The following is an 84,237-nucleotide window of genomic DNA, read 5'->3' as shown; positions in this document are numbered from 1 at the left end:
CCGCCTCGCGCGCAACATCTTGGAGTCACACCCGTCCGACCTGCCCATCCGCAAGAAGATGAAGCACGCCGCGTGGAGCAAAGACTATCTCTTCAATCTCTTTACTCATGTGCGATAGCCCTGCCCAAAGGGGAGAGGGGGTGCCAAGCGACGCCGAACGCATGGACCCCGAAAAGGTCTCAGGCGGCGCGGGCCGCGAGGGCGGCATGCTCGGCCTGGACCAGCACGTCGATGGGCCGCCAGGGCTTCTGCATGAAGACCGCCCGCTCCGGCAGGCGCCCGTTGCGGCCGGTATCGTAGCCGGAGGTGACGACCACGCGGGTTTGCGGCCAGCGCCGTCCCACCGTCTCGGCGAGGGCGACCCCGTCCATGGGGCCGGACAGACGCACGTCCGAAAACAGCAGGGCCACCGTCAGGCCCGAGCGTTCGAGCACGGAGATCGCGGCTTCCGCGCTTTCGCAGGCGATGACGTCGAAATCGGTCTCCTCGAGCACGGCGGCGGCGAGGTTGCGGACGGCGTCGTCGTCCTCGACGACGAGGGCGACGGGGCTGTCGGACACGGTATCTCCCATGGTGCCTCCTTGGACCTTCTGTCTTGGGGGGAAACGCGGGGCGGAACGTGCTGGGCGCGTCTCGGGTGGCGGGACTGCGCCGGGCGAAGCAGCCGGCATCGTGCGCCGCATCGGGACGACGGGCAACCCGCCGCGGAATCCGCGATTCGCTCGTCATGCGGGCGGGCGGTGCCGTACGGCGCATCACGGAGCGCCGCTTTAACGAACTGTTCAGCATATCGGAGGGAATGTTAGGGTTCGTCGCGGCCGGCGGGCCGGTGGACCGCCGCTTGCTAGACCGTTGAGCGAACCGGACCGTTCCCAATCGGAGGTGTCGTCGGGCCATGTGCCGTTTCCTCGCCTATAGCGGTGAGCCGGTCTTCCTCTCGGACCTCGTCTGCGCGCCGAAGCACTCCCTCGTGCACCAGTCGCTCCATGCGGACGAGGGCAAGACCGAGACGAACGGGGACGGCTTCGGCATCGGCTGGTACGGCGAGCGGCCCGAGCCCGGCGTCTACCGGGACGTGTCGCCGGCCTGGTCCGACGAGAACCTGGTGAGCCTCTGCCGGCAGGTCCGCGCGCGCACCTTCTTCGCCCATGTGCGCGCCTCGACGGGCACGGCGACGGCCCGCTCCAACTGCCATCCCTTCGTCCACGGCCGGCACATGTTCATGCATAACGGCCAGATCGGCGGCTATCACCGCATCAAGCGGCGGCTGGAGGCCCTGATCCCGGATTCGCTCTACGATTCCCGCCGTGGGACCACCGATTCCGAGGCGATCTTCCTGCTCGCCATGGCCAACGGGCTGCTCTCCGATCCGGTGCGCGCCATGGCCGGCACGCTCGGCACCGTGCGCGACCTCATGAAGGGCGCCGGGATCACCGAGCCGCTGCGCTTCACGGCCCTGCTGACGGACGGCGACGAGCTCACCGCCTTCCGCTGGGCCTGCGACGGCCGCCCGCCGAGCCTGTACTACCGCGAGGACGAGGCGGGGCTCGTCGTCGTCTCCGAGCCCATCGACGGCTGCAAGGACGGCTGGACGGTGGTGCCCAAGGGCGGCACCCTGCGGGCGAGGCGCGGCGAGCGCGCCGTTCTCTCAGGCCCGCGCGAAACCGGGCGCGCCCGCATCGCCGCCTGATCCAGGCGCAGGGCCGACAGGAGCACTGCGCGGCCCGGACGGGCTTGCTCTTCGGCGCCCGCCTGCCACATCCCACCTTGCGCCGGCGAAGCGGCCGGCAGGACAGGGAGCGCGAGCGCGCCGATGTACCCGAACGTGGACCTTCACATCGCCGGCGCCTGGACGGCCGGCTCCGAGGGCGAGACCCTTCCCGTCCTGAACCCCGCCACCGGCGAGACCATCGGGCGCCATGCCGTCGCGAGCCGGGCCGATCTCGACCGCGCCCTGGAGGCGGCGGCGCGGGGCTTTTCCGCATGGCGCAAGGTGCCGGCCTTCGAGCGCGCCAAGGTGCTCCGCCGCGCCGCCGACCTGCTGCGCGAGCGTGCCGACGACATCGCCCACCTCATGACCCTGGAGCAGGGCAAGCCGCTGGCCGAATCGCGCCTGGAGACGCTGGTCGCCGCCGACGTGACCGATTGGTTCGCGGAAGAGGGCAAGCGCGCCTATGGCCGTGTCATCCCGGCCCGGTCCGACGGCGTGACGCAGCTCGTGCTGCGCGAGCCGGTGGGGCCGGTGGCCTGCTTCACGCCGTGGAACTTCCCGATCAACCAGGCGGTGCGCAAGATCGCCGCCGCGCTCTGCACCGGCTGCTCCGTGATCCTGAAGGGGCCCGAGGACACTCCGGCTTCCTGCGCCGCGCTGGTGCGGGCCTATCTCGACGCGGGCGTGCCCGGCGACGTGCTCTCGCTCGTCTATGGCGACCCGGCGACGATCTCTTCGTATCTGATCCCGCACCCCGTCATCCGAAAGATCTCGTTCACGGGCTCGACTGCGGTGGGCAAGCAGCTCGCGGCCTTGGCCGGCAGCCACATGAAGCGGGCGACCATGGAGCTCGGCGGCCACGCGCCGGCCATCGTCTACGGCGACGCCGATGTCGAGAAGGCGGTGCAGGTGCTCGGCGCCAACAAGTTCCGCAATGCCGGTCAGGTCTGCGTCGCGCCGACCCGGATGCTCGTTCATGACAGCGTCTTCGATCGCTTCGTCGACGGCTTCACCACCCTGGCCAAGGGGCTGAAGGTCGGCGACGGGCTCGATCCCGACACCAGGATGGGTCCGCTCATCCATGACCGCCGGCTCGATGCCATGGAGGCGTTCACCGCCGATGCTCTCGCCTCCGGCGCGACCCTGCGCACGGGCGGCAAGCGAATCGGCAACCGGGGCAACTTCTTCGAGCCCACGGTCTTCACCGAGGTGCCGCTCAGCGCGCGCATGATGAACGAGGAGCCCTTCGGCCCCGTCGCGCTGATCCAGCGCTTCTCCGACGACGAGGAGGCGCTAATGGAGGCTAACCGTCTGCCCTACGGGCTCGCCGCCTATGCCTACACCCGCTCGGCCGAGCGGGCGGCGAAGACCGCCGCGCGGGTCGAGAGCGGGATGCTCGGCATCAACCACCACGGCATCGCGCTCCCCGAGACGCCCTTCGGCGGCGTCAAGGAATCCGGCTACGGCAGCGAGGGCGGCGCCGAGGCGCTGGAGGCGTATCTCGCCACGAAGTTCGTCAGCCAGGCGAGCTTCTGAGGGGCGCTCAATAATGCGGCGGAGGCGGTTCAGGCAGGCGCGGATCGCCCCGCTCGCCGGCCGTCTCCACCTGCTCGCGCAGCGCCTCCATCTGCCGCGTGAGCCGGTCGATCACCCGCCACTGCGCGGTGATGGTGGCGTTGAGATCCTCGATCACCGCCTCCTGCTCGGTGAGGCGGGTTTCGAGGCGGGTGAGGCGGATCTCCGCGTCGCTCAATGCGCCTCCTCCCAATTCCCCGCCGCTTGCGCCTCCACCACCAGCGGCACTTCGAGCCTCAGCACCGGTGAGGGCGCCTCGACCATCACGCGCTTGATGACCGGGAGCGCCCGCTCGACCTGATCCTCCGGCGCCTCGAAGACGAGCTCGTCGTGGACCTGCAAGAGCATGCGCACGTCGAGCTTTTCCGCCGCCAGCGCGCCTTCCATGCGGGCCATGGCGCGGCGGATGATGTCGGCGGCCGAGCCCTGGATCGGGGCGTTGATGGCCTGCCGCTCCACCGCCGCGCGCTCGTTGGGGTTGCCGGAGCGGATCTGCGGATAGTGGCAGACGCGCCCGAACAGCGTCGTCACGTAGCCCTTGTCGCGGCAGAGCTTCTTCGTGTCCTCGATATAGGTGCGGATGCCGGGGAAGCGCTCGAAATACTGCTTGATGAAGGCCGACGCCTCCTCGCGCCCGATGCCGAGCCGGTCGGCCAGGCCGAAGGCCGAGATCCCGTAGATGATGCCGAAATTGATGGTCTTCGCCCGCCGCCGCAGGTCGCTCGTCATCTCCGAGAGCGGCACGCCGAACATCGCCGAGGCGGTGGCCGCGTGGATGTCGACGCCGTCCGCGAAGGCCTGGCGCAATTGCGGGATGTCGGCGATATGGGCGAGGATGCGCAGCTCGATCTGGCTGTAATCGGCCGAGATCAGCCGGTTTCCTTCAGCGGCCACGAAGGCCTTGCGGATGCGCCGGCCCTCCTCCGTGCGCACGGGGATGTTCTGGAGGTTCGGCTCCGACGAGGAGAGGCGCCCCGTGGTGGTGGCGGCGAGCGAGAACGAGGTGTGGATGCGCTGCGTCTCCCGGTCGGCGTGCTCTTGCAGCGAGTCCGTGTAGGTCGATTTCAACTTGGCGAGCTGGCGCCATTCCAGGATCTTCTTCGGCAGTTCATGCCCGGCCTGGGCGAGTTCCTCGAGCAACGTCGCGGGGGTAGCCCATTGGCCGGAGGGCGTCTTCTTGGCGCCGGGCAGGCCCATCTTGCCGAAGAGGATGTCGCCGATCTGCTTGGGGGACGAGACCTGGAATGTCTCGCCCGCATCCTCCTGGATCTCTTCCTCCAGACGCACCAACGTCTGCGAGAAATCGCCGGATAGCCGGCTTAGCATGTCGCGGTCGACGCGGATGCCGTGCCGCTCCATGCGCGCGATCACCGGCAGCAGCGGCCGTTCCAGCGTCTCGTAGACGGTGACGCGATGCTCGGCGGCGAGGCGCGGCTTCATCATCCGCCACAGGCGCAGGGTCACGTCGGCATCCTCGGCCGCGTAGGCCGTGGCCTTGTCGAGCGGCACCTTGTCGAAGGTGATCTTGGCCCGGCCCGTGCCGGTGACGTCCGAGAAGGTGATCGGCTGGTGCCCGAGATGGCGTTTCGAGAGCTCGTCCATGCCGTGCCCGCCATTGCCCGCGTCGAGCACGTAGGAGATCAGCATGGTGTCGTCGAACGGCGCGATCGCGATGCCGTGGCGGGCGAGCACGACCCAATCGTATTTGAGGTTCTGCCCGATCTTGAGGACGCCCGGATGCTCCAGCAGGGGCTTGAGCAGCGCGATCGCCTCGTCGACCCCGATCTGGCCCGCGACCGGGCGATAGGTGCCGACCACGGTCTTGGCGTCGCCGAAGAGGTCGGCCGCCTCCGACGCTTCCTCGGGCTCGAGGTGACGCAGCGGGATATAGGCCGCCCGGCCGGGCGCCACCGCCAGGGAGACGCCGACGAGGCCCGCGTGATGCGCGTCGAGCGCATCGGTCTCCGTGTCGACGGCGACGATTCCCGCATCGATCGCGTCTGCGATCCAGGCCGCGAGCCGCTCCGGCGTGGCGATGGTCTCGTAGGCGGCGGTATCGAAGGGCTTCGTCGCCTCCGCCGCGCGCTCCGCCACGAGATTTCCGGGGCCTGGCTCGGCGGGGCGTCTGGGAGCGGCCGCTTCCTCGGGCAGGCCGAGATCGGCGAAGGGGTCGGCCTGTGCGCCGGCCTCGCCGGGCGCGCTCTCGCCGTCCGGGAAGGGCGCGTCCGCCTCGGTCGCGGTGCTGGCGGCCTGGAGGGCCGGGCTCGGCTTCACCGCCTCGGGGTCGACATGCAGCATCGCGGCGATGCGGCGCGTCAGGGTGTTGAACTCCATGGCCTTGAGGAAGCCGACGAGCCGCTCCGGGTCGGGCTTGGGCAGGCGCAGCGCGTCGAGGTCGACGGGCAGCGGCACGTCCTCCACCAGGGCGACGAGCCGGCGCGAGAGGCGGGCCTGGTCGATGCTGGCGAGCAGGGTCTCGCGGCGCTTCGGCTGCTTGATCTCGCCGGCGCGTTCGAGAAGGTCTTCGAGGCTGCCATATTCCTTGATGAGCGCGGCCGCCGTCTTCAGCCCGATGCCGGGGACGCCGGGCACGTTGTCGGAGGTGTCGCCGATCAGAGCCAGGGCGTCGCCGATCTGCTCGGGTTCCAGCCCCTCCCATTTGGCGACGATGGCGTCGCGGTCGAGGTTGCGCTCGGGCCGGTAGCCCGGCTTGCCCTTGAGGCCGGATTCGAAGTCGTAGAAGCGCACCAGCGGCCCCACGAGCTGCATCAGGTCCTTGTCGGAGGAGACGATGATGACGCCCGCCCCCCGCGCCTCGGCCTGCCGGGAATAGGTGGCGATGAGGTCGTCCGCCTCGTAGCGCTCCAGCTCGATGGCATGCAGGCCGAAGGCGCGCACGGCCTCGCGCATCAGCGGCATCTGGCGCTTGAGGTCGTCCGGCGCGTCGGGGCGGTGGCCCTTGTAGTCGGGGAAGATCTCCTTGCGGAACGAGCCTTCCGACTTGTCGAAGACGATGCCGAGATGGGTCGGCTTCACACCCGCCGCGCCGTCCTGCACGAACTGGGCGATCTTGGTGCAGAACAACCGCACCGCGCCCGTGGGCAGGCCGTCCGAGGGGCGGAAATTGTACTTGTCGCCCTCCTTGGTGTTCATCGACTGGAAATAGGCGCGGAAGATGAACGACGAGCCGTCGACCAGGATGACCTGATCGCCGGGGCCGACGGGCGTATCGGAAGCGGCGGCTTGAGTCTGCGTGTCGGTCATGGGGTGTCTGTGTCGCGGGAGCCGGGTTGCGTGCCCGCTGCGAGTTCGGCGCGGCAGACGGCGAGGATCTCCGCCATCCTTTCCTCCACCGTGCGCCAGATGAGAAGGGGCGAGACGTTCTCGTAGCGGTGCCGGTAGACGTTTCCCGCATCCGCGATCTGCCGCCAAGGGATGTGGGGATGGCGTGTCCGGGTTCCGTCGTCCACCCGCCGGCTGGCCTCGGAGATGATCTCGAGGCAGCGCGTCACGGCGTAGAGGGTTCGCCGGTCCGCCTCGAACTCCGTGAAGGACATCCCGGCCACGAAACTCCGGGCGGCCTCGGCATTCTCGACGATGCCGAGCAAGGCGCGGCGCCCGCGCTCAGAAAGCATGGATCGCGTCGCGCTCCGCGCCCTCGCGGACATGGGCCGTCAGCGCATCCCTGTTCGCGACGTCGACCACCACCGGAAACAGGTCGCCGATATAGGCGATCAGGCCGGTGTAGTCGTAGACGTCCCGCACCCTGTCCTGATCGATCTCCACCAGGATATCGATGTCGCTCTGCGGCGCGTTCTCGCCGCGGGCCGTCGAGCCGAACAGCGCGGCGTGCCGAACCCCGCGGTCGCGGAGATCGGCCTGGTGCCGGCGCAGGATCGCGATGACGTCGCTCGGGCTCATCGGGGCATGTTAAGGCAACTCGCCGTGCCCCTGAAGGGCTCCTCCGCATGAGAGGTGGGCGAAATCCCACGTCTCACGCCGCCAGTTCCCGCCCGAGCGCCGCCACCCGCCGCAGGTCGTCGACGAAGGCGGCGTAGGCTTCCGCCTTGGCCTCGTCCGGCAGGCGCAGCAGGTAGGAGGGGTGGACGGTGATGAAGCCCTGGAAGCGGGTCCCGCCTCCCTCCCGGTTCGGCCGGTCGAAGCGGAAGGGGCCTCGGGCGCGGGTGATCGGGATCTGCTTGCCCGTCAGCGCCAGCACGGCGGTGGCGCCCAGCGCGACCACGAGCTTCGGCCCGACGAGATCGAGCTCCCGGTCGAGCCACCAGCGGTAGTGGCCGACCTCGCCGGCGGTGGGTTTCTGGTGGATGCGGCGCTTGCCCCGCTCCTCGAACTTGAAATGCTTCACCGCGTTCGTGAGATAGGCCGCGCTTCGGTCGATGCCGGCCTCCTCCAGGGCGCGGGTGAGCAGCATGCCGGCCGGGCCGACGAAGGGGCGCCCTTGGCGGTCCTCCTGGTCGCCCGGCTGCTCGCCGACGAAGGCGAGCGTCGCGCCCAAAGGGCCCTCGCCGAGGACGGCCTGGGTCGCGCCGGGAACCAGCGGATCGGCGCGCCGGATGACGGCGTTCAGCGCGTCGAGCGTCTGCGGCTCCTGATCGGCCATCGCGGCCACCGCCTTGGCGGGATCGCGCTTCGCGGACATGACGGGCTCCCTCTCGATCATCTGCGCGGTCCGCCCCGCCGCCGCGCGCACCAGGGCGGGGATCGCGGCGGTCTCGGGCATGTTGTGCCAGTACTTGCGCGGCATCTCGGCCTTCATGGCGCGCAGGTTGGTGCGGGCCGGGTTGAAGGTGCTCTCGTAATAATCCAGCCAGCCGGCCTCGAAGCCGTCGCCCTCCGGCACCTCGGCGCGCCGCCCCGGCGGCCCGAAGGCGAGCTCGGCACCGTCCCAATGCACCGAGCCGTCCGGTGTCAGGATCGACCAGCGCAGGCCGCGGAAGCGGTCCACGAAGAACTCCGCCGCCTGCGCGAGGATGTGATGGTCCGGCTCGAACCAGGCCGCGAACCGCTCGGGCTCCCCCGCGATCCGGCGGAAGCGCAGGAAGGCGTGCATCTTGTGAAGGTCGCGCGCCACCGCCTTGCGCAGCAAGCCGAGGCGGTGGACCAGGGGATCGCTCGCCACCTCGCAGAGCGCGCGCTCGCCGTTGAGGACGCGCCAGACCAGGGCGTGGAGCAGGGCGTAGCGCTCGGGGTCGCGGTGCTGCACCACCATGGGGATCAGGGCCGCGACGGGCCGGGGCAGGCGCAGCGGCGCGGCCTCTCGCGGTTCCGCGATCGCGGGAAACAGGCCCGGCGCATCCGCGACCGTCCAGGCCACGGCGTCCGGCGCGACGGCCTCCGTGATCAGCCCGCGCAGGGCGGCGCGAAAGCCCGGCAGGTCGGCGCCCGGCGCCAGCGATACCGTTCGTCGCGTTCTCTCGGACAGGGCTTCGGCGGCGTCCATGGCTAGAACAGGCTCAGTTGCCGGGCCGGCTCGGCGAGCCGGGCGCGCAGGTCCAGGCGGTCCGTCAGCTGGGCCGGGCTGTGGTCGGCGGCGATCAGGAAGGGGCGGGCGCGCTTCAGGGCCGAGGTCAGGCGGCCGATATCGGCGAGCCGCAGGGTGGCGTGGCGGCGGGCGGCGACGATCCGGTCGACGGCTCGCGCCCCGAGCCCCGGCACGCGCAGCAGCATCTCCCGCGCGCCCCGGTTCACGTCGACGGGAAAGCGGTCGCGGTGGCTGAGCGCCCAGGCGAGCTTGGGGTCGATGTCGAGGGGGAACATGCCGCCCTCGGCCGCCTCCGCCACGTCGTCGGCGGAGAAGCCGTAATACCGGAGCAGCCAGTCGGCCTGATAGAGCCGGTGCTCGCGCCGGAGGGGAGGGGGCTTCAGGGGCAGCAGGGCCGCGCCGTCGGGGATCGGGCTGAAGGCGGAATAATAGACGCGCTTCAGTCCGACGCTGCCGTAGAGATGGGCGCTCTTGGCGATCAGCGCCGTGTCGGTGGTGGCGTCCGCCCCGACGATCACCTGCGTCGACTGCCCGGCCGGCGAGAATCGCCGTTTCTCGGCCTTCGCCTGCGCGATCCGCTCGCCGATCTGGCCCATGGCCGCCTGGATGGTGGCGCCCGATTTCTCCGGCGCGAGGCGGGCCAGGCTCGCCTCGGTCGGCAGCTCGACATTGATCGAGAGCCGGTCCGCGTAGAGCCCGGCCTGCTCGATCAGCCAGGGGCTCGCCTCGGGGATCGATTTCAGGTGGATGTAGCCGCGAAAGCCGTGGTCGCGCCGGAGCGAGCGCGCCACCCGCATCAGCAGCTCCATGGTGTGGTCGGGCGAGCGCACGATGCCGGAGGAGAGAAAAAGCCCCTCGATGTAGTTGCGCTTGTAGAACTCCACCGTGAGGGTGACGACCTCCTCGACGGTGAAGCGCGCGCGCGGCACGTTCGAGGAGCGCCGGTTGACGCAATAGGCGCAGTCGAACAGGCACCAGTTGGTCAAGAGGATCTTGAGGAGCGAGACGCAGCGCCCGTCCGGCGTGTAGGCGTGGCAGATGCCGGCGCCTGTGGTCGAGCCGAGCCCGTGTCTGTAGACACATGGTTTGTCCTCTCCGGACAGATGGTTTGTCCGCGTGACACCGCGGATCACCCACCCGTACCCCGAATGGGCGCGTCCCTGTACGGACCTCCGCGGCGTGCCGCGAATACTTGCCGCTCCCTTCACGTGGTGCGGCCGAGCCGCGCCCAATAGCGCTGGATCGTGCTCTTGCCCGGCGTCCTGTCCGCGCCGAACCGCTCCCGGCAGAGGGTGTGGGTGTCCTTCAGAAGGCGCTGGCCCAAGCATTCGGCCAGGAACGCTGCCACCGCCGGATCGTGGTCGATGCGGCAGCGCGGATTGGCCAGCAAGCGGGCTGGTGTCACGTCCAGCACCGCGAGACGGCGCTTGCAGTCCAACAGCTCAGCGTAGAGCGTGGTCGGGATCGTCACCACCTCGACACCAAAGATGACCGCTGCCGGCGATGGCAAGGCCGGCTCGGGCATGTACGGCCCTGGCGGTGTCCGGGAGCCCCGAAGCGTCCGGTACTCCCCAGCATCCACGATCACGACCTCGGCCCGTCCGATGCGGACGTAAGCCGGGAGGCCGTGTGCTTGGACCGTGCCTGCCTCGCCCCCCGGCGCGTTCATCAAGGCCTCTTCAAAGCCCGTCGAAGCTGAGCCGCCGCTCTCTCTGCCGGTCATGGCCGCTCCCGCGCCGGGAGCGTGATCCCGAACAACTGCGCCTTGATCATGCTGACGGTATCGGCCGAAATGCCCTTCTCACGTGCCGCCACCGTGAGGGCCTTGTCCGCCTGCTTTGCGAGTTGCGCTGCAATCTCGGCCTCAAGCTTCTGCCGGTGCTCCGTCGAGGTTTTCTGCGCTGTGACCACGGCCTGATAGGCGCGCGACAGCTCCATAGCCTGTTTGGGCGACTTGTTCTCGTCGCCCTCCTCGACAAGCTCGATGATAAGCGTCTTCAGGAACTCCCCAAGCTGCATGGTCGAGCGCCCCACGTCAGCCGGGTCGAGCTCGTCCGCCATGCTGTCATACAGTGCCCTGGCATTGTGCATCCGGCGCTGTGCGGCGGCGACGCGCACGGCCTGTTTGTTGAAGGCCGTGCTCTTGATCCCCTCGATGCCCTTGGCCGCGAGGCGGTCGTTGAATTCGAGGCGGATGTCTTCCTGTGTGCGCTTGCGCTGCCCCAATTCGCGCATCGCCCAGACGACATCATCCTCTGCCGCCTCGGGCAGAAGGTCGAAAGCGTTGAGGCGTCCCCGGCCGGCCATGTCAGGCCCCCAGCGGCGGTTGCTTGATGCCTTCGACCCGGCCCTTGCGCAGGATGTGGTCCACGCCGGCCGCAGTGATCTGCGCGATCAGCACCGTGTCCATCTCATTAAGCCTGATTGCGCCCACGTCTTCCATCTTGCGCAGTTGGGTACGCACCCAATCACGCGAGCGGAAATGCCCATAGGCTTCGAGGAACTGCGCGCACAGGAGGTCGTTCAGATGCCCGTCGTTCTGCTGATAAAGCATCGTCAGTAGGCAGAGACGCGCGTCCTCTTCGACGTGGCGGGTGATAGTCTGACTGGTCACGATACCTCTCTCGCCTTTGGCTGGTGAACGTGCCGCGCCGGCACGGTTGCGGTGGAGCTCGTGGAACGGGCCGGGCGCGGGACGAGGACGGCGGTGGTCGCCGCGAGCATGGGCGCATCAGCCCGGCCTTCGGCCGCCGCCCCGGCACGCGACGAAACGGTGAACCGAAGACTTCCCAGGCACGCGGTCCGCCCCGAACCGCTCGATGGCCGCGAGCCGGACCTTGTCCACGTCCTCTGTCGCGATCCGTTCGAGGATGAAGGCCCGGACCTCAGGGTCCTTGTCGAGGCGGAACAGCCGCTTTGGGCAGCCCGGCGCGCCGAGGTGGAAGACGGCATCCTGTAGAGCGAGCAGCGCCCGATACTCGCCCGCATCGGCCAGGACGACGTTGCGCCCGTCGATATGCGTGAAGGCCGGGAGCGGGACGCCCTGTGCCCAGGGAGGCATACCCCAGTCGGGACCGCCGTGCTCGACTTCAGGAATGTCGCCTTCGCTTCCCATCGCGTCACCGCCATCATCCGGAACAGGGGCGGACAATGCGGGATCTGGCGTTTCGGCAAGAGGGTGAACCGCGTCACCCCTGCCGATTGCCTCGCGTTCTGGTAGCGCGCGCCCGCGAGGTTGAGGAAGGACAGCCGCCGGGAGGCCGTGACCCCTCCTACCCTCAAAAGGCAGCGCCCCGAGTTCGGCCGGCGACGCCGCACCATACGCCCGCCGGGGCGCGGCACAACCCGCCAGGGGCGGGCTTCGAGGGTGTGCCTGCCCGTAGGCACGGAGCGCTCCGCTTCGACCAGCGCCGGGCCTGTCGAGCCCAGGTGCGGGGTGTCTCTCACAGATGCCTCAGGAAGGCCCGCGCCGGCTTTGCCGGGGTTCGGGTGCCGGAAGTTCTTGAAGATGAAATTGAAGCACCTGAGGCGATCCCAGGGGCATTCCAGGAGCGAGGGTGCAAGCGGGTGGATACGGCATGGGTGTTCCGCAGGCTGGCCCTCGCCTTTTATTATTCCTGGATTGAAGATGACGGCGGACACTGTGCTGAACTTCCTGGCCCAAACCCCGCTGATACGTCGGATTATAGTTGACATCCTGCGGAAATGGAAGGACTATTTAGCGTGGCACTTCAAGTGATTTGCCTGCCGTACCGGCTGTTTGACATCGTGAATTCTGTTGGGGTGAGCGGCTAGCGGCTGCATCGCACGTGAAAAAGCCCGCCTCGATCTCTCGGGCGGGCTTGAATGCTTCGCGTTCCGTTGTGCGCTGCCGCTCATCCGACCTTTCTCTGTTTCGGCTTGCGGCTGCCTCTGCCTGTCATGGACCGCAAGGCCGTGATCGCTTGCTGCGCCCCTCCCGCCGTGAGGAAGCGCAGGGCCGAGACCTTGAAGCTGGCGTCGAGCCAGCGGTTCAGGGCCGCTTCGTCCTCGACGCCGCTCCACTCCCGATGCAGGCCCCGGATGAGCGCGACCTGCTTCGGCGAGGCCATGCCGGGGCGGTTGCCGTAGCTGCGCCGCATCCACGTCGAGCGGAAGCCGAAGGCGTTGAAGTAGGCCATGACGGCCTCAAACCCGGCCTCATCCAGGTCCTTCGCGCTGGCCGCGCCCCCACCGTGATGGTGGAGCACGGCCCGGTACTGCGCTTCGTCCAGGCCGAGCTGCCGCCGCGCGACTTGCACGACAGCGACGCGCTTGGGAGAGATCATATCAGCGCCTCCTCTATGAGAACGGTTCCTTCCAGGCCGTGGAAGGCCCAGGACCGGAGCGCCACCAAGGGCCCGGTGTCCGGCTGGTCGGACGCCGCGATGGCGGCGAGCATGATCCGCAGATCGGAGAGCAGCGTGTCGAGGTCGATGCCGACGCTCGACGTGCGCTGAAGGGGCGGCCCTCCGTCCGGATCGCCGTCCACCCGGCGAACCACGATCGTGAGGCTGCAATTGTCGCTGCCGGGCGGCTTCGGTGCCAGGCTGTAGCGAAAGCGGGCGTCGCGTCCCATGCCGGCCTCCCTCACTTCGCCAACGCGCCGCTGAGTTCGGCCCACGCCTGCCGGACGTGGGCCTCCTTCAGCGGGATATCGTCGGAGGCCGCGTAGACGACGGCGTTGCGCAGGGCCGCCACGACCCGGCGCAGGCCGGTCTTGTGGGTCGCGTGCTGGCGCAGGAATGCGCGCACCTTTGCGTCCGTGATCCCGCACTGCGCCAGGATCGCGTCAACGTCGGCCTCGGCCGGGCTGGTGATGCGCAGGGGCGAACTGATGCGTCCGTCGAGCTGCGGCAGCTTCGCCACCTTCTCCATCAGGTCGGTATGGCCGACGAAGGCGACGCCGAGCGGATGGCCCAGGTTGGCGACGGCATCGAAGATGCCGCGCACGGTCTCGAAGCCGTCTCTGGTCAGATGCTGCGCCTCGTCGCAGATGAGTAGGCCGCCCGAGCGGGCCAGCGCGTACTCGATCTCCGAGCCAAGCAGGTCGGGCTGGCGCGGCATGGTGTAGAAGCCCAGCGCCCGCCCGATCTGGCAGAGCACCCCATAGGTGGTACGGGTGTAGCTGGTGAACTGGCAGTGCCAGACGGTGTGCCGTCCCTGTGCGTAGCGCTGGCAGGCCGTGGTCTTGCCGACTCCGGGCACGCCCGCGATCGCCGTCATGCGGCTGGTGCGGTGGGCTTCGTCCAGCGCGCCGAGGATGCGCGCCGAGGTCGGCGTCTCGGCGAAGCTGTCGATCCTGTCGAGGATGCTCTTCAGGTCAGGCAGGCCGTCGTCCGGTTGCGCGTTCGAGGGCGAATTATTAACCATTTGCTCGTTCATTGATGCCGTCCAGCTTCGATGGACACAAAGGGGTCGGGGGTGGTCTCAAGCACCCTCGGCCCCGCTCCTCACCCGGCCTTCGAGAGGCCGAGCTTCTCCCGGCCCAAGGCCAGCCGCCGGTAATCGGGGCCGTCCGTGTTGAGCGGTTCGGGATCCTGTTGCCCCAGGGCGGCGCGAGCGGCGGCCAGCTTGGCCGGGTCGCGCTTGGGGAAGGCCGGCGCGTCGGCGCTGCGGGCGCGACGGTTCGGCGTGATCTGGATGACGGAAGCCTCGGGCGGGCTCGCGGGAACGGGTGACGCCTCGACGGCCGCGGCAATGATGCCCGCCTCGATCTCGTCCATGCGGGCGTACTGGCGGGCGGCGTGCTTGGTCGCCCGGTTCGCCTCGCGCCGGGCGCGGGCATGGTGCTTGGCGGCCTCGACCGAATTGAAGGCTCCGGCCTCGATCCGCTCGACATCGCCAGTAATGCGGCGGCCCTCGACCGTCTCCGCGACGATTGCCGCTGAGAAGTCGTTCTCGTCGTAGCGCACCACGATGGGCTCGCCGGGATGGCGGTATGCGTAGTCTTGAAGCGCCGCATGGAAGTAGCGGTGCGGACGCGGCATCGTGCCGAGGAATACAGTTCCGTCAGCCTTGGGCGTGACGCGCTTGGCCGAGTAGAAGAACAGCCGTCGCTGCTCGGCCGTGAGCTTGCGGACGGCGCGCGTCTTCAAGCTCTTTTCGAACACCGCCAAGTGCGATGTCTGGTACGCGACGGTGGAGCGGCGGTCCGCGCGTGTGTTGTAGTGCTCGACGGCCTTCGTCAGCACCTCCACGAAGGTCGCGAGCGGCACGGCCTTCTCGCTGTAGTTGGCAGGCTTCTCCGTGGGCGAGCGGCCGGTATAGGCCCCGGCGCAGGCGGGATCTTTCTCCGAGCGTTCCTTCAGCTCGGCAAACGCGCGCTCGATCAGCTTCGCCCGGCCGTTGCGCGGGCGCGTGAAGCTTACGTTGACGCCGAGGCATGGCAGCAGGCCGGGCAGTTCGTCGGGGCGGAGAGTGAAGCGGAAGCGCCCCGTGGTGCCGCCCGTGGTCGCCTTGTTGGCGGCGGCCCGCGTGTTGTCGAAGCGGACCTGATCCGGCAGGCCGTAGTGCTCGAAGGCTCGGCACATCACCCGCCGGTAGGACTGGCCGCTCTCGGTTTCTGTGACCTCCCATGCCAGGATGGCGTTGCTGGCCTCGTCCTGAACGACGGTCACGACAGGGCGCAGGATGCGCGCGTCGGGAAGCTGCACCCGCAGGTCCCAGATGCGGCTATCCATGTTGAGCCCGTCGAGAGCGCGCATGCCAGACCGGTCGCGCTCCTGATGCGGGTAGAGCGCGTCCAGGGCCTCATTGCCCTCGCGGAGGTAGACCTTCTGCGCGGCCGGGAGGTCGTTGAAACGGCGTTGAAGGGTCTTCAAAGAGGGGACCGGCCCCCAGCCGCCAGCCGCCGCAGCCTTGCGGACGCGCTCGTAGCAGGCTTGGGCCTGAGGCTGCTCAACCCGGCCGTAATCCGCGAAGAACCGATTGAGGACGCGCGGGTCTACCTCGTCCGGCTCCCGGCCCTTGTAGGCCGGCAGCAGGGCGGCCAGCCACTCGTCCGCCGGCCTACCGCTGACCTTTTGCCAGTACCGCTTGAGGGTGCGGCACTCGACTTCGCGCTCTACGGCAACGGCAGCAAGGCAGGCACCAAGCGTACGGCCGTCTTCCAAGTGTGCCTTGACGGCCAGGACCAGAGGCAGTCGGCGGCGCGCTTCCTCTTGGACCGAGGGAGGCGCGCACGCGAAAAGTCGCAACAAATCATCGCCAGTATTCGGCCTTGAAGGCGCATCCAGGCATCCAAGCGCTTGGCGTACTGCGATTGGAAGCGTCTCTGGAAAGTACAGGTTGCCGGACTGCCCTCCCTTTACGCGACCTTCATCACATCGAGCGCCCAATACAGCGAGGCGTCGGATCAAGCTGCTCTTGTGTGAGGGAAGATTAACCCTCGGAGCAATTTCTCTGATTTGTGAGAGCGGGATCATCAGATCGCAACACCTCGCTCTCCGAGGTAGGAGCGGATCTCAGCACGTATCTCTTGGGCCCTTGGCCCTTCCCAGGACCCAAAACAGGCCGCACGCACGTTCTGATGGTGGTACTTCCGCTCGCGGCACCAGCGGTTGAGGCTGCCGCCGAGGCCGACAAACCCCGCCAAGGCCGCACGATAAAATTGCGGGCCGGGCTCAGGGATGCTACGTGTTTGCGAAGAAGCCATGTGACAATGGTATATGCAAACGCGATGGTGTCAACGTGTCTGCGAAAGTGACGCTCGATGTCGATGGCATTCTCAGCCGCATCTCTGATGCCGTAGGGGCTGAGAACGACCACCAGCTTGCGATGGCCACTGGAACTGCGCAGACCACCATATCCACGTGGCGCAGCAAGCAGCGCGTCCCCTATGATCTATGTGTCAAAGTATCCCAGGAAAAAAACGTTCATATTGCCTGGATATTATTCGGAGAAGAGGGTATATACCCCCAATCATCCGATGATGAATATGGACTTATTGATATCAACTTCTACGGCTTTTGCTGGGATGCAGCGGAAAAGGTCTGCCAGATTGATCCGACTTTAGAGCCAAAGCTTACTGCTTTGATGATATACAACAGTCTTTGGCCAAAACTTTCTGCGGAACATTCGAAATCTGGCAAGCTTACACGGTCTCAGGCGGTGCTCGCGTATAGCGTTTTTGAAGATCTTGGCATGTTCGATTGGGAGAAATACGCCCGCGAACTTCGTGAAAAGCTGGATGCGTATCCCAGCGTTGGGGTTGCGCCGACCAGCCGCAAGCCGTCGCGTCGGTCCCGCAAGTAGGCTGCCATCTCCCAGCGGTGTGCGCACGCGCGTTAGGTGTGCGCGAAATGCCGGCACGGCACCCCTAAAAATCAATGACTTAGGGCGGCCCTGACGCGAAAGGTGTGCGCGTCAACTGCACCGCGCTTGCGTAGGACAAACCATCTGTCCTGCCGCTCCTAAACATTTCAGTCACTTAGCGCGCACACCTGGGCCAAAACATTTGTCCCCCCACAGCCCGTCCTTGCCGGCGACGCGCTTCGGCGCCCCCGAGGAGGAGCAGGAGGCGTCGTACTTGGCGGCATCCGCGAGGATGCGCAGCTTCTTGGAGAGAGTCTCGTCCATCGAACGAAACAAGAACATCGATCCGCCCGGATGGCAAGGCGGGGTCGGTCCGAATGGTGAACGCCGATTGCCGCAGGCCGCTCCCTGCGCGTGGGGGAGCGGCCCGCGACGGCGCCTCAGCCCTGCTTCAGCGTCGCCTTGAGGGTGATCTCGGCGTTGAGGAGCTTCGAGATCGGGCAGTTCTTCTCCGCCGCATGCGCCAGCTCGTCGAACGTCGCCTGGTCGATGTCCGGGATGCTGGCGGTGAGCGTCAGGGCGGACTTGCTGACCTTGAAGCCGGCGCCCTCCTTGTCGAGGGTGACGATCGATTCCGTGGTCATCTCGGTGGCGGCGAACCCGGCTTCCTGAAGCTGGAAGGCGAGCGCCATGGTGAAGCAGCCGGCATGGGCTGCCGCGATCAGCTCCTCCGGGTTGGTGCCCGGCTTGTCCTCGAAGCGGGTGTTGAAGCCGTAGGGCTGGTCCTTCAGCACGCCCGATTGCGTGGTGAGATGCCCGGTGCCGGACTTGCCGTTGCCCTGCCAGACGGCGTGGGCCTTGCGGTCGATCATGGAAATCCTCGTCGGTTCGGCGGCCCCGCCAAGGGAAAGCGCGGAGCGTCGGCCGTCGCGCGGTGACGTGGAGCGCGGCCGGGCGAAATCCAGCGCCGTGCCGCGTCAGCCGTCGATGTCCGTATCGACGATGTCGCGGGCGAGGTCGTAGCGGAAGCCGGCGCGGGCGAGGGCCGCGAGATCGCGCTCGCGATGGGCCTGCCGGGTCTCGGGAGGCCGGTGCGGGCCGAGGCGGCGGCGACGGGCATAGGCGCGGGCCGCATCGATCTCGGCGTCTTCGGGATTGTTCTGCGCGCCCTCGGCCTGCATGGCGGCCTCGACCACCTCGCGCGGGACGCCCTTGGCCGCGAGCTTGGCCGAAGCGCCCCGCGCCGACGCCCCCCGTCGCCGCAGGGTCGCGAGCCGGGCCGCGGCGAAGCGGGCGTCGTCCACGAGCCCGCCGGCCACCGCCTTGCCCACCACCGCGTCGATCATCTCCTCGAACGCGGCCGGCTCCTCGCCGCGCGCCTGCGCCCGTTTCGTCGCCCGCCGCCGGAGGGTCCGCCGCAGCATCTCGGTGGAGGCGCTGTAGCGCTCCAGGTAATGGAGCGCCGCGCGCTCGAGATAGGCCGCCGTCACCGGCGGGGTCGGCCGCCGGCTATGATTCGGCGCGGAGCTTGCAACGATCGGGTCCTTCATCGGTTCTTCACGATCTCGACAGGATTTCGGTCCATGCCGTCATCATGGAACGCGCGCAACGGAAGGGACGCCGGCATGCCGGGGTGCGGGTGGTGCTGAGGCGGGAATGGCTTCTCGTTCTGCTCGCCCTGGCGCTCGCGGGAGCGGCTGCCGGGGTCGTCTACCTGTCGCGCCCGACCACGCTCACCGTCGCCGTCGGCCCGCGCGACGGACCCGAGGCGAGCCTCATCGAGGCTTACGGCAACGCGCTCGCCCGAGGCCGCGAGGATGTCCGGCTCAGGATCGTCCCCTATGACGACGTGCGCGACAGCGCCGAGGCGATGCAGGCCGGCAAGGCCGATCTCGCCGTGGTGCGCCCCGACGTCTTCCTCCCCGACAACGGCCTGACGCTCGCGATCCTGCACGACGAGGCGCTCGTCATCGCCTCGCCCGATGCCGCCGACATCGACAGCTTCTCCGACCTCGCCCGCAAGCGGCTCGGCATCGTGGTGCGCCACAGCGCGGACCTTCCGTTCCTCTCGAACCTGCTCTCCTTCTACGACTTCTCGCCCGTGCAGGGGGAGGCCGCGCCGTCGCCCTCCAGCCAGTTCCCGCAGGGGCAGGTGGTGCTGGTGCCGCTCAAGGTCGGCGACGTGACGGCGGCGGTCGCCGAGAAGCGCGTCGACGCGGTGGCCGTCATCGCCAATCCCGGCTCGAAGGCCGCCGCCGCCACGGTGCGCGCGGTGGAGCTCGGCTCGCCGGACAAGAAGATCAGCCTCGTCTCGGTGCCGGACGGCGAGGCGATCCTCCAGCGCTTTCCGGAGCTGCAATCCGTCACCATCCCCGCCGGCACCTTCGGTGGGCGGCCCAAGCGGCCGGAGGAGGACGTGAAGACGGTGGGCGCCTCCTACCGGCTGATGGCGCGGGGCGCCGTGAGCCGGGTGGCGGTAGCCTCCGCCACGCAGCACCTGTTCGAATGGCGCTCGAAGCTCGCCTCGATCGCGCCGATCGCCAAGCTGATGAAGGCGCCTGAGTTCGACACCACCGTCGCGGCGACCTCGGCGCGGCTTCCCAACCACCCCGGCGCGGTGGACTATTTCGAGCGCGAGCAGCAGACCTTCCTCGACCGCTACGAGGACTACATCTACCTGTTCGCCTTCTTCGGCGGCACCATCGGCTCGGGCATCGCCTGGATCGGGCAGCGCCTCGCCCGCCAGCGCCGCGAGCGCATCGACGTGGTGCTCGACAGGCTGGTCGAGCTGATGCGCGAGGTCCGGCAGGCGAAGACCAAGGCCGATCTCGACGCGGTCGCCGTCGAGAGCGACGACCTCGTCGCCGACGTGGTGCACTACGCCCGCGAGCGCACCATCGACCACCGGACCCTCAGCGCCCTGATCCTCGCCATCGACGCGGTCCACGCCGCGATCCTCGACGGGCGCCGGCAGCTCGGCCCGGACGAGCCCCCCCTGGAGCGCGGCGGCGAGACGCCGGCCCGCGCCCGAGCCCGCACGGCGCGGCTCCTCGCCATGCGCGTCACCGCCGCCGAGTGAGCGGAACACGGCGGGGCGGATGAACGGACGAGCCTTCGCCCGTAATCCCGCCGCGCCTCCAAATCGGCGAAAAATATTCCGATTGCCAAATTTATAGGTATTCCGAATAATATATTTGCTCGCCGATACAGGTTTGCGCGCCGCCATGCGCGTCTGCCTATGCTTCCGCATGGTCGTCGGGCGCCGATAACGAACCAAGTCCGCAAGAAGACTGGTTCTCGACATCGCCGCGCCAACGTGCCGGCAGAGGAGACGCTCGTGACAACCATCGCCGCCGCGCGCGCGGACGCGCGACCCGCCACAGGGCGCTGGGTGCAGCTTGCACTCGGCATCGCCTGCATGGTCGCCGCCGCCAACATCCAATATGCCTGGACCCTGTTCGTCCCCGAGATCCAGAAGACCTTCGGCTGGGAGCGCGCCGCGATCCAGGTCGCGTTCACGATCTTCGTCGTCTCGCAGACCTGGCTGACCCCTGTCGCCGGCTATCTCGTCGACCGCTTCGGCCCGAACAAGATCACCATGTTCGGCGGCGTGATGACCGGTCTCGCCTGGGTGGTGAACTCCTACGCCACCTCGCTCTCGGGCTTCTATTTCGGCTCGGTCCTCGGCGGCATCGGCGTCGGCTGCGTCTACGCCTGCTGCATCAACAACGCCCTGAAATGGTTCCCGGATCGCCGCGGCCTCGCGGTCGGCCTGACCGCCGGCGGCTACGGTGCCGGCTCGGCGCTGACCATCCTGCCGATCGCCAACATGATCGCCGGGGGCGGCTTCCAGCAGGCGTTCTTCACCTTCGGCCTGATCCAGGGCGCGGTGATCCTGCTCGTCGCGATCGGCATGCGCGCGCCTGCCGAGGGCGAGGTGAAGTTCTCCCAGACGGTTCTGCAATCGCGTCGCGACTACACCCTGCCCGAGGCGCTGCGCACCAAGGTGTTCTGGGTGATGCTGCTGATGTTCACCTGCACCGTCACCGGCGGTCTGATGGCGGTGGCGCAGCTCGGCGTCATCGCGCAGGACCTCGGCGTGAAGAACTTCCAGGTGAACCTGTACTTCTTCGCCATGGCCGCGCTGCCCTTCGCCCTGATGCTCGACCGCATCCTGAACGGCGTCTCCCGTCCGCTCTTCGGCTGGGTGTCGGACCGGATCGGCCGCGAGAAAACGATGTTCATCGCCTTCTCGCTGGAGGGCATCGGCATCGTGGCGCTCGGCACCTTCGGCCACAACCCCTGGGCCTTCGTGATCCTGTCGGGCATCGTGTTCCTGGCCTGGGGCGAGGTCTACTCGCTGTTCTCCGCGACGGCGGCGGACACCTTCGGCTCGAAGCACATCGGCAAGATCTACGGCGTGCTCTACACCGCCAAGGGTGTCGCCGCCCTGCTGGTGCCGATCGGCAACCTGCTGATGCAGGCCACCGGTACCTGGTCGAGCGTGCTCTACACCGTGGCCTGCATGGACATCTTCGCCGCGATCCTCGCGATCACCGTGCTGCGGCCGATGCTCGTCAGGCACCACGCCTCGAACGGCCAGACGATGGCGACGGGCGGCGGCCACTGAAACCCGCCTCTCCCCTCCCGACCTCCCACGAGGCCGGGAGGGGGCCGTCGCGAGATCACGAGGCCGGCGCCCGCCTGTGCGGGTGCCGGCCTCGCCGCATCGGAACGACGGCGGCCCTCAGGGCGGCGGGTCGGGGGCCTCGACCTCGCCGCTGCGCTGGAGCTGGAGCGCCACGAACCAGCACAAAGCCGCCCAGGCGGCGCCGACGCACCAGCCGGCCAGCACGTCGCTCGGCCAGTGCACGCCGAGATAGACGCGGCTCACGCCCACGAGCAGAGTCGTCGCGACGCCGATGACCAGCACCAGCGCCTTCACGCGCCGCTCCGGGTTCAGCCGGGCGAGCAGGATCGCCAGGGTCAGATAGGCGATGGCCGACATCATCGCGTGGCCGCTGGGGAAGCTCGCCGTGAACACCTCCATGCCGTGCGGCACGAGGTCGGGGCGGGGCCGGTGGTAGAACAGCTTCAGCACCGTCGAGACGATCTCGCCGCCGCCCACCGCCGCGATCACGAGCAGCGCCACCCGGTGCTTGCGCGTCAGCGCCAGATAGGAGGCGACCGCCGCCGTCACGAAGACGATGGTGAAGACGCTTCCCAACCCCGTGATGTCGCGCATGGTCTCCTCCAGCCAGCGCGGACCGATGGGGTCGGAGAGGTCGGCGGGGTTGCGCAAGGACAGCAGGATCTTGCGGTCGAGCGCGGCGGTGGAGCCCTCGCCGACCTCGTCGGCGAGGTAGAAGAAGGCCCAGCCGAGCGTGCTCAGCGTCAGCAGCGCGCCCAGCGGCCCGATCTCGTTGAGCCGCAGCCGCCGCCAGATTGCGCTCGCGTGGCCTATCACGGGGCGGCCGGAGGAGAGGGATGCCTTCACGGGAGCCACCGTCTCAGGAATTCTCGCCGAAGGAGAAGCGCGCCCGCTCCTCCCACGGCCCGCCGAGATAGCGCCACAGCAGCAGGCCCGGCGCGACGAATCGGAACGGCGCGAACTCGGCCGATAGCGCCTCGTGCAGCGCACGGGCGGTCTCCGGCGCGACCTTGTTCTGGATCGTGACATGCGGATGCCAGCCCTGGCGGTCCTGCTCCGTCAGGCGGTCGCGGAACAGGCCCGCGAGCCGTGCCCGGAAGGCCGCGAGAGGCTCGGAGGCCAGCACGTAGGCGACGCCGCGTCCGGTGAAGCGCAGACCCGTCGCGAAGACCTCCGGGACCGGCTCGGCGCGGGCCAGGGCGGCGATCGCTTCGACGATGCCGGCCTCCTCCTCGCCCGGCAGGTGGTGGAACAGCGTGACATGGGCGGGGACGAGGTTGCGCTCCGGCGGGAAGTGCCGGCGCCGCAAGGCGTCGAAGCGCGCGAAGGTCGGCGCGTCGAGGGCGAGGGTGAGGATCAGCGGCGCGGCGGTGGGATCGGTCATGGGCCATCGACAGATGGCGCATCCGGCGCGCAGGTCCAGCGACGCCGACCCTTGCCGTGGCCGTCGTGGCGGCTAAACAGCCGGGCATGGGGCGCAAGCGCTGGGATACCGTCCATATCGGCCGCGACGGCTGGCTGTTCCTGACGGGCGGCAGCAACAGCGTCATGGACCAATACGGCCGGGGCCTGCGGCGCTGGTGGCATCTGCGCGCCTGGAGCCGGCTGATCGAGGCGCGGGCGGCGCGGGCGGCGCGGCTTGGCATCCGCTGCCTCCATGTGATCGTGCCGGAGAAGCTCTCTGTCTACGACAACCTCACGCGCGACCTGCCCTACGATCCGGCCCGCGCCTCCTCCCGCGTCCTGGCGCGGCGGCTCGGGCGCTGCCCGGCCTATCTCGACCTGCTCGCGCCGTTCCGCGCCGCCCGCGACGGGCCGGTGCCGCTCTATCTCAGGACCGACACGCACTGGTCGCTGGAGGGCTGCTATCTCGCCTATGGGCAGATCATGCGGGCGCTCGGCGCGGTTCCGCCGGCCGACATCGCCGAGCGGCCGCGCTTCGACCACGAGCGGCTGATGGACCTCGGCGGCAAGCTGCCCGAGCAGCCGCGCGAGATCGTCGCGCATGCCTCTCTCCAGCGCGACGCGGTGCGCGGCTTCACCGGCGATCTCGTCGCCGAGCACGAGGCGCGCGGGCGGGCCGAGGACCTGCATGTGGGCGCCCATGTGGTCTACCGGAACGCGCGCGAGGGCGTCGATCCGCGCCGCGTGGTGCTGTTCGGCGATTCCTACGCGCATTTCACGCCGATCCTGCTCACCGGCCTGATGGCCGAGAGCTTCGCCGAGGTGCATTTCGTCTGGTCGGCCAATCTCGACTGGGGCTACATCGAGCGTGTCCGCCCGGATATCCTGCTCTTTGAGCTGGCGGAGCGTTTCCTCGCGCGGCTGCCGCAGGACGATTTCGACGTCGGCACGGGGCGCCGGAGCGCCGGCTGAGCCGCCTCAGTCGAGGGCGTTGCCGGTGCGGATGTCCTCGATGGCGCTCTGCTCCTGCTGGACGATGTAGCTCTCCGGCAGGCAGGCCATGCCGAGCAGGACGACGAGCACCGCCGCCAGGCCGGCGAGAAGCACGGTCACGGTGTTCGCCCGCTTGCGCTGGGCGTGGATGACGAGGCAGCCCGCCGTGAACACGGCGGCTTCCGCGACGGGCAGCATCAACGGGACGGGCATCGCGGCGATCTCACACCGAGGGACGGGGACGCGCGGGGATGGGACATGCCGCGATCCGGCGGGCCCATGCTACGCGGGGGCGTCCTTCGCACAAGCCGGGCCGGCGAATCGGCGCGCCTGCGTGATCTCGATGCCGCACCCCGTCTCTCCCGGCGAGACGGTGCGACGCGAGCCGGTCTCGACAGGCGGCGCGGCGGCGTTATCTCCGCCGGATGACGCGCGCATCTCCTCGCCTTTCCGTGTTGGCGGCCCTGCTGGCGGCCGCCCCCCTCTCCGTGTCCTCCGCTCGGGCGCAGACCGCGGTGAAGCTCGACGGCACCTGCACGCGGCTGGTGATCGCCGGGCAGGATCTCGGCGCTTCCTGCAAGGGCACGCTGACGAATCTCGTGGCGCGCGGCCGCGCCAGCTTCGATTTCACCTCCCAGGACGGCCGGACGCTGAGCTTCAGCGGCAACGGCGCCCGGCAGGAGCGCACGGAGGAGTCCGACCCGCTCCAGCCGATCAATCTCGTCATTCCCGGCAGGAGCGGCGCGGAGGGCGTCGCACAGACGCCGGCGCTCGCCATCGGGGCCTGCCGGTTCACGACGCCCGAGCCCGGCAAGACCGGCATCGAGTGCGAGGCGTCCTCGCCGGACGGCAAGCTCTACGCCGGTAGCTTCGTCACGGCCTCCGGCCCCGCTCCGGGCGCATCCGCGCCCTGACCGACGAGCCCTCGCCGGGCTGGTCAGGGGGGCCGTCAGGCACCATGTAGACGGCGCGGTTTGCCGACGCATCCGCGCGCCCGTTTTTCGTACCGGCCGTTGCCGCGAGGACAGAATGCTGAACGACGCTCCAGCGACCGCCACTCAGGGCGCTGCCGCCGCCGTCATCAAGGACGCGACCACCGCGAGCTTCCGGCAGGACGTGGTCGAGGCCTCCCTCAGGCTGCCCGTGGTGGTGGCGTTCTGGTCGCCGCGCTCTCCCCAGTGCAAGCAGCTCCTCGCCGGGCTGGAGAAGGTCGTGCGGGGCGCCGGCGGCCGGGTCGCGCTGGTGCGCATGAACGTCGACGAGCATCCGGCGGTCTGGAGCCAGATCGGCCAGCAGCTCCAGCTCGATTCGGTGCCCGCCGTCGTCGCCATCGACCAGGGTCGGCCGGTGGACGTGTTCGTCGGCGCGCTGCCGGAGGCGCAGCTCAAGGCGTTCGTGGAGCGGCTGAGCGGGCCGAGCGAGATCGACCAGGTGATGGCCGAGGCCGCCGCCGCCCTCGAACAGGGCGACCTCGCGGGCGCCTCGGAGCTCTACGCCGCCGTGCTCGGCCAGGAGCCTGACAACGTCGCGGCGCTGGCGGGGCTCGCCAAGATCCAGCTCGATGCCGGCGAGGTCGAGAACGCGCGGCAGATCCTCGCCATGGTGCCGGAGTCCAAGGCGAACGATCCGGCGCTCGCCGGCATCCGCGCCGCCCTGGACCTCGCCGAGCAGGCCGCCTCGCTGGGCGATCTCGCCGGGCTGGAGGAGCAGGTCGCGAAGGACCCCGACGACCATCAGGCCCGCTTCGATCTCGCGCTCGGGCTCGCCGCGCGCGGCGATCGCGAGAAGGCCGTCGATCACCTCATCGAGATCCGCAAGCGCGACCGCGCCTGGAACGACGACGGGGCCCGTAAGCAGCTCCTGACCTTCTTCGAGGCCTGGGGCACGATGGATCCCGACGCGATCCGGGGACGCCGGAAGCTCTCGACGCTTCTGTTCGCCTAAAAGGCCGGGCGCGGCCGGGACGGGCCGCAGGGGAGACGCCATGACGACGCATGCGGGCTACAAGGGCCCGGCCGATTGCCCCGCCGTGATCCCGGTCTTCCCGCTGCCCGGCGCGCTGCTGCTGCCGCGCGGCCAGATGCCCCTCAACATCTTCGAGCCGCGCTATCTCGCCATGATCGACGACGCCATCCGGGGCGAGCGCATCATCGGGATGATCCAGCCGGACGCCGAGGGCGGTGGCCCGCCCATGGCGCCGCGCCTCTACCGGGTGGGCTGCGCCGGCCGGATCACGCAGTTCGCCGAGACGGGGGACGGCCGCTACCTGATCTCGCTGACCGGCGTCGCGCGCTTCCGCGTGGAGAGCGAGCTCGCCACCACCACCGCCTATCGGCGCTGCCAGGTCTCCTACGACGCCTTCCTCAAGGATTTCGAGCCGCGCGCCGGGGAGGAGGGCGTCGACCGCGAGGGCGTGCTCAAGGCGCTGCGCGACTTCGTCGACTCGAACGATCTCAAGGTCGATTGGGCCGGTATCGAGGAGGCGCCGAACGAGGCGCTGGTCAACGCGCTCTGCATGATGAGCCCCTTCGGCGTGCGCGAGAAGCAGGCCATGCTGGAGGCTCCCGACCTGAAGACGCGGGCGGAGGTCTTGATCGCGGTGACGGAAATGGAGTTGGTGCGTTCCAGCGGCTCCGAGCCGACCCTGCAATAGCCCGCCAAGGACCAAAGCCCCCATGGCCGACGATCTTCCCGCTCCCGTCGAGGCGACCCGCGTCGACCCCAAGCTCCTCGAGCTGCTGGTCTGTCCGCTGACCAAGGAGACGCTCGACTACGACGCGGCGCGCCAGGAGCTGATCAGCCGCTCGGCGAAGCTCGCCTACCCGATCCGCGACGGCATCCCGATCATGCTGCCGGAAGAGGCCCGCCAGATCGTCGACTGAGATTTTGTCCTCCCCGCCCGAATGCGCGGACGGGGAGAGGGCCGATGGCCTCAGGCGGCGAGCGCCGGCTTGGCGTGGCGGGCGTAGAGGAACTCCAGCACCTCCGCCCGGCAGTGGACGTAGGTCTTGTCCTCCACGAGGTCGAGGCGGCGGCGCGGGCGCTCCAGCGGCACGGGCAGGATCTCGCCGATGGTGGCGGAGGGGCCGTTCGTCATCATCACGATGCGGTCGGAGAGGAGCACCGCCTCGTCTACGTCATGGGTGATCATGATGACGGTGTTCCTCAGCCGCACCTGGATCTCCATGAGCTGATCCTGGAGATGGGCGCGGGTCAGGGCGTCCAACGCCCCGAAGGGCTCGTCCATGAGGAGCACGGTGGGCTCCATGGCGAGCGCGCGGGCGATGCCGACGCGCTGCTTCATGCCGCCCGAGATCTCGTTCGGGCGCTTGTCGGCGGCGTGCGTCATGTTCACGAGGGACAGGTTGTGCTCGATCCAGGCCGCGCGCTCGGCCTTGGACTTCTTCTTGGCGAGCACCTTGTCGACTGCGAGCGCCACGTTCTCGCGCACCGTCAGCCAGGGCAGCAGGGAGTGGTTCTGGAAGACCACGGCCCGTTCGGGGCCAGGGCTCGACACCTCCTTGCCGTCGAGCAGCACGACGCCCGTCGAGGCCTTCAGCAGGCCGGCGACGATGTTGAGCACGGTCGACTTGCCGCAGCCGGAATGGCCGATGATCGAGACGAACTCGCCCTTGGATATCTTCAGGTTCACGTCGCGCAGCACCTCCGTGGTGGTGCCGCCGCGGGTGAAGCTGATGCCGACCTGCGAGAGGTCGAGATGGGCCTGAGCCTTGGTCATGGTGCTCTCCCTCAGGCCGCGCTGGTGCCGCGGGTAACGAGGCGTCCGAGCCCGGCCACCAGACGGTCGAGGATGAAGCCGATCACGCCCACATAGACGAGCGCCACGATGATCTCGCTGATATGGGAGGAATTCCAGGCGTCCCAGATGAAGAACCCGATCCCGACGCCGCCGATCAGCATCTCGGCCGCGACGATGGCGAGCCAGGACAGGCCGACGCCGATCCTCAGGCCCGTGAAGATGTAGGGGGCGGCCGCCGGGAGCATCACCTTCAGGAAGAACTCGATCGGGTTCAGCCGGATCACGGCGGCGACGTTGCGGTAATCCTGCGGGATGTTGCGGATGCCCACCGCCGTGTTGATGATGATCGGCCAGATCGAGGTGATGAAGATCACGAAGATCGCCGAGGGCTGGCCGTCGCGGAACGCCGCGAGCGAGAGCGGCAGCCAGGCGAGCGGCGGGATCGTGCGCAGCACCTGGAAGATCGGGTCGAGCCCGCGCATGGCCCAATCCGACTGGCCGACGAGGGTGCCGAGCAGCACCCCCGCCACAACCGCCAGCGAGAAGCCGAAGAGAACGCGCTGGATGCTCGCGGCGATGTGCCAGAACAGGCCCTTGTCGGTGCCGCCGTTGTCGAAGAACGGATGGGCGATGATGTCCCAGGCATCGCTCACTACGCGCGTGGGCGGCGGCAGGCCCGCGCCGGGGCGCGAGCAGGCGATCTGCCAGAACAGCAGGAAGGCCGCGAGCACCACGATCGGCGGTACGACGCGGGCCGCGACGCTCTTCACGCCCTTCATGGTCACGAAGGAACGGCGCACGGCCGGGGCCGCCGCGCCGCGGGCATTCGCGCCGAGGGCGGCCTTGTCGATGGTCGAGCTCGCAGCCATCACGAGACCTTCTTGATGCCGAGGCTGGCGAGGTAGGCGGCCGGATCGGCGGGGTCGAAGACCTTCCCGTCGAACATCGTCTCCTTGCCGCGCGAGGTACTGGTCGGGATCGAGGCGACGCCGAGGGACTTCGCCGCGTCGCGCCAGAGATCCTCGCGGTTGACCTTGCCGATCAGCGCCTTGGTATCCGTCTGCGCGTCGAACTTGCCCCAGCGGATGTCCTCGGTCAGGAACCAGAGATCGTGGCTCTGATAGGGATAGGAGGCGTTGTCGGCCCAGTACTTCATCATCACCGGGCTGTTCTCGACGATACGGCCGTCGCCGTAGTCGAACCGGCCCTTCATCCGGTCGATGACGTCGGCCACCGGAACGTTGATCCACTGACGCTTGGCGACGATGCCGGCGAGCTCCTCCCGGTTCTCGGGCTTCTCGCACCATTGCTGGGCTTCCATCACCGCCATGAGCAGCGCTTTGGCGGCCTTCGGATACTTGTCGACCCAGGCCGCGCGCATGGCGAAGGCCTTTTCGGGATGGTCCTTCCAGAGTTCGCCCGTGGTCAGCGCCGTGTAGCCGATGCCCTGGTTGATGAGCTGCGCGTTCCACGGCTCGCAGACGCAGAAGCAGTCCATCGTGCCGACCTTCATGTTCGCCACCATCTGGGCGGGCGGCACCACGATGGTCTCGATGTCCTTGTCGGGGTCGATGCCGCCGGCCGCGAGCCAATAGCGGATCCAGAGGTCGTGGGTGCCGCCGGGGAAGGTCATCGCCGCCTTCACGGCCTTGCCGGAGGCCTTCTTCTTCTCCAGAGCCGCCTTGAAGGGCTTGGTGTCGAGCGCGATCTTGTCGGGCATGTACTCCTTGCCGACGGAGATGCACTGCCCGTTCAGGTTGAGCCGGGCCATGATGTACATGGGCGTCGGCACGTTGTTCTGCGTCACCCGGCCGGCGGAGATCAGGTAGGGCATCGGCGTCAGGATATGGGCGCCGTCGATGCCGTTGCCCTCGGAGCCGAGCACCAGGTTGTCGCGCGTGGTGCCCCAGGAGGCCTGCTTCAGCACCTCGACATCGGGCATGCCGTACTTGGCGAAGATGCCCTTCTCCTTGGCCACGAAGAGCGGCCCGGCATCGGTGAGCGCGATGAAGCCGAGCTTCGCCCCGGTCACTTCCGGGCCCGCGCCTTGCGCGAAGGCGCCACCGGGCAGCGCCAGCCGCGAGGCCGCCGTCAGCGACAGGGCCGCGGCGGCTCCCTTCAGGAGGTCGCGCCGGGTGTTGTGCTCACCGTTTTGCATGGATGTCCGATCCTGCCTCTTCGAAACCGTTTGCCGTCCAAACGCATGCGGACCGCCGATGCGCGCGAACCGCACGGGGGCGTCGGCGAATGGGGCGGCGATCAGCGGCGCTGCTGTCGGAGGTCGTTCGTCGTCCTTGGCGAACACGGCTCCGTGAGCAGGTTCCGTGCCACCTCCCGTCGCGCCGTTCGATCGCGCGCGGCCGTATCGGCGGACTGCATCGTCGCTGGGCGGCGCGGCGGCATGCATAAAAATTAGGCTGGGCGGCGCGAAGGCAGGCGCAATCGCACGGATTCCGCCTTGACGGGGCGGCGGCGACGCCCGAGCAGGGCCGTTTGCGGTGCCGCTCACGGCGCCGGCATCCGTTCGAGCGCCCATGACCGCCCCGAAGACCTCCGCCGGCCGCATCCTCGCGGCGAGCTTCGTCGGCACGGCGATCGAGTTCTACGATTTCTACGTCTACGCCACCGCCGCCGCGCTGGTGCTCGGGCCGGCCTTCTTCCCGCCCGGCGAACCGGGGGTGCAGCTCCTCAGCGCCTTCGCCACCTTCGCCATCGCCTTCGTCGCCCGTCCCATCGGGGCGGCGCTGTTCGGGCATTTCGGCGACCGCATCGGGCGCAAGGCGACCCTCGTCGCCTCGCTGATGATCATGGGCGTCTCGACGGTGCTGATCGGCTGCCTGCCGACCTATGCCATCGCCGGCTGGTTCGCGCCGGCCGCGCTCTGCCTGCTCCGATTCGGCCAGGGGCTCGGCTTCGGCGGCGAGTGGGGCGGGGCGGCGTTGCTGGCGGTTGAGAACGCGCCGCCGGGCCGGCGCGCCTGGTACGGCATCTTCCCGCAGCTCGGCGCGCCGGTCGGCTTCCTCTGCGCCAATCTCTGCTTCCTCGGTCTGAGCCTCGGGCTCTCCCCCGAGAGCTTCTTCGCCTGGGGCTGGCGGGTGCCGTTCCTGGCCTCGGCGGCGCTCGTCGGGGTCGGGCTCTATGTCCGGCTGCGGCTCACCGAGACGCCGCTGTTCGCGGCGGCGATGGCGCGCGAGGCGCCGGAAAAGGTTCCGCTCGCCACGGTGCTGTCCGAGCATGGCCGCGCGACCCTGCTCGGCACGCTGGCGATGGTGGCCTGCTACGCGGTGTTCTACCTCTCCACCGTCTTCGCGCTCGGCTACGGGACGGGCCGGCTCGGCTACGACCGCCCGACCTTCCTCCTCTTCGAATGCGTCGCGATCCTGTTCATGGGGATCGGCATCCCGCTCTCGGGGGCGGCGGCGGACCGGTTCGGGCGCAAGCCCGTGCTGATCTCCGGTCTCGTGGCGACGATGCTGCTCGGTCTCGCGCTCGGCCCGATGCTCGGCTCGGGCCGGCCCGAACTGGTGCTCGGCTTCCTCTGCCTCGGGCTCGCGGCGATGGGCTGGCTGTTCGGGCCGATGGGCGCCCTGCTGCCGGAGCTGTTCCCGACCCGCGTGCGCTACACCGGCGCCTCGCTGACCTACAACCTCGCCGGCATCCTGGGCGCGTCCGGCGCGCCCTATCTGGCGCAGTCGCTGGCGGAGTGGGGCGGCATCGCTTTCGTCGGCGCCTATCTCGGGCTCGCCGCCCTCGTCAGCCTGATCGCGGTCGCCCTGATGCCGGAGACAGCGCGCGGCGGCGTCTGAGGCCGGTCGCTCAGTTCCGCTTGTCCAGGGGTCGGCCGAGGAGCCGCGCGAACTCCGCCTCGATCTCCTCCACCGAGAAGGGATTGGGCGCGGGCTTCGGCTTGAGCGCCTCCGTCCGAGCCTCCTTGGGCTCGGCGGCGACCGGATGGGCGCTCTCCGCAGGGGGGGACGCCCGATCGGCGGGCTCGTCCCGCGCCGGCGCGGGCGGGGACTCGGCGACCTCGTCCTGCGCGGCGGGAGCCTCCGTTTCGGCCTGTGCCGGCGACGGTTCCGGCACGACAGGCTGGGGGACCGGATGAGCGGCCACGGGCGGCGGCGAGATCTCCTCGACGGGCACGATCTCCTCGAAGAGCGCCTCGGCGGCGTCCTCCTGCGCCGGCAGGTCATGCGGGAGCAAGTCCTGCGGGGGGCCGGACATCGCCGCGGCGACGGGATCGACGGCCTGCGCCGGGACCTGGGCCGGCGGCTCGGGCGGCGCCGGCTGCGGCGCCGGAGGCTCCACGGGTGCCGGCACCGGCTTTGCCGCGCCCGGCGGCGGGGTCACGGCGGAGGCAGGGCGGGCCAGGGCGATCTCGAGCTGGCGGGCCATGTCGGACAGGATCGCGGCATCGACCGCGCGTTGGATCGGGGGGGTGACGGGCGGGGGCACGGGAGGCGCCGGATCGGCCTCGGCGGAAAGCGGCGTGGCGATGGTGAAGGTCGGCTCCGAGCGGACGCGCTCCGAGGCGACATCGGGTTTCGGGTTGACGAGGGGCGGCGTCGAGCGGCGCAGGAAGCGCCCGCGCGGCTCCGGCGCGGGGGCCGGCGGGGGAGGGGACACCGGCGCGGGCGCTTCCTGAACGGGCGGTTCCGGCTCGCGGCCGTCGCGGGGCTCGGGCGGGAGGTCGGCCTCCGTCAGCGGATGGCGGCTCGGGGGCGGCAGGATCGAGCCCGGCACCGGGGCGGCGACCACGGCGGGCATCTCGAAGGTCGGCGGAACCTCCTCGAACAGCTGCGGTTCGGGCCGGCGCGCCTCGATCTCGGGGGCGGGCTCCGGCGCGCGCTCCTCGCGCAGCACCGTCTCGGGCAGGCGCTGGCCGCGCTGGATGTTGCGTTCGATGACCACGTCGTTGGGGCCGCCGACGAGGAGCAGATGCTCGACGTTGTCGCGCCGCAGCAGGATGAGCTGGCGCTGCCGGTCGAGCTCGTACACGTCGACGATGCCCAGGCGCGGCTGGCGGGCGCGCTGGCCGGGCTTGGCCGAGAGGCCGCCCCCGCCGCCGAAGCGCCTCACGAGCAGCACGCCGGCGGTGAGCACCGCCAGGATCACGACGAAGATGACCGCGAACTGGAGGACGAAGGAGCCGTCCGAGCCGAAGAACGAAGACAAGGCCGGGATCTCTCGTTTTTTAAGGGTGCGAGCCCCAACACAACGCGCGACCCCACAGTATCACCCTCCGCCGTGCGGCGTGCGGTAAACCTTAAGACTTCGTTAACGGCCTCTCCGCCTCCAGCCGAAAGCCGAAGACCTTAACCCGGCGTTAACCATGAACCCGGCAGATTTTGCCGGCCGCCGGCCTGTCCTCGCGCGGCCTCCGTTCAGGGGCGCCAAGGCCGTGGCCGTCACAGACCTCCCCATCCTGAGCATGCTGCGCACCAAGATGCAGTGGCATCAGACGCGCCAGAAGCTGATCTCGGAGAACGTCGCCAACGCCGACCTGCCGGGCTTCAAGCCGCGCGACCTCGCCGCGCCGGCCTTCGACCGGAAGACGGGAGAGGCGGTGGGCAATGGCGGCGTCGCGCTGGCGCGCACCAGCGCCGGGCACATCGCCCCCGCCGGCGGCGAGGGCGGCGCCGATCCGCGCCGGGTGAAGGGCTTCGAGATCCGCCCCAGCGGCAACGGCGTGAATCTCGAGGAGGAGATGATGAAGGCCGGCGACAACCAGGCCGACTATCAGCTCGCCGCCTCGCTCTACCAGAAGAGCCTCGACGCCCTGAAGATCGCCGTCGGCAAGCGCTGACCCCTGAGGAAACGGAGCGCGCGCCATGGACTTCATGAAATCCCTCACCGTCGCCGCCGCGGGGCTGAAGGCCCAGTCCGGCCGCATGCGCGTCATCGCCGAGAACATCGCCAACGCGGATTCGGCCCCGACCTCCCCCACCGCCGAGCCCTATCGGCGCAAGATCCCGACCTTCGGCCAGCATGTCGACGCCGAGACCGGCGCCACGCTCGTCGAGACCGGCCGGGTGCGGCGCGACCAGTCGGCCTTCCGCACCAAGTACGATCCCGGCAACCCCGCCGCCAACGCCAAGGGCGAGGTGCGGATGCCGAACGTGAATTCGCTCATCGAGAACATGGACATGCGTGAGGCGCAGCGCTCCTACGAGGCGAACCTCAACATGATCACCACCACGCGCAAGATGATCTCGCGCACCCTCGAAATCCTGAAGTAAGGGGGCCAGCGCCATGGCGACGAGCAACTTCGCGGCGGGCGCCTACGCCGCCGTCCAGGGCATCGGCGGCCTCAAGGGCGTGCCGAAGGTGCAGCCCATGCAGGGCGCTGGGGGCGACTTCTCCTCGCTCCTCGGGCAGGCGCTGGATTCGGTGGGCGATGCCGGCCGCAAGGCCGACGCCCAGGCGCTCGCGGTGGCCGGCGGCAAGGCCAACGTCGTCGACGTCGTCACGGCGGTGGCCGAGAGCGAGACCGCGCTCCAGACCCTCGTCGCCGTGCGCGACCGCATGATCTCGGCCTACGAGGACATCATGCGCATGCAGATTTAGTCCCTCGTCTCATGGGTCACGACCCATGAGGTTCGGCGGACGGCTCGATGAGCCGGTTACGCGTTGCCTCGCACTCCTTCCGCTCCAGTCCCCGCCCTTTCGGAAACCCAAGCCGATGACCGGCCTCGCCATCCTCGACGTCGCCCGCGACGGGATCTTCGTCTTCCTCAAGGTCTCCGGGCCGCTGATGCTGGTGGCGCTCACTGTGGGCGTCGCGGTGTCGCTGCTCCAGGCCCTGACGCAGGTGCAGGAGCAGACCCTGATCTACGTGCCGAAGATCGTCGCCGTCTTCGCCACGCTGCTGATCACGATGCCCTTCATGGCCGACGCGCTGGCCGGCTACATGACCCGCATCGCCGCGCGGATCGCCACGGGTGGCTGAGACGGGCCGCCGGTCCGCTGCTAGGGTGCCGGCACGACCGTGCGCCGCCGCCCATGCGGCGGGCCGCTCTTCAATCGAGGAGCGCACGACGATGGACCCGCATGAACCTGCTGCTTCCCGGCATCGCGGCGGCCTACCTGCTGACCTTCGCGCGGGTGGGCACGCTCATCATGCTGATGCCGGGCTTGGGCGAGCAGCTCGTCTCCATCCGCATGCGGCTCGCCTTCGCGCTGCTGGTCTCGCTGGTGCTGTTTCCGATGGTCCGCCCGCTGCTGCCGACGGCGGGGGCCGGGCCGGGCTCGCCGGTGCTGATCGCGCTGCTCTTCGGGGAGACGCTGACCGGGCTCGTGCTCGGGCTGACCGTGCGCATGGTGCTCGCCGCCTTGCAGACGGCGGGGCTCCTGATCTCGCAGGCGCTCGGGCTCTCCTACGCCATGACCGTCGACCCGACGCAGGGCGGCCAGCAGGCGGCGGTGGGCAACTTCCTGTCGCTGCTCGGGATCACGCTGATCCTCGCCGCCGACCTGCATCACCTGGCCATCGACGCGATCTCGCGCAGCTACGCGGTGCTGCCGCCGAGCGCCGTGCCCGGCATGGGCGAGGCGGCGATGCTGGCACTCAAGGCGGTGGGGCGCGGCTTCACGCTCGCCGTGCAGATCGCCTCGCCCTTCATCGCCTTCGGCATCCTGTTCAATCTCGGGCTCGGGGTGCTCTCGCGGCTGATGCCCTCGCTTCAGGTCTTCTTCGTCGGCGTGCCGGCCTCGATCCTCATCGGCATGATGATCCTGTTCGGCTCGCTCGGCGTGATGATGGGCGTCTTCCTGGACGATCTCGGGCGCTACCTCGCAGAGTTCACCGGGAGATGATTCTTCCCGGTGGTCCCTCTTCCGAGGGGCCGTCCGCCGCATGGGCGGCGGGGCGCTGCGGGGCGCTCGACCCCGTTACCGGAGCCTGAGCCATGGCCGAGGGCGCGGAACAGGAAGACAAGACCGAAGAACCGACCCAGCGGCGCCTCGACCAGGCGATCGAGCGCGGCGACGTCGCCAACTCCCAGGAGATCAACACCTTCTTCATCCTGGGCGCCTTCACCCTCGGGCTGCTGCTCGCCGCCGGGCCGATCGCGCACGGGCTTCTCTTCGACCTGCGCGGCTATCTCGCCAATCTCCACGCGGTGCCGGGGGACGCCCACGGCTTCAGCGAGGCCGGCACGCGCGGGGTCATGATCTGGCTGAAGGCCCTGGCGATCCCCGCCGGCATGACCGCGGCGGCGACGCTGGCCGCCGGCTTCCTTCAGCATCCCCTCGTCTTCACCACCGAGACGCTCGGGCTGAAGTTCGATCGCATCTCGCCCATGGCCGGGTTTAAGCGCCTCTTCGGGATGGAGGCCTTCGTCCAGTTCGGCAAGGGGCTCGCGAAGATGGCGGTGGTCGGCGTCGTCGTCGGTACCGTCCTGTGGGCCGACCGCGACCGCCTGGAGGTCTTCGTCCGGCTCGATCCGTCCGCGTTCTTCCCCGCCGTGCTCGGCCTTGCCCTGAAGCTGCTCGGCGCGGTGCTCTGCATCTTCCTGGTCATCACGCTCGCCGACGCGCTCTACCAGCGCTACCGCTGGCGCCAGCGCCTGCGCATGTCCAAGGAGGAGATGAAGCAGGAGATGAAGGAGCAGGACGGCAACCCCGAGGTGAAGGGCCGCATGAAGCAGTTGCGGGCCCAGCGCGTGCGCAAACGCATGATGGCCGCCGTGCCCACCGCCACCGTCGTCATCACCAACCCGACCCACTACGCCGTGGCGCTGCGCTACGAGGCCGGCATGGCCGCCCCGGTCTGCGTCGCCAAGGGCGTCGACAGCCTCGCCTTCCGCATCCGGGCGCTCGCCACCGAGCACGAGGTGCCGGTTCTGGAGAACCCGCCGCTCGCCCGCGCGCTCCACGCGACGGTCGAGATCGACCAGCCCATCCCGGCCGAGCACTACCGGGCGGTGGCCGAGGTGATCGGATTCGTCATGCGCCTGCGCCGCAGGGCGGCATGACGCCTTGCCCGAAAGCGTCGGGAAGAGCACGGTTTATCCACTCTTCCTTCCGCGTTATGGGCGATGTCGAGACGAGGAGTGAGGCATCGGGAGATGCCGGAGCGTGGATTGAGCCGGATGGCTGACCGTAATGGCTGACCTCTTGGGACCCGCGGCTCCCGTCACGGGCTCGATCGACCGTTCCGAGCGTCCGGGCAGGGTCGGGCTGCTGCTCGTCCTGGCGGGGCTGCTCGTGGGAGCGGCCATCGGCCTGTCCTTCGTCGCCAACGAGCAGGCGCAGTCGATCATCGTCTGGCTGCTGGCGCTGCTGGCCATGGCCGGGGTGTTCTTCCTGTTCGCGCTGGCCATCGGCGCGATCCAGCTCAGCGGGCAGGGCGCGCGCGACGACATCACCAAGGCCATCGTCGACGCCGCGCCCGACGCGGCGGTGGTGATGGAGGACGGCGGCCGGCTGATCTATGCCAACGAGGCGTATCTCACCATCGCGGGCGGCGACACCTTCTCGAACCTGCGCTCGGTGGAGCGCATCTTCGTCGGCTCGCCGGAGGTGTCTGAGGCGATCTACCGCCTCGCCCAAGGCGCGCGCGACGCCCGCAGCCATACCGAGGAGGTGCGGATGTCGCCGCCCCCCGGCGGCCGCCCCGACCGCGACTTCGCCTGGTACCGCATCTCGGTGCGTCCGCTCGCCCGGCCGCGCCGGGCCGCCACCCTGTGGACGGTCTCCGACATCACCCACGAGCGCGAGCGCCAGGAGAACGTCTTCCAGGAGCTCCAGCACGCGATCGACTATCTCGACCACGCGCCCGCCGGCTTCCTCTCCATCGATCCGGCCGGCGCCATCGTCTACATGAATGCGACGCTGGCCTCCTGGCTCGGCTACGACCTCGCCACCGTGGGGCCGGGCGGCCCGCATCTCTCCGAGATCGCGCCGGGTTCCGAGCACATCATCGGCGCCGCCGGCCAGCCCGGCGAGGTCAGGACCGACCGCCTCGATCTCGACCTGCGCCGCCGCAACGGCCTCTCGCTGCCGGCCCGGCTCTACCACCGCGTCGCCTTCGGCAAGGACGGCAAGCCCGGCCCCTCGCGCACCTTCGTCATCAACCGCTCGGCCGGCGCCGATTTCGACGAGCCCCAGCGCGCGGCGGAGGTCAGGCTGGCGCGATTTCTGAACAACTCGCCCATCGCCATCGCCACCCTCGATTCGGCCGGCCAGATCGGGCGGGCCAACGCCTCGTTCGGACGCCTGTTCGGCACCATGCCGCGCCAGGTCGTCGACCAGGCGAGCGCCGATTCCGCCCTCGTGCCCGCCATGAGCGAGGCGGTGATCGAGCGCGACCGCGCAGGCCTCGACGCGGCGCTCGCCCGCGCCGCCAAGGGCATCGGCGAGACCCAGCCCATCGAGGTCGCGCTGAAAGGGACCGGCAACCGCTCGGCGCGGGTCTGGCTCAGCCCGGCGGGCGCCGAGGGTGCCGGTCCCGGCGAGGGGCAGGCGGGATCCGACCGCGAGCGCATCATCCTCTACGCCCTCGACACCACCGCCCAGCGCCAGCTCGAGCAGCAGGTCGCCCAGGCCCAGAAGATGGACACCGTCGGCCAGCTCGCCGGCGGCATCGCGCACGACTTCAACAACGTCCTCCAGGCGATCATCGGCTATTCCGACCTGCTGCTCGCGAGCCGGAAGGCCTCCGATCCCGCCTTCCAGGACATCATGCAAATCAAGCAGAACGCGAACCGGGCGGCGGGGCTGGTGCGCCAGCTCCTCGCCTTCTCGCGCCGTCAGACCCTGCGCCCCGAGGTGATGGATGTCGGCGAGGCGCTCTCGGAGCTGACCCTGCTGCTCAAGCGCCTCCTCGGCGAGCGCGTCGATCTCGAGCTCAAGCACGGCCGCGAGATCTGGCCTGTGAAGGCCGACGTCAACCAGTTCGAGCAGGTGATCGTGAACCTCGCGGTCAACGCGCGCGACGCCATGCCGGAAGGCGGCCGCCTGCTGCTGCGCACCGCCAACGTGCCCGATCCGGGAGCCGAGGCGGCCCCCGACGGCCGCGGCGGCCCGCCCAAGGGCGATCACGTCCTCATCGAGGTGCTCGACACCGGCGAGGGCATTCCGCCCGAGATCATGGAGAAGATCTTCGAGCCGTTCTTCACCACCAAGGAGATCGGCAAGGGCACGGGCCTGGGCCTCTCGACGGTGTTCGGCATCGTCAAGCAGAGCGGCGGCACCGTCGACGTGCAGTCGACGCTCGGGGAGGGCACGGCCTTCCGCATCTACCTGCCGCGCCACGTGCCGGTCGTCGAGCCGGTTGCGATCGCGCCGCCCGCCGGCCGGATCGCGCCCGATCCGGGCGCCGTCGCGTCGCTTCCCGCTCCCGACTCCCAAGATGCCGCCCCGCCGGCGCCCGTGGCGGCGAAGGCCGAATCGCGCAAGCCCTCCGCCGACCATACGGGGCAGGGCACCATCCTGCTGGTGGAGGACGAGGATCCGGTCCGCGCCGTCAACTCCCGCGCGCTCTCGGGGCGGGGCTACACGGTGCTGGAGGCGGCCTCCGGTCTCGAGGCGCTGCGCATCGTCAGCGAGGGGCGGCATGTAATCGATCTCGTGGTCTCGGACGTCGTGATGCCCGAGATGGACGGTCCGACCCTGCTGCGCGAGATCCGCAAGCATCAACCGGACCTCAAGGTGATCTTCGTCTCCGGTTACGCCGAGGACGCCTTCCGCAAGAACCTGCCCGAGGGCGAGACCTTCAACTTCCTGCCCAAGCCCTTCAGCCTCAAGCAGCTCTTCGAGACGGTGAAGCAGACCATGTCTGTCTGAGGAGGCGGTCCGTCGCGGACCGCCCCTCTCAAGGCGGAACATTTATCGAACGCTGCCTTGCGTCATGAGAACAAAAAAGGTACATGATCGGGGTCCGAGGGCGCATTGAGAACGGCGCCCGTGCCATGCATAAGGATCGCCCGCAAATGGCTCAGTCCGCATCGAGAGTGGTGGAATTTCCGAGCATGGACAAAGACAAGGCGAAGGCGATCGACGCCGCTTTGTCTCAGATCGAGCGCGCCTTCGGCAAAGGCTCGATCATGAGGCTGGGCAAGAACGACAAGGTCGCCGAGGTCGAGACGGTCTCGACGGGCTCCCTCGGGCTCGACATCGCGCTCGGTGTCGGCGGCCTGCCGCGCGGGCGCGTCGTCGAGGTCTACGGGCCGGAATCCTCCGGCAAGACCACGCTCGCGCTCCACACCATCGCCGAGGCCCAGAAGAAGGGCGGCGTCTGCGCCTTCGTGGACGCCGAGCACGCGCTCGATCCGGTCTATGCGAGGAAGCTCGGCGTCAATCTCGATGATCTCCTGATCTCGCAGCCCGATACCGGCGAGCAGGCTCTCGAGATCACCGACACGCTGGTGCGCTCCGGCGCCATCGACGTGCTCGTTATTGATTCGGTGGCGGCCCTGACGCCACGGGCCGAGATTGATGGTGAAATGGGTGAAAGTCAGCCCGGCCTCCAGGCCCGGCTGATGAGCCAGGCCCTGCGCAAGCTCACCGGCTCGATCTCGCGCTCGAAATGCATGGTCATCTTTATTAACCAGATCCGCCATAAGATCGGCATTTCTTATGGCAGTCCGGAAACAACTTCTGGCGGCAACGCGCTGAAGTTCTACGCTTCCGTCCGTCTCGACATCCGCCGCATCTCGACCCTGAAGGACCGGGACGACCCGATCGGCAACCAGGTCCGCGTCAAGGTGGTGAAGAACAAGGTCGCGCCGCCCTTCAAGCAGGTCGAGTTCGACATCATGTTCGGCGAGGGCATCTCAAAGGTCGGCGAGCTGATCGATCTTGGCGTCAAGGCCGGCATCGTCGAGAAGTCGGGCGCCTGGTTCTCCCATGCCAGCCAGCGCCTCGGCCAGGGCCGCGAGAACGCCAAGGGCTTCCTGCGCGACAACCCCGACATCGCCAATAAGATCGAGGCGGCCATCCGTCAGAACTCCGGCGTTGTCGCCGACCGCATCCTCGAGACCGCCAAGCCGACGGCCGACGATCTCGACGAGGGCGAGGCGTAGGCGTTCCGCACCGTTGGATGCCGAAGCCGCCGCGGATCGGTCGTTCGCGGCGGCTTTTTCTTGGGCTCTTCCGCCGTTCGCGGTTCGAGGACGGCAGCCCGCGAGAAACCACGGGTGACTTGCGGCGCGCCGCTCCTTAAGAGGGCGAGGCGTGCGGCCGGGCTTTTCCGGCAGCGCCCTGACCTGCCTTCCCGGTCCTCTCCGGCGAGGCGACACACGAGTCGGTTCGATGAGCGGCGTCAACGAGATCCGGTCCACCTTCCTCGACTACTTCTCGGGCCGGGGCCATACGCCGGTATCGTCCTCGTCGCTGGTGCCGAAGAACGACCCGACGCTGATGTTCACCAACGCCGGCATGGTGCAGTTCAAGAACGTCTTCACCGGCGTCGAGAAGCGGCCCTACACGCGGGCGACCACGGCCCAGAAATGCGTCCGCGCCGGCGGCAAGCACAACGACCTCGACAATGTCGGCTACACGGCGCGTCATCACACCTTCTTCGAGATGCTGGGGAATTTCTCCTTCGGCGACTATTTCAAGGCCGAGGCCATCGACCTCGCCTGGACCCTGATCACCAAGGAATTCGGCCTTTCGCCGGAGCGTCTCCTGGTGACGGTCTATGCCGACGACGACGAGGCGGCGACGCTCTGGAAGAAGATCGCCGGGTTCGAGGACGGCCGGATCATCCGCATCGGCACCTCGGACAATTTCTGGCAGATGGGCGACACCGGCCCCTGCGGTCCCTGCTCCGAGATCTTCATCGACCAGGGTCCGGCCCTCCAGGGAGGCCCGCCCGGCTCGCCCGACGAGGACGGCGACCGCTTCCTGGAATTCTGGAACCTCGTCTTCATGCAGTACGAGCAGGTCGAGCCCGGCAGGCGCCTGGCCCTGCCGCGGCCGTCCATCGATACCGGCATGGGCCTCGAGCGCATGGCAGCCATCCTGCAAGGCGTCACCAGCAACTACGACACGGATCTGTTCCGCGCGCTCATCGACGCCGTCGCCCATGCGGTCGGGCGCCCGCCGGAGCCCGCCACGGTCGCCTCCTACCGGGTCATCGCCGATCACCTGCGGGCCTGCTCCTTCCTGATCGCCGACGGGGTGTTGCCGGGCAACGAGGGGCGCGGCTACGTGCTGCGCCGGATCATGCGGCGCGCCATGCGCCACGCCGAGCTGCTCGGCGCCCGCGAACCGATGATGTTCCGCCTCGTGCCGACCCTGGTGCGCGAGATGGGACGCGCCTACCCCGAGCTCGTCCGCGCCGAGAGCCTGATCGCCGAGACCATGCGGCTCGAAGAAACGCGCTTCCGGCGCACGCTGGAGCGCGGTCTGGCGATCCTGGAGGCGGAGACGAGCGGGCTGTCGGCGGGCCAGAACCTCTCGGGCGAGACGGCCTTCACCCTCTACGACACCTACGGCTTCCCCCTCGACCTGACGCAGGACGCGCTGAAGGCGCGCGGCATTGGGGTCGATACGGACGCCTTCTCCACCGCGATGGAACGCCAGCGCAAAGCGGCGCGCGCGGCCTGGACCGGCTCCGGCGAGGCCGCCACCGAGACGGTCTGGTTCGGTATCCGCGAGCGCGTCGGCGCCACGGAGTTCCTTGGCTACGAGACGGAGGAAGCGGAGGGGATCGCCACCGCCTGCCTGCGCGAGGGCGCCGAGGTGGAGGCCCTGGAGGCCGGCACCAGCGGCCTCGTGCTTTTCAACCAGACACCGTTCTACGCCGAGTCCGGCGGTCAGGTCGGCGATACCGGAACGATCTCGGCCGCGGGGCTGAAGGCGCGCGTGACAGCCACCGAGAAGAAGCTCGGCGATCTCTTCGTCCACCATGTCAGCGTGGACGAAGGCCGGCTGGCCGCCGGACAAGCGGCCGAGCTGACGGTCGACCACACCCGCCGCGCCGCCATCCGCGCCAACCACTCCGCCACCCACCTGCTGCACGAGGCCCTGAGGCAGGTGCTCGGCGACCATGTCGCGCAGAAGGGCTCGCTGGTCTCGCCCGAGCGCCTGCGCTTCGACATCAGCCACCCCAAGCCCATCGAGGAGGCGGAGCTTCGCCGGGTGGAGGATATCGCCAACGCCGTGCTTCTCCAGAACGCGCCGGTGGTGACCAAGCTCATGGCCGTGGACGAGGCGATCGAATCCGGCGCCCGCGCCCTCTTCGGCGAGAAATACGGCGACGAGGTGCGCGTCGTCTCCATGGGCCGGCCGGTCGATGCCTCGGGTGCCGAGATCGAGCACGGGCGGCTGCCGAGCTTCTCGGTGGAGCTCTGCGGCGGCACCCATGCGGTCCGCACCGGCGATATCGGCGTGATCTCGATCCTCGGCGACAGCGCCGTGGCGGCGGGCGTGCGCCGCATCGAGGCGATGACGGCGGACGCGGCGCGCCGCCACCGGGCCGAGGAAAGCCGGACGCTCCAGTCGATCGCCGGCCTCCTCAAGGCGCCCGTGGCGGACGCGCCGGAGCGGCTCGCCGGCCTGATCGAAGACCGCCGGCGGCTGGAGCGGGAGTTGTCGGATGTCCGCCGCAAGCTCGCCATGGGCGGCGGCGCGGGCGGCGAGGACGCGCCCCGCGAGGTCGCGGGCATCAAGCTGATGGCGCGCGTGGTCGAGGGCGTCGAGATGCGCGACCTCAAGAGCCTCGCCGACGAGGGCAAGACCCGCCTCGGTTCCGGCATCGTCGCCATCGTCGGGGTCGGCGCGGACGGCAAGGCCGGCCTCGTGGTCGGCGTCACCGAGGATCTGACGGGGCGCTACGATGCGGTCGCGCTGGTGCGCGCGGGGGCCGGCCATCTCGGCGGCAAGGGCGGCGGCGGACGCCGGGACATGGCCCAGGCCGGCGGCCCCGAGGGCGGCGGCGCACAGGCCGCCCTCGACGCCATCGTGCAGGCGCTGGAAGGGACGGCCTGACGGGCCGTCAGTTCACCCGCTTCCAGGTCTGGCGCTTGCAGAAGACGCCCATGACGCAGCCCGACACCTCGACGGTGGCCGGGCCGGTCATCTTGAGCGATCCCGAATAGGTCTTTCCATCCTTGGGATTGTAGAGCGTGCCCTCGTAGCCGTCGCCGCTGGCGGTCGACGCGTTGACGATCTGCACGCCGACGACGCTGCGGCTGCGCAAGGCCGGGTCGGGGTTCTTCTCGTCGACGCCCTTGCCCGAGGTGCTGACGATGACGCCGCAATAGCCGCCGCCGCAAGGCGAGAGGCGCACCTTCGAATCCCCCGTCTGGGTCAACCAGACGCCGCTCGGGTTGCCGCCCTTCTGGGCGAGCGCCGGCAGCCCTGTGAGAAGCAGAGTGCAGAAACCGAGCGCGAGGATGCGAGTCTTCGACATGGGCGTCTATCCTTCCCGTGCGTGTCCGTTTTCGGACATCATGCGATATCTGGATTATCGTTCGGGCACGGTCCCCGGCAACCCGTCCGCGTGACAGAGTGGCGCGGCCGTTCCGGCGTGCCACGCGGGTCGGATGTGGGCTTATCGCCGGCGGTGGGGGCTCGAGAGCGGTTCGCTGCCCGGCGAGAGATCTAGCGGGGGCCGCGCGCGAGCACGGCGCCCTTGTAGGTCTCCACCACCTCGCAGAAGGGGACGCCCGCCCCGGTGGACAGGATCGCGGCCACGGAGAACAGCGGCTCGTCGCTTCCGGCGATCCGTCCTTCCGGGCCCGTCCAGATACGCTTGATCGCGAGATTGCGGCGGCTCGGGGCGAGCGGCTTCACCACGCGGCCGAACGGGATGTCGGTGGTGGCGAGGATGGCGTTCATCTCCGGCGTGAGACGGCTCGGCACGTACCAGTTGTCCGCTTCCGAGAGGACATGCGCGCCGCAGCTCAGGCGGACCCGGCGATAGACCACCGGCTCGTCCTGTCCGATCCCGAGACGGGCGCGCTGCGCGGCGTCGGCGGGCTTGCGAAGGTCGTGGACCTTCTGCGCCACGAGCTTAGGCTCCGCCGCCATGCCGCGCTCGGCGCACCACGCCTCCAGCACCGCCGTGGCGCTCGGAGCGCTTTCGAGACGCGCGCTGAGCGCGTCGATCGCGGCCGCCGTCGTGTCCGGCATTGCATCCGGCGCGCTGCCCTGCGGCGGGGTGGGAGGATTCAGCGCCTGTGCGGTCGGAATCGTCAGGAGCATTGCCATCGTTGCGCAGGCCGTCGCGACGCGCCTCGTGCGCGACGATCCGTATCGGGCGTGCCGCATTGCGATAGAAGATATACGCGTGAAAATCGACCCGCTCCCGGTCACATGCCGCAGGAGGATGCCGGGCCTGCCTCGGAACCCCGGTTCGCACGGGCTTCCCTTGGGGCATGTCGAGCCCGGCGATCCCCGGAAAGCGGCTCCGTGGCGGCGGGATAGCCGAGGGCCGGCGCGGCGCGCAAGCTCGACGCGCGCTGCCGGCCGATCCAGCCGATGCGCCCGCCGAGGCGAGCGCAGCCGTAGTTCCTCAATAGGCCGAGAGGTCGGCGGAGGCGACGTCGACCACGTTGCCGCGGCGCGAGAAGGCGATCGTCGTATCGCGGCCATTGGCTCCGAGGGCGCCGGGGACGGACAGCGTCACCGTCTGGTCGGCGTTGAGCGTGGTCACGAGGCGGACGACCTGCGGCTGGTCGGCGCCGGTGTTCTGGGGAGCGAGCGTGGCGACGACGCGGTAGCCGTCCTTCTCGGCGGTGTAATAGACCGAGCCGCGATAGGTGCCGAGGTCGATGCTCGATGCCTTGAGGGGCTTCAGCTCCGTGGCGGAGGTGGCGGTCAGGGCGGCGAGGGAAAGGGCGGCCGCGGCGAGGGGGAGAGAGAGCGTGCGCATGGGAAAGCCTGTGCGGTTACTGTCCGCCGGGAGCGCCCGTACGGAAAGCCGGTTGCACCGGGAGACCGCACTATGCCCGCCGCATGCCGCAGTGCGAAGGCCAGATTATCGCATCGCACAAATGCGAGAATTGCATGTCAAATGCACTATTCCGCGTCGGCCTGCACGACTTTGCATGGCTTGTGCATGCGCGAGCATCCCGAGCGCGCGCATCAGTCCCGGCGCAGCAAGGTCCGAACCTGCGCTTCCTCCGTTTCCGAGAGGGGGGCGGCCACCTCCTCCCGCCGCCGCGAGAGGCGCCAGATGCCGAACCCGCCCAGCAGCAGCACAACCGCCGGCGTGAGCCAGAGCAGCAGGGTGTGGAGGGCGAAGACCGGACGCAGCAGGACGAACTCGCCGTAGCGGCCGACGACGTAATCCTGCGTCTGCCGGTCGCTGTCGCCGGCCAGCAGGCGTTCGCGGACGAGAACCCGCAGGTCTCGGGCCAGCGGCGCGTCGGAATCGTCGATGGACTGGTTCTGGCACACGAGGCAGCGCAGGCCCGCCGAGATCTCCCTGGCGCGATGCTCGAGGGCCGGGTCCTTCAGCACCTCGTCCGGCTGGACGGCGAGCGCCGGCGAAAGCCCGCCGAGGAGCAGGAGCGCGAGCAGGGCCAGACCAAGGCGATGGCGGCGGGTCATTCGGCGGGCACCGCGCTCGGGGGCAGCGGCTTCGCCCGCGCCCGCGCCGGGGCGCCGACGCGCATCCGCCGGTCCGTCAGCGAGAGGGCGCCGCCCATCGCCATCACCACCGCGCCGAGCCAGATCAGCAGCACGAGGGGCTTGTAGTAGAGGCGCAGGCCGATGCCGCCGCCGGGCTGGACCTCGCCGAGGCTGGCATAGACCTGGCTGACGCCGACCGTGAGCAGGCCGGATTCGGTGACGGTCATCCGCCGGCTCGGATAGAAGCGCTTGCCCGTCTCGACGGTGCCGACCTCGTCGCCGTTGCGATTGCGCACCTTCAGGGTCGCCACCGTTTCCTCGTAGTTCGGGCCGGGGCGCGGCGCCACGCGCTGGAGGGTCGCCGTGTAGGGGCCGGTGGTCAGGGTCTCGCCGGGTTTCAGGCTGGCGATGCCCTCGGCCGCCCACCCTTGCGCGGCGATGCCGATCACGACGACGCCGACGCCGGCATGGGCGAGCGCCGTGCCCCAGGCCGAGCGCGGCAGGCCGACGGCGCGCCGCCAGACGTCCCGCGCCGAGCGCGAGCGGCTGGCGCCGTAGCCGCGCGCGCGGGACAGGATCTCCAGCCCGGAGCCGAGGACGAGATAGGCGCCGAGGCCGATCCCGACGGGGGCCAGCACGGGACCGCCCCAGGTATAGGCGAGCACGCCGAGCCCGAGGACCAGCGCCAGCGCCAGCGCCGCGAACAGCCGCTGGGCGGCGGCCAGCACGTCGCCGCGCTTCCAGGCCAGCGTCTGCCCGAAGGGGACGATGAGGAGCAGCGGCACGGCGAGCGGCACGAAGGTGGCGTTGAAGAAGGGCGGGCCCACCGAGATCTTCTCGCCGGTCAGCATCTCGAGCAGCAGCGGGTAGAGCGTGCCGACGAGCACCGTGGCGCAGGCGGCCACGAGGAAGAGGTTGTTGAGGACGAGCGCGCCTTCCCGCGAGATCGGCGCGAACAGGCCGCCCTGGCGCAGCATCGGCGCCCTCCAGGCGAAGAGCGTCAGCGACCCGCCGATGAAGAAGACCAGGATGCCCAGGATGAAGACGCCGCGCGTCGGGTCGCTGGCAAAGGTGTGCACCGAGGTCAGAAGCCCGGAACGAACGATGAAGGTGCCGAGCAGCGAGAGCGAGAAGGTCAGGATCGCGAGCAGCACCGTCCAGACCTTGAGGGCGTCGCGCTTCTCCATGACGATGGTGGAGTGCAGAAGCGCCGTGCCCGCGATCCAGGGCATCAGCGAGGCGTTCTCGACCGGGTCCCAGAACCACCAGCCGCCCCATCCGAGCTCGTAATAGGCCCAGTAGGAGCCCATCGCGATGCCGAGCGTCAGGAAGCTCCAGGCGATCAGCGTCCAGGGCCGCACCGCGCGCGCCCAGACCGCGTCGATGCGCCCGTCGATCAGCGCCGCGACGGCGAAGGCGAAGGTGATCGAGAAGCCGACATAGCCGATGTAGAGCAGCGGCGGATGGATCGCGAGACCGGGGTCCTGGAGCAGGGGATTGAGGTCGTTGCCCTCGACCGGCGCCGGCATGACGCGGTTGAACGGGTTCGAGGCGGTGATGATGAACAGCACGAAGACGAAGGTGACGAGCCCCTGCGCGGAGAGCACGTTCGCCCTCAGCACCGGCGGCACCGAGTGGCGCGAGACGGCGACCAGCGCTCCGAACAGGGTGAGGATGAGCACCCAGAGGAGCATCGAGCCCTCATGGTTCCCCCACACGCCCGACAGCTTGTAGATGAAGGGCTTCGTGGTGTGCGAGTTCTCGACCACGTTGAGGACGGAGAAGTCCGAGGTGGCGTGGGCGTAGGTCAGCGCCGCGAAGGCGAAGAGCACGCAGCCGAAGGCACCGAGCGCGGCCGGCGTCGCCACCTGCCGGAGCGCGGCATCGCCCGAGCGGGCCGCCCAGGCCGGCATCACCGCCTGGACGAGGGAGAGCGCCAGCGCCAGCGCCAGCGAGAAATGGCCGACCTCGACGAGCACGCTAGTCCTTTCCCGATCCCGCTGCGGTGGGCTGTCCCGAGCGTGGCGTCATCGTTCGCTGCGCGGTCCCAGCGCGCCTTGGCCGGATGCTTGGCCGGACGGCTGCGCCGCCTTGGAGGCGTCCGAGCCTTCCTGCCAGCGCCCCTGCGCCTTCAGCGCGTCGGCGACCTCGCGCGGCATGTACTTCTCGTCGTGCTTGGCGAGCACCGTATCGGCCCGGAAGAGGCCGCCCGGCTCCAGCACGCCCTCGGCGACGACGCCCTGGCCCTCGCGGAAGAGGTCCGGCAGCAGGCCGCGATACTCGACATTCACGGTGGCGTTGGTGTCCGTCACCGCGAAGGCGACCCGCTGGTCTGCGCTCCGCTGGAGGGAGCCCTCCTTCACCAGGCCGCCGATGCGGAAGCGGGTGCCGGGCGGGATGCCCTGGGCCACCTCGGTGGGCGAGCGGAAGAACACGATGGAGCCGCTCATCGCCGAGAGGATCAGGCCGACCGCCACCGCGAGGACCGCGCCGCAGCAGGCGATCAGGATCAGGCGGCGGCTCTTGCGCGTCACGGACTCCGTCCCTTGCGTCTCGGCCCGGATGTCGCGCGACGTGGCCCGTCGCGGCCCAGAGCCGTTCTAGAGTGTCGGAGACGGGTGTCGGCTGCGCGGCCTCCGGGGTCAAGGGCGGCGGCCGGGACCGATTGTCCGGGGGCGCTCAGGGCTTGCCGGCGGTGCCGTGCAGATCGAGTTCCCTGGCCAGCGCGTCGAGACGCTGGACGGCGCCCGCGTCGGCCCCGAGCGCGAGGCGCGCCCGGTCGACGGTCTGGCTGGCCTGCTTGCGCTCGCCCAGCACGCTGTAGGAGCGCACCAGCCGCAGCCATTCGTCGGCGCTGCCGCCCTTCGCGGTGAGGCGCCGGTCGAGCCCCGCTACCATGCCCCGGATCGCCGCGTCGCGCTCTGCGGGGGGCATCGCCCGGACGGTGGCGAGGGCGGCATCGGCTTCGCCGGAGCCGGGATTCGGCGCGGGATTCGGGCCGGCGGCGGCCGTCGCGGGGGGCGTCCCCTGGACGGGAGGCGCCTCCGCCTTCGGTCGCGGCGTGTCCGTGGTCAGCCCGAGCTCCTTCGCCTGGGCATCGAGCCGGCCGGTGGCGGCCGGATCGGAGGCGAGGGCCGCGCGCGCCTTCTCGAGGGCCGCGCGCGCCTTGTCCCGCTCGCCCAGCACGCTGCGCGACTGGATCAGCCGCATCCATTCGTCGAGGCTGCCGCCCTCCTTGGCGAGCCGTGCCTCCAGCCCTTCGACCATGCCGCGAATGGCGCGCGCCTGGTCCACGGACAGGCCGGCGGCGGCTCCCGCCTTCGCATCCGGCGCGGAAGCGGGCTCGCCCTTCAGGCGGGCGAGGCTGTCGCGCACCAGCGGCTGCCAGGGGGCGTCGGGCGGGGAGGTCTCGCTCAGCGTCGTCAGGTAGCCGATCGCCCCCTGGACGTCGCCGGCCTGCTCGGCGGCGCGGGCGAGGTAGAAGCGCGGCTTGGCGATCTTCTCGTCGAGCACGAGCGCGCGCTCGAACAGCGCCTTCGCCTTCGGCGGCACCACGCCGTTGCCGGCCGCGACCAGCGCCTCGCCCCAGTCGGCCAGCACCTCCGGGCTCTCGCCCTTGACGCGGCTCACCTCTTGATAAGCGTGCGCCGCCTCGTCGAAGCGGCCGAGGCGCATGTAGACGGGGGCGATCACCGCCCAGCCGCGCGCGTCGTTCGGGTCGCTGGCGAGCCGGGCCTCGATCTGGCCGATGGCCTTCATCAGGTCCTGGCTGCTGGTCTGCGCGGACTGACGGTCGGCGGCAGTCTGGGCCGGGAGGTTGGGCGAGCCGTAGATGCCGTAGGCGAGGAGCGCCACGAGCGGGATCGTCGAGAGGGCGAAGGCGGAGGCCGCCCGGCGCTGGCGCAGATGCGGCTCGGCGATGCCCGGCTCGTCCGCGCCGGGCCCGTCGCGGCTGACCCGCAACAGGCGGCGCGCGGCCTCTGCGCGGGCTGCCTCCGCCTCGCCGGGCGCGATCAGCCCCCGGCCGAGGTCGCGCTCGATCTCGCGCAACTGGTCCTCGTAGAATCCGGTCTCCATGACGGCCGAGACGGGCTCGGGAGCGCCCGTGCCCCGGCGCGACATCGGCCACAGCAGCGCGAGCACCGCCGCTCCCGTCATGAACGCCAGAATGAACCAGATCGCCGTCATCGAACCCCAGGGTTGGCGGATGCCGCGAGCCGTCCTCGTCGCGGGGCCGGGTCTCCTTGTAGGTCGGCGCTTCCACCGTCACGACGGCGCCGTCTCGTGACACTGTGTCACGCGCGGGTCGAGCCTGACAAGCGGCGGCGTCCGATCAGTGCTGGGGAACGCCGGCGGGCGCGTCGCCCGGCACCTCGATGACGGCGCGCAGGCCCCCGAGCGCCGCCTGCTCCAGGCGGAAGCGGCCCCGGTAGAGCGCGGCGAGGTCGGCGACGATGGAGAGACCGAGCCCCGAGCCGGGCTTGGTCTCGTCGAGGCGCCGCCCGCGCGCCAGCGCCGCTTCGCGGGCCTCCGGCGGCAGGCCGGGACCGTCGTCCTCGATGGCGACCAGGAGATGGGGATAGTCGTTCTGTCCCACGGCCTCCGCGCGGATCGCCACGCGCCCGGCCGCCCATTTCGAGGCGTTGTCGACGAGGTTGCCGACCATCTCCTCGAAATCCTGGCGCTCGCCCCGGAAGCGCAGGCCGGGAGGGACGCTGACCTCATAGGCGATGTCCTTGTCGCGGTAGATCTTTCCGAACGTCCGCACGAGTCCTGCGAGCGCGGGCTCGACCTCCGTGGAGGTGCCGAGCGTGCCGGCGAGCGCCGCCGCCCGCGCCCGGTCGAGATGGTAGTTCACCTGATCGCGCATCACCGCCGCCTGCTCGCGGATCTTTTCCGCCAGATCGGCAGGGGCGTCGGAGGCGCCGACCTCGTTGACGATGATGGAGAGCGGCGTCTTCAGGGCGTGGGCGAGATTGCCGACCTGGGTTCGGGCGCGCTCCAGGATCTCGCGGTTCGTCTCGATGAGCAGGTTCACCTCGCCTGTGAGCGGGGCGATGTCGCGCGGGTACTCGCCGGTGATGCGGTCGGCCTCGCCCCGGCGGATGGCGCCGAGCGCCGTGCGCATCTGCGCCAGCGGCGCCAGACCGAATCGGATCTGGAGCAGCGTCGTCAGCGCCAGGAACAGCCCGAGAATCCCGAAGGTGAGGAACAGCGAGGCGCGAAAGCGGTCCACGTCGTTGACGATCTCGTCGGCGGGCCCGGCGATGCGCACGGTGTAGCGCCCGTCCGCGCCGAGATCGACGTCGCGCTCGATGATGCGCAGCAGGCGGTCGTCCTGGGCGCGGCCGTAGCCCTGCCGGATCTGGCCGATGCCGGCCTTGCCGTCGGGATCGGTGGCGGGCTTCAGCGGCAGCCCGACGAGGGAGCGCGAGGTGCGCAGATCCCGCGGCTTGGCGTCGGGCTTGCCGACCTGCCAGTACCAGCCGGACAGCGGCAGGTCGAAGCGCGGATCGCCCAGCGAGAAGGACTTGCTCTCGGAATCGCTCGGCGAGACGAGGTCGGTGGCGAGGTTGTTGGCGTAGACCAGCAGCCGGCTGTCGAAGGCCCGCTCGGTGTTCTCCCGATAGAGCGTCGTCAGGATCAGGGCCGCGATCAGCAGGATCGCTGTGCTGGCGAGCAGCGCCGAGGTCGCCAGGCGGACCGCGATGGAGCGCTGGCGCAGGGACAGGAGATCGAAAACGGTCGTCATCGGCTCCTCGGCGACGGGACCCCGCTTCCACAGCTATCGATCATCGCGCCCGATCCGTGTACATTGACCGATCATTCCATGTACATTCCTGGAAGGAAAGCGCGGGATGGCGCTCCATATCCGAGACGCGGAGGCCGACCGTCTCGTCCGGCGGCTGGCCGAACGCAAGGGCATCGCCCTGACAGAGGCGATCAAGCTCGCGGTCCGCAACGAACTGGATCGCGAGGATCGGAAGACGAGCCTCTGGCAACGCCTGAAACCGCTTCACGAGCGCGTGGCCGCCCGGCGCGACACGGGGCTCGTCGCGGACAAGACTTTTTATGACGGCCTGAACGACGAATGATCTTCGTCGACGCATCCGCCCTCGTCGCGATCGTCCTGGGGGAGCCGGATGCCGAGGGGCTCGCCGCGACGCTCGAATCCGACGATGCGGCGATGACCTCGCCCGTCGCCGTCTACGAAGCCGTCCTCGCCATCGCCCGTCAGCGGGAAGGGGGCATCGCGGCGGCGCGGGCCGATCTCGACACCCTGCTGAACGAGGCCCGCATCCGGCTCGTGCCGCTGGCACCGGAGGATGCCGAACTCGCGCTCTCCGCCTTCGAGCGATTCGGGAAGGGACAGGGTCATCCGGCCCGGCTCAACATGGGCGATTGCTTCGCCTACGCGGCCGCGAAGCGGCGCGGCATAGCCCTGCTGTTCAAGGGCGACGCCTTCTCGCTGACGGACGTGAATTCCGCTCCGACCTGACCGTCGCGGATCCGCGTTCCGGCGCCGAAACTCACACCCGCGCCGCCGGCTGGCTCGGGTCGACGAGGTAGCCCAGGCCGCGCACGGTCTGGATCAGGTCCACCGCGAGCTTCTTGCGCAGGCGGCCGACGAAGACCTCGATGGTGTTCGAATCGCGGTCGAAATCCTGGTCGTAGAGATGCTCCGTCAACTCGGCGCGGGAGACCACGCGGCCGGTGTGGTGCATCAGGTAGGAGAGCAGCCTGTACTCGTGGGAGGTGAGCTTCACCGGGTTGCCGTCGACGAAGACGCGGCCGGAGCGGGTGTCGAGGGTGACGGGGCCGCAATTGATCTGGCTGGTGGCGTGCCCGGCGGTGCGGCGCAGCAGCGCGCGCACCCGCGCCATCAGCTCCTCCATGTGGAAGGGCTTGGTGACGTAGTCGTCGGCCCCGGCATCGAAGCCGTCGACCTTGTCGGACCAGCGGTCGCGGGCGGTGAGGATGATGACGGGGGTCTTCACCCCCGCCCGGCGCCATTTCTGGAGCACGGAGACGCCGTCGGCCTTGGGCAGGCCCATGTCGAGGATGATGGCGTCGTAGGGCTCGCTCTCGCCGAGATAGCCGCCCTCCTCGCCGTCATAGGCCTTGTCGGCGACGTAGCCGGCCTCCTCCAGGGCGCTGACAACCTGCCGGTTGATGTCCCGGTCATCTTCCACGACGAGCAGGCGCACGGCCCCATACTCCGTTCAAGCGGCGGCGCGGGGCCGCCCGTTCAATATTGGCCGACGACCTTGCCGGTCTTGGCATCCACCACGACGTGCACGAAATGCCCGTCCCGGCGCAAGGCCGTGAGCATGTAGACGAGCCCGTCCTCGTGCCGGCACAGCATCGCGCGCTGGATCTCGGCTCTCGGAATGACGGTCCGCGCGGAGCGGATGGCGGTGACGGGCTCGACAACGCGGCCCTCGCCCACGGCCTCGCGCATGTCGGCCGGAGACAGGCACTCGTCGGAGCGGGGGGGCGCGACCCCGGCGGGCGCGGCCTGTACCGGCGCGGGGGTCTCCTCCGCGAGCGAGCCGATCTCGCCGGCGGCGAAGGCCGCGACCGTCAGGGCGACGGCGAGAAGGGAAAGGGCGTGGCGCATCGACGTGCAATCTCGGCCTCAGGCACTGAATGCGCCCTGAATGCGGGCCCGTCCTCGGCGGCCCGGTTCCCTACGGCCGAGCCGCCGCATCGTTCCCGCCTGCGTCGCCATGGACGCTCACGTCTGCGCGGGCGGACGGGCCAGCCGCTCGATGCTCGCCCGCAGCGCGGTGCTGAGGAAGACCTGGCGGTCGACATGGTCGAAGGCGGCCTTGCGCAGTGCCACGGTGGAACGCTCGAAGCTCCGTTGCGCCGCCTGGAGGCGTCCGGCGGCGGCGCGGCCGCGCGCATTGCCGCCGCCGGAGGGCGGGCGTGGCGTGGACGAGCGGGAAGGGGGACGCGGCATCGAAGGGGCTCCCGGTCTCAGGCCCGGCCGTGCTCGGCCCGGCGCAGGTCGGCGACGAGGCGCAGCACCTCGTCGAACTTGTCGCGGGCGCGCTCGTCGTTGCGCTCGATCCCGCGGGCGATCTCCGCCGAGAGCCGGGAGAGGTCCTCCAGCACGCGGGTGCGGCTCTCCAGGGCGGTGGCGACGGCGGCGTTGGTCTGCGAGGCGCGCTCGAGGGCGGTGGCCGTGGCACCTGTGTCGTCGATGCGGGCCTCGAGGACGCGCAGGTTCTCCCGGTGCAGATGCCAGCAGGCGAGCCCGAGGAGGACGGCGACGACCCAGCCGGCGCCCCCATCCGTGAAGAGCAGGCGGGCGGCCTCGATGGCGATCTTGTCCATCCGCCCCGCTCCCCTCGTATCCGTTCAGGCGCCGCGCTTGGCCGTCCCCGCGATGCGCCGCGCCGCCTCGATCGCCGGCCGCAGGGTGTTGCCGACATTCGCGGATTCCTCCAGCGGAAGGGTGCGGAAGACCTTCTCGGCGAGGCCCTCGATGCCGCCCGCCTGGCGCAGCAGCCAGTCGGGGGCCTGGTCGGCCGCGCGCTGGGCCGCCTTGGCGATCACCGCCGACCCGAGCGGCACGGTGAGCGCCTTGCCCTTCACCGCGCCGGCCACGGCGTTGAGGGCGTAATCCGCGACGTTGCGCACGAGACGCTCCACCAGCGTGCTGGTGACGAGGAGACGCAGCGGGCCGGCGAAGCGCGCCACGAGGGCGGTGATCGCCGTGGCGGCGAGCGGCACGGTGGCCGTCGCGAGCCCCTGGAGGAGCGCCGAGACGGCATCTCCCCAGGGCAGGACGACGCTCGCCGTTTCCGCTTGCGCCTCCGACGCGGCGAGGGCGAGCCCGCAGGCGAGGAGGCCGATGAGGGGAAGTCTGGTGTCGCGCATGGCGGTTCTCCGGTGGACGAGGGGTCAGGCGTGCGGATCGGAGCGGAGGCCCAGCCAGCCCCGCAGGCGGTCGAGGAGGGAGGGCGCTCCGCCGTGCGGCGGCGGGATGGGCGGCACGACGGACGCACCGCGCGGGATCGGCCGGCGCCGGGCCGGAAGGGGCGCCCGCCGCCCCGGCGGGACCGGATCGGCCACGGGATGCGGATCGCCGCGCCGCGCACGGGGGAGGGCGTCGGCGTAGGGGGTGAGGAACTGGTCGTGCTCGGCCTGCCGGCGCGGGATGATGGCGGCCGGGCGGTTCCACATCAGGATCGCCTCGGCGGCGCCCTCCTCGTCGCCTCCCCGCAGCCGGCGCAGGACGCTCGAGCGCAGGAACGCCCCCGGCCCGATGTTGAAGCAGAGGGAGACCAGCGCGTCGAAGGCGTGCTGGGGGAGGTCCGCCGGCACCGCGTTCGCCACGGTGCGGGCATAGCGCTGGACGTCGCGCGAGAAGATCGCGTCGCATTCCTCGTCGCTGATGGTCATGCCGGGGATGACCGCGGGCGCCCCGGCGGCGGAGGTATGGCCGACGCCGATGGTCCAGATCCCCACGGAATCCCGGTAGGCTTCCAGGCGCTGCCCTTCTCGCGCGACGAGGACGGCACGGCCGACGGCGCTGAGCTCCATGGTCGATCTCCGAATGGTGATGAACGAGGCGGGGCGGCGCGACGGAACGCGCGCGCGGCGTGGCCGTTGGATCGCCACGACGCGATCGCGAACGGAGACGACGAGATGAGACGGACGGTTCTGGCGCTCGGCGCCACGGCGGCCCTGCTGGCGGCGGCCGGCCCGGCCCTGGCCTTCGGCGGCGGCGGAAGCGATTCCGGCAGCGGCCTCTCGCCCTACGCGGCCGAGAGCGGCAACGACCGCTCCGCCGGCGTCAACAACGGCAACTACACGCTGCCGCAATACCGGGCCTATCGCAGCTACGAGCGTCCGGTGCGCGGCTTCTACGACGAGCGCGTGCCCCGGCGGCCCTATTACGGCTATCCCTACTGAGGGTCTTCGCGCCCTCCGCTCAGGGCAGCGCGTGTCCCCAGAAGCCGGACTCGGCGGCGGCGACATAGCCGTCGGCGCCGTTGAGGAGCGCGAAGACCTCCACCGCGTCGCCGGCCTGGAGCGCCAGCGTGGCGGTCGCTCCGAGGGCGGTGACGCCGTCCGCCGGGTTGGCGGCGCCGACCCTGCCAGTGCCGGCGGCGGCTCCGTTCCTGTGGAAGCGGGCCTGGAAGCCGGTGGGCGAGGAGGTGCCGTTCCTCCGGTAGGGCAGGCTCGCGCCGAAGGTGTAGGTGCCGGCCTCCGGCGCGACGAAGCGGTTCGTGCCGGCATCGAACGCGCCCTGGTCGTTCACGGTGCCGGTGTTGAACTGCACCTTCGTCCAGGTATCGGCGGCGATGTAGTTGTCGAAACCGGTGGCAGCGGCGAAGCGGACGAGGTTGCTCAGCCGCGACCAGCGGGTGCCGTCATGGGCCTTGAAGGCCGTGGCCGTGCTGTCGAACACGATCTGGCCCGCGCCCGCGCCGAGGCTCGGCGCACCGGCTCGGGGCTGTATCTCCACCGCGCCGTTGGCGCGCAGCTTCAGCACCGAGCGGCGCGCGGTGGTGCCGGAGGCGACTGTCTGGAAATCGAGCCCCGTCCCCTGCGCGGTGCCGGTGAAATCCTCCTCGGCGAAGGCGCCGAGCGAGACCGCGTCGCCCGAATAGGCGCCCCCCGCATGGTATCCGCGTCCGGCCATCGTGAAGAGCCGGTCGCCGGCCTTGATCCCCGCCGGAGCGGAAGGGCTGCCCCGGCCGATGCGGGCGCGCAGCATCGCCTCGGGAGCCCCCGTCGCCACATGGCTCGCCATCTCGACGGCGGGCGCTGCGGAGACGACCCCGGACGAGACCGGCGCCCCCGGCGTTCCCGAGGCGGCGGCGCCGAACCCGACATAGCCCGTGGCCGGGTCGGCCCGCCAGGCGGCGGTCCAGGCGGTGCCGTCCGCCGAGACCTTCGCCGACAGGGCGTCCTCGCCGACGAGCCCCAGCTCGGCGCGGCCGGAATAGCCGGTCTGGAACAGCAGCGAGAGGGTGCGGGCGCTCGCCTCCTTGTTCAGCGTGATGCGCAGGTCGCCGCTGCCGCCTTCGCCCACCGCCTTGGCGGTGAACAGCGCCGCGCCGAGCTTGGCCGACAGGGGATTGGCGGCATCCGCGACGGTGCCGATCCCGAGCCGGGTGAGGTTCTGGAGGGCGGCCACCGTCGCCCCGAGGCTCGTCCAGCCGGCGGCGGTGAAGACGTAGAGCGCGCCTTCGTCCGCGACATAGGCGAGCCAGCCCGGCCGCGGCACGGAGCCGGTCCAGACCCCGTCCGCGAAGAGCGCTACCTGCCCCGAGAGCCCGCTCCAGGCGCCGGTCGGGGCGGCGGCGGTGACGAGATAGCGGTCGCCTTCCGCCGGAGAGGCGGGGGGCGCGGCGAGGTCCTTGTCGAGGCAGGCGAGCTGCACGAGGGCATCGAGGAGCGCGAGCGCCTCGTTGTGGGTGACGTGCTTCTGCGCCTGCGCCGCCGCCAGCAGCGGCAGGGCGAGGTTGCGGGTGGTCTCGGCCATCGGGAAGCGCTCCGGCTCTGCTCTCGGGTTCAGGCGGCGCCGACGCGCAGCGTCGCCCGGCGGGACGGCCCACGTCCGGCCGCCGCGCCGACTTGCGCGACGGCCGCCGCGATCATGGTCTGCGGGCCGCCGAAATCGGCGATCTCGTCGGCCGCCGCGTAGAGGACGGACGGCTCGGCGGCCTCAAAGCTGCGCAGGACCGCGCCGTCCGGGCCCAGCACGTCGAGGACGTAGCCCTCGCGGACCTCGTCGAGGGGGATGTCGACGGGCTCCCAGGCATCCGCCGCCCGGCGCGCGCGCCGGATCCAGGTGAAGCGGATGCCCTCCGCCCCGCGCCGCGCCCGCAGATGGACCGGGCTCATCGGCAGGAGGGCGGAGAGCCCGGCACCGGCGTGGATCTCCGTGAAGGCGGGATCGGCCGGATCGCGGCTCGCCGGCCCGATCCGGTAGCGGAAGGCGCGGCCCGCCTCGTCCAGGCGGTCGACGAGCGGCACCACGGCGCCGTCGTCGAGCCGCACGAGCAGGCTTCCCGCCGGCGTGGGGCGGGAGGCCGCCGCCTCGCTGCCGGCCAGACCGCGCAGCAGGCCGCCGAGCCGGAAGCTGTCCGCGCCGGTCAGGGTCACGGCGGCGGCCGAAAGCAGCTCCACGCCCCCGTCCGGCGCGACCAGCGCGAAGAGGTTGGCGCCCGCCAGGGCCGCCGCCTCGTCCACGGAGGCGAGCCCGGCGGCGTTGCGCAGGGTGACGTCGAGACGCGCGCCCCGGTCGAAGCGCCAGAGCGGGCCGGGGCCGAGCGCGGTCAGCGTCCGCCCGAGGCAGGCCGGGTAATCGACGATCCCGCGCTGGCTCAGGGGCGCATCGTCCCCGTCCGAGCGCCAGACGGCGACCTCTCCGGGCCAGGGATCGGCGGCGACTGCGAGATATTGCAGGACGCTCGGGTCGCCCCGGTCGGCGGGCAGGTCTAGGGCGAGGGCGAAGGGCGGCCCCGGAAAGGCCGGCCGGGTCTTCCGCGAGGGCGTCGCGGGATCGGGACGACGCGGCGGGAGCCGGCCATGCACCGGCACGGCGCGGGTCTCGATACGGCGCCCGGCGGGGCCGTCCTCGATGCGGGTGACGCGGTGCATGCCGGGCTCGTCCGGCAGCGCCAGCAGGTCGCCCGGCTCCAGATCGAGCCGGCGCGGGCTCAGCGAGAAGCTCGCCGTGTCGCGCCCGGCGATGGCCGTATCGAGGAGCGCTTCCGCCAGTCCCTCGGCAAGGGCCCGGCGGGTCACGAGGGCCCCCTCGACGCGGGTCTCGCGGCGGCGCGACCCGGCGGGACGGATCGCGGCGGCGGCGGCGCGGCGGTATTCCGTGCTGTCGCCGTCGCTGAACCCGAGCTCCACCGAGCTGGGCAGGGCGCTCTCCTCCGCGCGGACGCGCTTCAAGGGCGCCTCGTCCTCGGCGATGCGGACCAGATCGCCCTCGGCGAGGACGCTCGGGTTCTCGCGGCGCGGGCCTCGGAACAGCAGCCTGCCGGCCGCCGCCGAGACGTCGATGCCGTAGATCTGGGCCAGAGGCTCGAGCGCGCCGCGCGCCGAGAGGGCGCGGTCGAGCACGTAGCCGTCGAGGAAGGCGGCCACGTCGATCTCGGCGTTCGCGGTGACGCCGAGATCCGAGAGGATCGCGGGGATCAGCCGGGCGAGGTCGAGCCCCTCCACCCGGCCGGTGATCCAGTGGCCCACCGACCAGTTTCCGGCATCCGCCCAGACGGTGCCGAAATCCGGGAAGGCCGGATAGGGCCGCGCGTCCCAGCACCAGACGAAGACGGAATCCGCCGGCACCATGCGGCCGCCATAGAGCGGCGAGACCGGGTTGTGCGCCTCCTCGAAACCCGGCGCGTCGGGATCGAAGCGCGAGAGGATCGCCTCCAGCCCGCGCAACTGGATCAGGTCGTCGCGCAGGCCCGTGGAGAAGGGCGGCGCGGCGTTCTCCGAGGATTTCGGATCGGGGAACACGTTGGGGCCGTTGGTGCCCTTGTCCACCGCCGGCACGCCGATCTCGGTGAGCCAGACGGGCTTGGCGCGCGGCACCCAAGGCGTGGTCCGGGTCTCGACGCCGCCGTCGCGCTCCACATGCGGGTTCGACCACCAGGAGACGAGGTCCTTCGGCCGGTGGATCCAGGGCTTTCCGTAGGCGCCGTCGGTGATCGGGGTGCGGGCCTGCGCCGCGCGGGCCGCGGAGTCGGGATAGTACCAGTCGAAGGCTTCGCCCGCGCCGAGCCGGCTCTTCAGGTAGCCGGCATCGGTGATGGAATCCGCCAGCGCGAGGTCGGCGTGACTGGCGCCGTCGCGCCAGTCGGTCAGCGGCGGATAGTAGTCGATGCCCACGGCGTCGATCGCCGGATCGGCGAACAGGTCGTCGAGGGGAAAGCGGATCGTGGCGCCCCCGTCGCGCACATGCGCGCCGTACTCGGTCCAGTCCGCCGCGTAGACGAGCTTCACCCCGGTCCCGAGACGGGCGCGCACGGCAGCGGCCAGCGAACGCAGCGCGGTCACGGCCGGATAGGCGCCGGACCCGTCGCGCACGCGGGTCAGTCCCACGAACTCGCTGCCGACGAAGAAGCCCGAGAGCGGCGTTCCGGCGGCGGCCCAGCCGGCGGCGAGGTCGGCGTAATGCAGCACCATGGCGGCGTAGCCGGAGGGCCCGTCGAAGAAGGCCGCGACCTCGGCGCCGGCCTCCGCCGTGGCGTCGGGGCTGCCGGGCAGGCCGGGGGCGGGATCGCAGGTGATGCGCCCGCGCCAGGGATAGGCCGGCTGAGTGCCCGCGCCCGGCGCGTGCGGGTCCGGCAGGACATTGCCCGCCGGCACGTCCATCATCACGAAGGGGTAGAGCACCACCGCGAGCCCGCGCCCGTGGAGCTCCGCCACCAGCCGGGTCAGGCCGGCATCGGAGGGTGTGCCGCCATAGGCGGGACCGCCGGAGGGCGCCGTCGAGACCGCCCCGGCGGTGCCCCGTACCAGCCCGGCCACGGACCAGTCCTTGCCCAGCACCGTCTTCGTGGCGGAATCCACCTTCGGCACGACGGTGCAGCGGCCGGCGCGCAGGTCGTCGCCGAACCAGGCCGTCACCACCGCCACCCGCGTCAGGCGCGGGCACAGCGCCTGGAGCGCGTCGAGGGAGGCGAGCACATCGGTGCCGCGCTGGAGCTGGTAGCGGTTCGCCGCACGGGTGGCGCCGAACCCAGCATCTTCGGTGACGGGCGCGGGATCGAGCCCGAACTCTGTGGAGCCGGGGATCAACTCTACGGCCCGGATCATGCGGCCGAGCCCGTCGACGGGGCGGATCACCTCGAAGGCGAATTGCGGGACGCGGTTGCCGTAATCGGCGAGGGGCAGCCGCTCGAACACCATGTAGGCGAGGCCGCGATAGGCCGGCGCCCGGTCGGCCCCTTCCTTGGCGACGATCAGAGGATCGGGCGCCTGGTCCGGGCCGCCCGTGTGCAGGCGCCAGGCGATCGCGGTGAGGTCGATCTCGTTGCCGTCCGCCCAGACGCGGCGGACGAACGCGATCTCGCCCTCGCACAGGCCCACCGCAAGATGGGCGTAATAGGCGTAGGTGGTGCGCACGGTGCGCTGGCCGCCGCCGCCCTTGGCCCCTGAGGAGGAGCGCTCGACGGCGGTGTTCGCCACCTCCAGGGGGCGCGTCGCCCAGATCAGGGTGCCGCCGATGCGGGCGCGGCCGTAGACGCGCGGGATCGGATCGCCCTCCGTCGAGGTCAGCCCGGCGACGTCGGACAGGCGCGGGCCCTGGACGAAGCGCGGGCTGGCGCGCGTTCCGAACAGCGCCCCGTCGATGAGCGCGCCGCCGCCCGCGCCGAGGATTCGCCCGACCGCGCCGCCGATGGGCCCGCCGAGCGCCGTGCCGAGGGCGGAGCCGGCGGTCTGGAGGATCAGCGTCGCCATGGCGGGCTCCGAAAGGGGGGTCAGGCGGCGTCCGGGAAGCGGAAGGCGCGGGCGAGGTGGCGCCGCCACCACGGCGTCAGCGCCACCTCGGTGACGGAGGCCCCGTCATGGGCGTGGATCATGGTGCCCGCGCCCGTGGCGACGGCGCAGTGCCGCGCCGGCAGATGCGCCCGGAAGGCGAAAAGCAGCACGTCGCCCGCGCGCGGCTCGTAGGGCGGCCGGTGGTCGAGGGGCACGAGGTGGCGCCCCGCCGCCTCCGCCAGAGGATCCCCGTCGCCCGCGCGCGATTCTGCCCAGGAGGCGGCGTAGGGCGGCACCCGCTCCGGTTCCGGCCCGAACAGGCCGCGCCAGATCCCGCGCACCAGCCCCAGGCAGTCGCAGCCGACGCCCTTCAGCGACGCCTGGTGCCGATAGGGCGTGCCGAGCCAGGCGCGCGCCTCGGCGACCACCGCCTCGGGGGTGACGGAACGCTCCATGATCGCTCTCCGATGGAATGCCGCGCGCATCCGGTCTTGCTCTGCGCGGCGGGCGATGGTCCTGTCCGCCCATGCCGAAAGGACGCCTCGCGCTCGACGCCGACCTGATCGCCCGCGCCCATCCCGACCCCGTGGCCGACGACGAGACGGCCCTGCGCCTGCTCACCGACGAAGAGCTGGCGCCGGGCCTCGACCGGATGCTCGCCCACCGGACCGATCCGGCCGGCGAAATCTGGGTGTTCGCCTACGGCTCCCTGCTCTGGAAGCCGGAATTCGCGTTCGCGGAGCGCCGCGTCGGCACCGTGCGCGGGTTCCACCGCCGGTTCTGCCTGTTGCAGCGGCGCTTTCGCGGCACGCCCGAGCGGCCGGGGCTGGTGCTCGCCCTCGATCGCGGCGGCCTGTGCCGGGGCGTCGCCTTCCGCCTGTCCGGGCTCGACGCGCGGGCGGCGCTGATGCCGGTGTGGCGACGCGAGATGCGCGGTCTCGGCTACGAGGGCCGCTGGGTGGACGTGGCGACCGAGCGGGGCTCGGTCCGGGCGCTGACCTTCGTCGTCAACCGCGCCGGCGACCGCTACACCGGCCGCCTCACCGACGCCGAGGTCGCCGAGCGGATCGCGTCGGCCTGCGGGCATCTCGGCCCGAGCGCGGAATACCTGTTCCGCACCGTCGCGGCCTTCGCCGAGCTCGGCATCCGCGACCGGCATCTCTGGGCGGTGCAGGCGCTGGTGGCCGAGCGGCTCCGGGAACGCGTGAGCCTCACGGCCTGAACAGGCTGCCGCCGTCGAGCGCCGTGCCCGTGGCGCCGGTCTGGCGCAGCACGAAATCGTTGCCCGGCATGTGCGGAAAGCCCTGGAAGTTCAGGACGTTCGCGAATTTTTCCGCGCAGGTGGACAGGCTCTTGTCGCAGCCGGCCGTGAGCGTGAAGGCGTCGCCGATGGCGGGCGGGGAGGGCGGCGCCTCCCAGAGTTCGATCCGGCCGCCGGCCTGGGAGCGGATATCGGCGCCGCGCCCGACATTGGCGCCCCCGGTCCAGGTCAGCCGGCCGCCGGTGAAGAACCCGTCCGCGAAGCTTCCCGTCAGCACCGTATCGAGGGTGCCGGGCTCGGGCAGGGCGGACACCGTGCCGGCGGCGCGGAATCCCGACAGGTCGACCCGGCAGCGCGCATCGCCGAGATCGGCGCCGCAGCCGGCGCGGAAGGTGCGGCCACGCTCCATGTCGAGCTGGTCCATCAGCCCGCGCAATTCGGCCACGAAGGCGTTTCCCGCCCGCCTGATCTCGCCGATGGTCGAGAGGTCGAGCAGGATGCGCGCCTGCGGGCTTTCCCAATCGACCAGCCAGGTCTCGACCCCGGCGCCGTCGTAGAGGCCGGCCGCGATGTCCGCGTCCGTCAGTCCGAGGGAGGTCAGCGCCCCGGCGACGTCCCCGCCGGAGATGGCGAATCCGAGTTCTGCGCTCGCCTCCGCCGCCTCCAGCCCCGTGCGGGCCGCGTAGGTGACGCCGGAGACGACGAGATCGCGGTCGTGGTCGGTGAAGCCGAGCACGGTGCCGTCGCGTCGGGTGAGCACCCAGCAGCGGCAGAGCGTGGTGGCGCCCTCCGCGAGGCGGGCGGCGAGGTCGGCCGGAATGGCGCGCATGGGGCGTCCTCGCTCAGGGCACGATCTCGACGAGGGGCACCTTGGGAATCTCGCCCGCCGTGAAGGCTTCGAGATTCACGGTGATCTCGTCGGTGTCGAAGCGGACGTGCACGTCGAACTCGAAACCCGCCGTGACGGCGGCGCCGATGGCGGGGGCGCTCGCCAGGGTGACGAGCCCGGTGGCGGGATCGCAGGCGAAGTCCGAGCCCGGCAGCTCGGTCCCGGCGACGGCGATCCGCACCGTCCCGGCCACGGGCTTGGCGATGGCGCGCCGGTAGGGCAGCAGGCCCGTCCCGTAGGTCTTCGCCAGGGCGAAGACGGTCGCATGGCCGTCGCCGCCGCCGATGGTCTGATCGGTGGGCGCGATGCTCCGCGAGGGCGGCCCGGAGCGGAAATCCACCCGGTCGCGGTAGCGGAAGCCGTAGAGGCGCCCGCGCCGCTCCTCGAAGAAGGCCAGCACCGCGTGGAGCGCGTCGAGGGTGTGGATGCCGAATCCGGCATCGTAGCGCCGCCGCGAATCGGCCCAGCGGCTGTTGCGGTGCTCGCGGCCCGAGGCCAGCGTGACGATCTCGGTAAGCCGCGCCGGGCCGCCGCTGCCGCGCAGCGACACGTCGAGGGGAAAGCGCACCTCGTGGAAATCGGCGGCCATGCGGATGGTCCTTCTCAGAGCGCGCGCTGGCCGCGGGCGACGGCGCGGGCGAGCCCGGCGGCGACCTGGCTCTCGGACTTGCGGAAGCCCGCCACGTCGGGGGTCGCGATGTTGACGGTGACGCTCACCGGCCGGGCGTTGCCGCCCGCCGCGACGCCGAGCCGGCCGTCGCTGCCGCGTTTCAGCGGCAGGATCGCCTCCGGGCCGGCCTCTCCGGCGAGCCCGGTGCCGTCGCGCATCGGGAAATAGGTCGGGCTCGCCACCACCCCGCCCTCCGCGAAGGGCCGCACCCGGCCTCCCGCGATGACGCCGCCGTGGGCGAAGGCGGTGGCGGAATCCGTGCTCGTGCTCAGCAGGTTGTTCACGAGGCTGGTGATGCCGGTGCGGACCGGGGTCAGCGCCGTGCGCACGGCAAGCGCGGAGAGCCGGGTGCCGAGGGAGTTCAGCACGCTGTCGAGCTGGCGCCCGGCGCCGAGATTGCCGGTGAGCGCCTTCGACAGGCTCTGGCCGAATTTCTGCGCCAGCTTGTCGAGGGTGTCGAGCTGGCGGATGCGGCCCGCATCGGCGAGCGCGGTCTCGGTCTCGGCCATGGTCGTCCTCACGAAGGGTCTGGAAAGGCGGCGAGCAGGCGGTCGAGAGCGGCGCGGTCGGCGGCGGGGGCCTTCCGGCCCAAGGCGGCGGCGAGCTCGCGGGGCGTGGCCGCCCAGAAATCCGCCGGGCGCCAGCCGAGCCGGGCGAGCGCGAAGGTCAGGGCCTCGTCCCACGGGAAGGCGGGGATCGCTCCCGGCTCGCGGCCTCCCGTGGCGCTCGAGGGTCCCCTCGAACGGGCTCCCCGAAGGCGGCGACGAGCGCGGCGCCGAGCGCCTCCGCGATGGCATCCAGGCCGCCCGCGAGCGGCAGCCGCGACACCGCCTCGTCGTCCAGCGCATGGCCGCCCCCGCGCAAAGCGGCACCGAGCAGCGCGATCAGGTCGCGGCCGGCGAGCCGTCCGTCGGAGAAGCGCGCCGCCAGTCCGGCAAGATCGCCGGCTCCGAGGGTGTCCTCGAGCTCGGCGAGCGCGCCGAGCGTCAGGCAGAGGGTGTAGCGGGTGCCCGCGAGATCGAGATCGACCTCCCCGCGTCGGCGGTTCGCCATGATCTAGAGCGCCGTGAAGGTGAGCGCGCCGGCCGAATCGAGGCTCATGTCGAACGTGACCTCGCCGGAATGGTCGCCCCGGTATTCCAGGCTGACGATCTGGAACGGGCCCTCCAGCGTGCCGAAGGACGGCACCACGATCTGGAAGCTCTCGATGGTGCCGTCGAAGAAGAGCTGCCGCAGGCGCAGGTCCGACGCCTCGTCGCGGAAGACGCCGGAGCCCGAGATCGCGGCGCGGCGTACGCCCGCCCCGGCCAGCAACTCGCGCCAGCGCCCGGCGGAATCGGCGTTGGTGACGTCGACGGCTTCCGCGTTGAAGGCGATCTGGCGGGCGCGCAGGCCCGCCACCGCGACGTAGCCTCCGGCGCCGTTGCCGGCTCTGATGAGAAGGTCCTTGCCTTTCTGGGCGGTCATGGCGGGCTCCGGCTGCTTTTTGGGACTTGAGGTCAGACCGCTTCGGTGACGGCCTCGATGGTGAGGGTTGCGCGCGCCTCGCCGCTGCGCTCATCGCGGGCGACGCCGAGCGAGCGCACCCGGCAGGTGACGAGCACATGCCCGTCGAGGGCGATGTCGGCCCCCGCGAGCAGTTCCATGATCCGCTCGGCGGCATCGAGCGCCGTGCGCGCGGAGCCGGGCTTGGCGATCACGATCAGCGCGTGGCTGTGGCTGTGGCGGACGGCCCCGTCGACGGAATCGTCGCGGATCTCAGCTGGGCCGAGGAGCGCGTAGACGGGCAGCGCGCCGCGCGGCGGCTCGTCGTACAGGCGCACGCCGCCGCCCATCAGCGCGGCGAGCGCGGCATCCGCGCCGAGGCGGGCGATGACGGCGCCCCGGAAGGCGAGGAGCGGGCTCGGGACGGCGGTGCTCATGGCCCGGTCTCCTGAAGGATTTCCTCGACCTCGCAGACGAGGTCGCGCCCGCCCTCGTCGGGATCGCTGACGGAGCGCACGGCGAAGCGGCGGCTGCCGGCGGCGAGCCGCATGGGCGGCGCGACGCCGCTTCGGGCGCGCAGGGTGATCCGGTGGGTGGCGACCATGTCCGAGCGGCCGCCGCGCAGCCGCTCCGAGGTCGAGACGGGGTTGATCGCCCCCCAAACGACGGGGCCGTCGACGTAGCGGCGCAGGCTGCCGCCGAAACCGTCCGGCTCGTCCACGGGCCGTTCGATCACGAAGCGGCGGCGGCGCAGGCCGATGGCGGGACGGGAACTTGGCGAACTCATCGGCGGGCTCCTCACAGGCGGCGCCAGCGGAAGGGGGCGGCGAGGGCGGCGATGTCGGCCGGCGCGGCGGGGCCGGGCTCATCGCCGCGATGCTCGAACCAGGCGGCGGCGAGGCGCTTGATCGCGAGGGCAAGGGGCGCCGGCACCGGCGCTCCGTTGCCGCCGAACCCCGCCGCGACCTCGATCAGCACCGAGCGGCCGGCGAGGGCGGGCGCGGCGGGGTCGATCAGCAGGCAGGGTCCGTCGAGCAGGTCCGGCCCGGCGCGCACCGTGCCCGAGGGCGGATCGGCGAGCGTCCCGTCCTGCGCGGCGAGCGCCGCCCGCGTCACGGCTACAAGCGGACTCAGCGGTAGCGGCAGCAGCCCGCCGCAGGGCCAGCAGGACAGCACGACGCGGAAGATGCTCGGCACGAGGACGCGGCGCGTCTCCGTTTCCAGCATCGTCCGCGCCGTCGTGACGAGACCGGCGACGAGGGCGTCCTCGGCGCCCCCGTCGTCGGGATCGAGCCGCAGGTAGGCGCGCATTTCGGCGAGGCTCACCGGCTCGACCGCCGAGGTCTCCACGCGTATCGGGGTCATCGGGCTCTCCGGGAGGCGGGATGGGTGTGCGAATCGTGAGGGCCGGCCGGCTCTGGCTCGGCCTGCTGCTGGCGGCGGCATCCGGCCCGGCCTGGGCCGTCGCCGGCGGGCGGGAGGTGCCGGAGGACGGCACCGGCGTGATGGTCCTGTCCTCGAAGGGCGGGGTCTGCACCGGCGTGGTGGTGGCGCGGGACGCGATCCTGACGGCGGCCCATTGCGCGCCGCCGGGCGCCGAGCTGCGCGCGCATTTCCGCGAGGGCGCCGAGCCGGTGCTCGCCGACATCGCCGCCCGCGCCGTGCATCCCGGCTACGACGCGGGGGCCGTCGCCGGCCGCCGCCGCTCCGTCGATCTCGCGCTGCTGCGCACCGCCAAGCCGCTGCCGGACCGTTTCCGCGCGGCGCTGCTCGGCGCCGTTCCGCCGAGAGCAGGCGAGAACGTGACCCTCTCCGGCTACGGCGCCACGCCGGGGGGCGGCCCGCGCAGCACCGGAACCCTGCGCGCGGTGAACCTGCCCGTGGTCGAGCCCTACGGGCCGAGCCGCATCCTGCTCTGGCTGAAGGGACCCGGCGGCGCCTGCCAGGGCGACAGCGGCGGGCCCATCGCGGCGGGAGACGCGGTGGTCGCGGTCTCGGCCTGGTCGGGGGGCGCCTGCGGCAGCCTCACCCAGGGCGTGCTGATCGGGCCGCAGCGCGCCTGGATCGACGCGACGCTGTCCGCGTGGGGCGCCGGCGCCCGCTGGCAGTAGTTTTTGGGATGAACGGCCTAAAAGGCTCAGTCGTCCTCCCCGCCCAACGGCGGGGAACCGAGGCTTGGCCGGAACATTGCCTTACGTTACGTTCCCGCCGAAGCACCTGGGTGCCGGAGAGACAGGCATGATCGCGACTTCCCTCCGGCGGGTTCTGCTGGGAGCCTTCGTGGCCCTCGGCCCCGTCCCGGCACAGGCCGTGATCCAGGGCGAGGTGTCCAGAAACCCCAACGGCGCCCGCAGCTTCGTCGTTCGCATCGAGAGCACGCAGGGCGAGATCTGCTCCGGCACGCTGATCGCGCCGGACCTCGTGCTGACGGCGGCCCATTGCGTGATGCATCAGGCCGGCTACAGCGTCGTGGCGGTGGACAGGGCCTTCCGCCAGCGCCGGGTCTCGGCGGTGGCCGCCTCGATGCATCCCGATTTCGTGCCGGGCACGACCCCCGAGGACCAGCCCGGCGTCGACCTCGCGCTCATCAAGCTCGCCCAGCCCGTGGGCGCCGATTTCGTGCCGCTCGATCCACGCGGCGGCGGCTCCATCGCCACGGGCGAGGCGGTGGACATCGCCGGCTTCGGCGTCGTCGCCGAGAACAGGCGCAACACAGCCAGGACCCTGCGCGAGGCGCATCTCGTCTCCATCGGCTCGTTGCAGGTCGCCAACAAGGTCACGGTGGTGACGGACCGCCGCCGCATGGCCGAGACGGCGGGCGCGGGCGCCTGCCTCGGCGATTCCGGCGGGCCGATCCTGCGCGGCGGCCCCGGCGGCTATCAGATCGTCGGCGTCGTGAGCTGGTCGAGCGGCGCGCTCCAGCAGAACAGCCGGATGCGCACCGCCTGCGGCGGGTTCACCGCCGTGACCCCGGTGGCGGAGCATGCCGGCTGGATCGCCTCCCGCTCGGCCGAGCTGTCGCGCCTCCAGGTCGGCGACGCGATGATCGGCGGCCGGGGCAACCGCTCGGATTGGATGGCGCGGCCTGGGCGGCGGCGTTGATGTCGAATAGGTAAGGGGACCCATTTGGGTCCCGGTGAGGACGCAGGGGGCGGGCGTATCCTGCCAACGGCAGCCGATCTTCGGCACATCACAGGATGCAGCTGATTGCTCGCCCCTCCGCTAGCATGTTTATTTAGCGAAGGGGCAGTGTTGGGTTGTTTGTTAAATTAGAAGACGATTTGAGCCAGTGAGAGTGTAAGTATTTACTCCTCCATCGGCAAGCATGCCGACGGCTCCATAGGTCTCGTTGTTGTAGATCGACGCGTTACGCGCGCTATTCTGTAGGGTAACGTAGTTTGTACATCCCGGCGTGACACCGCTGTTTCCGAAGATTCGAGACCGCAATCCTCCGGCAACGACGATAGCCGAGGTGGCCCTGTTCCCGCCGGTGAAGGAAATGTTGTTGTCATGCACATAGGCGCCGTCGACATTCGTCAGAATGATGCCGGCGCTCGTGTCTCCGTAGACGCTATTCAGTTCAAGATCACAGTCTGAAATGTGAATTTGCGCAACGTTCGATGCTCCGACGAAGCACTCGAAACAGTTCATGTGCCCGCCTCTGAAATGAAGCTCCGGTGGGCTGTAGCCGGCAGGTCCGTTGTAAACCCAGGTGATGCCCCTGTTGCACTGGACAATCGTGCAATCGCTCATGATGGTCCCCTCGATGCAAGGGGCCGTGTTCGTGACCATGTAGAAGGCGTTGTTGAAGCCCTGAACCAACAAGCTCTTCATGTGATTGTCGGTGCTGCCCTGCGAGGCGGTGAGAGTCATGAACTGGCCTCTTACATCAGCCTTCGCGTTGATGGCGTTCGTGTTCTGAACGTAGAATCGTTCGAAGTGCGATGAGCGCAAGTTGTGGCCCGTGATGAAGCTTTCCCAATAGCCGGAACCGGGATAAGTCGGGCGGCCCTTGATATTTATCATGCTTACGGCTTCGGGGTTCGCGAAATTGAACGCCTTACCGTTTGCGGCGCTCATGTAGAGCATTAGGTTCTCAATGGCGATATCGCGGCCGCCGGTATAGCTCGGATCATCGGAAGGGGCATTGCTTACAAAGTTGAACAATGTCGGGCAGTTCTGGACGATCTTTGCGCTACGGCCTCCGGGGCTCTTGACCGCGATAGCGCCCGCAGCACCATAATTGAGCTGAGTGTCGATCCTGAACATGCCGCCCGACGGGATCAGAAGCGTCCCACCGTTCGCGCGTGAGGCGATCTTGTCGAGGCAAACCTGGAAAGCAGTGGCGGCGTTCGACCCGCCGGAGTCATCGGCTCCGGCATAGGCGACATTGCACACCCCGTCCTGATCCACCTGAGCGGACGTGATCTTGGGCGGATTGGGGAGGTAGACGACATCGTCGGCGCCGATCTTGAGTGAGGCTTTCGCTGTCGCGCCGTTAAAAATATATAAATCCTTGACTCCAGTGGCCAGATAATCCTGGCCGATATTCCATCCGCTGCCGATGTTCATGGAAGCTCGTTTGCTCGGGGCGGCTGTGCTCTCGGTCAGATTCAGGCCAACGTTATAGAACTGCGTTGCGTCGCCGGCCGTGACGGCTGCCTTCACGACGAGGGCACCGGTCATCGTATCGCCGGCCTTGTCGACATAAGCCATTATTGTTTCCCCGAAGGAGGATGACTGGAGGGCAGAGGCGGCCGGTCTTCGAAACCGGCCGGACTTTTGCGGCTCAGGCGAACTTGAGCAGCTTGATCGCCTCGTGGTCCTGGATGCCGCCGCCGACGCGCTTCGTGGTGTAGAAGAGGACGTAGGGCTTGGCGGAGTAGGGGTCGCGCAGCACCCTCAGGCCCGTGCGATCCACCACGAGATAGCCGCGTTTGAAGTCGCCGAAGGCGATGGAGAAGCTGCCGGCGGCCGCGTCCGGCATGGCTTCGGCCTCGGTGACGGGGAAGCCGAGCAGCGTCGCCGCCCGGTCGGCCGCCAGCGGCGGCTGCCAGAGGTAGTTGCCGTCCGCGTCCTTGAACTTGCGGATGGCGCTCTGGAGGCGCCGGTTCATCACGAAGCCGGCGTTCTGGCGATAGGCGGCGCGCAGGGCGTAGACGAGATCGAACAGCACGTCGGTGGGGTTGTCGACGGGGAAGGCGCCCGCCGCGCCGGTGGCGACGAAGCCGACCTTGCCGGGCACCCAGGCGGAATTCGCGACCGTGTCGTAGCTGAGGAAGCCCTTGGGCCGGCCGATGCCGTCGCCGGTCACGAAGGCGACGCTCTCCTGCTCGGCGAAGGCCGTCTCGACCTCGTCGGCGAGCCAGGCGTCGATGTCGACGGCCGCGTCGTCCAGCAGCGTCTGGGTCGCCGCCGGCATGGCGTAGATCTCCATGGCCGGGAAGGACTGCTCGAGCAGCACCGGCCCGTCCGTCTGCGGGCGCGGCGCGGTCTCGGCGACCCAGCCGGCGACGGCCGCCGTGCCGGCGAAGGCGCGCTTGTAGACCCCGCCAGAGATCGCTCGCACCGTGGCGATGGAGCGGATCGGCGACAGGTTCGAGAGCCGGCGCAGCACCTCGCGCTCGATGGTCGGCGGCACCAGATAGCCGCCGTCCGGGCCGGAGCCGGCGCTGAGCGCCTTCTCCTCCAGGCGCTTGAGCCCGCCGCTCTCGCCGGCCCGGACATAGAGGTCGAAGGCCGCCTTGTGCTCCGCGCCCATCCCGGCGGGAGCGCGCTCGCCGGCCGCGAGCGGCGGCCGTCCCCGGTCGAGGGTCAGGCGGTCGAGGCGGCCTTGCGCGGTGTCGAGCGCGGCGTCGATGCGGGCGAGCTTCTCCTCGGTGAGCACGTCGGGGCGGACGCGGCCCTCGATCTCGGCGAGCCGCGCGTCGTTGGTCTCCTTGAAGGCGGCGAAGGAGCGCGAGAACTCGGCGAGCGCCTCCTTCACGTCGCCGGGCGTCTCGGCGGGAAGCGCCGTGCCGGCCTTGTTCTCCAGGGGCAGGGCGGGGGAGAGGATCTCGAGGGGCAGGCGGGCGATGCCGGCGTCGTAGGCGGTGGGTGCGGTCATGGAAGCCTCGGCTGGTGCTGGGGAGAGAGGGAGCGGATCAGGCGCGCAGTGCCGGCATCGGCCGGGGCGCGGGACGGCGAGGGGGAAGCGGTCCGGCGCGCGGCATCAGCGCGCGGGCGACGCTGCGGATCTCGTCGGCGAGGGGCTGCCGCGAGATCGGCGCGGTGCGCGCGCCCGTCTGGAGCGGAAAGGTGACGAGGGAGACCTCCCAGAGGTCCACCGCGATCAGGTGGCGCAGGCCGTCGCGGCCGCGCCGCGCGCTCACCGTGCGGAAGCCGATGGAGAGACCGTCCACCGAGCCGTCCTCGATGAGGGCGGCGATCTCGCGTCCGCGCTGGACGCCGAGATTCAGCCGGCCCTCCACCCGCAGGCCGTAGGGATCCTCCGCCAGCGAGAGCCAGCGGCCGATGGGCTCGGCGGGATCGTGCTGCCAGAGCATGCGCACGCCCTCGACTCCGCGCCGCCCGAGGCTCGCGGTAAAGGCGCCGGGCTCGACCACGTCCTTGCCGAGATCGGGCACGCCGAAGAGGCTGGCATAGCCGGTGAAATGGCCATCCATCGATGAGGACTCCGGGAAGGGATCGGAAGGGGCGTCAGGGCCGTTCGGCGGGCTTGTCCGGCGGGTAGCCGACGGCTTCGCGCTTCTCGGCCTCGGTGAGGAAGTCGGCGCCCTGCACGCGCCGCCAGAGGGATTCGCGCTCCGGCGCCAGGGCCTCGATGGCGTCGAGATCGGGCTCCAGCACCGCCGGGCCGAAGGCCGGCTCCAGCCAATGCGCGATGGAATCGGCGGTGCGGCGCACCAGCGGGATCACGGTCTGCCGGTAGAAGGCGCGGTTCGCCTCGGCGTAGTTCGCATGCGTGCTGTCGCCGGGGAGTCCGAGCAGCAGCGGCGGCACTCCGAAGGCGAGGGCGATCTCGCGGGCGGCGGCGGCCTTGGCCTCGACGAAATCCATGTCCTTGGGCGAGAGCGACAGCGGCTTCCAGTCGAGCCCACCCTCCAGCAGGAGCGGGCGCCCGGCGTTCAGCGCGCCCTGGTAGTTCGCCTCCAGCTCTCCCTTGAGCCGGGTGAACTGGGCGTCGCTCAGCGTCGCGCCGGAGGAGCTGGCGAAGACCAGCGCCCCGGAGGGCCGCGCGGCATTGTCGAGGAGCGCCTTATTCCAGGACCCGGCCGCGTTGTGGATGTCGAGGGCGACGGCCGCCGCCTCCATGGGCGAGAGGCCGTAATGGTCGTCGGTGGGGTGGAACAGGCCGAGATGCAGGATCGGCGGCGGGTTCGAGGACTGGTCGTAGCGGATCGTCCGGCCGCCGACGGTGTAGTCGTAGGCCGTGGGCCAGCCGTCCGGCCCCGGCACCACCTGCATCCGGTCGGGCCGGAGCGCGTAGAGCTCGCGCGGGATGCGGTCGAGGCAGACCGCTTCGAGATAGGCGTTGCCCGACACCATCAGGTGTCCGTAGAGGCACTCGAACAGGCGCGCGCCGCCCTCGCGCGGGTTGGGCCGCGCCAGCAGCGCCGTCAGCGGATGCCCGTCCCGTGCCGCCGGGCCGGTGAGGGTCAGCGGCAGGGAGGCGGCGGCCTCCGCCACCAGCCGCACGGCCCGGTGCACGACGGCGTTGCGCTGGAATCCCTCGCGGGCGAGCGCCGTGCCGTCCCGGTCGGTCCAGACGGGGCGGCCCTCTCCGTAGAAGCAGACCGTCGCGCCGGAGAGCGGCGCGGCTTTCGCCTCGACATAGCCGGCGGCCCGCACCAGCCGTGTGAGCAGGTTCGGCATGGCGGATCCCTTGCTGGATAGGAGCTATCAGAGCTGCCGGATGCGCGGCTCGGCCCTGGGGCCGAGCAGCAGATGCGTCACCGCCCAGACCAGGGCGTCGAGCCTGTCCGGCGAGGCACCGCTCGACAGCCCGTCGGGGCCGAAATCGCAGAGCTCGTCCTCCAGGCGCGGCAGGGCGCCGGCATGGTGGACGCGCCCCTGCGCGTAGAGCAGCGAGACCGGCTCGGCCCGCAGATACTTGCCGCGCGTCGCCCGCACCGGCGTCACCGGGACGGACGGGTCGAGCCCGGCGATGACGGCCTGGGCCATCTCGCCGCCCTGGTTCACCTCGACGACGAAGGCGTCGGCGTCGAGCCGGTGGTAGAGGGCGAGCGCCGCCGCGGCCCAGGCGTTCGGCCCCGCCCGGCTCACCGACGCATCGGCGAGGACATAGGCGTGCTCCCCCAGCGTCCCCACCGCGACGATCCCGCATGCATCCGCCCCGGCGCGGGAGGAGGCCGGCGGGTCGACGGCCACCACGATGCGCTCGCAAGCGGGTGCGGCGGCGACGCGGGTCTCCTCGATGGCGCTTCGCGACCACAGGGCGTCGGGCCGGTCCTCGATGACCTCTCCGTCGAGCTCCTGCCGGCCGAGCCGGGTGCCGCCGTAGCGTGCCACCACCTCCGCGAGGAAGGCGGGCGCCAGATGGGCGGCGTTGTCGGCGGTCCGCGCCCGGCTGAGCCGGACACGCGGATCGGCCAGGAACCGGCGGATCAGCGGGATCGGGCGCGGGGTCGTCGTCACCACCGTGCGCGGTTCCCGCCCGAGGCGCAGGCCGAACTGGAGCATGTCCCAGGCGGCCTCCGGCTGGCGCCATTTCGCGATCTCGTCGCACCAGGCCGCCCCGAACTGGGGGCCGCGCAGGGAATCTGGCTCCTCCGCCGAGAAGGCCAGGGCGAGGGCTCCGTTCGGCCATTCGAGCCGCCTGCGCGAGGGCGACCAGCGCGGGGGCGGCCCTCGCCTCGGCAGCGCGAGCAGCCCGGACGGCCCCTCGATCATCACGTCGCGCACGTCCGAGACGGTCTCTCCGACCAGCGCGATGCGCCCGACCGGCTCCGAAGCGAAGGCGGGGTCTCCGCAGGCCAGCGCCCTGACCCATTCGGCGCCGGTGCGCGTCTTGCCGCTGCCGCGTCCGCCGATCACCGCCCAGGTCGACCAGTCCTCAGAAGGGCAGGGCGGCAACTGGTCGGGCCGCGCGAGATGCAGCCAGTCACGCTGGAGGGCGCGCAGCAGGGTCGGCGGCAGGCTCTCCAGGAAGGCAGCCGTCCGGCCGCTCTCCTGCGAATGCCGCATAGCGCCGCGCGATCTCCGCGCGCAGGGCGGGCAGGTCGGGCTCTCCGGCGCCGGAGCCGCCGTCGTCGTCCGGGGCGGCTCCTTCCCCATGACGGCCTCCGGCATCGCTGCGGTCGTGGACGGCGAGTTCGTCGAGCAGGCGTTTCAGGCCGCCGAGGTCGCGCAGGACGCGGGCCGAATCGGGCACCGCGTCCGCTTCGAGGGCCGCGTCGAACTGGGCGATCTGGCGTGCGACGTGGCGCCGCAACGCCGCGCGCAGGGCCGCCCCGTCGAGGGGCGATCCGCCCTCGGGGGCATCGCGCCGTCCGGTTCGGGATGTCCGCCGCGCCGCGCCGCCGCGCTTCGTCCGCCAGCCGCCGCGCAGGCACCACGTCTTCACCGTTCCCGTGGGAAGACCGAGCTCGGCCGCGATCGAGGCGAGTGGGCGGCGGCTTCCGCGCACCAGGGCCTCGGCGGCTTGCCGCAGCACGGCGGGATGCGGCGCCGGGATCATCGCCGCCTCCCCCTCACACTTCTTGAGCATGCCCGAGGAGTACCGGAGGAGCGGCCCGGTGTCAAGTATATAATCCTATAATAGGACGCATGGCCGTCACGTTGGCGGTTCGTCCGCCTTGCGGCCCGTCAGCCCGTCTATAGAAAAGTCGCCGGAACGGCCCGGTGGCGCGGTACGTTGACCGGCGCCGACATTGCGCACATCAGCCCTGGGCGGCTGCGAATCGGGAGCATCATGGCAGCGGACCCACCCATTCCCGGCGCCGGCCGGGACAGTGCCGAGGTTGGAGACGCGTTCCGCCGGTTCGCCGATTTCGTGCCGCTCATGATGTGGCGCTCGGACACCGAGGGACGGGCCGTCCACCACAACGAGTGCTGGCTCGATTTCACCGGGCGCAGCGCCGAGGAGGAGATCGGCGAGGGCTGGCGGCGCGGCCTTCACCCGGACGATTTCGCGCGGCATGCCGAGATCGTGGGGGCGGCCTTCACCGCGCGTGCGCCCTTCGTGGTCGAGTTTCGGCTGCGGCGGCACGACGGCGCCTATCGCTGGCTCATGGAGACCGGGCGGCCCGTCGCCGAGGGCGGCGAGTTCCACGGCTATCTCGGCACCTGCTTCGACATCACCGACCGCAAGCATGCCGAGGAGCATATCGAGCAGGCGCTGGCCGAGAAGGAGGCGCTGCTGGCGGAAGTCTATCACCGGGTGCGCAACAACCTCCAGGTGATGGTCAGTCTCATCGGTCTCTACGGGCGCGCCGCGCCAGAGCCCTGCCGGGGCAGCTTCGAGGCGCTGGGGCAGAGGGTGCGGGCGATCGCCCTGGTGCAGCATCACCTGCACGAGGCGCCGCACATCGCCTCCATCGACCTGCGCGACTACCTGCACCGGCTGGCCTCCGGGCTCGGGCAGCTGCGCCGGGCCGGCCGGATCGGTGTGACGGTGGACGGCGTCGGCACGAGCCTCGTTGAGCCGCGCACGGCCAACGCCCTCGGCATGATCGTCGCCGAGGTCGTCGCGGAATGCCTCGACGCCACCAGCGAGAGCGTGGCCTGCTCCATCGCCATCACCATCGACGCCACCGCCGGCTCGCCGGTACGGCTCAGGATCGTCTCGGCCTTCGGCGATGCTGCGGATGCCGGGCGGCCGGACGTGCCCAAGCTCGGGCCCCGCCTCATCGCGGCCTACGCCTCCCAGGCCGAGATCGCGGTGCGCGGGACGGCCCGCCCCTCCGACCCCCTGGAGCTCCAGCTTCCCGAAACGCGGGCTGGGGCGGGCGAGTAGGGTCCCGCCGGTTCGATTCGTCCGGCGGGCGGGTTTACGCCTATATGGCCCCTCGCACCCGTCACGAGATCGCCGCCCGCCCATGCTGCCGCCCATCGAGACCATCATCGAGAATTTCGAGTTCATCGACGACTGGGAAGAGCGCTACCGCTACGTGATCGAGCTGGGGCGCGCCCTGCCGGAGATGCCGGAGGCCCTGCATAGCGAGGCCAACAAGGTGCATGGCTGCGCCAGCCAAGTCTGGCTCGACATGGCGGTGGACGCCTCCGCCGGGGAGTCGGTGCTGCGCCTTCAGGGCGACAGCGACGCCCATATCGTGCGCGGTCTGGTGGCGCTGATGGTGGCCCTGTTCGACGGCAAGACCCCGCGCGAGGCGGCCGACACGGACGCCTTCGCGCTCTATGCCCGGCTGGGCCTCGCCGAGCATCTCACGCCCCAGCGCTCGAACGGCGTGCGCGCCATGGCCGACCGCATCCGCCGCGACGCGACCCGGCTCGCCGCCTGAGTCATTCGCTCACGCGCGGTCGCGCCACAGGCGCATGCGGCCGGTGTCGTTGCCGCGTGCCTCCCGCTCCAGGCCGTAATGCTCGGCGAGCCGCGACAGGGCGATGCGGATGACCACCTTGGCGGACCGGGCCGGCCAGTGGCGCTCCGCCTCGATCCGCTCCAGCCCCTTCAGGAAGCCGCACAGGTCGATCAGCAGCCCGGACAGGTCGGCGCCGACGGCGTCGAGCGCCGCGCGGACCCTCTGCCGCGCGGACAGGATCGCGTCCGAGGCGGAGGCCGGATCGCGCGGGCCGGACCCGTCGACGCGGGGCTCGCCCCAGCGCGCGCCGGTGGAGGGCAGCAGCATGGCCGTCGTCAGGTCGCGGCGCAGGCGCTCGCCGGCCTCGAAACAGGCGGGATCGATCAGCGGCGCGCCGTCGCGCCCGCGCCGTCGCGCCATCCAGGCCAGCGGGCTCTCGGAGGCGTCCCGCAGGCGGCGCTCGCCGGAGGCTGCGTCCCGCTCCTCGATGTCGAGATGCTGCGCGAGGAAGCGCGTGTCGGCGTCGGCTCCCTGCCTGCGCAGACGCGCCCGTCCCGCCGGGCTGATCGTCAGGCGCCCGTGTCCGCCCGGACCGGACTCGGCGAGATCGGCGGCGACGAGGGCCAGCCCGGCCTTCGTCGGGAAGCGGCCGCCGCCGATGGAGATGCCGGTGCCGCCGCTGCGGACGACGAGCATGGCGTCGTCGATGGGGTCGGCGATGGCGTAGGCGCCGACCGTGCCGAGCTGCGCCAGCAGGCGGCCGGCGTCGCGACCGAGATCCTGGAAGGCAAGAGAGTGGGGGGCCGGAGAATGGGGAATCCGCTTCACAGACTTCATGTTCATGATATGTTCCAGGCGCGGCGTTGACGGTGCGTCCGAGAACCTAGGGTAACGGTATAAATTCCTATTTCAAGTCTTGACGAGGATTTCGTTCCACCGCGTCCCGCTTTCGGGTTGCGGATCGGAGGCTCTTGGAGAATCGCGGCGCTCTCGGCCCCGCCGGCCGCTCAGGGGGCGATCATGCTGTCGGCCTTTCCGAGATCGTCGGCGGGCCGGAGCGTCGGCGGAAATGTCCGCTTCCGCCATGCGACGGTCCCGTGCCCATGCCGTTGCAGGGCGCATGGCACCTCTGCGCGAGTCGAAAGATCGGCGGCCGGAGCTTTCCCGCCTTCGACGGAATGGGCCTGCCAGCATCCCTCGGGCTCAAACGAAAACGGACGGCCTCGCGGCCGCCCGTCTTCCGAGTGGTCCTGTCGAAAAAGCCCTTTAGGCGGCTTCGTCGTAGTTCCCGGTGCGGGTCTGGCCAAGACCGATGGCCTTGGCGAGGTCCGAGCGGGCCTTGGCGTAGTTCGGCGCCACCATCGGATAGTCGGCCGGCAGGCCCCACTTGGCGCGGTACTGCTCGGGGCTGAGGTCGTACTTGGCGCGCAGGTGGCGCTTCAGGGACTTGAAGACCCGTCCGTCCTCCAGGCACACGATGTGGTCGGGCGTCACGGACTTCTTGATCGGCACGGCCGGCTGCTGGGGGGCGGCAGGCGCCTTCGCCTCGACCGGCCCCGCGCCGACCTGGAGCAGCGCGGAATGGACGCGGGCGATCAGCTGGGCCAGCTCGCCGGGAGGCACCGGATTGTTGCTGACATAGGCCGATACGATATCCGCTGCGAGCTCGACGTAATCAGCAGCGTTTTCCTGTTCGTTCATGATTGTCAAATTTCCCTCGACGCGATGCGGGCGCGAGTGTCCGGCCGCAAGGTGTCGGCCAGCGCGTTCCAGTCTGATTTCAAGCAGATAACTGCGACAGCATCCGCAGCTCGCCCCGCAGGTCCTCTACGAAAAGCGACGGCCCCTCCCATCGCGACATCTCTTTAGGATATCTCGAATGCCCCCGCAAGACAGCCATGTGTCATGCGGATACGTAAAATCATCTTCCTGGCACGGCATCGCGAAGCATCCGACCACGATCGGCGGTCCTTATGCCGCGCGCGAGTGCGCGGAGAGTGCGCGGCAGCGGCGGTTCCGTCTCCGCCCGGCCGCTCCGACGACTTGGCGCCGTCCGCGCGCGGCGGCTTGCGTCGCGCCGCCGGGCGCGTCACAGCCATCGCCCCGGTGCAATTCCGCTGGCAGGATCATCGCCTCATGGCCTCCGCCCGATTCCCCCTCGCGACCTCCGAGGCCGCGCCCGTGGCCGAAGTCCGGCCGCACGAGGTCTCGGTGCACGGACGGACGCTGCGCGACGACTACGCCTGGCTCAAGGCCGACAACTGGCAGGCGGTGCTGAAGGATCCGGCCGCGCTTCCCGAGGACATCGCCGCCTATCTCAAGGCCGAGAACGCCTATGCCGAGACGGCTTTGTCGGGGGTCGCCGGTCTGCGCAAGGCCCTGGTGGCCGAGATGCGCGCCCGCATCCGCGAGGACGACAGCAGCGTGCCCGAGCCGGACGGGCCCTTCGCCTACTACACGCGCCATCGCGAGGGCGGCCAGCACCCGCTCGCCTGCCGGCGGCCGCGCAACGCGGCGGTGATCACGGGGCTCGCCGCCGATACCGCGGCCGAGGGCGAGGACGTCGCCGAGACCATCCTCATCGACGGCGACAAGGAGGGCGAGGGCCTGCCCTTCTTCGAACTGTCGGCGGCGGTGCATTCCGACGATCACACGCGCGTCGCCTGGGGGGCGGATTCGAAGGGCTCGGAGCTGCACACCATCCGCGTGCGCGACATCGCCACGGGGCAGGATCTGCCCGACCGGGTCGAGGCGACCTCCGGCGAGGCGGTGTGGACGGCGGACGGCTCGGCCTTCTACTACGTGGCGCTCGACGCCAACCACCGCCCGGCCCGCGTCATGCGCCACCGGCTCGGCACGGAGCAGGATGCCGACGCGACCGTCTACGAGGAGCCCGACGCGGGCTTCTTCGTCCATATCGGCACCACGCAGTCGCGCGATTATCTCGCCGTCGTCGCCAGCGACCACGAGACCTCGGAGGTGCGCCTGCTCGACCGGCGCCTGCCCGAGCCGGAGGCGATCCTCGTCCAGAAGCGCACGCCGCTGTTGATCTACTCCGTCGAGAACTGGGGGCCGCACCTCTTCATCCTGACCAATGCCGGGGGCGCGGAGGACTTCAAGATCGTCACCTGCCGGATCGAGGAGCCGGGCCTCGAGAACTGGCGCGATCTCGTGCCCCACCGGCCGGGAGTCATGATCCGGCACCTGCACGTCATCGCCGAGCACATCGTGCGGCTCGAGATCGAGAACGCCCGGCCCCGCATCGTGGTGCGCGACATGACCGGCACCGAGCACATGGTCGCCTTCGCCGAGGAAGCCTATTCCCTCGGCCTCCAGCCCGGCCACGAGTTCGAGACGCAGCGCATCCGCTTCTCCTATTCCTCGATGACGACGCCGGCCGAGACCTACGACTACGACTGCGCGACCCGCGCCCGGCAGATGCGCAAGCGCCAGTCGGTGCCGAGCGGGCACGATCCGGCCGCCTACGTGACGCGCCGCCTCTTCGCCACCGCCCCGGACGGCGAGCAGGTGCCGATCTCGCTGCTGCACAAGCGCGACCTGCCCCTCGACGGCACAGCGCCGCTGCTGCTCTACGGCTACGGCTCCTACGGCACGCTGATGCCGGCCTCCTTCAGCACCAACCGCCTGTCGCTGGTCGATCGCGGCTTCGTCTACGCCATCGCCCATGTCCGCGGCGGCACCGAGAAGGGCTGGCGCTGGTATCTCGACGGCAAGCGCGAGAAGAAGCCCAACACATTCACGGACTTCATCGCCTGTGGCCGTGCCTTGGCTGAAGCGGGCTACACCTCCGAGGGCAACATCGTCGCCCATGGCGGCTCGGCCGGCGGCATGCTGATGGGCGCCGTCGCCAACCTCGCGCCGGAGCTGTTCTCAGGCATCGTCGCCGACGTGCCCTTCGTCGACGTGATGAACACCATGCTCGACGGCGATCTTCCGCTGACCCCGCCGGAATGGCCCGAATGGGGCAATCCCGGCGCCAGCGAGGCGGCCTTCGAGACGATTCTCTCCTACTCGCCCTACGACAACGTCGCGGCCAAGGCCTATCCGGCGATCCTGGCGCTCGGCGGGCTGACCGATCCGCGCGTGACCTATTGGGAGCCGGCCAAGTGGGTGGCGCGGCTGCGCGCCACCATGACGGGAGGCGGCCCGGTGCTGCTGCGCATCAACATGGAGGCGGGCCATGGCGGTGCCGCCGGCCGCTTCGACCGGCTGGAGGAGGTCGGGCTGATCTACGCCTTCGCGCTGATGGCGGCCGGCCGGGCGGAGGCCGCGTGAGCGGACCGGGCTCGGACCCGGCTCCCGAGCCCGACGCCCTCATGGTCTTCGACGGGGTCTGCGTCTTCTGCTCGGGCTGGGTGCGGCTCGCGCTCCGCATGGATCGCGACGCCGTGATCCGCTTCGTGCCGATCCAATCCCCCTACGGCCAAGTGCTGTGCACGCGTCATTGCATCGACGCCGCCGATCCCTCGACCTTCCTGTTCGTCGATCGCGGCCGGGCGCTGGGCGCCAGCGATGCCGTCGCCGCGATGTTCGCGCGCATGCCGTTGCCCTGGCGCCTGCTCTCGGCCCTGCGGATCGTGCCCCGCCCCTTGCGCGACGGACTCTACGGCTGGGTCGCGCGCAACCGCTACCGGCTCCTCGGCAAGCGGCCGGACTGCCTGGTCCCGACCCCCGAGACGCGGGCCCGCTTCCTCTTCGAACCGCCGGAAAGGGCCTGACCCATGCGCCGGGTCGTCCTCGTCGGTGCCACCGGCGTCTTCGGCAGCCGCCTCGCGGCGCTGATCGCCGCCAATCCTCGTGTCGACCTCGTCCTGGCCGCACGCGGACGCGCGGACCTTGCCGAACTGAAAGCGGCCTTGATCGCCGGCGGTGCCCGCGCCTTCATCGAGACCCGGACCTTCGACCGGCGGGAACCCGGTACGCTCGCCGAACTGGCGCCGTTTCTGGTCATCGACGCCGCCGGCCCGTTCCAGACCGGCGATTATCGTCTGGCGCTCGCGGCCTGCGCCTGCGGCGCGCATTATCTCGACCTCGCAGACGGACGCGCCTTCGTCGCCGGCTTCCCGGCCGCCCTCGAGCGCGCCGCGCGCGCCGCCGGGGTTCTCGCCGTCACCGGGGCGTCATCGACGCCGGCCCTCTCCCATGCCGCCCTCGAACCCCTCGTCGCCGGCTGGCGAAGCATCGACGCCGTGACCGTGGCGATCTCCCCCGGCGCGCGGGCGCCGCGCGGGCTCTCGGTGATCCGGGCGATCCTCTCCTATGCCGGCCGTCCGGTGCGGGTCTTCGCGGACGGGGAGTGGCGGCGGCGGCCCGGCTGGTCGGGCGCCCGCCGACTCGACATGCCGGGCCTCGGACGCCGCTGGCTGTCGCTCTGCGAGACCCCCGACCTCGATCTCCTTCCGGCGCGGTTCCCGATTCGTCGCGAGGCGCTGTTCCTGGCGGGGCTGGAACTCGGCGTCGTGCATCTCGGCCTCGCCGCACTGACCCTGCCGGTGCGCTGGGGCTGGGTGCGCTCGCTCGTGCCGCTGGCGCCGCTGCTGCGGCGGGCGGCGGATGTCTTCGCCCTCGCCGGCTCGGATTGCGGCGGCATGATCGTCTCCGCAGCAGGGCTCGACGGCGAGGGGCGGCGCATCGAGGCGCGCTGGTCGCTGGTGGCCGCCGAGAATGCCGGCCCGAACGTGCCGGCCGCCGCAGCGGCGGCTCTGGTGCGGGGGCTGGCGGACGGCCGCGAGACCCGCGTCGGCGCCATGGCCTGCGTCGGGCTCCTCGACCGCGACGCGATCCTGGCCGAGCTTTCCCATCTCCCGGTCCGCACGCAGGCGGACGAGCGGCTCGCCGACGAGCCGGCCCTCTTCCGGCGCCTGCTGGGGCGGCGATTCGACACGCTGCCGCCCACGGTCCGCGCGGTCCACGGCGCCACCGTGCCAACCTCGCGGACGGGGCAGGCCGTCGCGCGCCTGGGCGCCGGCCTTGCCGCCCGCGTCGCCGCGTCGCTGCTCGGCCTGCCGAAGCGCGGTCGCCACTCGCTCGTGGTGGAGATCGTGCCGGAGGCTGGCGGCGAATCCTGGACCCGCCGGTTCGGTGCCGCGCGCTTCGCCTCCCGGCTGGTCGATACCGGCGACCTCGGCGCGTTCGAGGAGCGCGTCGGCCCGCTGCGCTTCCGCTTCCGGCCCGAAGCGGCCGGGGGGCAGCTGGTCTGGCACTTCTCGAGCTGGAGCCTGCTCGGCCTCCCGCTCCCCGCCTGGAGCGCCCCGCGCGTCAGGGCGCGCTGCGAGGAGGCCGGCGGCCGCTACCGCTTCGTCGTGGCGGTCGCCCATCCCTGGCTCGGGCCGCTCTTCGCCTATCGCGGGCGGCTCGACCAGGCCTGAGCGCGGGGCCGCCTTCGCACAGGCCCGTGCCCCCGCCGCGCTTGTATCCCCGGCGGACTCGCGCCAACTGGACGCCCCCAGATTCCGAGCGGGCCCCCACCGGACCGATCCTTGTACCGCCTCACCGACATCGCCCTCTCGAACTGGTACCTGATCCGGCGCGAACAGATCCGCATCC

The 84,237-nt window shown here is 70.6% G+C and carries 91 protein-coding genes (1 of these 91 cut by a window edge); 32 read left to right on the top strand and 59 right to left on the bottom strand.

What is annotated here, in order from left to right; genetic code table 11:
• Nucleotides 1-179: 179 nt before the first annotated feature.
• The gene (locus tag ACP56T_RS16110) at nucleotides 180-572 is read right to left on the bottom strand and encodes a response regulator (RefSeq protein ID WP_430913150.1); all 393 of its coding nucleotides are present in this window, start codon (nucleotides 570-572) and stop codon (nucleotides 180-182) included.
• Nucleotides 573-895: 323 nt separating this feature from the next.
• Between ACP56T_RS16110 and ACP56T_RS16105 the strand changes: the two genes are divergently transcribed.
• Nucleotides 896-1,690, top strand: a complete 795-nt coding sequence (locus tag ACP56T_RS16105) for a class II glutamine amidotransferase (RefSeq protein WP_430913149.1) — start codon at nucleotides 896-898, stop codon at nucleotides 1,688-1,690.
• A 123-nt stretch (nucleotides 1,691-1,813) separates the two neighbouring features.
• Complete coding sequence (locus tag ACP56T_RS16100; protein ID WP_430913148.1) at nucleotides 1,814-3,247, top strand: NAD-dependent succinate-semialdehyde dehydrogenase; 1,434 nt, start codon at nucleotides 1,814-1,816, stop codon at nucleotides 3,245-3,247.
• Nucleotides 3,248-3,254: 7 nt separating this feature from the next.
• Here the strand turns inward: ACP56T_RS16100 and ACP56T_RS16095 are convergent, their stop codons facing one another.
• The 14 genes from ACP56T_RS16095 to ACP56T_RS16030 form a co-directional block, all read right to left on the bottom strand.
• On the bottom strand, nucleotides 3,255-3,464 hold the full coding sequence (locus ACP56T_RS16095) for a SlyX family protein (protein ID WP_430913147.1): 210 nt from the start codon (nucleotides 3,462-3,464) through the stop codon (nucleotides 3,255-3,257).
• Nucleotides 3,461-6,550: a DNA polymerase I gene (gene polA / locus ACP56T_RS16090; RefSeq protein WP_430913146.1), complete on the bottom strand. Its 3,090-nt coding sequence runs from the start codon at nucleotides 6,548-6,550 to the stop codon at nucleotides 3,461-3,463. Before polA ends, ACP56T_RS16095 begins: the two co-directional genes overlap by 4 nt.
• Nucleotides 6,547-6,921 (bottom strand): HepT-like ribonuclease domain-containing protein, encoded by a 375-nt coding sequence (locus tag ACP56T_RS16085; protein WP_430913145.1) that lies wholly within the window; start codon nucleotides 6,919-6,921, stop codon nucleotides 6,547-6,549. Before ACP56T_RS16085 ends, polA begins: the two co-directional genes overlap by 4 nt.
• A complete protein-coding gene (locus ACP56T_RS16080; RefSeq protein WP_430913144.1) occupies nucleotides 6,911-7,207 on the bottom strand; it encodes a nucleotidyltransferase family protein in 297 nt (98 codons plus the stop codon). Before ACP56T_RS16080 ends, ACP56T_RS16085 begins: the two co-directional genes overlap by 11 nt.
• 73 nt (nucleotides 7,208-7,280) lie before the next feature.
• On the bottom strand, nucleotides 7,281-8,747 hold the full coding sequence (locus ACP56T_RS16075; RefSeq protein WP_430913143.1) for a UdgX family uracil-DNA binding protein: 1,467 nt from the start codon (nucleotides 8,745-8,747) through the stop codon (nucleotides 7,281-7,283).
• Between the two features lie 2 nt (nucleotides 8,748-8,749).
• A complete protein-coding gene (locus tag ACP56T_RS16070; protein ID WP_430913158.1) occupies nucleotides 8,750-9,919 on the bottom strand; it encodes a putative DNA modification/repair radical SAM protein in 1,170 nt (389 codons plus the stop codon).
• Between the two features lie 74 nt (nucleotides 9,920-9,993).
• Nucleotides 9,994-10,512, bottom strand: a complete 519-nt coding sequence (locus tag ACP56T_RS16065) for a hypothetical protein (protein WP_430913142.1) — start codon at nucleotides 10,510-10,512, stop codon at nucleotides 9,994-9,996.
• Nucleotides 10,509-11,096 carry a phage protein Gp27 family protein gene (locus ACP56T_RS16060; RefSeq protein ID WP_430913141.1) on the bottom strand — a complete coding sequence of 196 codons (588 nt, stop codon included), beginning with the start codon at nucleotides 11,094-11,096 and terminating at the stop codon, nucleotides 10,509-10,511. Before ACP56T_RS16060 ends, ACP56T_RS16065 begins: the two co-directional genes overlap by 4 nt.
• 1 nt (nucleotide 11,097) lies before the next feature.
• Nucleotides 11,098-11,403, bottom strand: coding sequence for a VpaChn25_0724 family phage protein (locus ACP56T_RS16055; RefSeq protein ID WP_430913140.1), 306 nt, complete (start codon nucleotides 11,401-11,403; stop codon nucleotides 11,098-11,100).
• 117 nt (nucleotides 11,404-11,520) lie between these two features.
• The gene (locus ACP56T_RS16050) at nucleotides 11,521-11,940 is read right to left on the bottom strand and encodes a hypothetical protein (protein ID WP_430913139.1); all 420 of its coding nucleotides are present in this window, start codon (nucleotides 11,938-11,940) and stop codon (nucleotides 11,521-11,523) included.
• A 724-nt stretch (nucleotides 11,941-12,664) separates the two neighbouring features.
• A complete protein-coding gene (locus ACP56T_RS16045; RefSeq protein WP_430913138.1) occupies nucleotides 12,665-13,096 on the bottom strand; it encodes a regulatory protein GemA in 432 nt (143 codons plus the stop codon).
• On the bottom strand, nucleotides 13,093-13,386 hold the full coding sequence (locus ACP56T_RS16040) for a hypothetical protein (RefSeq protein ID WP_430913137.1): 294 nt from the start codon (nucleotides 13,384-13,386) through the stop codon (nucleotides 13,093-13,095). Before ACP56T_RS16040 ends, ACP56T_RS16045 begins: the two co-directional genes overlap by 4 nt.
• A gap of 11 nt (nucleotides 13,387-13,397) precedes the next feature.
• Nucleotides 13,398-14,192, bottom strand: coding sequence for an AAA family ATPase (locus ACP56T_RS16035; protein WP_430913136.1), 795 nt, complete (start codon nucleotides 14,190-14,192; stop codon nucleotides 13,398-13,400).
• Nucleotides 14,193-14,260: 68 nt separating this feature from the next.
• Nucleotides 14,261-15,922: a transposase domain-containing protein gene (locus ACP56T_RS16030; RefSeq protein WP_430913135.1), complete on the bottom strand. Its 1,662-nt coding sequence runs from the start codon at nucleotides 15,920-15,922 to the stop codon at nucleotides 14,261-14,263.
• A 523-nt stretch (nucleotides 15,923-16,445) separates the two neighbouring features.
• On the opposite strand from ACP56T_RS16030, the gene ACP56T_RS16025 reads away from it, so the two are divergent.
• Nucleotides 16,446-17,063, top strand: a complete 618-nt coding sequence (locus ACP56T_RS16025; RefSeq protein ID WP_430913134.1) for a helix-turn-helix domain-containing protein — start codon at nucleotides 16,446-16,448, stop codon at nucleotides 17,061-17,063.
• A gap of 171 nt (nucleotides 17,064-17,234) precedes the next feature.
• On the opposite strand, the gene ACP56T_RS16020 is transcribed toward ACP56T_RS16025, so the two are convergent.
• The 3 genes from ACP56T_RS16020 to ACP56T_RS16010 all read right to left on the bottom strand — a co-directional run bounded on the left by ACP56T_RS16020 (nucleotide 17,235) and on the right by ACP56T_RS16010 (nucleotide 18,613).
• Nucleotides 17,235-17,399, bottom strand: coding sequence for a hypothetical protein (locus ACP56T_RS16020; RefSeq protein ID WP_430913159.1), 165 nt, complete (start codon nucleotides 17,397-17,399; stop codon nucleotides 17,235-17,237).
• A gap of 104 nt (nucleotides 17,400-17,503) precedes the next feature.
• A complete protein-coding gene (locus tag ACP56T_RS16015) occupies nucleotides 17,504-17,935 on the bottom strand; it encodes an OsmC family protein (RefSeq protein WP_430913133.1) in 432 nt (143 codons plus the stop codon).
• 105 nt (nucleotides 17,936-18,040) lie between these two features.
• Nucleotides 18,041-18,613 (bottom strand): regulatory protein RecX, encoded by a 573-nt coding sequence (locus ACP56T_RS16010; protein WP_430913132.1) that lies wholly within the window; start codon nucleotides 18,611-18,613, stop codon nucleotides 18,041-18,043.
• A 95-nt stretch (nucleotides 18,614-18,708) separates the two neighbouring features.
• Between ACP56T_RS16010 and ACP56T_RS16005 the strand changes: the two genes are divergently transcribed.
• Both ACP56T_RS16005 and oxlT read left to right on the top strand, forming a co-directional pair.
• Nucleotides 18,709-20,142, top strand: a complete 1,434-nt coding sequence (locus ACP56T_RS16005) for a TAXI family TRAP transporter solute-binding subunit (RefSeq protein ID WP_430913157.1) — start codon at nucleotides 18,709-18,711, stop codon at nucleotides 20,140-20,142.
• Between the two features lie 258 nt (nucleotides 20,143-20,400).
• A complete protein-coding gene (gene oxlT / locus ACP56T_RS16000; RefSeq protein ID WP_472853156.1) occupies nucleotides 20,401-21,693 on the top strand; it encodes an oxalate/formate MFS antiporter in 1,293 nt (430 codons plus the stop codon).
• A gap of 117 nt (nucleotides 21,694-21,810) precedes the next feature.
• Here the strand turns inward: oxlT and ACP56T_RS15995 are convergent, their stop codons facing one another.
• Nucleotides 21,811-22,560, bottom strand: coding sequence for a phosphatase PAP2 family protein (locus ACP56T_RS15995; protein WP_430913131.1), 750 nt, complete (start codon nucleotides 22,558-22,560; stop codon nucleotides 21,811-21,813).
• A gap of 13 nt (nucleotides 22,561-22,573) precedes the next feature.
• A complete protein-coding gene (locus ACP56T_RS15990; protein ID WP_430913130.1) occupies nucleotides 22,574-23,098 on the bottom strand; it encodes a 2'-5' RNA ligase family protein in 525 nt (174 codons plus the stop codon).
• 86 nt (nucleotides 23,099-23,184) lie between these two features.
• On the opposite strand from ACP56T_RS15990, the gene ACP56T_RS15985 reads away from it, so the two are divergent.
• Nucleotides 23,185-24,090, top strand: coding sequence for an alginate O-acetyltransferase AlgX-related protein (locus tag ACP56T_RS15985; protein WP_430913155.1), 906 nt, complete (start codon nucleotides 23,185-23,187; stop codon nucleotides 24,088-24,090).
• 6 nt (nucleotides 24,091-24,096) lie between these two features.
• Here ACP56T_RS15985 and ACP56T_RS15980 read toward each other — a convergent pair whose 3' ends face one another.
• Entirely contained in the window at nucleotides 24,097-24,324 is a 228-nt protein-coding gene (locus ACP56T_RS15980) for a hypothetical protein (protein ID WP_430913128.1), read from the bottom strand.
• Nucleotides 24,325-24,563: 239 nt separating this feature from the next.
• On the opposite strand from ACP56T_RS15980, the gene ACP56T_RS15975 reads away from it, so the two are divergent.
• The 4 genes from ACP56T_RS15975 to ACP56T_RS15960 all read left to right on the top strand — a co-directional run bounded on the left by ACP56T_RS15975 (nucleotide 24,564) and on the right by ACP56T_RS15960 (nucleotide 26,993).
• Nucleotides 24,564-25,025, top strand: a complete 462-nt coding sequence (locus ACP56T_RS15975) for a hypothetical protein (protein ID WP_430913127.1) — start codon at nucleotides 24,564-24,566, stop codon at nucleotides 25,023-25,025.
• A 115-nt stretch (nucleotides 25,026-25,140) separates the two neighbouring features.
• Nucleotides 25,141-26,055, top strand: a complete 915-nt coding sequence (locus tag ACP56T_RS15970) for a tetratricopeptide repeat protein (RefSeq protein ID WP_430913126.1) — start codon at nucleotides 25,141-25,143, stop codon at nucleotides 26,053-26,055.
• 40 nt (nucleotides 26,056-26,095) lie between these two features.
• Nucleotides 26,096-26,764: an LON peptidase substrate-binding domain-containing protein gene (locus ACP56T_RS15965; protein ID WP_430913125.1), complete on the top strand. Its 669-nt coding sequence runs from the start codon at nucleotides 26,096-26,098 to the stop codon at nucleotides 26,762-26,764.
• A 22-nt stretch (nucleotides 26,765-26,786) separates the two neighbouring features.
• Nucleotides 26,787-26,993, top strand: coding sequence for a Trm112 family protein (locus ACP56T_RS15960; RefSeq protein ID WP_430913124.1), 207 nt, complete (start codon nucleotides 26,787-26,789; stop codon nucleotides 26,991-26,993).
• A 50-nt stretch (nucleotides 26,994-27,043) separates the two neighbouring features.
• On the opposite strand, the gene ACP56T_RS15955 is transcribed toward ACP56T_RS15960, so the two are convergent.
• Genes ACP56T_RS15955 through ACP56T_RS15945 form a run of 3 tightly spaced genes read right to left on the bottom strand, consistent with a single transcriptional unit; the run spans nucleotide 27,044 to nucleotide 30,029 of the window.
• Nucleotides 27,044-27,850, bottom strand: coding sequence for an ABC transporter ATP-binding protein (locus ACP56T_RS15955; RefSeq protein ID WP_430913123.1), 807 nt, complete (start codon nucleotides 27,848-27,850; stop codon nucleotides 27,044-27,046).
• 11 nt (nucleotides 27,851-27,861) lie between these two features.
• Entirely contained in the window at nucleotides 27,862-28,740 is an 879-nt protein-coding gene (ntrB, locus tag ACP56T_RS15950) for a nitrate ABC transporter permease (protein WP_430913122.1), read from the bottom strand.
• Nucleotides 28,740-30,029, bottom strand: coding sequence for a CmpA/NrtA family ABC transporter substrate-binding protein (locus ACP56T_RS15945; RefSeq protein WP_430913121.1), 1,290 nt, complete (start codon nucleotides 30,027-30,029; stop codon nucleotides 28,740-28,742). Before ACP56T_RS15945 ends, ntrB begins: the two co-directional genes overlap by 1 nt.
• A gap of 376 nt (nucleotides 30,030-30,405) precedes the next feature.
• Between ACP56T_RS15945 and ACP56T_RS15940 the strand changes: the two genes are divergently transcribed.
• On the top strand, nucleotides 30,406-31,677 hold the full coding sequence (locus tag ACP56T_RS15940) for an MFS transporter (protein ID WP_430913120.1): 1,272 nt from the start codon (nucleotides 30,406-30,408) through the stop codon (nucleotides 31,675-31,677).
• Between the two features lie 10 nt (nucleotides 31,678-31,687).
• Here ACP56T_RS15940 and ACP56T_RS15935 read toward each other — a convergent pair whose 3' ends face one another.
• Nucleotides 31,688-33,046 (bottom strand): hypothetical protein, encoded by a 1,359-nt coding sequence (locus tag ACP56T_RS15935; protein WP_430913119.1) that lies wholly within the window; start codon nucleotides 33,044-33,046, stop codon nucleotides 31,688-31,690.
• Nucleotides 33,047-33,272: 226 nt separating this feature from the next.
• Between ACP56T_RS15935 and flgB the strand changes: the two genes are divergently transcribed.
• The 9 genes from flgB to alaS all read left to right on the top strand — a co-directional run bounded on the left by flgB (nucleotide 33,273) and on the right by alaS (nucleotide 43,807).
• Entirely contained in the window at nucleotides 33,273-33,677 is a 405-nt protein-coding gene (gene flgB, locus ACP56T_RS15930) for a flagellar basal body rod protein FlgB (RefSeq protein ID WP_430913118.1), read from the top strand.
• A 25-nt stretch (nucleotides 33,678-33,702) separates the two neighbouring features.
• The gene (gene flgC, locus ACP56T_RS15925) at nucleotides 33,703-34,110 is read left to right on the top strand and encodes a flagellar basal body rod protein FlgC (RefSeq protein WP_430913117.1); all 408 of its coding nucleotides are present in this window, start codon (nucleotides 33,703-33,705) and stop codon (nucleotides 34,108-34,110) included.
• A gap of 13 nt (nucleotides 34,111-34,123) precedes the next feature.
• Nucleotides 34,124-34,438: a flagellar hook-basal body complex protein FliE gene (gene fliE, locus ACP56T_RS15920; protein ID WP_430913116.1), complete on the top strand. Its 315-nt coding sequence runs from the start codon at nucleotides 34,124-34,126 to the stop codon at nucleotides 34,436-34,438.
• Nucleotides 34,439-34,553: 115 nt separating this feature from the next.
• Nucleotides 34,554-34,820: a flagellar biosynthesis protein FliQ gene (fliQ, locus tag ACP56T_RS15915; RefSeq protein ID WP_430913115.1), complete on the top strand. Its 267-nt coding sequence runs from the start codon at nucleotides 34,554-34,556 to the stop codon at nucleotides 34,818-34,820.
• A gap of 101 nt (nucleotides 34,821-34,921) precedes the next feature.
• Nucleotides 34,922-35,686, top strand: a complete 765-nt coding sequence (gene fliR, locus ACP56T_RS15910) for a flagellar biosynthetic protein FliR (RefSeq protein ID WP_430913114.1) — start codon at nucleotides 34,922-34,924, stop codon at nucleotides 35,684-35,686.
• 92 nt (nucleotides 35,687-35,778) lie between these two features.
• The gene (gene flhB, locus ACP56T_RS15905; RefSeq protein ID WP_430913113.1) at nucleotides 35,779-36,846 is read left to right on the top strand and encodes a flagellar biosynthesis protein FlhB; all 1,068 of its coding nucleotides are present in this window, start codon (nucleotides 35,779-35,781) and stop codon (nucleotides 36,844-36,846) included.
• A gap of 130 nt (nucleotides 36,847-36,976) precedes the next feature.
• Entirely contained in the window at nucleotides 36,977-39,658 is a 2,682-nt protein-coding gene (gene cckA, locus ACP56T_RS15900; RefSeq protein WP_430913112.1) for a cell cycle histidine kinase CckA, read from the top strand.
• Between the two features lie 146 nt (nucleotides 39,659-39,804).
• The gene (recA, locus tag ACP56T_RS15895; protein ID WP_430913111.1) at nucleotides 39,805-40,896 is read left to right on the top strand and encodes a recombinase RecA; all 1,092 of its coding nucleotides are present in this window, start codon (nucleotides 39,805-39,807) and stop codon (nucleotides 40,894-40,896) included.
• Between the two features lie 229 nt (nucleotides 40,897-41,125).
• Nucleotides 41,126-43,807, top strand: coding sequence for an alanine--tRNA ligase (alaS, locus tag ACP56T_RS15890; RefSeq protein ID WP_430913110.1), 2,682 nt, complete (start codon nucleotides 41,126-41,128; stop codon nucleotides 43,805-43,807).
• Between the two features lie 7 nt (nucleotides 43,808-43,814).
• Here alaS and ACP56T_RS15885 read toward each other — a convergent pair whose 3' ends face one another.
• The 8 genes from ACP56T_RS15885 to ACP56T_RS15850 form a co-directional block, all read right to left on the bottom strand.
• Nucleotides 43,815-44,231: a DUF2147 domain-containing protein gene (locus ACP56T_RS15885; protein WP_430913109.1), complete on the bottom strand. Its 417-nt coding sequence runs from the start codon at nucleotides 44,229-44,231 to the stop codon at nucleotides 43,815-43,817.
• Between the two features lie 191 nt (nucleotides 44,232-44,422).
• Complete coding sequence (locus tag ACP56T_RS15880) at nucleotides 44,423-44,953, bottom strand: hypothetical protein (protein ID WP_430913108.1); 531 nt, start codon at nucleotides 44,951-44,953, stop codon at nucleotides 44,423-44,425.
• A gap of 382 nt (nucleotides 44,954-45,335) precedes the next feature.
• Entirely contained in the window at nucleotides 45,336-45,695 is a 360-nt protein-coding gene (locus ACP56T_RS15875; RefSeq protein WP_430913107.1) for a hypothetical protein, read from the bottom strand.
• A gap of 212 nt (nucleotides 45,696-45,907) precedes the next feature.
• Entirely contained in the window at nucleotides 45,908-46,375 is a 468-nt protein-coding gene (locus ACP56T_RS15870) for a cytochrome c-type biogenesis protein (RefSeq protein WP_430913106.1), read from the bottom strand.
• A complete protein-coding gene (locus ACP56T_RS15865) occupies nucleotides 46,372-48,375 on the bottom strand; it encodes a heme lyase CcmF/NrfE family subunit (protein WP_430913105.1) in 2,004 nt (667 codons plus the stop codon). Before ACP56T_RS15865 ends, ACP56T_RS15870 begins: the two co-directional genes overlap by 4 nt.
• A 48-nt stretch (nucleotides 48,376-48,423) precedes the next feature.
• Nucleotides 48,424-48,930, bottom strand: coding sequence for a cytochrome c maturation protein CcmE (gene ccmE, locus ACP56T_RS15860; protein ID WP_430913104.1), 507 nt, complete (start codon nucleotides 48,928-48,930; stop codon nucleotides 48,424-48,426).
• A gap of 145 nt (nucleotides 48,931-49,075) precedes the next feature.
• Nucleotides 49,076-50,584, bottom strand: a complete 1,509-nt coding sequence (gene ccmI / locus ACP56T_RS15855; protein WP_430913103.1) for a c-type cytochrome biogenesis protein CcmI — start codon at nucleotides 50,582-50,584, stop codon at nucleotides 49,076-49,078.
• Nucleotides 50,585-50,729: 145 nt separating this feature from the next.
• A complete protein-coding gene (locus ACP56T_RS15850; RefSeq protein WP_430913102.1) occupies nucleotides 50,730-52,148 on the bottom strand; it encodes a sensor histidine kinase in 1,419 nt (472 codons plus the stop codon).
• Between the two features lie 106 nt (nucleotides 52,149-52,254).
• On the opposite strand from ACP56T_RS15850, the gene ACP56T_RS15845 reads away from it, so the two are divergent.
• Complete coding sequence (locus ACP56T_RS15845) at nucleotides 52,255-52,491, top strand: type II toxin-antitoxin system VapB family antitoxin (RefSeq protein WP_430913101.1); 237 nt, start codon at nucleotides 52,255-52,257, stop codon at nucleotides 52,489-52,491.
• Nucleotides 52,488-52,895, top strand: a complete 408-nt coding sequence (locus tag ACP56T_RS15840; RefSeq protein WP_430913100.1) for a type II toxin-antitoxin system VapC family toxin — start codon at nucleotides 52,488-52,490, stop codon at nucleotides 52,893-52,895. Before ACP56T_RS15845 ends, ACP56T_RS15840 begins: the two co-directional genes overlap by 4 nt.
• Before the next feature lie 31 nt (nucleotides 52,896-52,926).
• Here ACP56T_RS15840 and ACP56T_RS15835 read toward each other — a convergent pair whose 3' ends face one another.
• From ACP56T_RS15835 to ACP56T_RS15810, 6 genes are all read right to left on the bottom strand, one after another.
• Entirely contained in the window at nucleotides 52,927-53,604 is a 678-nt protein-coding gene (locus tag ACP56T_RS15835; RefSeq protein ID WP_430913099.1) for a response regulator transcription factor, read from the bottom strand.
• 41 nt (nucleotides 53,605-53,645) lie between these two features.
• Nucleotides 53,646-54,017 carry a PepSY domain-containing protein gene (locus ACP56T_RS15830; protein ID WP_430913098.1) on the bottom strand — a complete coding sequence of 124 codons (372 nt, stop codon included), beginning with the start codon at nucleotides 54,015-54,017 and terminating at the stop codon, nucleotides 53,646-53,648.
• A gap of 117 nt (nucleotides 54,018-54,134) precedes the next feature.
• Nucleotides 54,135-54,362 (bottom strand): hypothetical protein, encoded by a 228-nt coding sequence (locus ACP56T_RS15825; RefSeq protein ID WP_430913097.1) that lies wholly within the window; start codon nucleotides 54,360-54,362, stop codon nucleotides 54,135-54,137.
• 17 nt (nucleotides 54,363-54,379) lie between these two features.
• Nucleotides 54,380-54,739, bottom strand: a complete 360-nt coding sequence (locus ACP56T_RS15820) for a hypothetical protein (RefSeq protein WP_430913096.1) — start codon at nucleotides 54,737-54,739, stop codon at nucleotides 54,380-54,382.
• Nucleotides 54,740-54,763: 24 nt separating this feature from the next.
• Nucleotides 54,764-55,285, bottom strand: a complete 522-nt coding sequence (locus ACP56T_RS15815; RefSeq protein ID WP_430913095.1) for a hypothetical protein — start codon at nucleotides 55,283-55,285, stop codon at nucleotides 54,764-54,766.
• Between the two features lie 24 nt (nucleotides 55,286-55,309).
• Entirely contained in the window at nucleotides 55,310-55,951 is a 642-nt protein-coding gene (locus ACP56T_RS15810) for a lysozyme (RefSeq protein ID WP_430913094.1), read from the bottom strand.
• A 105-nt stretch (nucleotides 55,952-56,056) separates the two neighbouring features.
• Between ACP56T_RS15810 and ACP56T_RS15805 the strand changes: the two genes are divergently transcribed.
• Nucleotides 56,057-56,323 (top strand): hypothetical protein, encoded by a 267-nt coding sequence (locus ACP56T_RS15805; RefSeq protein ID WP_430913093.1) that lies wholly within the window; start codon nucleotides 56,057-56,059, stop codon nucleotides 56,321-56,323.
• Nucleotides 56,324-56,342: 19 nt separating this feature from the next.
• On the opposite strand, the gene ACP56T_RS15800 is transcribed toward ACP56T_RS15805, so the two are convergent.
• The 3 genes from ACP56T_RS15800 to ACP56T_RS15790 are packed head-to-tail and all read right to left on the bottom strand — an operon-like array spanning nucleotide 56,343 to nucleotide 62,316.
• Nucleotides 56,343-57,902: a DUF2793 domain-containing protein gene (locus ACP56T_RS15800; protein WP_430913092.1), complete on the bottom strand. Its 1,560-nt coding sequence runs from the start codon at nucleotides 57,900-57,902 to the stop codon at nucleotides 56,343-56,345.
• Nucleotides 57,903-57,931: 29 nt separating this feature from the next.
• Nucleotides 57,932-61,840: a baseplate multidomain protein megatron gene (locus ACP56T_RS15795; protein ID WP_430913091.1), complete on the bottom strand. Its 3,909-nt coding sequence runs from the start codon at nucleotides 61,838-61,840 to the stop codon at nucleotides 57,932-57,934.
• Between the two features lie 20 nt (nucleotides 61,841-61,860).
• Complete coding sequence (locus ACP56T_RS15790) at nucleotides 61,861-62,316, bottom strand: NlpC/P60 family protein (RefSeq protein ID WP_430913090.1); 456 nt, start codon at nucleotides 62,314-62,316, stop codon at nucleotides 61,861-61,863.
• 71 nt (nucleotides 62,317-62,387) lie between these two features.
• On the opposite strand from ACP56T_RS15790, the gene ACP56T_RS15785 reads away from it, so the two are divergent.
• On the top strand, nucleotides 62,388-63,083 hold the full coding sequence (locus tag ACP56T_RS15785; RefSeq protein ID WP_430913089.1) for a gamma-glutamylcyclotransferase: 696 nt from the start codon (nucleotides 62,388-62,390) through the stop codon (nucleotides 63,081-63,083).
• Here ACP56T_RS15785 and ACP56T_RS15780 read toward each other — a convergent pair.
• The 9 genes from ACP56T_RS15780 to ACP56T_RS15740 are packed head-to-tail and all read right to left on the bottom strand — an operon-like array spanning nucleotide 63,073 to nucleotide 67,531.
• On the bottom strand, nucleotides 63,073-63,951 hold the full coding sequence (locus ACP56T_RS15780; protein WP_430913088.1) for a DUF2163 domain-containing protein: 879 nt from the start codon (nucleotides 63,949-63,951) through the stop codon (nucleotides 63,073-63,075). The genes ACP56T_RS15785 and ACP56T_RS15780 overlap by 11 nt on opposite strands.
• 13 nt (nucleotides 63,952-63,964) lie before the next feature.
• Nucleotides 63,965-64,600 (bottom strand): phage distal tail protein, Rcc01695 family, encoded by a 636-nt coding sequence (locus ACP56T_RS15775; protein ID WP_430913087.1) that lies wholly within the window; start codon nucleotides 64,598-64,600, stop codon nucleotides 63,965-63,967.
• Nucleotides 64,601-64,614: 14 nt separating this feature from the next.
• Entirely contained in the window at nucleotides 64,615-65,190 is a 576-nt protein-coding gene (locus ACP56T_RS15770; RefSeq protein WP_430913086.1) for a phage tail tape measure protein, read from the bottom strand.
• An 8-nt stretch (nucleotides 65,191-65,198) separates the two neighbouring features.
• Nucleotides 65,199-65,351: a phage tail assembly chaperone gene (locus ACP56T_RS15765; protein ID WP_430913154.1), complete on the bottom strand. Its 153-nt coding sequence runs from the start codon at nucleotides 65,349-65,351 to the stop codon at nucleotides 65,199-65,201.
• On the bottom strand, nucleotides 65,348-65,734 hold the full coding sequence (locus ACP56T_RS15760; protein ID WP_430913084.1) for a gene transfer agent family protein: 387 nt from the start codon (nucleotides 65,732-65,734) through the stop codon (nucleotides 65,348-65,350). Before ACP56T_RS15760 ends, ACP56T_RS15765 begins: the two co-directional genes overlap by 4 nt.
• Nucleotides 65,735-65,737: 3 nt before the next feature.
• On the bottom strand, nucleotides 65,738-66,148 hold the full coding sequence (locus tag ACP56T_RS15755) for a phage major tail protein, TP901-1 family (protein ID WP_430913083.1): 411 nt from the start codon (nucleotides 66,146-66,148) through the stop codon (nucleotides 65,738-65,740).
• A gap of 32 nt (nucleotides 66,149-66,180) precedes the next feature.
• Nucleotides 66,181-66,603: a DUF3168 domain-containing protein gene (locus ACP56T_RS15750; RefSeq protein WP_430913082.1), complete on the bottom strand. Its 423-nt coding sequence runs from the start codon at nucleotides 66,601-66,603 to the stop codon at nucleotides 66,181-66,183.
• On the bottom strand, nucleotides 66,600-66,953 hold the full coding sequence (locus ACP56T_RS15745) for a phage head closure protein (RefSeq protein WP_430913081.1): 354 nt from the start codon (nucleotides 66,951-66,953) through the stop codon (nucleotides 66,600-66,602). The genes ACP56T_RS15750 and ACP56T_RS15745 overlap by 4 nt, the downstream gene beginning before the upstream one ends.
• Nucleotides 66,954-66,964: 11 nt before the next feature.
• Nucleotides 66,965-67,531, bottom strand: coding sequence for a head-tail connector protein (locus tag ACP56T_RS15740; RefSeq protein ID WP_430913080.1), 567 nt, complete (start codon nucleotides 67,529-67,531; stop codon nucleotides 66,965-66,967).
• 20 nt (nucleotides 67,532-67,551) lie between these two features.
• Between ACP56T_RS15740 and ACP56T_RS15735 the strand changes: the two genes are divergently transcribed.
• Nucleotides 67,552-68,277 carry a S1 family peptidase gene (locus tag ACP56T_RS15735; protein ID WP_430913079.1) on the top strand — a complete coding sequence of 242 codons (726 nt, stop codon included), beginning with the start codon at nucleotides 67,552-67,554 and terminating at the stop codon, nucleotides 68,275-68,277.
• A gap of 127 nt (nucleotides 68,278-68,404) precedes the next feature.
• Nucleotides 68,405-69,268, top strand: a complete 864-nt coding sequence (locus ACP56T_RS15730; RefSeq protein WP_430913078.1) for a S1 family peptidase — start codon at nucleotides 68,405-68,407, stop codon at nucleotides 69,266-69,268.
• Between the two features lie 162 nt (nucleotides 69,269-69,430).
• Here the strand turns inward: ACP56T_RS15730 and ACP56T_RS15725 are convergent, their stop codons facing one another.
• The 6 genes from ACP56T_RS15725 to ACP56T_RS15700 all read right to left on the bottom strand — a co-directional run bounded on the left by ACP56T_RS15725 (nucleotide 69,431) and on the right by ACP56T_RS15700 (nucleotide 75,896).
• Nucleotides 69,431-70,882: a hypothetical protein gene (locus ACP56T_RS15725; protein ID WP_430913077.1), complete on the bottom strand. Its 1,452-nt coding sequence runs from the start codon at nucleotides 70,880-70,882 to the stop codon at nucleotides 69,431-69,433.
• Between the two features lie 73 nt (nucleotides 70,883-70,955).
• On the bottom strand, nucleotides 70,956-72,272 hold the full coding sequence (locus tag ACP56T_RS15720) for a phage major capsid protein (RefSeq protein ID WP_430913076.1): 1,317 nt from the start codon (nucleotides 72,270-72,272) through the stop codon (nucleotides 70,956-70,958).
• Between the two features lie 37 nt (nucleotides 72,273-72,309).
• Nucleotides 72,310-72,831 carry an HK97 family phage prohead protease gene (locus ACP56T_RS15715; protein WP_430913075.1) on the bottom strand — a complete coding sequence of 174 codons (522 nt, stop codon included), beginning with the start codon at nucleotides 72,829-72,831 and terminating at the stop codon, nucleotides 72,310-72,312.
• Between the two features lie 34 nt (nucleotides 72,832-72,865).
• Nucleotides 72,866-74,041, bottom strand: a complete 1,176-nt coding sequence (locus tag ACP56T_RS15710; RefSeq protein ID WP_430913074.1) for a phage portal protein — start codon at nucleotides 74,039-74,041, stop codon at nucleotides 72,866-72,868.
• 27 nt (nucleotides 74,042-74,068) lie between these two features.
• Nucleotides 74,069-75,373, bottom strand: coding sequence for a DNA-packaging protein (locus tag ACP56T_RS15705; RefSeq protein ID WP_430913073.1), 1,305 nt, complete (start codon nucleotides 75,371-75,373; stop codon nucleotides 74,069-74,071).
• Nucleotides 75,291-75,896: a hypothetical protein gene (locus tag ACP56T_RS15700; RefSeq protein ID WP_430913072.1), complete on the bottom strand. Its 606-nt coding sequence runs from the start codon at nucleotides 75,894-75,896 to the stop codon at nucleotides 75,291-75,293. The genes ACP56T_RS15705 and ACP56T_RS15700 overlap by 83 nt, the downstream gene beginning before the upstream one ends.
• A 204-nt stretch (nucleotides 75,897-76,100) precedes the next feature.
• Here ACP56T_RS15700 and ACP56T_RS15695 point away from each other — a divergent pair, with 204 nt between their 5' ends.
• Entirely contained in the window at nucleotides 76,101-77,144 is a 1,044-nt protein-coding gene (locus ACP56T_RS15695; RefSeq protein ID WP_430913071.1) for a sensor histidine kinase, read from the top strand.
• 82 nt (nucleotides 77,145-77,226) lie between these two features.
• Nucleotides 77,227-77,649: a SufE family protein gene (locus ACP56T_RS15690; protein WP_430913070.1), complete on the top strand. Its 423-nt coding sequence runs from the start codon at nucleotides 77,227-77,229 to the stop codon at nucleotides 77,647-77,649.
• Between the two features lie 9 nt (nucleotides 77,650-77,658).
• Here the strand turns inward: ACP56T_RS15690 and ACP56T_RS15685 are convergent, their stop codons facing one another.
• Both ACP56T_RS15685 and ACP56T_RS15680 read right to left on the bottom strand, forming a co-directional pair.
• Nucleotides 77,659-78,507 carry a DUF6456 domain-containing protein gene (locus ACP56T_RS15685; RefSeq protein ID WP_430913153.1) on the bottom strand — a complete coding sequence of 283 codons (849 nt, stop codon included), beginning with the start codon at nucleotides 78,505-78,507 and terminating at the stop codon, nucleotides 77,659-77,661.
• A 429-nt stretch (nucleotides 78,508-78,936) separates the two neighbouring features.
• Nucleotides 78,937-79,371: a Ros/MucR family transcriptional regulator gene (locus ACP56T_RS15680; protein WP_430913069.1), complete on the bottom strand. Its 435-nt coding sequence runs from the start codon at nucleotides 79,369-79,371 to the stop codon at nucleotides 78,937-78,939.
• A 435-nt stretch (nucleotides 79,372-79,806) separates the two neighbouring features.
• On the opposite strand from ACP56T_RS15680, the gene ACP56T_RS15675 reads away from it, so the two are divergent.
• The 4 genes from ACP56T_RS15675 to ACP56T_RS15660 all read left to right on the top strand — a co-directional run.
• Entirely contained in the window at nucleotides 79,807-81,966 is a 2,160-nt protein-coding gene (locus ACP56T_RS15675; protein WP_430913068.1) for a S9 family peptidase, read from the top strand.
• Complete coding sequence (locus ACP56T_RS15670; protein WP_430913067.1) at nucleotides 81,963-82,409, top strand: thiol-disulfide oxidoreductase DCC family protein; 447 nt, start codon at nucleotides 81,963-81,965, stop codon at nucleotides 82,407-82,409. The genes ACP56T_RS15675 and ACP56T_RS15670 overlap by 4 nt, the downstream gene beginning before the upstream one ends.
• A gap of 3 nt (nucleotides 82,410-82,412) precedes the next feature.
• A complete protein-coding gene (locus ACP56T_RS15665; RefSeq protein ID WP_430913066.1) occupies nucleotides 82,413-84,059 on the top strand; it encodes an SDR family oxidoreductase in 1,647 nt (548 codons plus the stop codon).
• Between the two features lie 111 nt (nucleotides 84,060-84,170).
• Nucleotides 84,171-84,237: the 5' end (the start) of an SbcC/MukB-like Walker B domain-containing protein gene (locus ACP56T_RS15660; protein WP_430913065.1), read on the top strand. Its footprint extends 3,386 nt past the window's final position; only the first 67 of its 3,453 coding nucleotides appear in the window; the start codon lies at nucleotides 84,171-84,173; the stop codon falls past the right edge of the window.

The organism is Methylobacterium endophyticum (assembly GCF_050591105.1).
Taxonomy (GTDB): Bacteria; Pseudomonadota; Alphaproteobacteria; order Rhizobiales; family Beijerinckiaceae; genus Methylobacterium.
This window is presented reverse-complemented; position numbering and strand designations above follow the sequence as displayed.

Bases quoted from the DNA above. Each gene is read 5' to 3' on its own strand.
- ACP56T_RS15690 (WP_430913070.1), top strand. From the start codon at position 77,227: ATGCTGCCGCCCATCGAGACCATCATCGAGAATTTCGAGTTCATCGAC.
- ACP56T_RS16010 (WP_430913132.1), bottom strand. From the start codon at position 18,613: ATGAAGGACCCGATCGTTGCAAGCTCCGCGCCGAATCATAGCCGGCGG.
- ACP56T_RS16100 (WP_430913148.1), top strand. From the start codon at position 1,814: ATGTACCCGAACGTGGACCTTCACATCGCCGGCGCCTGGACGGCCGGC.
- ACP56T_RS15730 (WP_430913078.1), top strand. From the start codon at position 68,405: ATGATCGCGACTTCCCTCCGGCGGGTTCTGCTGGGAGCCTTCGTGGCC.
- ACP56T_RS15735 (WP_430913079.1), top strand. From the start codon at position 67,552: ATGGGTGTGCGAATCGTGAGGGCCGGCCGGCTCTGGCTCGGCCTGCTG.
- fliE (WP_430913116.1), top strand. From the start codon at position 34,124: ATGGCGACGAGCAACTTCGCGGCGGGCGCCTACGCCGCCGTCCAGGGC.
- flhB (WP_430913113.1), top strand. From the start codon at position 35,779: ATGGCCGAGGGCGCGGAACAGGAAGACAAGACCGAAGAACCGACCCAG.
- fliR (WP_430913114.1), top strand. From the start codon at position 34,922: ATGAACCTGCTGCTTCCCGGCATCGCGGCGGCCTACCTGCTGACCTTC.
- flgC (WP_430913117.1), top strand. From the start codon at position 33,703: ATGGACTTCATGAAATCCCTCACCGTCGCCGCCGCGGGGCTGAAGGCC.
- ACP56T_RS15750 (WP_430913082.1), bottom strand. From the start codon at position 66,603: ATGAGCACCGCCGTCCCGAGCCCGCTCCTCGCCTTCCGGGGCGCCGTC.
- ACP56T_RS15810 (WP_430913094.1), bottom strand. From the start codon at position 55,951: ATGGAGCTCAGCGCCGTCGGCCGTGCCGTCCTCGTCGCGCGAGAAGGG.
- ACP56T_RS15715 (WP_430913075.1), bottom strand. From the start codon at position 72,831: ATGGATGGCCATTTCACCGGCTATGCCAGCCTCTTCGGCGTGCCCGAT.
- ACP56T_RS15685 (WP_430913153.1), bottom strand. From the start codon at position 78,507: ATGAAGTCTGTGAAGCGGATTCCCCATTCTCCGGCCCCCCACTCTCTT.
- ACP56T_RS15700 (WP_430913072.1), bottom strand. From the start codon at position 75,896: ATGCTCAAGAAGTGTGAGGGGGAGGCGGCGATGATCCCGGCGCCGCAT.
- ACP56T_RS15695 (WP_430913071.1), top strand. From the start codon at position 76,101: ATGGCAGCGGACCCACCCATTCCCGGCGCCGGCCGGGACAGTGCCGAG.
- ACP56T_RS16085 (WP_430913145.1), bottom strand. From the start codon at position 6,921: ATGCTTTCTGAGCGCGGGCGCCGCGCCTTGCTCGGCATCGTCGAGAAT.
- ACP56T_RS15740 (WP_430913080.1), bottom strand. From the start codon at position 67,531: ATGACCCCGATACGCGTGGAGACCTCGGCGGTCGAGCCGGTGAGCCTC.
- ACP56T_RS15840 (WP_430913100.1), top strand. From the start codon at position 52,488: ATGATCTTCGTCGACGCATCCGCCCTCGTCGCGATCGTCCTGGGGGAG.
- fliQ (WP_430913115.1), top strand. From the start codon at position 34,554: ATGACCGGCCTCGCCATCCTCGACGTCGCCCGCGACGGGATCTTCGTC.
- ACP56T_RS15795 (WP_430913091.1), bottom strand. From the start codon at position 61,840: ATGGCGACGCTGATCCTCCAGACCGCCGGCTCCGCCCTCGGCACGGCG.
- ACP56T_RS16105 (WP_430913149.1), top strand. From the start codon at position 896: ATGTGCCGTTTCCTCGCCTATAGCGGTGAGCCGGTCTTCCTCTCGGAC.
- ACP56T_RS15870 (WP_430913106.1), bottom strand. From the start codon at position 46,375: ATGACCCGCCGCCATCGCCTTGGTCTGGCCCTGCTCGCGCTCCTGCTC.
- ACP56T_RS15880 (WP_430913108.1), bottom strand. From the start codon at position 44,953: ATGCCGGACACGACGGCGGCCGCGATCGACGCGCTCAGCGCGCGTCTC.
- ACP56T_RS15885 (WP_430913109.1), bottom strand. From the start codon at position 44,231: ATGTCGAAGACTCGCATCCTCGCGCTCGGTTTCTGCACTCTGCTTCTC.
- ACP56T_RS15745 (WP_430913081.1), bottom strand. From the start codon at position 66,953: ATGAGTTCGCCAAGTTCCCGTCCCGCCATCGGCCTGCGCCGCCGCCGC.
- ACP56T_RS16110 (WP_430913150.1), bottom strand. From the start codon at position 572: ATGGGAGATACCGTGTCCGACAGCCCCGTCGCCCTCGTCGTCGAGGAC.
- ACP56T_RS16045 (WP_430913138.1), bottom strand. From the start codon at position 13,096: ATGATCTCTCCCAAGCGCGTCGCTGTCGTGCAAGTCGCGCGGCGGCAG.
- ACP56T_RS15770 (WP_430913086.1), bottom strand. From the start codon at position 65,190: ATGGCCGAGACCGAGACCGCGCTCGCCGATGCGGGCCGCATCCGCCAG.
- ACP56T_RS15800 (WP_430913092.1), bottom strand. From the start codon at position 57,902: ATGGCCGAGACCACCCGCAACCTCGCCCTGCCGCTGCTGGCGGCGGCG.
- ACP56T_RS16075 (WP_430913143.1), bottom strand. From the start codon at position 8,747: ATGGACGCCGCCGAAGCCCTGTCCGAGAGAACGCGACGAACGGTATCG.
- ntrB (WP_430913122.1), bottom strand. From the start codon at position 28,740: ATGGCTGCGAGCTCGACCATCGACAAGGCCGCCCTCGGCGCGAATGCC.
- ACP56T_RS16040 (WP_430913137.1), bottom strand. From the start codon at position 13,386: ATGGGACGCGACGCCCGCTTTCGCTACAGCCTGGCACCGAAGCCGCCC.
- ACP56T_RS15955 (WP_430913123.1), bottom strand. From the start codon at position 27,850: ATGACCAAGGCTCAGGCCCATCTCGACCTCTCGCAGGTCGGCATCAGC.
- ACP56T_RS15755 (WP_430913083.1), bottom strand. From the start codon at position 66,148: ATGACCGCCCAGAAAGGCAAGGACCTTCTCATCAGAGCCGGCAACGGC.
- ACP56T_RS15725 (WP_430913077.1), bottom strand. From the start codon at position 70,882: ATGGCTTATGTCGACAAGGCCGGCGATACGATGACCGGTGCCCTCGTC.
- ACP56T_RS15665 (WP_430913066.1), top strand. From the start codon at position 82,413: ATGCGCCGGGTCGTCCTCGTCGGTGCCACCGGCGTCTTCGGCAGCCGC.
- ACP56T_RS15940 (WP_430913120.1), top strand. From the start codon at position 30,406: ATGACCGCCCCGAAGACCTCCGCCGGCCGCATCCTCGCGGCGAGCTTC.
- ACP56T_RS15720 (WP_430913076.1), bottom strand. From the start codon at position 72,272: ATGACCGCACCCACCGCCTACGACGCCGGCATCGCCCGCCTGCCCCTC.
- ACP56T_RS15830 (WP_430913098.1), bottom strand. From the start codon at position 54,017: ATGCGCCACGCCCTTTCCCTTCTCGCCGTCGCCCTGACGGTCGCGGCC.
- ACP56T_RS15710 (WP_430913074.1), bottom strand. From the start codon at position 74,041: ATGCCGAACCTGCTCACACGGCTGGTGCGGGCCGCCGGCTATGTCGAG.
- ACP56T_RS16080 (WP_430913144.1), bottom strand. From the start codon at position 7,207: ATGAGCCCGAGCGACGTCATCGCGATCCTGCGCCGGCACCAGGCCGAT.
- ccmI (WP_430913103.1), bottom strand. From the start codon at position 50,584: ATGACGGCGATCTGGTTCATTCTGGCGTTCATGACGGGAGCGGCGGTG.
- ACP56T_RS15705 (WP_430913073.1), bottom strand. From the start codon at position 75,373: ATGCGGCATTCGCAGGAGAGCGGCCGGACGGCTGCCTTCCTGGAGAGC.
- ACP56T_RS16060 (WP_430913141.1), bottom strand. From the start codon at position 11,096: ATGGCCGGCCGGGGACGCCTCAACGCTTTCGACCTTCTGCCCGAGGCG.
- ACP56T_RS15960 (WP_430913124.1), top strand. From the start codon at position 26,787: ATGGCCGACGATCTTCCCGCTCCCGTCGAGGCGACCCGCGTCGACCCC.
- ACP56T_RS15820 (WP_430913096.1), bottom strand. From the start codon at position 54,739: ATGGACAAGATCGCCATCGAGGCCGCCCGCCTGCTCTTCACGGATGGG.
- ACP56T_RS15850 (WP_430913102.1), bottom strand. From the start codon at position 52,148: ATGACGACCGTTTTCGATCTCCTGTCCCTGCGCCAGCGCTCCATCGCG.
- ACP56T_RS15965 (WP_430913125.1), top strand. From the start codon at position 26,096: ATGACGACGCATGCGGGCTACAAGGGCCCGGCCGATTGCCCCGCCGTG.
- ACP56T_RS15970 (WP_430913126.1), top strand. From the start codon at position 25,141: ATGCTGAACGACGCTCCAGCGACCGCCACTCAGGGCGCTGCCGCCGCC.
- cckA (WP_430913112.1), top strand. From the start codon at position 36,977: ATGGCTGACCTCTTGGGACCCGCGGCTCCCGTCACGGGCTCGATCGAC.
- ACP56T_RS15675 (WP_430913068.1), top strand. From the start codon at position 79,807: ATGGCCTCCGCCCGATTCCCCCTCGCGACCTCCGAGGCCGCGCCCGTG.
- ACP56T_RS15775 (WP_430913087.1), bottom strand. From the start codon at position 64,600: ATGGCCGCCGATTTCCACGAGGTGCGCTTTCCCCTCGACGTGTCGCTG.
- ACP56T_RS15680 (WP_430913069.1), bottom strand. From the start codon at position 79,371: ATGAACGAACAGGAAAACGCTGCTGATTACGTCGAGCTCGCAGCGGAT.
- ACP56T_RS16065 (WP_430913142.1), bottom strand. From the start codon at position 10,512: ATGACCGGCAGAGAGAGCGGCGGCTCAGCTTCGACGGGCTTTGAAGAG.
- ACP56T_RS15825 (WP_430913097.1), bottom strand. From the start codon at position 54,362: ATGCCGCGTCCCCCTTCCCGCTCGTCCACGCCACGCCCGCCCTCCGGC.
- ACP56T_RS15985 (WP_430913155.1), top strand. From the start codon at position 23,185: ATGGGGCGCAAGCGCTGGGATACCGTCCATATCGGCCGCGACGGCTGG.
- ACP56T_RS15945 (WP_430913121.1), bottom strand. From the start codon at position 30,029: ATGCAAAACGGTGAGCACAACACCCGGCGCGACCTCCTGAAGGGAGCC.
- ACP56T_RS15805 (WP_430913093.1), top strand. From the start codon at position 56,057: ATGAGACGGACGGTTCTGGCGCTCGGCGCCACGGCGGCCCTGCTGGCG.
- ACP56T_RS15980 (WP_430913128.1), bottom strand. From the start codon at position 24,324: ATGCCCGTCCCGTTGATGCTGCCCGTCGCGGAAGCCGCCGTGTTCACG.
- ACP56T_RS15845 (WP_430913101.1), top strand. From the start codon at position 52,255: ATGGCGCTCCATATCCGAGACGCGGAGGCCGACCGTCTCGTCCGGCGG.
- recA (WP_430913111.1), top strand. From the start codon at position 39,805: ATGGCTCAGTCCGCATCGAGAGTGGTGGAATTTCCGAGCATGGACAAA.
- ACP56T_RS15760 (WP_430913084.1), bottom strand. From the start codon at position 65,734: ATGGCGAACCGCCGACGCGGGGAGGTCGATCTCGATCTCGCGGGCACC.
- ACP56T_RS15790 (WP_430913090.1), bottom strand. From the start codon at position 62,316: ATGGAGCGTTCCGTCACCCCCGAGGCGGTGGTCGCCGAGGCGCGCGCC.
- ACP56T_RS15875 (WP_430913107.1), bottom strand. From the start codon at position 45,695: ATGCGCACGCTCTCTCTCCCCCTCGCCGCGGCCGCCCTTTCCCTCGCC.
- ACP56T_RS15785 (WP_430913089.1), top strand. From the start codon at position 62,388: ATGCCGAAAGGACGCCTCGCGCTCGACGCCGACCTGATCGCCCGCGCC.
- polA (WP_430913146.1), bottom strand. From the start codon at position 6,550: ATGACCGACACGCAGACTCAAGCCGCCGCTTCCGATACGCCCGTCGGC.
- ACP56T_RS15990 (WP_430913130.1), bottom strand. From the start codon at position 23,098: ATGACCGATCCCACCGCCGCGCCGCTGATCCTCACCCTCGCCCTCGAC.
- alaS (WP_430913110.1), top strand. From the start codon at position 41,126: ATGAGCGGCGTCAACGAGATCCGGTCCACCTTCCTCGACTACTTCTCG.
- ACP56T_RS16035 (WP_430913136.1), bottom strand. From the start codon at position 14,192: ATGAACGAGCAAATGGTTAATAATTCGCCCTCGAACGCGCAACCGGAC.
- ACP56T_RS15815 (WP_430913095.1), bottom strand. From the start codon at position 55,285: ATGCGCGACACCAGACTTCCCCTCATCGGCCTCCTCGCCTGCGGGCTC.
- ACP56T_RS15780 (WP_430913088.1), bottom strand. From the start codon at position 63,951: ATGCGCGCCATTCCGGCCGACCTCGCCGCCCGCCTCGCGGAGGGCGCC.
- ACP56T_RS16015 (WP_430913133.1), bottom strand. From the start codon at position 17,935: ATGATCGACCGCAAGGCCCACGCCGTCTGGCAGGGCAACGGCAAGTCC.